Below are 115343 nucleotides of genomic sequence, written 5' to 3'. Positions count from 1 at the left end.
TTAAATCCGTTCCCGGCTCTGGCGCGGCAGGCGTAAAAAAGGCAATGGCGCCGGACAGTCCGGAACTTCAAAAAGGGGCTTTGATATTCAGCGCTCATTGCAGTGCTTGTCATGGCGTTCAAGGTGAAGGAACGAAAAATATCGCACCTGCTTTTTTAAAACCAAGCAGTATAGATATGCGGAATTTAACAAATCCCGTTATGGCGGTTTTGAATGGCAATCGTGCTACCGCGACAGAAAAGCACCCGACGGCGCCTACCATGCCGAGTTTTCGCAACACTTTGTCGGATGAAGATATCGCGGCGGTGCTCAATTATATCAGAAATAGTTGGGGCAACAGTGCCGCGCCGATCGGAAAAGATGTGGTTTTCGAAGCCCGCAAGAAAATCCGTGGTGACGGGTGAATAAATGATCAATTTCGTCATCGCATTCTCGTAAAGGAAAAGAGCATGAAAAACAGTGCCGCCCGATTTTCTCGCCGACATTTTTTGATGGCTGGTGCAGCATTTTTGACGTTCACACCAACCATTCCGAGCTTTGCTTCAGTGGTAAACGCGGTGCCAGACTGGATTGCCGGTGATGTCAGCATGCCAGAGGTTTTTCCGGCCGGAAAATGGTATTTCCTGACTGAAGATGAAGTTGAACTTCTCGGAGCAATTGTCGAGCAGTTGATACCGGCTGATTCCTTAAGTATTAGCGGAAAAGAAGCGGGCTGTGTCGAATTTATCGATAGGCAACTTGCCGGACAATATGGCGATTTTGCAAAATATTATATGGCAGCTCCCTTCATGGAAGGCACTCCCCAGCAAGGAGACCAATCTTCGTTGACACCGCGTGAGCGTTATCGCTTGGGATTGAAAGCGTTGAGTGAATATTGCGCAAGCAAGTTCGGTCAGCCATTTATCGCCTTGCCCCCCGAACAACGTGATCGGGTTTTGCACGACATGGAAGAAGGCAATATCGCCTTTCAGGGAATAGATGCGAAATTGTTTTTTGAAATCGTGTTGCAAAACACTATGGAAGGTTTTTTCGCCGATCCGATTTATGGGGGCAATAAAAACATGGTCAGTTGGAAAATGTTGGGGTTTCCGGGTGCGCGTTACGATTACCGCGCCTTTATTCATCAACATAACCAAAAGCTTGAAATTGAACCGGTGAGTATTGCCAAATTGCCGGATTAAACGGGGAAGGGGTTAAGACATGGCGCAAAAATTGCCTGAAGTCGATGCAGTTATAGTCGGCCTTGGCTGGGCGGGTGCTATTATCGCCAACGAATTGGCTGATGAGGGCTTGAGCGTTGTCGGTTTCGAGCGGGGGCCATGGCGTGAAACCGCACGCGATTTCAACATAACAACAGTTCCCGATGAATTGCGTTATAACGACCGTCAGGAATTGATGGTGGAACCGCGTCAAAATGCTGTGACTGTTAGAAATAACGTTTCTGAAACGGCTTTGCCCATGCGCCATTGGGGGTCGTTCCATCCTGGAAATGGCATTGGCGGCGCAGGTCTTCACTGGGCGGGAATTACATTCCGCTTTCAACCTGAAGAATTTCGTTTGAGAAGTCATCTTGAAGAACGATATGGCAAAGAGGCCATTCCGGATTTTCTTTCTTTGCAGGACTGGGGAACCGATTGGCAAGAGATGGAACCCTTCTATGACAGGTTTGAAAAACTTTGTGGAACCTCGGGAAAAGCTGGAAATATCGGGGGTAAAAAAATTCGTGGTGGCAATATGTTCGAGGGGCCACGTTCAAGCGACTACCCAACTCCTCCGATGGATCAGCCTTATGGGCCGGCATTGTTTGCAAAAACAGCCGAAAAAATGGGATATAACTCTTTTCCTGTTCCCTCTTCGCTTCTCTCGCAAGCCTATACAAACGAGCTCGGAGTAAGTTTGGCTCCTTGTACATTTTGTGGCTTTTGCACAAATTATGGTTGCGCAAATTATTCGAAAGCAAGTGCGCTCACCTGTGTCATTCCCGCATTGATGCTGAAGAAAAACTTCACGGCGAGGGTAAATAGCGAGGTCTTGCAGGTCATGCTTGATAGTGACGGAAAGCGCGCAACAGGAATCCTCTTTATTGATGAAGAAGGAATAGAATATGAGCAGCCGGCCGATATTGTAGTGGTCTCGGCTTTCACACTTGAAAATGTGCGCCTTATGCTGCTTTCAGGCGTTGGTAAGGCTTATAACCCGATAGACCGGAGCGGTACAACCGGCCGCAATTATGCGTACCAGACGGCCAATAATGTTCAATTGTTTTTCAATGACAAAACGATTTTCAATCCCTTCATTGGCGCAGGTGCTGTCGGTATGGGCATTGACGATTTCAATAATGACAATTTTGACCATTCGGGGCTTGGCTTTTTTGGCGGTGGCAGTATTCGTGTAACGCCGATTGGCGGAGCTCCCATCGCGTTCCGTCCGGTTCCTCCCGATACGCCAAGATGGGGAAAAACATGGAAAGCTGCCACGGTGAAACATTATCTGTCCACAATGTCGATCGGTTGTGAAGCATCCAATTATTCATCACCGGCAAATTATCTGTCGCTTGACCCGACATATAGGGATCCGCACGGACGGCCACTTTTGCGTATAACTTATGATTACACCGACAATGAACGCAAAATGGCGCTTTATTGCACCGAAAAAGTTGCAGAAATTGCAAAGGCAATGGGGCCTGATCAGATTGTTCAACAGCCATCAAAAGGGCATTGGAATTCGGTACCATACCAATCTTCCCACGTTGTCGGCGGTTTTATCATGGGAGCCGATCCGGAAAATAGCAGCGTCAACAAATATCTTCAAAATTGGGATGTGCATAACCTGTTTGTTGTCGGCGCTTCGGCTTTTCCGCAAAATCCCGGTTATAATCCGACCGGAACTGTTGGAGCTCTTGCCTATAAGGCGGCCGATGCGATCAGGCGCTTATATCTGAAAAATCCCCGTCCTTTGATATGAGGAAGATGGCCTTTTCATATGCAATATTTTGAAAAGGATAAAAGCTCGCGCATCCGTTCAATGATCAATTTCAGCTTTGATGTTAGGGTGAGTTCCAGTGATTTATCCAAGGCTCCATCAGCTTTGTAGCAACAGTTTTCCGGCGGGGCAGAGCCGGATGAAACGCGGATGGAATGAAGCGAATGAAAAACAGACGGGATGTGCGTCTCAAATCATTCGGGTCAGCCTAAAAGGCTCTTTAAAGGAGTAGGATTTCCCATAGTTTTACGGAAAAGCTCAACTTTTATAAATATCACGGATGAAGATAGCTAACTGCTTTATCTGAGAAGTCGCTGAACAATAACAACTTTGTCATTGTCATCGTTATTGGCGGTGGTGCTGAAGGTTGAACCCTTCAGCACCAATCTCGTCAGCAACAAGTTTAAAGAGTGCTTTTATAAAACACTTTTTTCTGTGAAAGACGTCTTCTTTAAAAAACGTCTTCTTTTTGTGATTGGCGTCACTTTATCGGATGGAACGCCGATCAGTTTGCTTGCTCTTTAGCATGTTGATTGCGCTCGCCAATCATTTCGATAGCAAGAAGGATGACAGCGATGACACCGCCACCGATCATGAGAAGGAAACCACCGTTCCAGCCGAAATAATCGACAGTGTAGCCAACGATTGCGCTAGCAGCAACCGAACCGCCAAGGTAACCGAAAAGACCGGTGAAACCTGCAGCAGTACCGGCAGCTTTCTTCGGCGCCAATTCAAGTGCGTGAAGACCGATCAGCATAACAGGACCGTAGATCAAAAAGCCGATAACGATCATGCAGATCATGTCGATATTGGGGTGGCCTTCAGGGTTGAGCCAGTAAATAACAGTGGCAATGGTCACCAATGTCATGAAGAAAACACCGGTTGCTCCACGGTTGCCGTGGAAGACCTTATCGGACATCCAGCCGCAAAGAAGTGTGCCGGGAATGCCTGCATATTCATAGAAGAAATAAGCCCAGGACGATTGGTCGACTGCAAAGTGTTTGACTTCTTTCAAATAAGTCGGCGACCAGTCGAGAACGCCATAACGCAACAGATAAACAAAAACATTGGCAAAAGCGATATACCAGAGCAGCTTGTTCGGCAAAACATATTGGGTAAAAATCTGCTTGGTTGTGAGTTCAACCTCGTTCTTTTCCGAATAGTTTTCCGGATAGTCGTTTTTATATTCTTCAATTGGCGGCAGGCCGCAAGATTGCGGTGTATCGCGCATCATTGCAAAGGCGAAAATGGCAACCAGAATGGCAGCAAAAGCAGGCATATAAAAGGCTGCATGCCAATCGTTGAACCAGGCCATACCAAGCATAAAGAGGATTGGAGGAAGACCACCACCGACATTATGGGCGCAGTTCCACAAAGAAACGATACCGCCACGTTCTTTTTGCGACCACCAGTGCACCATTGTGCGCCCGCAGGGAGGCCAACCCATGCCCTGAAACCAGCCACAAATGAAAAGCAACACGAACATGACGGCAATGCTCGAAGTAGCCCACGGAACAAAGCCCATGATCAGCATGACAACTGACGCGAGAATCAAACCGACGGGCAGGAAAACGCGCGGATTGGAGCGGTCCGAGACTGCCCCCATAATAAATTTTGAAATGCCATAAGCTACAGAAACAGCCGACAAGGCAAAACCCAGATCACCACGGGTAAAGCCTTGTTCGACCAGAGAAGGCATAGCCAGAGCAAAGTTTTTACGTACGAGATAGTAGGCTGCGTAACCGAAGAATATCCCGAAGAAAATCTGCCAACGCAGACGACGATAAAGCGGGTCGATTTCCGCTTCGGGGACACGCGGTTTGTTTGGCGCGTGTTTAAAAATGTTTAGCATGAACTGCCTCCCATAGATATCGACAGAACGCAACCTGAAAAACCAAAGCGTCTCATGTTCAAGCAGCCAAAGCCCCCACCAGATGGACAGGAAAACGTTGCACAGATGTTACATTCCAATGACAATGTGATCCGATTAGTGACCAGTAACACGTTATGTTTTTATGGTGAGTTCAATGAAGATGATTATTGAACAATCCACAACAGTTCTCGAATAAATGGTTAATACGGAAAAGACAATACTGTTTAGTCGACTAATGTCGATAATCAGGCTTTGTGACTAAAACAAAAAAATCGTAGATGTTATCTAACATATTGTTTTTAAAGGTTTTTTTATCTTAAAAATTAAATTAAAAAGATAGAATTTTTAAAAATTTGTTTTTCAACCTGTTTTTTAGAAAAAATTATTCTCAAAAAAATTTCCAATATTCGTTTTATGAAAATACGTAAAAATGAAAAATAACGTTTATTATCAAATCGTTATGTTTCACATCCAGCCTCTGCACAAAACGAGAAAATTGTTGAACAATTTAAAAATTTTTATGTGATTAAAGGCCTTTTGCAGTCCGGAAAATGTGTTTTCCGGCAATAAAGAGCAAGTTGCCGTACTAATTGACCTCTTTTGATCCGGTGAATGGAGAATCACTTGAGTTAATATCCGGCATTTAATTAAATCGATTTAAAAAACAACAAGATTATCGCAAAATTTTAATAATAAAAGCGGTTTGATGGTCTTGATTTGGACAATTGATAGACTTGGCTTTTTGCTTTGACGCTCCTCGACTATGAACAGGTCAGCCAGAAAAATGAACCGGTTAGGGAAATTGGCCGGAAGCCAAGGACAGTTTTTGGTATGGATAAAAATATCTTCCGGTAGGAATAACGACCCTTTTTGATAGAGATAACGACGCCTTTCCATTGCAATAAAGGCATCTTTCAATAGGGACAACGACGCTTTTCCATTGGAGGTACCTTCCTTTATGAATGAAGACACCTTTTTATAGAGATAATGGCATCTTTCGGGGGGATAACGACACGTTTCGACAGGAATATCGTCTGATTGAAGGTGCTGTGCCGATTGCTTTTAAAATGCAGCGAATGGTCAAAAGAATTTTTCAACGACACTTTCGTCGAAAACAAGGTTTTGGATTTCACCCCGTTTGTAGTTTCTTATGTTTTTAACCGGTTTTGGTCTTTTATGTTATGTCGGGAAATTGACTTTGATCGGGAAAATTCGCAATTTTTTTGGCGTAAAAGCGCAAAAGAGGAGTCGCACTCGACAGGAGAGTCCGGTATAAGAAACTCGTTTATTGCGGAAAGAAGGTTGGAAAACCTTCAAATTGGACGGAGAATATTATGGCCAATGTAGTGGTTGTCGGTGCACAATGGGGTGATGAGGGAAAAGGCAAGATTGTTGACTGGTTATCCGAACGTGCAGATGTAGTGGTGCGTTATCAGGGCGGGCATAATGCCGGTCATACATTGGTTATTGATGGAACAAGCTATAAATTGTCGCTGTTTCCGTCGGGGGTTGTGCGTGGCAAATTGTCAATTATCGGCAATGGTGTTGTTGTTGACCCGCATCACTTTGTGGAAGAGCTGAAAAAACTCCGCGGGCAGGGGATTAAAATTACACCGGAAAATCTGCGTATTGCAGAAAATGCACCGCTTATTCTTTCTCTCCACCGTGATCTTGACGCCGCACGAGAAGATGCCACATCAAGTCTTAAAATCGGTACAACCAAGCGCGGCATAGGGCCTGCCTATGAAGACAAAGTCGGCCGCCGTTCAATTCGTGTGATGGATCTCGCCGAACCCGATACTTTGATGAAAAAGATCGAACGGTTGCTTGCCCACCACAATCCGCTTCGTCGCGGCATGGGAAAACCGGAGATTGATCCAAAAACGCTTTATGACGAGCTGATGGAAGTGGCAGGCGATATTCTTCCCTTTATGGACCGCACATGGAAATTGCTTGATGAGCAACGCCGTGCCGGTTCACGAATTCTTTTTGAAGGTGCGCAAGGTGCGCTTCTCGATAATGATTTCGGTACATATCCTTATGTGACTTCATCGAATACGATTGCAGGTCAGGCCGCAACCGGTTCGGGCATGGGGCCGGGAGCAATCAACTATGTTCTCGGTATTGCCAAGGCCTATACCACGCGCGTTGGCGAAGGCCCGTTTCCGACCGAACAGAATAATGAAGCGGGTGAATATCTTGGAACACACGGACATGAATATGGTGTCGTCACCGGACGTAAGCGCCGTTGTGGCTGGCTTGATGCGGTATTGTTGCGTCAGATGATTGCTGTTTGTGGCATTAACGGTATCGCACTTACCAAGCTTGATGTTCTTGACGGACTGGATGAAATCAAGATTTGTGTCGCCTATGAGCTCGACGGCAAAAAGATTGATTATATGCCCTCTTCAATGGGAGCGCAGGCGCGTTTGAAACCAATTTATGAAACCATGGAAGGCTGGAAAGAAACCACTGCCGGCGCAAGAAGCTGGGCGGAGTTGCCTGCCAAAGCGGTCAAATATGTCCGCCATATTGAAGAATTGATCGGCGCACCGGTTGCGCTTTTGTCAACAAGTCCGGAACGTCAGGATACAATTCTTGTTACTGATCCGTTTGAAGACAGGTAAAAGTTTGTGCAATGCTTCCGAGGTCCGAAGATTAGTCCGGATTTGACGATTGTTTTCCAAGACTATATTTATTCCAGGCTTGGAAAATGAATTTACCGGATAGTGTTGTTACAAACAATATCGGTCAACAATCCGAAGCAACTTAGAAAACAACTTGCCTACTGGTTGTTAAGGATGTGAGAAAGCAAAAGCCGATGGCGAATTTCGCAGGTTTGTTAAAAAAAACAATTGATGCTCAGGAAAATCCGACACCGGATTTGCGGGCGCGGGTTTATGCCCGTGCTCGTGAAACTGTTGTGCGGAAACTTGCCGAAACCGGTGTTTCTCCAACTGTAGCCGAAGCTCAGCTTCAGGCACTTGATGACGCTATCAAAAGTGTTGAAGCCGATTATGTCGCTGTCGAACAGGAACTTCTTTCAAATATTCTGGTCAAAAAGCCGGAAGCGCAATCTTCAATTGAGCCTGCTCCGGTTTCACCATCTGACAAACTTTCAAAACATGGTCCGGAACCTGAAAAACAGGAATCCGGAACGGGAAAATCGGAATTTGGGGAATCCGGTTTAAACGCTTCTGAAAAGGTTGCCCCATCAACCGCGCCAATATTTCCTGCCGGAAACACGGTTGATAATCCTGACAGGCTTGATGGTGAAGCTTCGAATAAGACTGCCGAACAAACTGCTTTAGAGCCGGAAACGGGCTCATCTGCCGCCGTTGAAATCGGACGGACACAGAATTTGAAAGGAATAATCATCAAACTTCCGGTCATCCGGTCGGAAACGAAGATAAAAATGGTGATCTCCGTGAAGGAGCACCTGCTTTTTCTCGCCAGTCGGTTTTTGATCACGACAAGACACCGCCTTCAACGATTGATGAAGGGGAACAAAAGTTAGAAAAAGGGGACGAAGAGGCGGCTTATTCCAGTCTCCATCAACAAGTACCGGATGCCGAGCCGGTCAATATGGAAGATATTATAGCTGCCGAAAAAGAGGCTGAAAAGGAAAAGGCTGAACAAGAACTCCAGTCAGCAAAGGCCTTGGGCAATAATCAGAAAAACGGTGATTATGATATTGTTTCCGATATATTTGTACAAGCCGCGCGCCGCACAGAAAGGCGTGCAGCACGAAAGAAGGCAATTGTCATCGGCTTATCAAGTGCTGTGGTGATTATTGTTGTTGTTGGTGTTCTTTTGACAGCCTGGTCATTTCTTTCAGGCAGGAACAAGTCGCATGATGCGGAACAACATGTCGCCGGAAATACGAACACAAGCGAGCTGCCGAAAGAAAAATTCACCCAGCGTTTGCTGGCTGATGGTAGCGAGGTTGATGAAGGGCCGGCGCAAAGCCCGATGAAGCCCGGCGAGGGAACGTCAACATCGGCCGGAACAATAGACGCAACAACGCCGCAGGAACAACCCGGCGAAGCGACCTTTTATCAAGCCCGTACCGATCAACAGGATGAAAAAGTCGAAACCGGTACCGTTCAATGGTCGATTGTCAAAGACAAAGCCAATTCGCAAGGTCGGGAAGAAATTGCAGTGCGCGGCAATGTGACAATTCCCGACGAGAAGCTTTCTTTGAGGTTGACTCTCCGGCGCAACACCGATCCATCTTTACCAGCTGCCTATCTCATCGAGGCGATATTTATCGTTCCGGATGATTTTGAAGGCAAGGCGATTGATAATGTGCATGAATTAACATTCAAGGACAGTGAACAGGCGCCCGGTCAACAGCTAACAGGTACTGTCGAAGCAAAAATCGATGATGATTTCTTCCTCTTTGCATTAAGTGGAGCAAATCCGTTCCGTGATCGCAATTTACAACTTATGAAACAATTGGGATGGATCCGGCTTGTCATTACCGATAAAAACAAACGGGTTTCGGAACTGACTTTTTCAAAAGGGCCAAATGGAGAAGCTGTTTTCAATCAGGTTATTGATAGCTGGCTGAACCAGAACAATAAACCTACTCTTTATGACCAGAAGCAGACTTCAGACAAAGAAAATGCATCTGTTCCTTCTGGTGATAATGCGGAAAATAATAATGCCTTGCCGCAAGATAATCCGGAAAACGGCGGACAAAGTGGCGATAATGCGGAGGTCAATTCTGTAAGCCCCACAAATGCAACGGAAGCACCGGATAGCGGCGGACAAAACTCTACCAATGACGATCAATCTGGCGATGCTGGTGAAGAAGACACCGAATAGCCGTTTGATTACTTGAAGCCGTATTGTCGAATGCGAAGTAAAGCAGCTGGATTTGTTTCCATTGGTTACCGTTGGAAAAGAACGGTGGTGTAAAGTGGTATCTGGCAAGAATTACCGAAGGTCATCGGCGATTGCCTTTTCCATACTCTTTGCGGGGTGTAGAGGCGGGAAGTAGGGGCAGGAAAAACGGTAGCAGTTAAAAAGCTACCTGACCAAAATTTTTGCTCGCAGTCTAACAAAAAATAACCGAATGCCGGAATGGGCGTCGATCAAGCTCCTGATACCTCATTAAAAAGAAGGTAGGCAGAAAAGCCTTGCCAATAGGCAAGGGATAGCAAAACGCGTTGAATAGAGAACGGTATTTTCAAGTTTTCCGGAAACTTCGTAAAAGAACCGTGCATTCCTATCAAGCTTCTCTCTTGAGTGAAATTTTTAGAAGCCAAGAAACGGAATGGAAAAATGAGAAAAAGGCTCTTTCGAGCCTTTTGATTTTATTTTTGTGGGGGCGCAAGAATTCATTTTGTTTCGTCGGAAATTTTTACTGCTTAACCAACAAAATTTTGCGTTTTCCAATCAACTGTCGACAATAACCGGAATGCTTTCCGGTTATGTTTATTTGTTTGCCGCAGGTGCGAGTTTTTTTGGCGTGGTTGGCAGCAGCGCATGTTTCTGCGCAATAGCTTCAGCTCTCACGGCATTCTGCACTTTTTCAAAAGCGCGTACTTCAATTTGACGAACGCGTTCACGGCTAATGCCAAATTCTGTCGAAAGTTCTTCAAGCGTGACCGGATCGTCCGACAAACGACGGGCTTTAAAAATCCGTTTCTCGCGATCATTGAGACCTTCCATTGCTTTTTCGAGCATGGCACGGCGGTTTTCGAGTTCGTCTTCTTCAATCAGCAATTGTTCCTGACTGCTTGAATCATCGACGAGCCAATCCTGCCATTCTCCACTTTCACCTTCACTCGCACGGATTGGCGCATTGAGTGATGTGTCGCCTGACAAGCGCCGGTTCATCGAAATGACATCATCTTCACTGACATTAAGACGGGTCGCAATTTCCTTGACCTGTTCGGGGTTAAGGTCGCCGTCATCCAAAGCTTGAATCTTGCTTTTGACTTTTCTCAAATTAAAAAACAGGCGCTTCTGATTGGCCGTGGTGCCCATTTTTACAAGGCTCCACGAACGCAAAACATATTCCTGAATAGAGGCTTTAATCCACCACATGGCATAAGTTGCAAGCCTGAAGCCGCGTTCCGGTTCAAACCGTTTGACAGCCTGCATCAGGCCGACATTGCCCTCGGAGATAACTTCGCCGATTGGCAGACCATAGCCACGATAACCCATTGCAATTTTTGCAACGAGTCTTAAATGACTGGTAACGAGTTTATGAGCTGCCTTCGGGTCGCCATGCTCGCGATAACGTTTTGCAAGCATATATTCTTCCTGTGGCTCCAGCATAGGAAACCGGCGTATCTCTTCCAGATAGCGGGTAAGTCCCCCATCACCGTTAGCAACTGATGGTAAATTTGTCTGGGCCATAAAGCACCCTCCTTTAGCGCGTTCTCCCATTATAGGCGAAAACGAAAAATATCCTTTTCCGATCAGGATGTAACAAGCACATTACACCGTCTATATGGCCTTTTTAAGAAATATGCGGATGTCCGGTTGACGTTCAATCAAACAAACCCGCCAAAGCCAGAATAGTTTCACCTAAATTTCCGAAATGCCCCGATAAGTTCGAGCATATCAGCTGGCAGGCTACTCGTAAAGCTCATGATTTTTCCGGTAGATGGATGTTCGAAGACAAGTGTCGCAGCATGGAGCGCTTGACGCGGGAAAAGAGCGACGATTGTTTTCAAGTCATCGGGCAACATATTGGCTTTTGTCTTGAAAGCACTGCCATAAACCTGATCGCCGACAAGCGGGTGGCCAATATGAGCCATATGCACACGGATCTGGTGTGTACGTCCTGTTTCCAATCGGCATTCAATCAGACTTGCAATCGCTTCCTTTTCATTTGTTTTCCCGAAAGACTCCAATAGCTGATAATGTGTTATCGCGTGGCGGGCATCCATCTGGGTGGGCGAAACAACGGCTCTTTTTATACGATCCCGTGACGAACGTCCGAGATAGGTGTCAATCACACCGGCCTTTTGTGACAAAGCGCCCCACACAACAGCCTGATAGCTGCGTTCGAGAGGGCCTTGCCGGCCATGATCAGCAAACTGGCGGCTTAAAACATTATGGGCATGGTCATTTTTGGCAACAACCATAACACCGCTTGTATCCTTGTCGAGGCGGTGCACGATTCCTGGACGTTTGACGCCCCCGATGCCCGAAAGCGATGAACCGCAGTGGTAGATCAGGGCGTTGACCAGTGTTCCCGTCTCGTTGCCATTGCCGGGATGGACAACAAGACCTGCCGGTTTGTTGATAACTATAAGATCATCATCTTCATAGAGAATATCAAGGTCTATTGCTTCCCCTTCAGGTTGTGCAGCAACGGGTTCCGGCAAAGAAACCTCAATCGAATCGCCGGTTTTTAACCGCGTTTTCGGTTCGCGTATAACAAGTTGATTTATTTTCAACTGCCCTTCGCGGATGAGAGCTTGAAGACGTGAACGCGACATTTCAGGACAATTCTTTGCCAGCCATTGATCGACGCGTTGACCTTCGGCCGTGTCATCACTTACCAGTCTGATCAAATGAAGCCCTATCGACGTTTAAAGTTTACGAAATTGAGCCGCTCCGGCAAGAGGAAATGTTTCCTCCGCCCGAGACGGATAATCATTATCTTACCATTCGGAGATGGCTTTGGTATCAAGAAATTGCTTGATTCCCCAGATACTACCTTCACGGGCATGGCCGGAATATTTGACACCACCGAAGAAGCTTTCCTTCGGCAAGCTCTTACCGTTCACTTCAACCATGCCGGAACGCAAGGCCGTTGCAACACGGTGGCATTTTTCCTTGTCTCCGGATTGGACATAGTTGGTCAGGCCATAATCCGTGTCATTGGCCATTGCTATGGCTTCTTCTTCACTGTCAAAAGGAATCATCGACAGAACCGGCCCGAAAATTTCTTCACGGAAAATTTTCATGTCCGGTTTGACATCGGCAAAAACAGTCGGGCGGACAAAATAGCCGCGCTTGAAGCCGTTAGCCAAGCCCGTTCCACCGGCAATAAGTGTGGCACCTTCGTCAATACCTGATTGGATAAGGCCTTGGATCTTGTCAAACTGGGCTTTTGATACGACCGGCCCCAAATGGTCTCCGCGCTCGCTCGCCACAGCAAGTTTGACATTATTTGCTACTTCCTTAGCAATTTTCTTGGCTTTTTCATAAATGGAACGCTCGACAAACATACGGGTTGGTGCATTGCAGCTCTGGCCGCTATTGTTGAAGCAGGCTAGAACGCTCCATTTGATCGCATCTTCACGGGCATCGGCAAAAACCAGATTGGCTCCTTTACCACCAAGCTCCAGATCAACATGTTTTAATGTGTCGGAAGCATTTTTGGAAATTGCTTTGCCAACGCGGGTAGAACCGGTAAAGCTTATCATAGCAATGTCGGGATGACCGGAAAGACATGTTCCAACACCCGCACCATCACCATTGACAAGGTTGAACACACCCTTGGGAAGGCCCGCCTCATCAATAATATCAGCATATAATAGGCCGGAAAGCGGAGCAATTTCAGAAGGCTTCAAGACCATCGTACAACCGGCAAGCAATGCCGGAATAACCTTCAGGTTGATCAGGTTCATTGGCCAGTTCCATGGCGTAATGAGACCGACGACGCCGACCGGTTCATATTGAAGTGCACTATCTTTATGACCTTTTACAAGATCGGTCTTAAAAGAAAAATGCTTGAAACTATCAATAAAGCCTTCGATAAAGAAAGCGCCGCCTCCGACTTGTTGTTCCAAGGCCATATCAATGGGGGCACCCATTTCCGTTGAAATAGCTTTTGCCATTTCACCTCTGCGCCGGTTATAGATCGACAATATTTTTTCAACAAAGGTTAAACGTTTTTGCGGGTCGGTATGCTTCCATCCCTCAAAGGCTGCTTTCGCAGCTGCAACGGCGCGATCGACGTCTTTTGACGTGCCATTGCTGATGACAGCACAAGCTTCTTCCGTGGACGGGTCAATCACTTTGAGGTCATGAGCCTCTACTGGTTCAACCCAGGCACCATTTATATAAAATTTGCGTTTATCTAACATATTTATCCTTTTAAGCCCACACAGGGCAATTTTTAATCGGCTCTTCTTTTTCCCGAAGCCCCAAGATGTCCATATTGGAAAAACGTCTGTCGTTCGAAAAATGGAAGAGCCGGTATTTCCGTGCAAACGGCTTTTTAAAAATACGATTGCCCCTATTATTTAAAATGCGATCGTAGCTATTAAAGTGTTGTCGTTTATTTTTTAAAAGTCGCAATAAGGCAAGACACACGAAAGCCGTGTTGAAACAATAAAAATCCGGCAAGCTTTAAATGCTCTTATAAGCCGAACGATCTTTTAAAGAGAGCCAATATTGGAAAGCGAAAAACCGGACGAGTAGACCACGGCATTGACCATTGTTCCGGTCTCGTTCCCGTTGTCGGGATGGATAACAAGGCCTGCCGGTTTGTTGATAACTAAAAGATCATCATCTTCATAGAAAATATCACGGTTTATTGCTTCTCGTTGCAAGTGTGCAGTAACGGGTTATGGCAAAGAAACCTCAATTGAATCTCCGATTTTCAATCGGGTTTTCGGTTCTGGATTTCAATCGGGTTTTTGGTCCTAAAATCAAATTTTGATTGATTTTCAACGGCCCTTCACGGGTGAGCGTTTAAAGACGCGCGCGACATTTCCAACAATTTTAGCTTCTGACAATTCTTTGCCAGCCATTGGCCGATATGTTGACCTTCGGACGTGTCATCACTTACCGGTCTGATCAAATTTTATTCTGCTCACATGCAAAAGTCATAAATTTGCATTTCCGGCAAAAAGGAAACGGCTTTTTGCCGGAAAGAGTAATCTTGTTTTACCACTCGGAAATGGCTTTGGTGTCAAGAAATTCCTTGATTCCCCAGATGCCACCTTCACGGGCATGGCCGGAATATTTGACGCCGCCGAAATAGCTTCCCTTCGGCAAGCTCAAACCATTAACTTCAACCATGCCGGACCGCAATGCCGTTGCAATACGGTGGCATTTTTCCTTGTCCTCGGATTGGACATAGTTCGTTAAGCCATAATCTGTATCACTCGCCATAGCCAAGGCTTCTTCTTCTGTATCGAAAGGTATCATTGACAGAACCGGCCCGAAAATTTCTTCACGGAAAATTCTCATATTCGGTTTGACATCGGCAAAAACAGTCGGGCGGACAAAATAGCCATGATTGATACCTTCGGGCAGGCCCGTTCCACCGGCAATAAGCGTTGCACCTTCGTCGATACCCGATTGGATAAGGCCTTCAATCTTGTCAAACTGGGCTTTGGATACGACAGGTCCGAGATGGTTGCCGTGTTGGCTCGCCACAGCAAGTTTGACATTATTTGCTACTTCTTTTGCTGTTTTTTTGGCTTTTTCATAAATGGAACGCTCGACAAACATACGTGTCGGTGCATTACAGCTCTGGCCGCTATTATTGAAACACCTTAAAACGCTCCATTTGACAGCATCTTCACGGGCATCGGCAAAAACCAAATTGGCTCCCTTGCCACCAAGCTCAAGCCCCACACGTTTCAGTGTTTCGGCTGCATTTTTGGAAATTGCCTTACCTGCACGAGTGGAACCGGTAAAGCTTATCATGGCAATGTCCCGATGGCCGGAAAGACATGTTCCAACACCGGCGCCATCTCCATTGACAAGATTGAACACACCTTTCGGAACCCCTGCCTGATCGATAATATCGGCAAATAATAAAGCGGAAAGCGGGGCAATTTCCGATGGCTTCAAAACCATGGTACAACCGGCAAGCATTGCCGGAATAACCTTCAAGGTAATCTGGTTCATTGGCCAGTTCCATGGTGTAATAAGACCGACGACCCCGACCGGTTCATATTGTAGCGCACTATCCTTATGACCTTTGACAAGATCGGTCTGGAAAGAAAAATGCAAAAAACTGTCAATAAATGTTTCGATATGGCGAGCACCGGCTCCGACCTGTTGTTCAATAGCCATATCAATAGGCGCACCCATTTCGGTTGAAATGGCTTTCGCCATTTCGCCTTGGCGCTGGTTATAGATAGCCAATATTTTTTCAACAAAGGTTAAACGTTTTTGCGGGTCGGTGTGCTTCCATCCCTCAAAGGCTGCTTTTGCCGCTGCAACTGCACGATCGACATCTTTTGACGTGCCATTGCTGATGACAGCACAGACTTCTTCAGTTGAAGGATCAATCACCTCGAGGTCGTGCGCTTCGACAGGTTCGACCCAGGCGCCATTTATATAAAATTTGCGTTTTTCTAACATATTTATCCCTTTAAGTCCTCGTTATGTGATTTTATACCTCTTTTCATTCTATCCAAAGCAATAAGACGTTCGGATTGCCAAAACTTTTTGTCATTGGAAAAACAATGGGGAAAACCTATGGGGAAAACCGATGGGAAAAACTGACAGGAAAATAGACGGGTGCGAATAGACGAGGGACAATGACCAAGGAAAAAGTGAATGCACCAGGTTTTTAAAAACACAATTGCGCTGGTTGTTTAAAATGCGATCACACGCGTTAAAACCATTATTGTTCGGTTTCCTGTAACTGGCAGAAGACAAGCCCAATGAAAGCAATGTTGCCGCAATAAAAATCCGATAAGCTTTAAACAGCCTTACCCGAACAGTTTTATAAGCCAAACGGTCTCATAAAGAGACGCGTTTAAAGAGGCGCATTTTGAAAAGCTCGTTTTTCGAGCTTTTCCGGTGAGAGTTTTCCAAAAGCTCTTTATTTATCCTGTTCGGAATTTTCGGATTTATCGGTTTCGGAATTTTCAGCTTTATCCGGTTTTGAGCTTGTAGCCGCTTTATCCGTGCAGCTTGACACCGGAATTTCCATCTTGGCGCTTTTATCCCCATCAATAAACTTGACGTAATAGGATTTGATCGTCAAATCAAAATATCGCTGGTTGGTCTTCCGATAGGGTAGCGCTTGTTCGGCGTTGAGTATTTCACAATAATCGACGAGCTTTTTATTCAGATAAGAATTGGCATAGGCCTCGAGGTCGTCTTTCGTGGATCCTTCGGGCAACGGGTTATTGTTTTTTAAAGTAAGTGTAAGCGAATGGGCGCGCACTTTGACATCGGTGAATGTCACATTTTCGAATTTCAATGGTTTGTTTTCGAATTGTTGATCGAGCTGCTTTTGCCTTTGGGCGAGGTTTATCAGAGGTTGTATAGGCCCCGGACCATCAGTCTGGAAAGTCATATAGATACTCATAGCAAGAGCGCCGGTCGCAATGACCATAAGTTTCTGGGGAACTTTCAAAATGCGCATGACAATAGAGAACAAGACCAGTGCTACTATAAGAATTGTAACGACAATCTCGATACCGTGCAGATCAAATGGTAATATGTAGATCAGTTCTTCCATGGCTCAATCAGTGTAACAGTCAATCGGACTTAATTAAAAAACATATGTGTTAATCAAAAGATGACGCTTAAAACGGCATCCACTTTCATCTGTTGAACTCAAAAGTTATATCCACATTAAAAGTTCCACAGCGCAATTCGGGTTGTTATTTTTTATTTTTCTCACTATACTGTACCTCTCATATGTGATTTTGGTTGACGGTTATTGATCTGGCCCTAATTTCAAAATGGTCATTATTCGTTGTTGTGGGCAAATGTTCAACCGTCTTTAGCCCTTTATCAGTTTCCCGTTTATTTTTAACGGCAGAACTGATGGAAGCAAGTCGTTAATTGACTTTTTTTAAACGGGGGGAAGGGCAAACCGCGACATCGTGAGATTTGGTAATGAAACAGTCTTCATTTGCGTAGTATTTTGCGCTTATCGAAGAGATATGTCTTTTGTCTAAAAGAGGCGGAGGCTTTTGGCAAAGACGTATCAGGAATAAGGAAGAACATATGTCAGAAACGACACCGCAACCACTTACTGTCAAAGATATTCCAATTGTCGGAAATAAAGAGCTACGAAAAGTTATATGCGCCGCCGGTCTTGGAAATGCCATCGAGTGGTTCGATTTCAGTGTCTACGGTTTTCTGGCAGTCATTATCGGACACACGTTCTTTGCTTCCGCTCCCCAATCGGTGCAGTTGATCGCTTCTCTTGCCACTTTTTCCATTCCGTTTCTGTTCAGGCCGATGGGCGGCGCCATTTTCGGTTATCTGGGCGACAAATATGGTCGTAAAAACATTCTATCCTTTACGATTATTTTGATGTCGGCAAGTACATTTGCCATCGGCCTCATTCCCTCTTACGCGACAATCGGGGTATTTGCGCCGCTTTTGCTGCTCCTTGCTAAAATCATACAGGGGCTTTCCGTTGGTGGCGAATATGCCGGTGCGGTGGTTTTCGTGAGTGAATATTCACCGGACAGAAAACGCGGCTTTATGGCAAGTTGGCTCGATTTCGGCTCCATTGCCGGTTTTCTTGTGGGTGCCCTGGTGGTGTCGACAATTTCTCTTGCGATCGGGCAGGATGCAATGGGGGATTGGGGCTGGCGTATTCCATTCTTTATTTCATTGCCACTGGGATTGATCGGCCTTTATTTAAGAAAATCGCTGGATGAATCGCCCACTTACGAAGCCCAAAACAACAATTCGGCCGAGGCTGAGGAACAAGAAAAGGTCGAGACGACATCTGTCGGTACCGTCATCAAGGAAAACCTCAACGGCATTGTAATCAGTTGTCTGCTGGTGGTTGCGGTGAATTCGACCTATTATATGTTGCTCACCTATATGCCGAACTTTTTATCCGTCAATCTCGGCTACAGCTATGACCATGGCGTTCTCATTATCATTGTTGTCATGGCTTTTATGCTTCTGGTGCAACCGCTTGTCGGTTTTTTAAGCGATAAAATTGGTCGCAAACCGTTTCTGTTTCTTGGCTCTGTCGGACAGTTATTTCTGGCAATTCCTGCTTTTTATATGGTTATGCATCACAATGTCTTTATGATCGCGGGGGGAATTGCCATTCTTGCCGTTCTTCTTTGCTGTTTCATCGGCGTTATGGCCTCTATCCTTCCTGCACTTTTCCCGACCGATGTACGCTTCAGAACGCTTGCGATCTGTTTTAATATTGCGGTGCTGATTGCCGGTCTTACGCCACCTATCGCAGCCTGGCTTGTTGAAACTTTACAATCGCTTTATATGCCGGCTTATTATCTTATGGTGGTTGCAGTGTTCGGATTTATTGCAGCAGTCAAAATGCCTGAAACAGCCAATCGGCCGCTCAAGGACGCTACACCTGTCGCCTCTTCGAAAACCGAGGCAAAAGAAGTCTTGCAGGAACATTTCGATTATATCGAAGATCAGGTCAACGAGATTGAAAACAAAATTTCCGACCTTGAGGAACAGAGACAAAATCTCGTCGACCAGCATCCAAAACTCAATTGATTGAGAAATATGGCTGTTGCGCTTTGTTGACGAGTGGGCGGCTTCTTGCCTTTAAAGTCTATGCATGGGCCTGACGAATAAAGGGCAGGTGCCGGAGGTTTCCGGCATATCGGTTAGCGTCTGAAACCGGAATCGACAACATTTTGCATAACCACAAAGGTCGATGTACTTTCAACATAGGGCAAGGCGGAGATTTTTTCGCCAAGAACAATGCGGTAGCGCTTGATGTCACTGGTTCGCACTTTCAACAAATAGTCGAAGGAGCTTGCGATCATGTGACATTCTTCCACTTCCCGTATTTTTTTAACGGCAGCATTGAAAGCCCGCAAAGCTTCTTCTCTTGTGTCGGAAAGTTTCACTTCTGCAAAAGCGATGTGTTCAAGTCCCATTTTTGCAGGATTGAGCACCGCGCGAAAGCCGGTAATATAGCCTTCATTCATGAGCCTTTTCAAACGCAATTGGCATGGCGTTTTGGAAAGGCCGACTTTCTCGGAAAGTTCGGTAATAGAAATACGGCCATTTTCAACAAGCGCATCAATAATACGATTATCGATGCGGTCAATTTCACTATTTTTTTCTTCCATTAATGTAAAAAGACCTAATTTTAAGGTAGAAAACAAGAAAAATCGCTAAAAAATACCGTTTTTTTTGCGAGAAGTAAACTATAGCCGGTGATATTATCACCCGATAATAAGCTATAGACGCATCTTTTCCAATTTTTATCGAATTCAAGAAATTTTATCCAGAGTGGAATGAAATCATGACCAGAACACCAAAGCCTTTTGCCGAATTTGCACCTCCGATTTCCAAGCAGAGCGAACTCCGCAAAAAAATTACCGCAGCCTATCGCCGTGCGGAAACCGAATGTCTGAAACCGCTTCTCGATGCAGCAACAATTGACGAGAAAACCAAAAAAGACATTGCTGCCACAGCCCGTCATCTTATCGAAACGATGCGGGCAAAATATAAGGGCAATGGTGTTGAAGGTCTGGTTCATGAATATTCCTTGTCGTCGCAGGAAGGTGTGGCGCTTATGTGTTTGGCAGAAGCACTGTTGCGCATTCCCGACAAAGCAACCCGTGATGCCCTCATTCGCGACAAGGTAGCAGGTGGTGACTGGAAAGCGCATTTGGGCGGTGGAAAATCGCTTTTCGTCAATGCTGCAACTTGGGGACTTGTGGTTACCGGCAAATTATCAGCAAGTTACAGGGAAGGCGAGCTTTCTTCCTCTTTGACAGGGCTTATCGCACGCTGTGGCGAACCGGTTATCCGCAAGGGAATGGATATGGCCATGCGCATGATGGGCGAACAATTTGTTCGCGGCCAAACCATTGATGAAGCGCTTGAGCGCTCGAAACCACTGGAAGAACGCGGGTTTCGTTATTCCTATGACATGTTGGGGGAGGCCGCTACAACGGCTGACGATGCCGATCGCTATTATCGTGATTACGAGATGGCAATCCACGCTATCGGCAAAGCCTCGAACGGGCGTGGCGTCTATGAGGGACCCGGTATTTCCATTAAACTGTCGGCACTTCATCCCCGTTATTTCCGCTCGCAAGCCGACCGTGTTATGGGCGAACTCATGCCGCGCGTCAAACAATTGGCTTTGCTGTGCAAAAATTACAATATTGGCCTTAATATAGATGCCGAGGAAGCCGACCGGCTCGAACTTTCACTCGATATTATGGACAGTCTTTGTTTTGACCCTGATCTTGACGGCTGGAACGGTATCGGCTTTGTTGTGCAAGCTTACGGCCGTCGCTGCCCCTTTGTGCTTGATTATCTCATTGATCTTGCCCGCCGCAGTCACCATCGTTTGATGGTGCGCCTTGTCAAAGGTGCCTATTGGGACGCTGAAATCAAACGCGCGCAGGTTGACGGACTTCAAAGTTTTCCCGTTTATACGCGTAAAGTTTATACAGATGTTTCCTATGTTGCCAATGCCCGAAAACTTCTTTCGGCTCCCGATGCCGTTTTCCCGCAATTTGCAACGCATAATGCGCAAACCATGGCAACGATCTATCATCTGGCGGGGCCTGATAAATATACTGTCGAACAATTCGAGTTCCAGTGCCTCCACGGCATGGGGGAACCGCTTTATGACGAGGTCGTAGGCAAAGATAAAATGCAGCGTCCGGCGCGCCTTTATGCACCGGTTGGTACACATGAAACTTTGCTTGCTTATCTGGTGCGGCGGTTGTTGGAAAATGGTGCCAATTCTTCTTTCGTCAATCGCATTACCGACAAGTCTATCTCGGTTGATGAACTTGTTGTTGATCCGGTTGATGTGGTGCGTAATATGCCCGTTCTCGGTGCCCAGCATGACAAGATTGCTTCGCCTGACGATCTTTTCGGGAAAGACCGTCGCAATTCCGATGGTTATGATTTATCGAACGAAACAGTACTTGCAGAACTCTCGAAAGAATTTGAGAAAAGTTCTGCATTAAGCTGGAAAGCAGCACCGGCAAATGTAGAAAAGGGTGCACAATCCCGCAAAATCGCCAATCCCGGAGACCATCGCGACAAAGTGGGCGAGGTTATCGAGATTGATGAAAGTGAAGCCAGAAAGATGGTCTCTCATGCTGAAAAAGCGTTTTCATCATGGGCAAAGACTTCCCATCAATCGCGTGCGGAGATTCTTGAAAAAGCGGCTGATCTTATGCAGGCGCGTATGCCTTCACTTCTAGCACTTGCGGCAAGAGAAGCGGGAAAATCTATTCCGAATTCTATTGCCGAAGTGAGAGAGGCAATCGATTTCTTGCGCTTTTATGCCGGACAATTGCGCACGACTTTTAAAGGCAATGAAGAACCTTTGGGTCCAATTGTTTGTATCAGCCCGTGGAATTTCCCGTTGTCGATTTTTATCGGTCAAATATCGGCTGCATTGGCGGCGGGCAATACCGTTTTGGCAAAGCCTGCCGAAGAAACACCGCTTATTGCTGCTGAAGGGGTGCGCATATTGCATGAAGCGGGAATCCCAAAGGACGTATTACAATTCTGTCCGGGAGACGGAAAAATCGGTGCGGCACTCATTGGCGAGAAAGCAACTTCAGGTGTTATGTTTACCGGTTCGACAGAAGTTGCCCGTCTCATCCAGAAAGAGCTTTCAACCCGCTTGAGCAAAAATCAGAAACCCATTCCGTTCATTGCCGAAACCGGCGGGCAGAATGCCATGATTGTCGATTCGTCAGCACTTGCCGAACAGGTTGTAGGCGATGTTATTGCCTCGGCTTTTGATAGTGCAGGCCAGCGTTGTTCGGCTTTGCGGGTTTTGTGTTTACAGGAAGAGGTGGCCGACCGCATTCTGGACATGCTTAAAGGCGCAATGCAGGAATTGCGTATCGGACGCACCGATTTTATCGGTACCGATATTGGCGCGGTTATTACCGCAGAAGCCAAGGATAATATCGAAACGCATATCGAAACAATGCGCGCTATGGGTCATAAAGTGACCCAAGTACCCCTTCCCGATATTGCAAAAGAGGGAACATATGTAAGCCCCACTCTTATCGAGATCGATTCGATTGGCGAATTGAAGCGTGAAGTCTTCGGGCCGGTTTTGCATGTTGTGCGTTACAAGCGCAAAGATATTAAAAAGCTTATCAACGAAATCAATTCGACAGGATATGGTCTGACATTCGGGCTTCATACAAGACTGGATGATTTTGTCGATTATGTTTCAAGCCATATTCGGGTAGGCAATATCTATATCAACCGCAATATTATTGGCGCGGTTGTCGGCTCCCAACCATTTGGCGGAAGGGGATTGTCCGGAACCGGTCCGAAAGCCGGTGGGCCCTTATATATCGGACGCCTCGTCAAACAGGCTCCCGACACGCAATTTTCTGTCGGGGCAAGACAAAATGACCTCATTGACAGTTTTGTTGATTGGCTTCAAAAAAACGGAGACTCATCCGATGCAGCCTTTGCAAAATCGTTAAACGGCAAGTCACCGCTTGGCGTCTCCGTCAATTTGCCGGGGCCGGTTGGGGAAAGCAATGTCTATTCTCTTCACAGTCGCGGAAAAATTCTCTTGTTTCCGCAAACAAAAAGCGGGCTTTACCGGCAGCTTGCTACGACATTTGCAACCGGCAATGTTGCCGTAATTGATGCAGCTTGCAAATTGCAGAATTCGCTTTCGGATTTGCCGGAACAACTTATCCGGAATGTCGAATGGTCAGAAAATTTGAATGCTGACGGTCCTTATGCGGGTGCGCTCATCGAAGGCGATGAAAATAACATTCTAGAAAAACAGAAAATTATAGCAGCCCTTTCAGGTCCTATAATTCTCACCCAAGCGGCTACAAGCGAGGAGCTTGCGTCAGCAGAACTCCCCTATAATCTCGGTTATCTTAGCGAAGAAGTCTCGACTTCGGTCAACACAGCCGCAGCCGGTGGCAATGCAAGCTTGATGACAATCGGCTGAAGACCGGCAATTATTGCCGTTATATTCATGACCACCGGAATTTTTTCCGGTGGTTTTTTGTTGATAAAGCGACATTTGGCAAAAGGTTATTAACTTTCGCACTTTAACGTTGAAAAAATGAGTTTTGTTAAGAGGCAATCTTGAAAAATTGCCGCAATCTAGTTTGAGTGCCATGCGTAATCTGAAAACAAATCCGGTCTCTTTAAATCCTGATGCCAAGCCCGTTTCTGGTGCAACTGCAAAGCCAGATGAAACGGTTGCTGGCGCATCATCACAAACGCAATATCCGACCATATGGAAGAAAGCCTTCGCTCTCGGACAGAACGTACGTTTCACACGCACACCGGAAGTCGAAATCGTCCGCAAACGGGTTGAAAGTGATCCGGATTTTGCCGAAAAGCTGAAAGCCTTCGAAGAGGAGCAAAGGCAAAAGCGTGAAAACGTGGCCTTGAAAGAGGATCTTTCAGAAAATAAAGAACCGGTGATACTTGCCGGAACCACGTCCTTGGAGCAGGGAAAGACACAAGTTCGCTCCTTGCAAGACGAGGTGATTGCTTCTGTCAAACGCAAAAATATCGAACAGAATTACAGCGTCAAATCTGTTTATATGCGTCCTCAAAATAGTGGTGCCGCTCAAATCCGGAATGAAACTTCTATGCAAGAAGTGGTGAGCGAGGTCGAAAAACAGGTTCCCGAAATTAATAAGCCTGCCGATCTCAAGCCGTTTTATCTTTCCGATTCGGCATTTTTTGAATGCGGGCCGGATATTCTGGAAAATCTTGCAACACTCATGCCGCAAAATGAAAGCAAGCCGCAGCAGGTTGAAACGCCGCTTGCAAGTGAAAACACGATCGCTCCGGAAACAAGCGCGAACATGACTGCGCCCGAAACAGATGCAAACGCTGTTGCCGTTGAAAAGAAGCCCGTTGTAACTGTACAAAAAATGTCGCTTGATGGCGCGCCAATGTCGGGTGCGTCGCAATTGCCGCCTGTGGCTTCGAGTTTGATGGCGGATAATGCAAGCGAAGAAAAAAGCACTGCTAAAGTCGAGGAAAAATCCATTGCCGACCTTTATCGGGTGCTGGAATGCCGTTTCCCGAAAAAAGCTACAAATGTTTCTGAAAAATCGACAGAAAAAGCGGAAGATAAAATAGAACAACAGGCGGTAACGCCCGTTGTCACTCAGCCGACAAGTACTGAACCAGCGGCTGCGACTCCGGTTGCGCGTGACGCGGCAGTTGAAGAACCTGAAATAGCGGATACCGATCGTGCCAACACAGTTATCTTTGACACGGCACCGCAATCAATCGTCAACCAGACAGCAGTAACGGAAAGTGTATCCTTATCAAGTGTCAGTCCTGCAATTACTCCCCGACTGACTGAAACGCCAGTTCTGCAAGTCGTAACACCATTGCCTGACAATTCTGTTGTCACCAGTTTCAATAATCAGGGGCAAGTGGTTATCGAAAATGCGGGTGTCGAGAAAAATACGGGGAATACGGCTGGTGACGCACAAACGGGTGAACCTGTTGGCGTCACTCTATCCCAAGCAGCACCGCAAAATCCGGTTTCTATTTCCCCGTCGGGGCAGCAAAAGACGGTTAATGTATCTGCCGGAATTATCGAGGATATCGAACCGGTAAAAACCGCCAATCTCGCCTCCGGTCAATCGCTTTCACAGGCTGTAACGCCTCAGCAGAGCGGAGAAGAAAAGGCTCCCGAACAAAAGGAAAAATCGCAAGCTGTTGCGCAAAATGCGATAACTACGAAAAATGCAACAACTGCGCCAATTGCAACAACTGCGCCAATTGCAACAAAAGCGACAATTTCTGCGCCATTTCGCACGCTCAATCCGGCTTTTATTCCAAGCCCGAAATCCCAAAGTGACGATTCTTATTTTTTCCCTTCAATCGACCTTTTGCAGGAGCCGGAACATAAAGATGGTGCGGTGATTTCTCAGGAAACACTCGAACGCAGCGCCGGACTTCTTGAAAGTGTGCTGGAAGATTTCGGTATAAAAGGCGAAATCATCCATGTCCGTCCGGGGCCGGTTGTCACCATGTATGAATTCGAGCCGGCAGCCGGTGTCAAATCATCGCGCGTTATCAGTCTTTCTGATGATATTGCCCGTTCGATGTCAGCCATTTCCGCACGTGTTGCGGTTATTCCGGGGCGCAATGTTATCGGCATAGAATTGCCGAATAAAGTACGCGAGACCGTTTATTTACGCGAGATTATCCAGTCCAAGACATTTCAGGATAGCAATTACAAGCTTCCGCTTGCTCTGGGTAAAAATATCGGGGGTGAGCCGGTTATTGCAGAACTTGCAAAAATGCCGCATCTGCTTGTTGCCGGTACCACGGGTTCAGGGAAATCGGTGGCAATCAACGCCATGATTTTGTCTCTGCTTTATCGTTTGAAACCGGAGCAATGCCGCCTCATCATGGTTGATCCGAAAATGCTTGAACTGTCGATCTATGACGGTATACCGCATCTTCTCACTCCGGTTGTTACTGACCCTAAAAAGGCGGTAACGGCGTTGAAATGGGCGGTGCGCGAAATGGAAGACCGCTATCGCAAAATGGCAAAACTCGGTGTGCGCAATATTGACGGCTTCAACCAGCGTGTCAGTGCGGCAGCCGAAAAAGGCGAAACCATTACCTGCCGTGTCCAGTCGGGCTTCGACAAGGAAACCGGCGAAATGCTTTATCACGAAGAAGCAATGGATCTTTCGCGCCTTCCCTATATCGTCATTATTGTTGATGAAATGGCCGACCTGATGATGGTTGCAGGTAAAGAAATCGAGAGTGCAATCCAGCGTTTGGCACAAATGGCACGTGCTGCGGGGATTCACCTTATCATGGCAACACAACGCCCTTCGGTTGATGTTATTACCGGCACAATCAAGGCGAATTTTCCGACCCGCATTTCATTTCAGGTTACCTCCAAGATTGATAGCCGTACGATCCTTGGCGAACAAGGTGCCGAGACATTGCTGGGTCAGGGCGATATGCTTCACATGGTGGGCGGTGGCCGGATTGTTCGTGTTCACGGCCCCTTTGTTTCGGATGAAGAAGTCGAACATGTCGTTGCACATTTAAAGACACAAGGCACACCCGATTATCTTGCAACGGTGACGGATGGCGAAGACGAAGAGGAAACCATTGAGGATGCCGATTCCATTGCCGATATTGTGGCTGCCGGCAGCGCCGGAGAAAATATGGAAGAACTTTACTTGCAAGCGGTCAAAGTGGTCATGCGCGACAAAAAATGTTCAACATCCTATATCCAGCGCCGTCTGAGCATCGGTTACAACAAAGCCGCGACGCTGGTTGAACGCATGGAGGCTGAAGGCATTGTCGGTCCGGCCAACCATGTGGGAAAACGTGAAATTCTTTTAAATCATGGTCATGAATTTTGATAACCGGTTGAACCAACCAATTCGCGGGAAGGTGTAGATAGTAATGTCTGCACCTTTTTGCTTTTTAGAGATCAAATCCCGTCATTTTTAAAAAATGGACAGCACCGTTTCAGATGGTAGAATTGATTGATAAGCTTTAGAAAGAAGAGGCGGAATTCGGCACATATTTGATTGATCGCCTGAGTAAGAGGCCGAAAATTTATAAACGCCGATAACGATATTTACCGATTCCTTTTGAAACTTTTTGCTCTTTCCTGTAAAAGATCGAATTAACATTTCTTTAACCGGTGGAGCAATCCTTGGCATTTCTGGATTTTCTATCTGAAAGTACAATCAGAAACGCTTTTTTGAGCGGCAAGTGTTCTTTCGTGCTTGACCGCAACGCATCGGTTTTATTGTGGCTTGATGGTGCTGCTCTTTCATTTTTCGGCTTTTCATCTCTTACCGATGCGCTTGATCGGGAAGAAATTTTCGATAGTGCAGTCAAGCGCCAGATCGAAAATGGCATTAAAAGCGGTCGTCCGGTTCATTTGCGCGGAAAAAGCGGGGCACGCTCTTTCAGCCTGTCACTCATATCCGGCGGGGCTCATGCATTAAATAAAACGCATGGGGAAAATGCGCGAGACGAACAAAACCGGTTTATCTTTGCCTCGGAAGTTCATTCGACCGGAAAAACAAATAGGTCGGGCAAAGCGGCAAATGATATAAATCGAAATCTTTTGGTCACTCATCCGGAAGCACTTCTTGAAGGACTGGAAGACCATAATATTTCGGCTGCTATTTTTGGTGACAAGAACAAAATTCTTGCACAGACCGGAAATTTTCAGCCACTTGGCGATGCACTGCAAATTTTTCTTTCTTCCATTGACGGTTTTTCACCCGTTAAAACCTTGATGAAAAATGGCGGGGAACAAGTGCAGGTCAATGCTATTCACTTAAGTGAAATGCCGCAAAGCTTTCTCGTTCTTTGCTTCAATATCGCGACTATAGATGAAAACACGGCCGGTCAAAACAATCAGAAGACAAATGAAAAGCCGGCCCGTTTTACATGGCAGATGGACGAAAACGGTGCGTTCAGCAATTTTTCCCGCGAGTTTTACGATCTTGGTGGCGATGCCGAAAAATTGCTTGGTAGGCCGCTCGACGATCTTGCTAATGAATATCAGAATGCCGGTTTTTTAAAACTTGAAGAAAAAATTTCGCAATGCACCGCCTTTCAAGACGTGGTTGTTCTTTTTCCAACTAAAAGGGAATACGTGAATTTGGAAGTCTCTTTGTCGGGTCTTCCCGTTTTGTCGCTTGATGGAAAACTTGACGGGTTTCGCGGCTTTGGCATGGTGAAGGCTTCGGTCGACAGGCAGCCAAATCCGGAGAGTGGAAATCGGGATGTTGCTCCTGTTGCAACTGTCGAAAAGAAGTTAGCTCCACTACCGGAAAAGCCGGTCGAAAACGAAACAATTCACTCGCAATTATTGGCGGGGAATGCGCCGGATGACGCAGACAAAACGGCTCTTGGGAACCAAGAAAATCAATCTGATCAAACATTGCAAGAGCAAGATACCGGTTCGGCTTTGAATAGTTCGGAACGCTCGGCTTTTCGTGAAATTGCCGAACGTTTGCGGAGCGAATTACAATTGCCGGCCGTGGAGCGGCCGCTTTCAAAAGCTACAAAAGGCGATAAAACAGCTCATGATGAACAGTTATCCGGAGAAAACAGGTTTACGCCTGAACGGTCTTCCCTTCTCAATTTGCTGGATACAGCAACAGACGGCTTTGTTTTTCTCAATAATGACGGGTCTATAGAAGGTTTTAGTGCAGCCGCATCGGCACTTACCGGCTATGATGAAGAGGATGTGACCGGTCGTCCTTTTAAAAGCTTGTTCCGGACGACTTCCGAAGAAGCAATCAGCGACTATCTTGCTGCACTCAAAAGCGGTGGGGCAAAACGGTTATTTAATCGTGGTCAATCGGCCGATATTCAAACAAAGTCTGGTGATGACATTCGGGTTTTTGTCACGCTGGTACCGCTTTCCAATCAAAAAGGATATGCGGGTCTCTTGCGTGATATGACGAATGTGTCGGCGCAAAGCCAGCCAATTTATGATAACGAGGTTTTTGCACAAACCATCCACGAGATCAGAACACCGCTTAATGCCATGATCGGTTTTGCAGATATTATGCAGGAAGGACGGTTCGGCCGTATCGAAAACGAACGTTATCGTGGCTATTTGCGCGATATTGTTTCTTCCGGAAAACATATATTGACCCTTGTAAACTCCTTTCTTGAAAAGGCAAAATCGCGTTACGAAGAAAAAACACGCTCTGGAGAAACAAATAGCGAAAAGGCAATAGACAACCGTCAATCTTCGGTGCCAAGTTTTGACGTTATCCAGCAATTGAGGAAATCGGTTGCATTGTTTGAAAATCAGGCCAACGAAAACGGCATTATCATTCGTATTACCATGCCGCCAAAAATACCGGCAATCGGAATTGATGCGCAGGAATTCAGACAAATTATTTTCAATCTTCTGTCAAATGCTATCCGTTTCACCCAAAGTGGCGGGCAAATTGTGGTTCATCTTTCAACCACAGACAAGAATTATGTAAAATTATCGGTGAGCGATAATGGTATCGGTATGAACGAGGAAGAAATGGCGCGCGCCCTTCAGCCTTATGGACAGGTTGCAAGAAAAGACGGACGTATGGGCGATGCAGTCTTTACCGGTACCGGTCTTGGCCTGCCGACGACAAAAGGGCTTGCCGAAAAAATTGGCGGAAGACTTATCCTGCTATCAAAACCGGGGCAGGGAACAACAGTAGAAGTGTTTTTTCCCGTTCGCCGTTCGTAAAATCAAGCCGGAATTTTAAGTGTTTTCAAGCGGGCTGGCGCACTCCGGTTTCTCGAATGGCCAGCGCTTTATGTAATTTTTCAAAGCAATTCCAATACCTGAACGATCGCACTTATGAGCTTTCAAATTTTATTGTAAAGCACGCTTTATCAAAATGCGCATTTACAAATATTATTTTTTGGCAGCCAGCAGATCGCGTATTTCGGTCAGCAATACCTCGTCACGGGGAACCGGCTTTGGTGCAGGGGCTTGCTGCTCTTTACGGTGCATTGCATTGATTGCTTTAACGACAATGAATAGCACCCAAGCAATAATAAGAAAATTGATGAGCAAGGTAATGAAATGGCCATAGGCAATTGTTGCTCCCGCTTCGCGCGCGGCTGCAAGAGTTGTCTGTTTTTGACCGGCAAGCTGGATGAACATGTTGGAAAAGTCTATGCCACCTGTGATAAGCCCGATAACCGGCATCAGCAGATCGTTGACAATAGAATTGACAAGGCCGCCAAAGGCACCGCCGATAATAACACCGATGGCCAGATCAATCATATTGCCCTTTAGTGCAAATTCCCGAAATTCTTTGAGCATTAGCCTTTTCCTCGCCTGTTCATGATCGTTTTCAATTCTCACAATAATCAATGCAGATTATGCTACGATCCTAAAATATGGCACAATAACGGGAAGAAAAGACTTTTATTATCATTTCCTGCAAGAAGCTAAAAAACATCGCGCAGAATTTTCAGGAATTAAAGTTTATCGGCACCTTTGTCGGGCGAGGTCTGGTTATCTTTAAAGTCGTTTTTAAACTTGTCGAAGAAATATTTCATTGTGTCATAGGCCTGATCCATATCCTGTTTGCTCGGCAGGCCCGTTGTGGCTTTATTTTGTTGAAGCTCGGCTATTTTATCTTTCAACGTTTTGATTTCCTGTTCGTAACGCGCGCGTTCGTCACCGGAAATAGCGCAGGTTATTTTCCCGTCCTTATCAAGACATTTGTCGATACTGCCGGTATCGGTATCAAGACGCAAATAACCGTCATCGACTTTTTGAAATTCAAAACGATGATCGGATGCAGAACCGATTGTCGTCAAACCGATAGTACAGCAGGATGCGAGAACAAGTGTTTTAAGAAAAGTCGACATTTTTATTCCTTGGTTGAAACTCTCCTATTCATTATATAGGGATGAATGAAAATATTTCCCATTCAATGGATTCCGATTTCCAGCGAAATAGCATATTGGCTCGAAAGTTATGGCCTTGATTTATAAGATTGTGTCGAAAGACGAATGGAAAAAAGCCGAAGATTCAGGTGTTTTTTCAGGTGCTGCGGTTGATATTGCCGACGGTTTTATCCATTTTTCAACCGCTGAGCAGGTGACAGAAACAGCAAACAAACATTTTAAAGGCCAAACCGGTCTCTTGCTTGTAGCCGTTGATGAAGATGAGCTTGATGAAGAGGCACTGCGTTATGAAGTGTCTCGCGGAGGGGCGTTTTTCCCTCATCTTTATGGTGACTTATCGCTTGAAGCTGTTGTCGGTGTCAGCCCTTTCGAAGCTGACGAAAACGGCCTGTTCGAGTTCAGCGAGGTATTGCCATGAACTTTTATCGTTCTCTGTTACGCCCGTTGATTTTCTGCCTTTCCCCCGAAAAAGCCCACAAGCTTTCCATCCTTGCATTGAAAGCGGGCTTCGGTTCGAGGCCGGCAATCCATGACCAACCTTTGGGTGTGAATGTTGCGGGGCTTGAATTTCCGAATTTTTTGGGCTTGGCCGCCGGTTTTGATAAAAATGCCGAAGTTCCCGATCAAATATTGCGTTTGGGCTTCGGTTTTAGCGAAGTTGGTACGATCACGCCGCGCCCGCAGGCAGGCAACCCTCAACCCCGTCTCTTTCGTCTTCGTGAAGATGAGGCTGTCATCAATCGCATGGGGTTTAACAATGAGGGGCATGAAGCTGCCCATAAACGGCTCGCCAAGCGTAAAAAGCAGGGCATTGTCGGGGTCAATATTGGTGCGAACAAAGATTCGGACGATCGTATTCTCGACTATTCGCGCGGCATTCATTGTTTTTATGATGTTGCAAGCTTTTTCACCATCAATATTTCATCACCCAACACACCGGGTTTACGGAATTTGCAAGCCCGTGACAGTTTGAAGGAGTTGCTCTTGTCGGTGAGCGGGGCGAGAGAGGAAGAAAAACAAAAGACAGGTGTTCATGTTCCGGTCTTTTTAAAAATAGCACCTGATTTGACCGAAGAAGGGCTTGATGATGTTGCCGCCGAGCTTCTCCCCTCGGATGTGGACGGGCTGATTGTTTCCAATACGACACTTTCCAGAACAGGTCTTGAAAATAAAAGCTTCAGCAGCGAATCGGGCGGGCTTTCCGGCAAGCCGTTATTTGAACGCTCGACGATTATTCTTGCGAAAATGCGCAAGAGATTGCAGCAACAAAAACCGATCATCGGGGTTGGCGGTGTTTATGACGCGAAAACAGCGCTCGAAAAAATAAAAGCCGGTGCCGATCTTGTCGAACTTTATAGTGCGATGGTTTATGAGGGTGCGGGGCTTGCCAGACACATTCTGAAAAATGTGCTCGAAACCATGAAAAATGATGGTGCGAAAAAGATAGGGGAATATCGCGACCTGTCTTTGGATGAATGGGCAAACCGCAAAATCCCTGATTAGGGGCACACCAAGCGGTTCCCCAAAAGTGTGAAACGGTTTTGGGATAAACCCAAGTTTATTAAAAACTTGGTTCCCCAAAAGTACCCAAGCAGTGCCTGAAAAGTGCGGAGCGGTTTTTATAGAAAGCACCGCAATAATGGGAAAATCCGGTTTTGAAAAACCTTTGATTGCAAATTCCCTATAAAAGAAAAGAGAGGCTTTTTTGGGCGTGTTTTATCCCGCATTGATTGCCAATTTAATAAGTGCCATTATGCGGGCGGAATAAAAGTTTCAGTGATTTTGCAGTCCGCCGAAGACAAAAATCCAATGAAAATACCAATAAATAGAGTTTAAATGCGCTAAGGCACTTGCAAAATTGTTCGATCTTCCGTATGTCACCCGTCAGAATGTTTCATTCTGGCGATGCGGTTGTAGCTCAGTTGGTTAGAGCGCTGGTTTGTGGCACCAGAGGTCGTAGGTTCAACTCCCACCAACCGTACCATTTTTCCTGAGCTTTTCGGTTATTTTAAAAAAAGAGTGCACTTTTGCGTAAGCGCTTTCATCTACGTAAAAGCAGAAGAGAGATGAACGGCTTAGCACGGTTTAAAAAAATTCGAATAGAGCCGCGCTGACAGCTTAAAAAGAGCCTGAAGAACCATGTTCAGACAATGGAACGTCTTCGAACTTCCAGTGATTTTTGTTGAAAACCTGACTCTTGCATAATTTGCGCTATGCACTGATGATTTTTATGTCTGACGGGTTTTCATTCAGTAACCGGCGAGCCAAAGGCAAGATCGGATAATGGCTTGAAATAACATTTTGCAGCCAAATTGTTAAAACCCGTCCAATTTGCAAATCGGAATATCGGCTAAAGGTTGATGTAATAAAAGCTTTGCAAGGTCTTTGTTCCATGAGGTAATATGAGCTCGTAGGGCCAAGGCTTAAGACGGGCAGGGGGAAAATAAGAAGATCAAGATCAGCTTGGGGCAAGACGGGACGAATAGATTATATCCGGTTTTGATAAATTGATAATCTGACGGGAGCGATAAACGTCCGGTTGACAAAAGACGGTGGGCGTTAGAATTTTTGAAACTGGATAGCCGATATCTATAGACCATAGAAATTTCAATTTGGTGTTTTATGACCTTAAAAAAACAAAAAAGACAAAAGATAAGAGCACAAAGCTGCAACACGCTTATCTCAAGAATATTTATGGCGTTAAAAATTGGCACGAAGCCTCGGAGTGGCTTGCTTTTCGCGGTATTGAAGACATTGAATGTATTACCCCCGATCAGGCCGGTGTTGCTCGCGGCAAAATGATGCCGTCGAGCAAATTTACGTCCGATACGTCGCTTGCTCTGCCTTCGGCTGTGTTTATGGCAACGATTTCCGGCGATTATCCCGAAGATGGCAACGGTTTCCATTATCCGGCCGATGATGGTGATTTGCGATTGGAACCCGATCTTGCAACTTTAAGTGTTGTCCCGTGGGAAGATGATCCGACCGCACAAGTTATTTGCGATATTGTTTACCAGAGCGGTAAACGGGTTGAATTCACGCCGCGCAATGTTTTGCGCAATGTTGTGGAAGAATACACAAAATTGGGTTTGAAACCGGTAGTGGCTCCGGAAATAGAGTTTTATCTTGTCCAGAAAAATCCTGACCCCGATTATCCTTTGACACCTCCTGTTGGCCGCTCCGGTCGCGCTATCGGTGGCGGGCAGGGCTATTCCATTGCCGGTGTTAACGAATTCGACGAACTGATCGACGATATGTACCATTTTTCCGAGGCGCAAGGTCTGGAAATCGACACATTGATTCACGAAGAAGGGGCAGGCCAACTCGAAATCAATTTGCGTCACGGTGACCCGATCGAACTTGCCGATCAGGTTTTTCTATTCAAACGCACCATACGTGAAGCGGCATTCAAGCATGATATGTATGCAACCTTTATGGCAAAACCCATAGAGGGCCAGCCCGGTTCGGCCATGCATATCCATCAATCTATTGTCGACGTGAAGACCGGCAACAATATTTTTACCCGTTCCGACGGGAGTGAAAGCGAAGCCTTCCGGTATTTTCTGGGTGGCTTACAGAAGCATATGGCAAGTGCAATGGTGATGCTTGCGCCATATGTCAATTCCTATCGCCGGTTGGTGCCGGATCTTTCGGCACCGGTCAACCTCCATTGGGGTTATGACAACCGGACCACGGCCTTTCGTGTTCCCCGTTCGGCACCTCAAGCGCGACGTGTTGAAAATCGCCTTCCATCATCCGATGCCAATCCCTATCTTGCACTTGCAGCATCACTCGCCTGCGGTCTTATCGGCCTTGTCGACAAACTCAAGCCTGACGAACCGTCGTCAAAGACTGTTAATGCCGATCATGTAGATTTGCCCCGTGGTCTTGTCGAGGCGGTGGCATTGTTTGACGAGAATAAACGGTTACGTTCGGTGCTGGGGGACACATTCGTTAACACTTATGCCGCTATAAAACGGCAAGAATTCGAAACGTTTATGGAAGTTATCAGTCCTTGGGAGCGGGAATATTTGCTGCTCAATGTGTAGGATATCAATTTATGTTTCACGAAAACAATATATCACCGGGGCTATCCTGGTATGAATTCAGTGTAGCCGAACGCCCGACCTATCCTTCTCTCCATGAAAAAAAGACTGTGATGTCGCTATAATCGGTGGCGGCTTCACCGGACTTTCTGCAAGCTATCATCTGGCAAAAGCGGGCTTAAGTGTTGTACTTGTCGACGCGGCGCGGTTTGGTGACGGAGCGTCCGGCCGCAATGGTGGACAACTTGGAACAGGCCAGCGGCAATGGGTTGAAAAGCTTGAAAAAACACTGGGGTTCGAGCGGACAAAAGCGCTGTTTGATCTCGCTGAAGAAGCCAAGAAAGATATATTGGACTTTCAACAGAAAGGCATCATCGATCTCGATTATGTTCCAGGACAACTGTCTCTTGCTTATAAAAAACGTGAGATTGCCGCCTATCAGCAACATGTCGCCAATATGCTCCGTTACGGCTATGACAAATTGTCTTTTATGGACAGCAAGGAGACACATGAGCGTTTGGGGGCGGATTTTTATTATGGAGGAATTCGCGATACCGGTACCGGCCACATCAATCCGCTAAAACTGGTTGTCGGGCTTGCCAATCTTGCTTCGAAAGCAGGTGCGCAGCTTTATGAAAAAACCCGTGCTACGGCAGTTCGGACAGAAGGCGATAAATGTATTGTTACGACCAGCGAGGGATATATCGTAGCCAAACAGGTTTTGCTTGCTACCAATGGTTATGATCTGGGTTTGCAACGTTTCGTCGAAAAATATATTGTGCCGATACGTTCCTATATCGGAGCAACAGCCCCCTTACCAATCGATAGCGAAATTTTGCGTGGTGGCGAAGCTGTTGATGATTCGCGTTTTGTTGTGCGCTATTTCAGAAAAAGTGCCGACAACCGTTTATTATTTGGAGGGGTTGAAAGCTATGACCGTTCGGTTGTTGACCACCTTGCCGAACGTATTCGCGCCCAGATTATAGAGATTTTCCCGAAATTGGGGCAAATCGAACTCACCCATTGTTGGGGAGGGACAGTTGCTATTACCGTCGAACGCATGCCTTACGTTCGAAAAATTATGCCGAATGTGATTTATTGTGGCGGTTATTCCGGTCATGGTGTGATGCTGGCACCTTTTATGGGCAAGCTTTATGCAGAATCTATTCTTGGAAAGGGCGACCGGCTTTCTCTCTTCAAAGAATTGAAAATTTCTTCTTTTCCGGGTGGAACAGCATTGAAGGCGCCGCTCCTTTGGGTGGCAATGCGGTTTTTTGCCTTGATGGACCGATTCTAGAAACGTTTATTGATCATTCTCTGCTTTGAAGAATGAGGCAGCCATCGCAAAATTGATGAACGTCAATATTTGCACTTGATCGTAACGGATGCACGTTGTCTTCTATTGGAAACGCCTCTTGGAAGCGCCGGATTTGACAGAAAAATTGTGTTTCTCCTAAGGGGAAACGCCGGATTGCTTGTTTTTGATTGCCCGTACAATAAATTTAATGGTGAAGTAACCGGCAAATTAACAGCTTATTCAGCACCTCAAGGCATATATATCGTGATATAAGTAAGATTTACGACTAGAGGTAAAGCGTCTGAGGACTTTGGTATTTCTATGGTAAGTAAAATAATTCCTATTCCCCCGTTTGATTGCATTGTTTTTGGCGGTGCGGGCGATCTTGCCGAAAGAAAGCTCTTACCCGCACTCTATCACCGCCAATGCACGGGACAATTCAGTGAACCGACGCGCATTATCGGTACATCACGCTCGAAATTGACTGATGAAGAATATCGCAATTTTGCGCGTGAAGCGATCGAGAAACATGTTTCAGCCGCCGATATAGACAAAGGTGAAGTTGACCGTTTTCTCAAAAGGCTGAGTTACGTTCCCGTTGACGCTACAAGCGATGACGGTTGGGACAAATTGAAAAAAGCAATCGAGATTTCTTCGAAAAATACGATCAGGGCTTTTTATCTGGCGGTCAGTCCGGCACTTTTCGGTAGTATTGCCGAACATTTGGGAAAAAATGGTCTGGTAACCGATGAAACCCGTATCATCGTCGAAAAACCGATTGGACGGGATCGTGAAACCGCAACCAAGCTGAACGATACATTGGCACGGGTTTTTCACGAGAAGCAGATTTTCAGAATCGACCATTATTTGGGCAAAGAGACTGTCCAGAATTTGATGGCATTGCGCTTTGCCAATGCGCTTTATGAACCATTATGGAATTCTGCCCATATCGACCATGTCCAGATAACAGTGGCCGAATCAGTCGGGCTTGAGGGACGTGCCGGTTATTATGACAATGCGGGTGCTCTTCGCGACATGGTACAAAACCATATGTTGCAACTTTTGTGTCTGGTTGCGATGGAACCACCTTCAGCCAATACGGCCGATGTTGTTCGTGACGAGAAGCTTAAAGTTCTGCATTCGCTTTCCCGTATTGATAGCCATAATGTAACAACCCGCACCGTACGCGGCCAATATGAAGCCGGTGCTTCAACAAGCGGGCCTGTCGGTTCCTATCTTGATGATCTTAAAAAAGATAAAAGCAATACCGAAACATTTGTTGCTTTGAAAGTTGATATCAATAACTGGCGTTGGGCGGGAGCGCCCTTTTATTTGCGCACCGGCAAACGCCTTGCGACCCGCATGTCGGAAATTGTGGTGACGTTCAAACCCATTCCTTACAATATTTTCGGCAGCGAGGCTGGTGAAGTCGTACCGAACCGGCTGGTTATCCGTTTGCAGCCTGACGAGGGTGTCAAACAATGGCTGATGATCAAGGATCCGGGGCCGGGTGGAATGCGGCTTCATCATGTGCCACTTGATATGACATTTGCCGATTCATTTCAGGTTCGCAATCCCGACGCTTATGAACGTTTATTGATGGATGCTGTACGCGGCAACCAGACATTGTTCATGCGGCGTGATGAAGTCGAAGCTGCGTGGAGCTTTGTTGACCCGATCGAAGAAGGTTGGGAAGCGACAAATATGCCGGTTCAAGGTTATACGGCAGGAACATGGGGGCCATCAAAATCGATTGCCCTGATCGAGCGGGATGGTCGCACATGGAACGACACAGTTTAGGGTATTTGTTATGAGCTTGATGGATACAAACCGGCTGAATTTCGACACGCCTTCGGCATTGGCTTCAGCTTTGGCTGATCGGGTTGCAGCGGAATTGAGTGTTGCTATTGTTGAACGCAAACAGGCAGTGCTCGCCGTATCAGGTGGTAAAACGCCAGAACTTTTTTTCCATTATCTCGCGAAGGCAGATATTGATTGGAAAAATATTCTTGTCACTCTGGTGGATGAACGTTTTGTGCCCGTGACAGATGATCGTTCCAACGAACGTCTGGTGCGTTCAAGCCTCTTACAGAATTTTGCTTCAAAAGCCCGCTTTTATGGCCTTTATAACCCGTCGATCACCGCAGAACTTGCGGCTTTTTCCGCAGCAAGTCGCATTAACGGCCTGCCGCGGCCTTTTGATGTGATCGTTCTTGGTATGGGAACCGACGGGCATACAGCCTCGTTCTTCCCAGGTGGTGACCGCTTGAAACAGGCTATTGATCCGGAATCGCGTGCGCTGGTTTTACCAATTCATGCACGTGGCTTGAAGGAAGCCCGCTTAACGCTTACATTGCCCGTTATTGTCGAAGCACGTTTTATTGCTCTTCATATTGAAGGTCAGACGAAACTCGATGTTTTCGAACGGGCTTTAGAAGACGGACCGGTTGAAGAATTGCCTATTCGTGCAGTGTTGAAAAATACACGCCATCCTGTTCAAGTCTATTGGTCGCCGAATGAAGAGGAAAAGCAGATAACGGATGGAACCCATTCGTTATTTGACACAGTTTCAGTTTAGGAGAAATAGAGAACATGTCTCTTTCAGGCACTATTGCTGCCGTGACAGACCGGATTCGCGAACGGTCAAAGAAAAGTCGCGAAATCTATCTTGACCGGATAAACCATGCCGCACGCAATCGCCCGCGTCGCAGCTTTTTTGCCTGTGCCAATCAGGCGCACAGCTTTGCTGCCTGTGCACCGCTTGATAAAGAGCGGTTGAAAGAAGACGTTGTCGGCAATATCGGCATTATCACAGCCTATAATGATATGTTGTCTGCGCATCAGCCTTTTGAAGCTTTTCCTGAAATTATCAGGGCTGCAGCGCGCGAGGCCGGTGGTGTAGCCGAAGTTGCAAGCGGTGTTCCGGCAATGTGCGACGGCATTACCCAAGGTTATACCGGTATGGAACTGTCGCTTTTTTCACGCGATGTGATTGCTATGGCGGCAGCCGTCGGCTTATCGCATGATGTATTTGATGCTGCACTTTATCTTGGTATTTGCGATAAAATTGTGCCGGGTCTTGTCATTGCCGCTTTGACCTTCGGGCATATTCCGGCAATTTTTGTGCCTTCAGGCCCGATGACAACCGGTCAGGGCAACGACAAAAAAGCCGAAATCCGCCAGCTTTATGCCGAAGGCAAGGTTGACCGCAAGGCATTGCTACAATCGGAAGCGACATCCTATCATGGGCCGGGAACCTGCACTTTCTATGGAACTGCCAATTCCAACCAGATGATGATGGAAATGATGGGGCTTCATATGCCGGGAGCTGCTTTCATCAACCCCAATACTCCGTTACGCGATGCGTTGACGCGGGAAGCAACAAAGCGCGCTCTCAAGATTACCGCTCTTGGCAATGAATATACGCCGGTCGGTGCGATGATCGACGAAAGGTCATTTGTCAATGCGATTGTCGGGTTGAATGCGACTGGTGGTTCGACCAACCATACAATTCATCTGATCGCTATGGCACATGCGGCAGGTATTGATCTCAACTGGGGCGATATTGCCGAAATTTCATCGGTTGTTCCGCTTATCGCGCGCGTTTATCCCAATGGTCTTGCCGATGTGAACTATTTTCATGCCGCAGGCGGCATGGGATTTGTCATCAAACAATTGATTGAAGCGGGTCTTGTTCATGATGATGTCCGCACAGTTTTCGGCGAGGGCTTGGATGCTTATGCTACCGAGCCGAAACTGGGAAGTGACGGGCAAGTTGTGCGTGAACCGGCACCGGAAAAAAGTGGCGATGAAAAAGTACTCACCGGTTGGCGTAAACCCTTCCAACCGGACGGCGGCATTCGTGTGCTTTCCGGCAATATGGGCGCTGCCATTATCAAAGTATCGGCAGTCAAACCCGAACGCTGGTTGATCGAAGCACCGGCTCTGGTTTTCAATGACCAACTGGAACTTCAAGATGCTTTCAAAGCCGGTAAACTTGATGGCAAGGATTTTGTTGCCGTTGTGCGCTATCAGGGGCCAAAAGCCAATGGTATGCCGGAATTGCATAAACTGACAACGGTTCTTGGCGTGTTGCAGGATCGCGGGCAGAAGATTGCCCTTGTAACCGATGGTCGTATGTCCGGCGCATCCGGAAAAATTCCGGCTGCCATCCATGTCACACCGGAAGCGCTTGATAATGGTCCGATTGCACGGTTGAAAGACGGCGATATGATCCGGCTTGATGCCAATGAGGGAACATTGACAATTCTTGTCAATGAACAGGAGTTCAACAACAGACCGATTGAACACCCTGATCTTTCAGCACATGAATTCGGTACCGGACGCGAGCTTTTCCGTGTCTTCCGCGAATTTGTCGGGCGGGCCGATCAAGGAGCGAGCGTTGTTGTTGGTCCTTTGCGCAAATAGCTGGTTTAAAGCTTGATAGTCATAAAAAACGCTCCGGATTTGATTGTTCCGGAGCGTTTTTATTGATCTTCTGAAATGACATTCAGTCAGTAAATGTTTTGAAGGAAATATCGCAACCCAATCAGAATTTTGGCAATGGCAAATTATTTGCCTTGCAAGCCGCTTTCAAAGTATTTGCCATTAACATGGCAATTGTCATAGGCCCGACACCACCCGGAACAGGGGTAATGAAGCCTGCCACTTTTTCTGCGGTTTGATATTCGACATCACCGACAAGACGGGTTTTACCCTGACCTCTTTCAGGTGCAGGAATGCGGTTGATGCCGACATCAATGACCGTGGCACCGGGTTTTATCCAGTCACCTTTGATCATTTCGGGTTTACCGACCGCTGCCACGAGAATATCGGCACTGCGGCAGACATCATCAATTTCGCGAGTGCGGCTATGGGCAATCGTTACTGTTGCATTGGCCGCAAGAAGGAGCGCTGCAACAGGTTTTCCTACGATATTCGAACGGCCGACGACCACTGCATCAAGGCCGGAAAGATCTTTACCCAAACCATGGTTGATCATGAACATAATACCGGCGGGTGTGCAGGGAATAAATGCATCTTCGATTGCACCGGTCATGAGTTTTCCGGCATTGATATAGTGGAAGCCGTCAACATCTTTATCCGGCGAAATTGTCTGGATGACATGATCGGCATTGATATGCGCCGGTAATGGTAATTGCACCAGAATGCCGTGGATATTTTTGTCTTCATTCAGTTCCTTGACAAGGGCAAGCAAATCCGACTCGCTGGTTTTTTCATCCAGTTCATATTTGTTGGATAGAAAACCGCATTCTTCGGCGCGTTTTTCCTTGGATGCAACATAAACCTTGCTGGCAGAATCCTCTCCGACAATAATCACCGCAATACCCGGTTGAATATTGTGTTGTTCACGTAAAACAGCAGTTTCTTGTTTTACTTTGGCAAGGATGTCTTCAGAAAGTTTTTTCCCGTCGATCACATTGGCCATAGAGGAATCCTTTCACTCGGCTTTTTGTTCTGCTTTAAAGCATTTTCCTGAAATAAAACAGGTCATTGTGTCAAGATTGTACGCATTTGACACAGAGGAGTTGGAAAATAGCGAGTTCGGCTGCAAGAGCAAGAGAAAATAGGCCTCCCTCCGTTAAAGCGGCCAAATAATGAGGCGATGCTGTCCTACGGTAAAAATTCGAATGAAGATTCTCGCGTATTTTGAGCGGACGGGAAGCTTTTTTATCAAAAAAATGTGCAAAATAAACGTGGGGGCAAAAATTCGCGCGTTACCGGAACAGCCAAAACCCCTTATCAATGTGTTTTGCTATAAAGAAAAATTGTATGACCGGCTAAGAACACGGGGCAAAAAAATTATATGCGGTTTTTATAAAGAACCGCATATTTTTTGTTCTATTTCAGAAGCCACCCCAGAATTGGCGCAAGCAGAACATTGACAATGCCAACCATCACCATAACGAGGCCGGCAATCGACCCTTCTTGGCGCCCCATCTGGTGGGCACGGGCGACGCCTGCTCCGTGTGCCCCCATACCGAAAAGAGCACCACGTGCAAGAGACGAGCGTAGGGGCAAATATTTGACAATCACTTCACCGAGTGCAGCGCCCATAACACCCGTCAGAACAACAAAAATAGCTGTCAAATCCGGAATGCCGCCAATATCGCCCGAAACCTCCATGGCAAAAGGTGTGCTGATCGAACGCGGCATAAGACTGAGCCGCAAAGTCGGATCAAGTTGCATAAGTGTTGCAAGCCCCCAGGCCGACAACATTGAGGCAAAAGAACCGACGATGATACCGATTGTAAGAATAAACCAGTTTTTAACGATGATGCGGCGTTGCTGCCAGATTGGTACGGCAAAGGCAACGGTGACCGGCCCCAGAATAGCAACCAGCCAATGGGTAGCTTTGATGTAATGGGCGTAGTCGCCTTTAAGCAAGACGACAACAATCATCAAAAGAAGCGGCGTCACCGCCAATGGTGTGAGCCACCAATAAGAAAAACGACGGTAAAATGCTTTAGCCGCCATATAGAGAAGGATGGTAACGAGCGACCAGAAAACCGTTTTGAAAACCGGACTGGTATAAAGCTCGATATCGGCCATATATTGTTCAAGATTTGCTTCAATGTTTGACATGGCGCATTAACATCCAGCGGTAACAAAGATCTATTGTCAAAGCGGTGATACTCATAACAACAAAGGTACCCCCCAGAATAACAACCAGAATTTTAATCCCTAACAAGCCGATGAATTCTTTGTGATTGAGTAGGGCAAGAACGGCTGGAACAAAAAACAAGAGCATCTCGGCAATGAGCCAATCCGCACCGCGTTTCATGCTTAATATGCTGAGCTTGTGGCTAGCTAGCGCAAGAAGTGCGAGTACCATACCGATAATGGCGCCCGGAATCGGTAGGTTCAGTGCCCAGGTAATGACCTCGCCACCAATCCAGAATGCGCACAAAAGTCCCATCTGTGCAAATATGTTGCGATGGAAAAGAAGGCGTGTTTGAATAGAGAGACGATGTATCATTTAATTTATACTCCTGACAAAGCGTTAGATAAGTGATGCTGTGTCATTCGTAAAATGAATTGAATTCATGATGACTATTCTGATATAGAATAGTCATGCAAATAAGAACACTTGAAGCCTTTGTCGAAATTATACGCCAGAACGGCTTTTCCTCGGCCGCGAAAGTTCTGAACTCGACGCAATCGACGATCAGTAAATCCCTGGCCCAGCTCGAAAGCCAGTATGGAACCAAATTAATCAATCGAAACAAAGGAAAAATGCAGCTTACAGCGGCAGGCGAATATGTCTTTCGCCATGCCCAACGAATTCTTGCCGAAGAATCGGCAATGGAACGCGAAATTGCCGAATTGAAGGGGCTAAAACGGGGTATTTTGAAAATAGGACTTCCCCCTATTGGCAGTTCGGAGCTTTTTGCTCCCGTTCTTGCCCGCTATACGTCCTCACACCCGCAGATTGATATCAATATAGTCGAACACGGGAGCAAAAAACTGGAAGAGCTGGTGCGGCAGGGCGAAATCGAACTTGCCGGTTCTCTGGTGCCAATTGCGAGCGGCTTCGATTATCAAGATGTTCGTAATGATCCTGTTGTTGCGTTAATGCCGGCCAGTCTTGCCGGAGAGCGAACCACAATCACAGCCAAAGAGCTTGCCGAATATCCGTTTGTGCTTTTTGCCAGCCAATTTGCTTTGACACCGCTTGTTATTGAAACATTTCATAAAAAAGGACTGTCGCCAGTCGTTTCGGCGCGCTCAAGCCAGATCGATTTTTTATTTGGTCTGGTGGCAGCGGGAATGGGAGTTGGTTTTTTACCCCGTATGATTGCTGAAAAACGTAATGTCAAAAATGTTAAAATGGTTGAAATAACCGACACAATCATTGAATGGCATATGGCATTGATTTGGCGTAGCAATAGTCACCTTTCCTATGCGGCACGCGAATGGTTGCGGCTGTCGGGTGAATATCATGACGAAACATTAAAGGTAAATAACAGCGTAAAATCATGAGCCGTTTTTTCCGTAACCCAAGAAAAAAGTGCAGAAGCAACATAGTGTAAAATTCTCCTAAAATATCGGCGAATAGTTCTTGCGTCCGACAATTAAATTTCTATTATTCTGCCATTTAAAACAGTAAATTACCGCTTGTATGCGGTCATTTAAAAGCGGGGACGTGAAGCGTCAAACTTGGGAATGGCTTTATGGGTACTCAAAAAAGACGACTCATCGTTGTTGGAAATGCCGATTTACCGAGGGATTTGTCGGAAGAGATAGATAGCGCAGACTATGTTTTACGCTTCAATCGTCCTAGACTTCTTGATGGCTGGAGTGGTTCAAAGACCAGTTGTCTGATGATGTGCAACTCCGGCAAGCCAATGCAGGAGAAACTTGAAGATCATTCTTTTCTGGAATACAAATTTTTTAAGCAGGCCGAGCTCATTACGCTGGTCTATCATCCCTATATTATGAAGACTTATTTTGCACGTCCCCGCCTGGGCTCGCAATTGTTAAAACATCGAAGGCTCGACTGGACCGATAAGGCTATCAAAGTTTTTGGCGGGGCGAGCAAGGATGTGGTGATAAAATCCGCGCAGTTCTATCTTGAAGCTTGTGCTGAAATCGGCATTGAAGGCAATAAACTCAAGGAATGGTTTCCATCGACCGGCTATCTCGGCATTTGGGATTGTTTGAAACAGTTCGATTTGTCGGAATGGGAAATTTTTATCTGCGGTTTTACCTGGCAGGGATGGAAGCATCATGCCTGGTCATCAGAAGAAAAATGGGTGCGTGAGCGTATAGACGAGGGAACATGCCATTTCTTGTAACATGCGTGATTGATCGCCGTTGTTTTCTTTTCATGCAATCCGTATTATGACAAAAAACTTGTCGGTTCCGCTGTCGGATTTTCAGGATAACTATGAACGGTTCATTAAAAACCATTAAAGCACTTGTTATTCATCTTGAACGGGCAAATGAACGGGAAAGTCAGGTAGCGCTTTTGAAGAAATATCTCCCATGTCCGACAATTGTTTTAAATGCGATAGATAGTCTTTCTCTGGATGATCAAACAATTCATCGCTTTTATCAAAAAAAGCTCTATCGTCCTTATTATCCTTTCACATTATCAAAAATGAAATTGCGTGTTTTTTATCCCACAGGCTCGCCTGGCAAAAAATAATTGATGAGAGGTTAGATGCCGGTTTTGTGGTTGAAGACGATGTTGCCCTCGACGAGCGATTTGATGAAGTTTTCCGTTTCGCAGTTGAGAACAGTAATTGCGACAGTTTCATCCGTTTTCCTTTCCGGTTGCGCGAGACCGGTAAAATAATTGCCGAAAAAGATGACATTAAACTGATCAGGCCAACAGAAACCGGTTTGGGGCAGGTTGCCCAGCTTGTCGGGCGCAATGCCGCCAAGAAACTTCTTGATGCAACCGGAATATTCGATCGGCCGGTCGACACAAGCGAGCAACTTTATTGGAAAACCGGTGTTCATCCCGAGGTTATTTTACCGCCGGTGGTTCGTGAAATTTCTGCGAAACTGGGTGGTTCGACAATAAAAAGTAAACATTCGCTTTTTGCCCGCCTTTACCGTGAAATAGCACGTCCGCTTTATCGGCATCGTATCAGGGCTTTATCAAAACGTCAGGAAGGTTGAGATGGCTGTCCCCATTCTTCTTTATCATCACATTGGAATGCCACCCAAAGCGGGAATTCCGGGGCGTTCGAATTACGTAACTGTTAAAAAATTTGCCAAACAAATGCGCGTTCTGAAGCGGCTTGGCTTTAAAGGTTTGTCTCTCCGAGAGGCAATGCCCTATATTCGGGGTGAAAAAAAAGACAGAGTTGCAGCCATTACTTTCGACGACGGTTTTTTATCTGTCTATCAGGACGCTATGCCTATTCTCGACGAATTGGGGTTCAGTGCCACGAATTTTTTTGTCTCCTCCCATATGGGGCTTGATAATTCATGGGATAACGAGCGTTCGGAACGCAATAAAATCATGACATTTGATGAAATGAGAGACTGGGCCGCCCATGGACATGAAGTGGGAGGCCACACGAATGACCACCTGCATTTGAAAGATATTCCACTTCAAGAAGCAAAACGTCAGATCGTCGAAAACAAGCAAAAGCTCGAGGAGGAGCTCGGGGCGCCGCTTGTTTCTTTTGCCTATCCATTTGGCGATGAAAATGAAGCAATACGCAAAATAGTGAAAGCAGCCGGTTATCATTTTGCTGTAACAACCATCAAATCACGGGCACGTGGAAATGAAGGGGATTACGAACTGCCAAGACACAGTATTCGCCGCAATGACACAATTTTGCATTTTTTAGCCAAATGTCTATTGCGCTAACCAAATGTTTATTGAGCTAAGCGGGGCATAAAGGCGGGTTTTTAACCATTGTTATTGTCGTGCGGTCAAAATTCATCTAAAAAATGCCGGGCAAAAAGACCCGGCAAAAATTTAAACAAGGGCATTTCAGAAACAAGCTTTTCACTGGAAGCCGAAATGTAATTCGGTTTTATTCTTTTATGGTTAATAGAGAGTAAAGGGACGAGGTGCACAAAAAAATCGTAAAATATGTCGGCGCTCTGATTTTTTTGCTGGTTATTGTCGGCGTGGCAATTTTCCTGTTATTGCCGCTTGTCGTCTCGACCGATGCTATCCGGATTCGTCTGGCGCAGGATCTCAGTGCCTGGACCGGCTATAATGTGCAATTGCGTGAAGCTCCGCACCTTGATCTTTTTCCCTATCCCAAAGCGTCACTTTCCGGCGTTACGCTCACGCCGATGAATGATGAAGCCGCTCCACTTATGGAGGCGGAGCGTATTGAGGTCGATTTATCACTCTTTGATGCTTTGCTCGGGCATATTTCGTTTTCGCAGACCCGCATCATCAATCCGCATTTTGTTATGGAAGAACCGGTCAAAACAGTTGCGGATTTTTTCGACACTCTTTCCCGTTCGCAGGGAAGTCTAGGATCAGCAGTTCGTGAAGCGCGCGAAATTGTGGAAAAAAATCCCGATCATCCGGATACGACACGCCTTCTCAACCAGCCTTTCGGCAGGATTGTTATTGAAAATGGCGAACTCCTTTATCGCAAAAGTCTTGGCGGGATGGCTGAAAAAATCACTGCTCTTAATGCCGTTGTCGAATGGCCCGAATCAACAAGGGCGGCAAGTTTTCGCGCCAACGCGTTATGGCACGGGCAGGCGACCGATTTACGTATCGATGCTATGCAGGCGCTGATATTGTTGTCCGGCGGTACGAGTGATCTCAGAGCCAGTCTCAATTCTTTAAGTGGCGGTATTACGTTTGAAGGAAAGGGGCGGCTTTCGGACAATTATATTTTCGACGGCAGGCTTTCCGCCCGCTCGCCAGGCTGGAACAAAACTCTGGATTGGTTGGGCTATCACCAGTTGTTGGGACAGGGCTTGAAGGCCCCGCTGGTTTGGGAATCGGATTTTTCTGCCCAACCCGGACATATGCAATTCAACAATATCATTTTCAGTTTTGACAAAGATAATGCGCGTGGCGCTTTGGCCACCGGCTATCAGGATGACTTGCCGCTTGTAAGCGGGTCGCTTGCTTTCGATAGGCTCAATCTTGATACATTAATTGCGACGTTTTTCCCCGATGAAGAGAAAAACGAATTTCTTGATCTTTCTGTTCTTGACCGCATCGGCCTTGATATACGGATGTCGGCACCGGAAGCAAAACTCGGCAACGTCACTCTCAATAATCTTGCTGCCGCTATCCAGATCAGAAATGGAAAAGGCATATTCGATCTTGGCAATGCCAACGCTTTTGGCGGGGCCATACAATCAAATATCCAGATCAGTCGCGATAATGACAAAGCCGGTATTGAAGGGCGCATATCGGGAAACTCGCTTGATCTCCAGTCAATAGCACAAGCTTTTCAACGCCCCTTTCCGGTTATTGCCAAAACCGGTTTCATATTGACAATGCATGCACCGTTCACCCATTGGCCGGACGTACTTTCCAAAATGCAGGGGCATTTGACGTTGAATATGTCATCGGGCACTCTTAAAGGTTATGACATTCATTCGATCCGGAGAGCCATAAGCTCTGACGATAAAACCCACATAGAAAAATCCGATAATGTTTCTACCGGTTTCGACCGCTGGGATATCGAATCAACCATTACCGATGAAAATCTGCTTATCGACAAATCTTCTATGTTTATCGGCAATTGGCGACTTCTGGCAAAAGGAAAAGCCGATCTGCAAAATGATGGGGTTAAGAAAAAGGGCTATCAGATCAAGCTTCATTCGGTACTTGAAAAAGTTCCTCGTTCCGATGCCTCGTGTCAGGATGTCACCTGCGTTGCAAATAGCTTGGTTAAACCTTTGAATTTCTTGTTATCGGGAAATGGTTTTCCTGATGACGGGATTGATCTTGAAAAAGATAACGAAATCGCCGAAGATCGATAAACCGCACTATCGGGCTTGTTAAAAGGCCTTTTTACGGAATTGGCGGGACAAAAAATGGTAAAACTTTTGGCACTCTCTGTCGGACCGATCAAGTCTATCGGGCCTGACAACTTACAAAGCGGAATCGACAAAAAACCGGTCGATAGGCCGCTTTTACTCACCAAAACCGGCTTTATCGGTGATGAGCAGGCAGACAAGAAACATCATGGCGGTCCGGAAAAGGCAGTCCATCATTATGATTTCGACCATTATGCATATTGGCAGAAGGAATTGGGGCATAAAGTGGTGTTTGAAACGCCGACTGCCTTTGGAGAAAACCTTTCAACGTCAGGCGTGAGTGAAAAAAATATCGCGGTTGGCGATATATTCCGGTTAGGCAAGGCAATCATTGAAGTTTCTCAAGGAAGACAACCATGTTTTCGGCTCAATGTAAGGTTCGGTATAGCCGATATGTCACTGCGCACACAAAAGAGCGGGCGAACAGGCTGGTATTATCGTGTTTTAGAGGAGGGTGAAGTCACTCTGCAAGACGAGCTTGAACTCCTCGAACGACGTCACGAAGATTGGACTATTTATCGGATATGGAAGGCTTTTTACGTGACACGCAATGATTATGATGAATTATCACAAATTGCGTCCCTTGAAGAATTATCGCCGAGCTGGCGATCTCTTGCACAAAAAAGACTGGACAGTCACCAGATTGAAGACTGGACAAAAAGATTGACCGGAATCGCTTGAATAACAGTCAAGCGATGAGCCAATTAAAAATATCCGAGAGGCCTATTTTCCCTTTCACATTTTCGGGTGGAGCTTTCCCGTATCTGTCAGCTCCGGTTAAAGAAGGGAGAAAGAATAGCAAAATTGTCCGATTTTACGCTCTGTAAAATAGAAAAATTGACGAATTTTGCATATGGCTTCATCCCGATAGTTGCCGTTATTGAATTTCATCATGGAGAGACCCTGATCGAGTGAGCTTATGCGATAAAGATTTCCTATTTCGATATTAAAAAATCTGAACAAATCGTTTTTCGAAAGTTTTTGTGAAACCGGTTCGACTTTTTTGAGTTACAGTAAAAGAAATAGGAGGGGCACAGGCTCGCAAATCTGCTTCATATCATGGACCGGTGCGTGAGCCTGAAAATTTCATTTTATGAAATTTTAAAATAATATTTTATTGAAACAATTTTCTTTAAATATAGAGTGCCAATGATGATGGAAAAGGTGTAAAAATAATTTTATAAATAGATTGTTTTTATTTTATTTTTTAATCATTTTTGACGAATAATTAAGAAAATTCTTGTTTTTTAAAATTAAAATATGGCTATCAATTTTATTTGTTATGAAAAAGCTTTTTTCCCTTGCTGTCAATTCAAGGGATTATGCATTATGATGACCATTGAAGAATAATCCATATGCGTTGCTAACGCATGTGGAGCGAAGTTCATTTTAACAGGAGATTCAAGGACAATAGATGCCAGAATTATCACAAAAAATATCGGTTCCCTTGCTTAAGATGAATGATGGCTTGTCCATTCCACAATTGGGCTTCGGGGTTTTTAAAATTCCCGAACAAGATACCAGAGATGCTGTTAAACAGGCAATAAAGACAGGCTACCGGCACATTGATACAGCCAAAGCTTATGACAATGAAAAAGGTGTCGGGCTTGGTGTCGCTGATTCAGGTATCGAACGCAAAAATATTTTTATTACCACCAAAGTGTGGAATAGCGACCAAGGCTATGACAATACGATGCGCGCTTTTGAAGAAAGTGCCAAACGGCTCAATATGAATGCAATTGATCTCTATCTTATTCATTGGCCGTTGCCAGCACGTGATCTTTTTGTAGAAACGTGGAAAGCTTTGATCAGGCTCAAACAGGAAAACCGCGTTCGTTCAATCGGCGTTTGCAATTTCCGTATTGTCGATCTTGAGCGCCTCATCAAGGAAACCGGTGTTGCTCCCGCGGTCAATCAGGTGGAATTGCACCCGCATTTTCAACAAAAGCAATTACGCATATTTCACGACAAGAATAATATATTGACAGAAGCATGGGCACCACTCGGTCGGGGGCAATTTTTTGATGATCCGGTGTTGAAAAAGATTGCCGATGAACATCATAAGACTGTCGCACAAATTATTTTGCGTTGGCATATCGAAATGGGCACAATCGCTATTCCGAAATCGCAATCACCGGAACGTATGGCCGAGAATTTCAATATATTCGACTTTGCGCTTACCGCTGCCAATCATGACGCGATTGCAGCCCTTGATAAAGTCGATGGCCGATTGGGACCAAATCCGGCCGAATTTCAAGGTTGAAATTTCCACTGTATTGACATGATAAAAGTGGCGCCTTTTGTGGCGCCGCTTTATTAAACGGGGTTTAACGGGCTTAAATATCGTTGTTTCTGCTGTTTTGCCGTTATCCGTATTCGTAGTGTTTTTTACCAAAAATTGTCTGAATAGATTCTTCCTGCTTACGAATGCTCTTTCGTATTTCGTTTTTTCCGCTTAGGGGAAGGAAGGAACAGAAAAGTCGGAATTTTTAAGCACTATGTTGCTATTCGTGCTGAATATCCATAAGCGTTCTCTCTTTTGTGGGGGGCTGTACTGTTACCGATTGGCTCCGGTGATACGGAGATTAACCTGAAGCAAGCACGGACGAGCCTGAAACGGCTTTGGAAAAAGGGCATAAATTCAAAAGGCTATTTCAAAACCGTCATAGGGTTCTAACGAGACAGCATAGTGTTGTGATGAAAAAATGTAACCGGAAATGTGGGAAGCGGGAGCCTTCTATCTGCAGTTTTGAAAAAATCGTCTCATAAATATAGACAGCGCTATCTGAACGTTCAGCCACACAATCCGAATTTGTTATTCCCGTTCATTCAAGCTTGCTTGCCTGTAGGTTCAAGCTTGAGCGGTCGTGGCTTAGATCTTCTTATCGAGGGGAATTTATTATTCCGGATGGGGAGTGACGACCGTTTTCATCAGGATTTTCTCAATACGAAAAGACAAATACGAAGATCAAGCGCGATATATGAAAAAGAAGGGGCCAGAAGGCCCCTTTTTCAAACTCTCTTCATCCGGATAGAGTTCATTCCGGAAATTCATTTCGTCATTGGTGCATGGTGTTGTGAACACCATAGCCGTCTTTGGTCATAAATTCGTTATTTCCGGCACCTACCGAACCAATACCTGCAGCGACAACAATAAATGTGAAAAGAGCTGCAACAGTCACCAGAGTGGCTCTCTTGGCTGACATTTTATCTCTCCGATCAAATGTGATTAGTAAATATCAAATTGTGTGTTGTCATATAGCGAAGTTTATTTTTCGACAATGAAAGAACAGCACTTTGACAAACCTTTTCCATGATTAAAGTAAAAAAAAGTTAAATCTGTTGCAGTTAAGTGACGAAAAATCTTGACGAAAATCAACCGGTTATTGCTTCTTTTCTTCAATAGCGACACTGATCGTACGCCCCGATACCAGATGGACACTGTCAGGGACCGGATCAAGCTTGATACGGACCGGTATACGTTGGGCAAGGCGAACCCAGTTGAAAGTTGGTGCAACATTGGCAAGAAGGCTTGTCGTCTGTGTGCGTTCACGGTCTTCAATGCCGGCAGCAAACCCTTCAACAACACCGGTCAAAACAGTGTTTGAGCCCATAATGTGGATCGTTGCACGACTGCCGATGCGAATACGGTCGAGTTTGTTTTCCTCAAAATATCCGGAAGCATAAAACGAATCGGTGTCAACGAGAGCCGTAACCGGTTTACCTTGCGTGACATATTCTCCAGGTTGAAGCGAGAAATTGGTCAGTTTGCCATTGACAGCAGCACGAACTGTCGAGCGTTCAAGGTCAAGCTTTGCAGTATCGAGCTGGACGATTGCCTTACGCAAAGTGGCGGCAGTTTGCAATTCCTGCATAGCAGCAGTTTCCAATTGTTGGCGGGTGATGGTTTTGTCATCGAGTTTCTGGTCGCGTTCGAGGTCGCGTTTTGCCTGATCGTGAGCGGCTTTGGCATTGTCAACCATCGCTTGAGCATCTTCCAGAGCCAAAGAAAAACGTGCCTGATCGATTGTGAAAAGAACATCGCCCTGTTTGACAAGCTGGTTATCAACCACATGGACTTCGGTTACAAAGCCGGAAACATCAGGTGCGACACGAACAACATCGGCACTGATTTTGCCATCTCTCGTCCATGGGTCGTTCATGTAGTAGTTCCATAACTGCCAGAGGAGAAGTCCGGCTACCAGAGCCATGACAAGGGTGAAAAATATACGACCGGAATTGGCTATAAGCTTGTTCATATCCGTTAGATCCGCGTTACAATGAAAGATAGAATACTCAAAATGATGAAATAACTTGCTGCGGCAAACAGCGCATGGTGCCAGATGAAGCGTTCCAGCCCTTTTCGTAAGATGAAACGTTGGAGGGCAACATTCAAAAAGTAGCTGACAAGTGCCAGAATTCCGATTGTCGGAATATAGACACCATAAATATCGACCTCGGGGTTCATGCGTCATGTCCTTTGAAAATTGGAGGCAAGACTGCTTTGTAAGGTTCGGCATCACCAAACAAATTTTGCCGCAAACCGGTTAATGCAAACGAGATTTTCTGGTGATCTTCAGAATCAGGCAGAGCAAGCGTCCAATCAAGTGTTGTGTCTATTGCTTCCAGCAATTCTTTGCCATCTGGTACATCGGTACTGTTGATTTTTACACGGTAATAGAATGCCAGTTCCTCCAGAACATTGGCAAGATTTTGGCGATTGGTCGGTCCTTGCGATTCTTTTAAGTGTTGCAGTTCGATTGTATCAAGCCCGACACGCACATCTTTGAGAATGTCGGTCTGGCGAACCGGTGAATGAATCGGTATCAGGGCATAACGGGGTGCAATCAGTCCATAGCGGTAAAGCATGCGGTGCAAAAGTTCGTTATAGGCTTTGGTGTCTGTAGGTCTTTCCGCCACTTCGATAATGTCGTTCCAGCTTGCACGAATGAGACGAAATGCACTCCATTCGGCTCCGACAGAACGCACAATGGAAGCTGTTGCGGCTGCGACAATAATTCCCAGAATCATTGCCGTGTTGATATTGATGAAATTATAAAAATCGCCGCTCAAGCGGGATTGCAGCAATAACAGATTGGGCAGGTTCACCGCCATTGTCATGCCCATGGCAAATTTTGATGGAATAGCCATCATGACACCGGCAGGTATCAGCACAAGTGCCAGACTAAGCATGAGCGGCAAATAGCCGTCGACAAGCGGTAAAAGACCGAATTGAAGAACAAAGGCAATGACAAGAACAAGAAGAATTTGCTTGAGCATTCCGCGAATTGCAGGAACAGGATCATCTTTGGTTGCAAAAAGGCTGCTGAAAATACCGGTCATCATGGCAGCGGTTGCGCCTTGTGTCCATTCTGTCATACGCCACAAAGTAACAGTAATAAAAATGGCAAGGATTGCAGAAAAAGCTGAAAGAAACGCAATGCCGAAATCGTAGTGAATCGATCTTACTTCTCCTAAAAAATCGAAACGGTGCCAACGCAATTTATGTTGGGTGCCGTTGACGATGTCGTTGCGCAAATGAAGACAGTCGGAATAGATTTCCATAATATCGACAAGGCGCAATGTCAGATTGCGTGAAACGAGATCAAGCCACACTTTCGAGCGGCCAATATCATCCAATACGGATTGCTTCAAAGCTTTGATACGGGCAATGCCTTCCGGCTTCATCGGTTCATGGGTTTGTAACCATGCAGATGTTTCCCCGATAAGTTCGTCAAGTTTGGTGTTGTTGCTCTTGCCGCCACATTGGTCTGCAATCAATTTGTTGCGCTGGTTGATGAGATCGTTACAGCTTGCCACCATTGGCAATAGTGAAACCATGCGGCTTTGTAACACACGCATTGCGTTCACTGTCGATGGCAATGTGGAGGAGTCATAAGTGACATGGGTGGTAAAAGCGCGCAAATCGACAGCATCAATCGCCAGATGTTGGCGCCTTTGCAACGCGTCTTCGCTTTTGCCTTTTCCTTTAATATACATAATGGCAAGGTCGGCGCTGTTTTTCAGCCATTTATCAATACGCTCGGCAAGAACCGGCCCTGCATGGCGGGGAAAAATAAGGCGGCCAACTAGCGCGGCAGAAATGATGCCGACGCCGATTTCTTCAACACGACTTGCCGAATAATCAAAAACGGTTTCCGGCGCGTCAACAACCATAAATCCGATAATGCCGACGCTATAGCCGGCAAGCATGGAAACATAAGCGCGCGGGCTGCGATCCAATACACTGACAAACAAACAACCGCCAAGCCAGAGAGCGAGCCCCAAAGTTGTGAGTTCCGGCGAGGGGATAAGATGCGGTATAATAATGACTGTCGCCATACCGCCGATTGCGGTACCGAGAAGTCGATAAAAGGCTTTTGATGTCAAAGCGCCCGACAAAGGATGGGCAACAATATAGACGGCTGTAATTGTCCAATAGGGGTTGGGAAGATCACACAAAAAGGCGATATAGAGAGCCAAACCCGCCGCTGCGATAGTTTTTAACGAGAATACGACATCCCATACAGTCGGTTGTTTAACGCTAACAGTCATATATTTTCAAACAAACACAATAAGCGGGCAAAAAGACAATTCTCCTTTGTCCGGAATAACACTATAAAGCTGCTTTCCTACGAGATCACCAATTTGACAGCGTTGAGAGAAGGTAGTTTCTTCTCATATTTAGTTTTATTTTTAGAAATTTTCTAGTCACCTTTCTGTAAAAAGTGACTACGAATTTTGATACGCACGCGATATTGTTGATCTTGATTTTTCAAAATAGCCGGAAAACCGGCTTGAATGTTCAAATCGGGCGGATATTTCATAAAGCTTATAAAGCGTGGATAAACAGGACATTGTCAGGCCATTCCCGAATTTAAACCGAATTTAAAAAAACTGTCAGGAAAGTTAGAAGTGATGCGCGCCAATTACAAATTACAAAGGCTTTTTGTTAAAGAACCTTTGTCACTCCACGAAAAATTGGATTTGAATGAAACCCAGTCGCATTATCTCAAAAACGTCTTGCGGATGAGGGAGGGAAGCGAAGTTCTGCTATTCAACGGAAAAGATGGTGAATGGCGCGCCAAAATTCATGAAATCAAAAAGAAAATTGTAGTGCTCGAACTTGTCGCCAAAGAACGCGAGCAGACCGAGCCTGCCGATCTCGTCTATTGTTTTGCTCCGCTCAAACATGCCCGCCTCGACTATATGATACAAAAGGCGGTAGAAATGGGGGCTTCTGTCCTACAGCCGGTGATGACCCATTTCACACAAGTGACCCGCCTCAATGAAGAGCGCATACATGCCAATATTATTGAAGCGTGCGAGCAATGCGGCATTTTGTCAATAAGTTCCTGCCGCTCACCAATTACGTTACCGGCACTTTTGGATAACTGGCAAAAGGAGCGCTATCTCATCTTTTGTGATGAGGCAGCGGAAACACAAAATCCACTTGAAATTTTGAGAAGCTTACCACCGGCTCCCGCTGCTGTTCTTATTGGACCGGAGGGCGGTTTTAACGACGAGGAGCGCTCGCAACTCGAACGCTGTTCTTTTGTTCACGCTATTCCATTGGGGCCCAGAATTTTGCGTGCAGATACTGCGGCGGTTGCTGCCCTTGCGGTTATTGATGCGACATTGGGAGATTGGCGTGACGACTGGCAAAACCGAATGTGAGGCAGGCGGTACTTGAAAGAGCAATGAAAACAGTTCAATGATGAATCAAATCAAGACAAATTGGAAATTGTGAGATATGGCGCGCGATATTGAAGATGAAACAACAATCAACGGTTTTGAAGATCTGGTAAATTATCTTGCTGCAGGCTCGAAAGAACCTGAAAAATGGCGAATCGGCACCGAACACGAAAAATTTCCATTTTTTGTCGAGGGTAACCGCCCTGTCCCTTATGAAGGGAAAAGAAGTATCCGTGCCCTGCTTGAGGGAATGCAAGCGATGCTCGGGTGGGAACCGATAATGGATGAAGGAAAAATTATCGGTTTGTTAGAGCCGACAGGTGCCGGTGCCATTTCACTCGAACCCGGCGGACAATTCGAACTTTCAGGTGCACCACTCAAAACAATTCATCAGACTTGCCGTGAGGTGAATGCCCATCTTGCTCAGGTCAAGGAAATTGCCGCGCCCCTCGGTATCGGTTTTTTAGGCCTTGGTGGCAGCCCCAAATGGCGTCTTGATGAAACGCCGCAAATGCCGAAATCACGTTACCATATTATGACCAACTATATGCCCAAAGTGGGCAAGCACGGTCTTGATATGATGTACCGGACCTGCACAATTCAGGTCAATCTTGATTTTTCATCCGAGACCGATATGCGCCGCAAAATGCAGGTTTCGATGAAATTGCAGTCCATCGCCACCGCGCTTTTTGCAACTTCCCCCTTCACGGAAGAAAAACCCAACGGCTTTATGTCGTGGCGTTCCGAAATATGGCGCGACACCGATAACCGGCGTTCGGGTGTTCTTCCCTTTGTATTCAATGAAAATTTCGGTTTTGCCGATTACGCAAGATGGGCACTCGATGTTCCGATGTATTTCATTGTACGCGACGGGCATTACCATGATTGCACCGACATAACATTCCGCCAATTCATGGAAGGTGCTTTAAAGGGAAAAGTTGACGATTACCGCGCCAATATGGGCGATTGGATCAATCACCTTTCAACATTATTTCCCGAAGTGCGGCTCAAACGTTTTTTGGAAATGCGTGGTGCCGATGGCGGTCCATGGCGGCGTATTTGTGCATTGCCGGCTTTCTGGGTCGGGCTCCTCTATGATAAGGAAGCGCTCGATAGTGCCTATGAGATGACAAAAGATTGGGGCTATGAAGAAGTTCTTGCTATGCGCAATCTTGTTCCCATCAAAGGATTGAAGACGCCTTTCCGGAATACGACCATTCTTGAAATTGCCCGTCAGGCTCTGGAAATTTCGCGCAAAGGCCTTGCCAACCGCAAAAAACTCAACGTCGATGGCGATGATGAAACGCGTTTTCTGGATCCGCTTTTCGAAGTTGCAATGACAGGCAAATGCGATTCGGAACGTTTATTATCGAAATTCCATTCGGTTTGGGGTGGTTCTGTCGATCCGGTTTTCTTGGAATACGCCTATTAACCTTTTCCTCAACATTAACCTTTTCCTCAACACTTGGCCTTTGCGCAACACTATGAGAGGCAAGGTAAAACGGCTTGTTTCCAACAGGCCGGATTGGCCGCCTCTTGATAAAAACGCGCGCAGGGCAGGCAAGACCTGCTTAAAAAATAGCGCGGTTTAAAAAGTTCCGTTTTCATTTTGAAAATCCGGAACCGTTTTTGCCGTTTAAAAATAGAGCTTTTCAAAATACGAGGCTGCTTTAAAAAAGCTTCATAAAACGAATTCTATTGTCCAATTCCATGTCAAATAGACTTTGGCTCCGGAAAAGTTGTGTAATTTTCAATAAAAGTAAAATTAAAATCCTGATTGTCTTGTTTTTGGACATGTCGAGTTCCCATATCAGTAATGAGTAAACAAAAGAGGAAAGGGATTTCTCAATGCAGCATGTCGATATTCCATCAATGTCGGATTTTAACAAATTACGAGAGGTGCGCGCCGACGCATGTGTATCAATATACTTGCCGACGACACCGATTACATCCGAAATTGGTGCCAGTAAAATTGAGTATGCCAATCAAGTGAAGGAGGCATTGGCACAATCCCAATCCCTTACAGATAAACGGCGTCTGGCAAATCTGGAAACGCTTCTGACAGGGCTTTCCGATTATGAAGAGTTCTGGTTGAAACAGGCGCGTAGTCTCGCCGTTCTTGCCACACCGGATCGTATCTGGACATTCCGTCTTGCCAACCGTTTGAAATCATTTGTTGAAATTGCAGACCGGTTCATGTTGAGCCCGCTTCTTCGTTCGATTACCTTTGCCCATACGGCTCATGTGGTGGCTATTTCAGAATCGAAAGTAAGACTTATCGAAATTGCAAGTGATATCGAGCCATTCGAAGTCAAAGTGCCGGATATGCCCAAGGACATCAATAGCGCTGTCGGCACCAGTAACGAGAGAATCAGTTCCAATAGTGCAGTGCGGTTGACCCAATATTGCCGTTTGATTGATTCAGCTTTGCGTCGTTATCTGACGAGACCGGATATTCCTTTGATTATTGGCGGAAATGAAGCAATGATCAATGCGTTCCGTTCGGTTTATGGCGGCAACAACCTTATCGGAGAAATTGTCAATGCCGGACTTGATCGGGCAAACCCGACAGAAATCGGGGATCTCGCTCGTCCAGTTCTTGACCGTTATTATGAACGGCAAGTGGCCGATATCCGTTCGCGTTTCGAACATCTGACAGCGGAAGGACGGACCACAACAGATATTGCGCTTGCAGCCCGTGCAGCTACGATCGGTCAGATCGATACATTGCTTGCCGATATGGATGAAATGGTTCACGGGACTGTCGATGAAACAACTGGAGCCGTTAGTTTCGGCAAAGAGGGACCGGATACCTATAATGTGGTCGACGAGATTGCAAGCCGCGTTCTTGCCAATGGTGGACATGTGCTAGCCGTTCGCAAGAGTGATATTCCCAATCACCAATCGCTTGCAGCAATTTTCCGTTTCAGAATGTAGGAAAGTTTTGTTTTGTTGATGCCACTCACAAAAACGGATGGCATCGTTCAAAAAAGCGAAAATTTTGGCAATAAATAAAAACGAAAGCCCGCAACAAATTCTGTTCGGGCTTTCAGTTTTTTAAAACTTGCGAATTTTATGTAACTACAGTCCTATTCGATATAAGACGCGGGCGATGATTAGCCGCGGGTACGGCTTTGGCCTTCTCTTGCCGGTTTGAAACCCGGGTCAAGACTGACGGCTTTTGTATAGGAAGCATAAGCTTTTTTCTTGTCGCCACGATGTTCATAAACCATTGCCTGATTTGACCAGCTTTCAGCATTACTGCCATCCAATCGTATGGCAGCGTTAAAATCATCAAAAGCATTATCCCAGTCGCCAAGTGCTGCGTAGGAGAGGCCACGTCCATTATAAGGGGCAGGCGCATTGGGTTGACGCGACATGGCTGCACCGAAATCGGCAATGGCCTGTTGCTGGTCACCGCGTGCCTGTTCGATAAGTGCGCGGTTATGCCAGGCACGTCCGTCGGTTGTGCCAGCCTGAATGGCACTGTTGAAATCATTATAGGCAAGATCAAGCTTGCCACTCAAACGATAGACATTGCCGCGTCCGATCAACGCAACATCATAATTCGGGTTGATTGCCAAAGCACGGTTATAATCGGCAATAGCAGCCGACATATTTCCTGTATTGCGATAAATCAAAGCACGATTGGCATAGGCTTTATAGAAATTGGAGTCGAGCGCTATAGCGGACGTAAAATCGGCAATGGCTTCTTTGTTTCGACCTGCGCGCCCATAAGCCGAGCCGCGCACATTGTAACCGTCAGGGTCGCGTGGATTGGCTTTAATAACGGCTGTCAGAGAAGAGATATTCTCATGCGAGCCCTGGGCAACATCTTCAGGATCAAGAACACCGCTGGAAGACGTACAACCGGCCAAGGCGATAGCCGCAAAAAGAAAGACTGCTGATAGTTTCAATTTTTTCATCGGGCACGATCCTGATACAGACAATTCCACGGGGTCAAATGCGTCATGTCTGACGACTTGGATATAACAAAAAAGTGGAAATGCACGGCGCATCTCCACTTGAAGTCAGGCGAAATTCAGTTTCGCATAAATTGGTCTTTCCCGAAATAAATTAAACCATACGAGAGTAAACTCTACAAATCTGGCAAAAAATTTCAGCAAAATTCCGAATATCAATGAGCAGAACCGCGCCCGCTCACCAAACCTTCACGTTGTGCACGCTTACGTGCCAACTTACGAGCACGCCGAACAGCCTCGGCCTTTTCACGGGCACGCTTTTCCGACGGCTTTTCATAATGGCCGCGCATCTTCATTTCACGGAAGATGCCTTCACGTTGCATTTTCTTTTGCAGCGCACGGAGCGCCTGGTCAACATTATTATCGCGAACGAGTACTTGCACGTTTAATCCTGCTTTGTTTTTACTATCTCTGTTAAATGGGAATATCCCAAAACGACCAAGCCTTTTCAGACAAGGTTTTAAATGATTGTGGTGCCAATACCATAAAAACAGTTCGCTTGTCTATATTGGTTTTCCAAAAGCTGTGTTTTTTAAAAAATAGCTGTCTTTTTATTTTTCTATTCACGTTTTTCGATAAAAACCGGCAAAACAACGCGAAAATGACGTTAAAATTGGCGTCATTGCTCTAATAATTCTCCCCATAACAGATATTTAAATAAAAATTGTAACGGGGCTGACCAGATATGGAATGAAAAGAATGAAAACCGACTCGCTTCTACAGTTTTGGTTCGAGGAATGAATCGTTGAAAAATAATCGCCTTTGTTAAAAATTTATCCGGCAGCAATAGATCCGCCCACACTATATCCGGTCCAATAGAGTTGAAGCGGAAAAGGGATAAATCAGCAAGAAAAGCCGCTAAAATGGAAGAAAATATTGGCAAATGCCCGCTGTCACCGGATTGATCAACCCCTTTTTTTGTCAATGATATTGCAATACGGAAAGCCATTTTAACATGTCGAGACAGAAGTGCTTGAACTTTGCAAGGCAGTAAAAGCCCTGTTGTTCAAACGAATGCGGCTATTTTTCTCCGCGCGAAAAAGAATGCCCCATTCAAATAAAAACAGGTCTGCCAGATATGCGCTGCTTAAAGTTACAAATCTGAGCTGGTCAAAATTACAAATATGTGCAGCTCAATGTGACGAATATGCACTGCGCAAGAATTACGAAGCCTTTGGCGGAACCATGGCAATTGTAATCCAGTCGGCAGTCAAAGCCGGTTTTTTCACATTTTCGATTTCAAGAGTGACAGCGTAATGAAAAACAATTCTGCCCGAGGGGCGAATTTCGGCATCGCTTAAAACAAAATGGGCGCGAACCTTTGCACCGGTTTTGACGGGGCTCATCAAACGCACTTTGTCAAAACCGTAATTGATACCCATTGTTGTCCCCTCAAGCTCGGGGAGCGCCTCATAAGCCAAAGTCGATAGCAGCGAAAGGGTTAGAAAACCATGGGCAATTGTGCCGCCAAAGGGCGTTTCTTTGGCACGTTTTTCGTCAACATGAATCCATTGATGGTCATCGGTTGCATCGGCAAACTGGTTAATCATTTCCTGTGTGACAGTACGCCAATTCGAAACGCCTACTTCTTTGCCGATTGAAGCGGGAATATCGTCAACAGTCACTTTGCCGGGCATGAGTGTTTTTCCTTATCAATATTTTGCGGTTGCCTCTTATTGGTGAAAGACCGCTTATGTCATGAATTCAAGCTGCTTATACAGGTCAAATAATATTCACGCAAATTTTTGTTTGGAAAATGTGGAGCTTTGTTATTCTGCTCTTGGCTTTCTGCTCCCAACCCTCCGTTCTTTGTCGTCAATCAATGACGAGCCTTGCAATTCTTTAGCGTTGTTATTAGACCTTTGAAGAAAGGATTATGCGCTGAACGACTGGCAAAACCCGATGATAGAAATATTTTGTCGGGTTGATGAATGATCGTTTTTTACCGGAGAATTTTTTGAAATGACAAGCAATGTAGCCCTTATCGGTTTGGCCCGCGACCTCAAAAAACGCGAAGACAGTGGCAAGCCTATCCGCATAGGGCTTGTCGGTTGCGGGGAAATGGGAACCGACCTTTTAACAGGCGTCGCCCATATGGATGGTATAGAGGTTGCAGCGGTTTCAACACGCACACCCGAACGGGTGCTTGATGCGGCAAAAATTGCCTATGATGAAACGGGGCATGCAAAGGAAGTTTCCAACGCGTCGGAAATGACAGCAGCAATCGAAGAGGGAAAAATTGCCGCCACCGACGATCTTGATATGTTGCTAAAAAACGAGCTTGTCGATGTTATCGTCGACGCGACAGGCTATCCCGAGGCAGGCGCGGAAATCGGTTATAAAACGCTACAAAACAACAAACACGTTGTTATGATGAATGTCGAGGCTGATGTCACAATTGGCCCTTATCTTAAACATGAAGCCGAAAAACGCGGCCTTATCTACACACTTGGAGCCGGTGACGAGCCGTCTTCCTGCATGGAGCTTATCGAATTTGTTTCGGCACTCGGGCATAATGTTGTTGCAGCCGGAAAGGGCAAAAACAACCCGCTCGATTTTGATGCAATTCCCGATCATTATGAAGAAGAGGCACAAAAACGCAATATGAATGTGCGTATGCTTGTCGAATTCATTGACGGTTCAAAAACCATGGTCGAAATGACGGCCATTGCCAATGCAACCGGCCTTGTTCCCGATTGCCCCGGAATGCACGGCCCGAAAGCCGACATAGATCGCCTGAACAAGGTGCTCATTCCTGAAAAAGATGGTGGGGTTTTGTCAAAAGCCGGCGTTGTCGATTATTCGATCGGGCGGGGCGTTTCACCGGGGGTTTTCGTGGTTGCAGAAATGCGCCATCCGCGCGTTTGGGAACGTATGGAAGATTTGAAAATTGGTGAAGGGCCTTATTTCACGTTCCATCGTCCTTATCATCTCACAGCTATGGAAGTGCCGCTTACTTGCGCACGGGTCATGCTTTACGGAAAGGCCGATATGGTGCCGCTTGACCGGCCGGTTGCGGAAGTGTGTGCCGTTGCCAAGAAGGACCTGAAACCCGGTGACAAGCTCGATTTTATCGGACTTTATACCTATCGCGCATGGAATATGACAGTCGAGGATGCAAGGAAGCACGAGGCAATTCCCTGTGGTCTGCTTGAAGGGGCAACAGTTACCGCACCGATTAAGAAGAATGAATTGATTACTGCAAAAAATGCTGCAATCAATGAAGACCAGTGGATTGCACGCTTGCGCAAAAAACAGGACAAACTCATTTACGGCTGATCGGGATTTTTAAAAACCGGTCACTCATAATCGTTCCAATTGCGATCTTTATTGATCGAAAGTTGGAAATCGCAGGTTTTGTAATGGGGAAAGCCTCCTTTCGTTGCATTTTTATTCTTCAGAACGGCAACGAGAGGCTTTTGCATCGTCCGGTAGGTCATATATTTTATGGATGTGATCCGGATAATGGCAGACGAATTTCAAAAACAGATCTGCAAAACGTGCGGCAAGTTGCGCATTGATATGCGATAGAGGAGCTGGTTCAAATATCCAAGCGCGATTTATAAGCGCAAATGTATAAGTGCAAATGCGCTAAATTATCTCTCCGGAAAGGCTAATGCTTCTGTCGCACGCCGCAAAAAAGACGATTGCGGCGGGTATTTCCGATCATCAATGTCAATTCGGAACGCGTGGTTTGCGCGGTTTGGTAAGCACATTCCAATAGAGCACAACGAAACCTAAAAAAGCCAGAATCCATAAAGTTCCGGCAAGGTGAAGTGTCGGCAGATTGTTATTGGCAATGCCGGCAAAAAGCCGCAGCCAGACCGATAGAAAAAGTGCAAGGTAAACCAGCACAACAGGCCAGGAAACTGTAAGCGGGCGGCCTGCGTGACCAAGGCTTGCGCGTGTCATAACGGCCATTGTCATCATGCCGATACCACCGGCCATCCATAAATGTTGCACGGGTGCGCGCCCTCCCGGAATAATTCCGAATGTGCCGAGCGCCAAAGCGATAAACCCTAACGGAATAAACAGAAAGCCGACATGAAGCACAAAAACCAGCGGTTCTTTCAAAGTTGCCAAACCCCGCCAACGTTGCAGCCGGTAAAGATTGGCAATGCCGCAAAGGCCGCACAACAGAGCAGTTATTCCCGTATCGGGAAAAACTATCCACAGAACGAGGCAGATAGCCGTAAAAATCATAATGGTTTGGTCAACGCGCCCGTGTGGAGCCGGTAGTTTTGTTTCCCCGCGTTTGGCAAGCCAATTTCGTGTGAAGCTTGGCACAATCCGGCCGCCAATAATGGCAATAAGGAAAACTGCAATGGCAAGGGCAAGACGTGCGCCATAACCGTCGGCGGCATAAACGCCATTGAAAGCTTCGCAATCAAAAATCAGATTGGCGCAGAAAAGGAGAACAAGCAAAATAAGCACTTTGAGATTACGCCAATTTTTTCCATATATAATTTCGCGCCCGATTGCGATGGTGAAAAGAAGCGGGAACAGCAAATCAAGGCCGACTGTTACTGTTGCAGGCAGATCGGATGAAAGCACCATGGCAATACGCCCGATAAGCCAGATGGATACGAGGCCCAAAAGCGGCCAGCCGACAATGGGCAATCGTCCGGTCCAATTGGGAACGGCCGTCATTAAAAAACCGGCAATGACAGCCCATAAATAACCGAAGAGAAAGCTGTGGGCATGCCAGGAAAACGGGTCAATCCCGATTGCCAGAACATCTTTGCCGGAAAAAAGGAAAATCCAGATAAACAGGCTGAATACAGCCCAGATACTTGCAAACAGAAAAAACGGACGATAACCATAACTCAAAAGTGCCGGACCTTGCCACGCTCTCATCTGTTCGGCTGAACTTGCCATGATCATTTCCTTAAAAAAATGCCGCCTTGATGGCGGCATCTTAAGGTTTATTCCATGGCTTTGACAATGCTTTCGACCATTTTTTTGGCATCGCCAAAAAGCATCATGGTGTTGTCACGGAAAAACAGCTCGTTCTCAACGCCCGAATAGCCTGTTCCCATACCACGTTTCAGGAACAGAACTGTTCCCGCTTTCGATACATCGAGAATCGGCATGCCATAAATCGGCGAAGATGGATCCGATTTTGCGGCAGGGTTGGTTACGTCGTTGGCGCCAATGACAAAAGCAACATCTGCTTCGGCAAATTCGGAATTGATATCGTCAAGCTCGAAGACTTCGTCATAGGGCACATTGGCTTCGGCAAGCAGCACATTCATGTGACCGGGCATACGACCGGCAACCGGATGAATGGCATATTTGACTTCGACACCGTTTTCTTTGAGCTTGTCGGCCATTTCACGCAATGCGTGCTGGGCCTGCGCAACGGCCATACCATATCCCGGTACGATAATGACCTTGTTGGCGTTTTTCATAATGAATGCGGCGTCGTCTGCCGAACCCTGTTTGACAGGGCGGCGTTCAACTTCATTATTTCCGGCAGGGCCGGCACTTTCACCACCGAATCCGCCGAGGATCACCGAAATGAACGAGCGGTTCATGCCTTTACACATAATGTAGGAAAGGATGGCACCGGACGATCCGACCAGTGCACCGGTGATGATCAAAGCCATATTTCCGAGCGTAAAGCCGATACCCGCGGCTGCCCATCCCGAATAGGAATTGAGCATGGAAACAACAACCGGCATATCCGCGCCACCGATCGGCACAATCAGTGTAACACCGATAACGAGCGATAAAAGCACAATAAGCCAGAAAACCAGATGGCTTTCGGTTCCGACAAGTGCGGCGATGAGGATAACAATTGCCACTGCAAGAACAATATTGATCAAGTGACGATTCGGCAAAATAATCGGTTTACCGGACATGCGCCCGTCAAGTTTTAAAAACGCAATGATGGAACCGGTAAAGGTTATCGCACCGATTGCGACACCGATTGCCATTTCAACAAGTGCCCGCCCATGAATGGAGCCGATTTCACCGATACCGAATGAATGCGGCGAATAAAGCGCACCGGCAGCCACCATAACAGCAGCAAGGCCGACGAGTGAATGGAAAGAGGCAACAAGTTGCGGCATTGCTGTCATGGCAATGCGGCGGGCAATGACTGCACCGATAGCACCACCAATGGCAAGACCTATAATAATAAGGACAAGGCCACCGAAGCTTGGACGGGCAAGCAGCAATGTTGTGATGATGGCAACAGCCATGCCGACCATGCCATAGGCATTACCCTTGCGGCTGGTTGTCGGATGGGAAAGTCCGCGCAGTGCCATGATGAACAGAACACCGGAGACGAGATAAAGGAAGGCTGCAAAATTAACACTCATAGGTTCAAGCCTCACTTATCTTTTTTCTTGTACATGGCAAGCATGCGCTGGGTAACGAGAAAGCCGCCGAAAATATTGACGCTTGCAAGTACCAGCGCGATGAAACCGAAAGTGCTTGCAAGACCTGAAGCCGAAAGGCCGACAGCAAGCAGCGCACCAACGACGATAACCGAAGAAATTGCATTGGTAACAGCCATGAGCGGTGTGTGGAGAGCCGGTGTGACGGCCCAGACAACATAATAGCCGACAAAAATTGCCAGTACGAAGATCGCAAACTGGAAAATGAACGGGTCAATAACACCGCCTGTCGCATTGTGGACGGCTTCAACGGCATTATTGGAAATTTGGCCGCCAGCTTCGCGCACAGCGGCAATGGCCTGATCGAGACCTTGAAGGGCTTTGTCGAGAGCCTCGTTAGACATTATTTGGCTCCTTTTTCATTTGGTTTCTTATCCGCTTTTGCGGCTGGTTCTTTAGATTTCGAGGATGTGTGCTTTGCCGGTTTTTCGCCCTTTTCATCGGCTTTTTTTGCCGGAGCGGGTTTTTTATCGGCGTCTTTTTTTACCCCTTCTTCTGCAAAGCGGGGATGAACAACATGACCGTCGAAAGTAAGCAATGTGGCTTTCACGAGTTCGTCATTCCGGTCGATTGTAAATGCCTTCGTCTCCTTGTTTGTCATGATATCGACAAAGGCATAAAGATTGCGCGCATAAAGCTTTGAAGCGGTAGCGGCAATGCGGCCCGGAACATTGGTAAAGCCGATAATCTTCACCCCTTCGACTTCAACAACCTTATTGGCAACGGCGCCTTCGACATTGCCGCCTCTTTCAACGGCAAGATCAACCAACACCGAACCTTGGCGCATGGTTTTGAGCATTGCTTTTGTGATAAGGCGCGGTGCCGGACGACCGGGAATCAAAGCGGTTGTAATGACGATATCCTGTTTGGCAATATGCTCGGCAGTCAAAGCCGCCTGTTTTTGCTGGTATTCCTTCGACATTTCCTTGGCATAGCCACCAGCAGTTTCAGCAGCTTTGAATTCATCATCCTCGACGGCGATAAATTTTGCACCGAGTGAAGCGACCTGCTCTTTTGCCGCAGGACGTACGTCATTTGCCGTAACCGATGCACCAAGACGCCGCGCAGTGGCAATTGCCTGAAGACCGGCAACACCTGCCCCCATAACGAAAACCTTGGCAGCCGGAACGGTACCGGCGGCGGTCATCATCATGGGGAGGGCGCGGTCATAATATTCGGCAGCATCAATCACTGCCTGATAACCGGCAAGATTTGCCTGTGATGACAGAACATCCATGACTTGCGCACGCGTAATGCGCGGCATGAATTCCATCGAAAAGGCATTCAATCCGGCTTTGGCCATGGCCTTGACATCATCCTCGTGGCCGAATGGATCGAGAATGCCGATGAGATTGGCACCCTTTTTATAGAGGGATATTTCTTTGGCACTTGGACGGCGCAATTTCAAAATGATGTCGGCTTTATTTGCCTCGTTCGCACCAACGATTTTTGCACCGGCTTCCTTATAGTCCTCGTCACTTATCAAGGACTGGAGACCGGCACCTTTCTCGACCGACACATCATAGCCGAGATTGATAAGCTTTTTGACAGTTTCCGGAGACGCGGCAACGCGCGTTTCCCCTTCGGCTGTTTCTTTGGCAACAAAAACTGTTTGACCCAAATGTTATCTCCTTGAGTTTCAGGGAAGACAGGCTGCCTATCGACAGTCTCTTCTCCCCACTTATTCACAATGCCGGATTATTTCAGAAAAATCGAAACGATTTAGTAGTAACGGTAAAAGCACATTATTTCCAGTGCTTTTGCTAAAATTTCGTTTTTCACACGTCTTATCGTGGATAGTTCAGGAAAAAACTTTTTCAAATGTGCCTGTCTTAACGAAAACCGGTCATTTGACAAAAGCCTGTTTTCCTTAAATATTGATCCGATAATATAAAAGGGAACACAAATGGCTGAACATTTAAAACCGCTTATTGCGGTACCTGCCGATTGCCCCGCTTTTGACGGTTATGTCTGGCATGGCGCGCCTCAGCAATATCTTGAGGCCGCGTCAAAAGTGGCCGATGTTGCCCCCCTTATCGTGCCATCGCTTGGGGCCGGAGCCGATGTCCAGTCTATCCTTGCGGTGGTTGACGGTGTTCTCATCACCGGCGCAAAATCCAATGTAAATCCGGCACGTTATGGTGAAAAAGCAACCGCCGACCACGAACCGTTCGATTTTGCCCGAGACGAAACATCTTTTTTTCTCATTGATGCAGCAATCAGGCAAGGTTTGCCGCTTCTTGCCATTTGTCGCGGAATACAGGAACTCAATGTCGCTCTTGGAGGAACACTTTCACCGGCGCTGCAAAAAATACCCGGAAAGCTCGATCATAGAGCGAATGATAAAAGTGACAGTGACAAAAAATTTGCCATCAGGCAACCGGTTCGAGTGAACGAAAATACGGTGCTTGCAAAAATTGTAGGCACTGGCGAAATCATGGTGAATTCTGTTCACCAACAGGGAATCAACAAGCTGGCGCCACGTCTTGTTGCCGAAGCGACAGCTCCCGATGGCACAATAGAAGCAGTCAGTGTGAAGGATGCAAAAGGCTTTGCACTTGGCGTCCAATGGCATCCCGAATATTGGGCAACAAGCGATATACCATCAAACAAGATATTTAAAGCATTCGGCGAGGCAGTGCATCAACATAAAGATCATCGCCTTGAAAAAAAGGAGCTGTGAAAAAACAGCTCCCTCAAAAAAACAGGTGTCTTGAAAAAAGCATTTCGGAAAAAGAGAAAACAGTTAAAAAACGAAAACCTGCTTATGATGTCAGAATGACAGGATATCGAAATTTAAAGTTTTCAGATTTTTCTCGGTACCATGCGACCGGTTGATTGGCGAATGCGCAATTCCGGTTTAATGAGATCATGACCATTTTTGACTTCGATGCCGTTTAAAAGGTCAAGGAGAGCACGCGCTGCACGCCTTCCCACTTCCCTCTGACCGTTCCAGACTGTGGTGAGCGAGGGTGTGGCAATTTCGGCTTCCTCAAGATCATCATAGCCGGTCACAGAAATATCCCGCCCTGCAACAAGGCCGGCACGGGCAATTCCGTTCATCAAGCCGATTGCGGCAAGGTCATTGAAACAGACGGCAGCAGTCGGTTTATCTTTGAGAGCCAGAAATTGCGGTGCTATCTCGAAACCTGCCTGTTTTGTCCGAGGTCCTTCAAGGCGCCATTCCGGTTTGACCTCGAGTCCGGCAAGTTGCATGGCATGGCGATAGCCTTCATAACGGTCATGTCCGGTCGAGGTGTAATCTGTACCGCCAACCATAGCGATGCATTTATGCCCGAGAGAAATGAGATGGTTGGTGGCAAGAGAAATGCCGTAAGTATCGTCGCCGCGAAACACCGGTACGTCCACTCCTTCAACATGGCGCGCAACAAAGACAACAGGCAAACCGTTATTTTGTGCCATTTCAATGTCTTTTGCAGGGGTTCCGATTGCCGGTGACATGATAACGCCATCAGCTCCGAGCTGAAGAAGCGTTTCCAGAAAATTGCGTTGCTTGTCCAACTGGTCATAATGGTTGGAAAGGATGAAAGTTTGCCGTGAACGGTCGAGTTCCGTCTCGATCGAGCGCAATATTTCGGCAAAAAACGGATTCATAATGTCGTGGACAACAACCCCCACAATGCCGGAGCGCGATGTGCGCAAACTTGCTGCACGGCGGTTATAGATATAGCCGATATTACGGGCGTAATCCTTGATTTTTTCACGTGTATCATCTGCTACCAGCGGGCTGTCACGCAGTGCCAACGAAACTGTGGCTGTCGAAACATTTAACGCATCAGCAATCGTGGAAAGTTTAATTTTTTGCGCCAATGCTCATTATTCCTCGAAAATGAATTAAATTTTAGCGTTTAAACCGTCAAATCGGAAGAACGGGAATTTCCCCGATTGGTTCGAGAAAAGTCGCCAAGCTTCAGGAGTGATTGATAAACGTCTATTTTAAAGGAAACTATAGTCATTTTAAACTGTTTTGTTCAATGAACAATTCATTGGAATAAGGGAAAACAGTGTATTTTTTAAAATTCGCTTCGCCATTTTATTGATTATTTAAAAGTCGATCATTTGAAAGAGGTGGAAAATTTTGTTTTTCCACCTCCCGATAATCAAGTGAAATTCGACTATTAGTTTTTGTGCCAGCCGGTTTTAAAATAATGTCGGCATGTTCATCGGCCGGCATGTTCATCGGCCGACATGTTCATCGGTATGTATCGGTTAAAAGTGATTGCTGCTGCTCAAGATTTTTATGGATTCTGTCCATGAGGGTCAGCAAAGTAAATTGCTCTTGTTCATCAAGACCACCGGTCACTTCCCGCTCGGTCTCTTCAAGTGCCCTTTCGATGAGGTTGACAATGTTATGGCCGTCTTTCGTAAGAAAAATATGAAATTTGCGCTGGTCTTTGTGTGATCCACGTTTGGTAACAAAACCTTGTTCCTGAAGACGCGCTATCGTTTTTGTGACTGTAGGAAGTTTTACGCCCAAGCGTTTGGCCAGGCTTCCGGGCGATTGCCCGTCTTTCATCGCCAACAACAAAATTATTCTATCTTGACCGGCATATAAACCAAATTCATAAAGACGACGAGCCAATAAGGTCTTCATCATTCTTGCTGTTGATTGGACGATCTCTAACGCTGGTATCCGAGTTTTGTCTGGCATTATATCTTTGTCTCCCCGAAGACGTTTTTGGAAGAAATAACGATTCACTTGTCTAGTATATCAACCTGATTCGTTAATTTTCACAAAATGGTGAATTTATCTATAACATGTAAGGGCAACAAAATCTGTGTATAGCCAAATAAAAATAATTCGATAAGGATTAAAATAGTGAAAAAAGAAGATCAAATAATAGCAATTTTGCCTTTGGGTGCCCATGAATATCATGGTCCTCATTTGTCACCAACGACGGATGCTGTCATTGCCGGGGCTTTTGCTGAACGTCTTGCATCTTTGTTTCCAACCGCCCCGAAACGTTTGACTCCACTGGAGGTTGAATCTGTCGGCTATTCAATCGAACATAAAGGTCGGCCGTTTACAAAAACATTGGAATATTCACAAGCTATTGACCGTTGGATTTCGATTGGTGCCGATTGTTATAAAAAGGGAATAAAAAAAATTCTCGTTCTCAACGCTCATGGTGGCAATTCGCCATTGATGAATATTGTCATCACCGAATTGCGTTGTCGCTTCAAAATGCTTGCTGTAGCGACCAGTTGGGGACGCTTCGGCCTGCCGGAAGGTTTGATTACTCCCGAAAACAAACAGTTGGATATTCATGCCGGCTTTATCGAAACGTCACTCATGCTTTATCTTGCGCCTGAAAAGGTGGAAATGGAAAAAGCGCAAAATTTCTCCAACTGGCAAAAAAAATTACAAGAAAAATTCAAATATCTCCGGGCTTATGGGCCATTTCCTTTCGGCTGGAAAATGGCGGATATCAATAGATTGGGGGCCGCAGGAAATGCACTTGCCGCGAATAAAGAGGCAGGAAAAGCGATATTCGATCATGCAATTGAAGGTTTTAGCGGCCTTGTTGAGGATATGTTCGCTTTTGATATTGACGAACTCTCCTAGAAAGCCTCTTTTCCAAAGCTAGAAATTGTTAGCGACATTGCTTATATCGACAACAGTAAAAATTCCCGTCATTTGAAAGGTCATGCTATGAGCGAGACTGAAAACACTCCCCGCAAAATTCCGGTAACTGTTCTGACCGGTTATCTGGGGGCAGGAAAGACAACGCTTCTCAACCGGATTCTGACAGAAAATCACGGCAAACATTACGCTGTTATTGTCAATGAATTCGGCGAGATCGGCATCGACAATGATCTGATTGTCGAATCCGACGAAGAAATTTACGAGATGAATAATGGTTGTATCTGCTGCACAGTGCGCGGCGACCTTGTCCGTGTTGTCGACGGTTTGATGCGCCGTCCCGGCCGGTTTGACGGTATCATTATCGAAACCACCGGTCTTGCCGATCCGGTTCCTGTTGCACAGACATTTTTCATGGATGATGATGTCAGGGCAAAATCGCAACTCGATGCTGTTGTGGCGCTGGTCGACGCAAAACATTTGCCGTTAGAGTTGAAAGACAGTCGTGAAGCGGAAGACCAGATTGCTTTTGCCGATGTTGTCCTTTTGAACAAGACCGATCTTGTCAGCCCGCAGGAACTTGCCGATGTCGAAGCAACAATACGAGCAATCAATCCTTCTGCTGTTATCTTTCGCACCCAACGTTCCAATGTCGATTTGAACGAAGTGCTTGATCGCGGTGCATTCGATTTAAGCCGTGCGCTTGAAAATGACCCGCATTTTCTCGATCATGACGAGGAAGAGGAAGAGCATGTATGCGGGCCTGAATGCGACCATGATCACGATCATGACCATCACCACCATCATCATCATGACCACGAGCATCACCACCATGACGGGGACGAGCATGTCCATGGAGCAGCCCTTCATGATGTAACGGTGAAATCGGTTTCGTTACGTGCAGGCGAACTTGATCCGGGCAAGTTTTTCCCGTGGATCCAGCAGATTACCCAAACACAGGGGCCGGATATTTTGAGACTTAAAGGCATTATCGCATTCAAAGGCGATAAAGACCGTTATGTTGTGCAAGGTGTCCATATGATTTTGGAAGGCGACAGCCAGAGACCTTGGAAAGAAGGCGAAAAGCATGAAAGCCGTCTGGTCTTTATCGGCCGCAAACTTGATGCCGAAAAGCTCAAAGCCGGTTTCGAAAATTGTGCCTGATTTTTGAGAGGAATCTATGCCGACAATTGCACATTGTGACCTCGACAGCTATTGCCTGTTTGCGGGGTTTTTAGATGACCAGCCGGTCTTTGTGACAGCAAATGGTGAAATCACCCTGCTTGGCGAAAAACAAAAAGTGGTCGAGGCACATGAAGGGATTGCCTCCGTTGCTTTAGCCAAAGACAAGAAATCGGTGATTACCGGCGGTGAAGATGGCCGGATTTGCCGGACAACCAGTGCTCTTCAGTGTAGCGAGCTTGCCCGTCATGAAAAAAAGTGGATCACCTCGGTTGCAGCCGGTCCCGACAATTCTTATGCCTTTGCTTTTTCACGCACGGCCTGGGCCGATGGCGGCAAGGGAGCCGATGGAGGCAAGGGGCTTCAGGAGTTTGATCACGAGCGTAGTGTTGAAGATCTAGCTTTTGCACCAAAAGGCCTAAGATTTGCGGTGGCACGATATAATGGCGTGACATTGCATTGGCTCGGCGCTGACACAAAGCCCACCGACCTTACATGGAAGGGCGCACATTTTGCTGTTACATTTTCGCCCGATGGCCGCTATGTCATTTCGTCGATGCAGGAAAATGCCTTGCATGGCTGGCGATTGAGTGATGACCAGCATTTGCGCATGAGCGGCTATCCTGCAAAGGTCAAGAGCTGGTCATGGAGCGCGAAAGGTAAGTGGCTTGCCACGTCCGGCGCTCCTGCTGCCATTGTCTGGCCATTTCAGGCCAAAGATGGCCCGATGGGAAAAGCCCCCCTTGAACTCGGCACCCGTGCCGATGCCATGGTCACATGCGTGTGCTGCCATCCGGAAGAAGACATTGTTGCTGCCGGTTTTAATGACGGCATGATTTTATTCATCCGCTTTGCCGATGCGAAAGAAGTGCTTTTGCGCCGTCCCGGAAAAGGTGCCATTTCAACCATGGCTTGGGATGATAAAGGGTATCGACTGGCATTCGGCTCAGAAAGCGGGGAAGCTGGCATTATCGATATTTCTGCCTAAGAGCAGGAGAATAAGTTTTTAATAAAAATAAAACCACCTGCTGCGCGCAGGTGGTTTTTTAATGAACAGCTCGAACCGGTCAACCCAAAGTCGGGTAATCGGTATAGCCTTTTTCATTGCCGCCATAGAGTGTTGTCTGGTCGACCTCGTTCCATGGAGCATGCTCTTTGATACGGCGGACAAGATCGGGATTGGCAATAAACGGACGGCCGAAAGACACAATATCGGCATAGCCCGACCCGACAGCTTTTTCAGCCATTTCGGCGGTATAGCCATTATTGACCATCCACGCGCCATTGCCACCGGCATCGCGATAGACGTGTTTCAAACGCTTATAGTCGAAGGCATAATCGGCTTCGGTATAATTGCGGTCGCCTCCTGTGGCACCTTCGATCAGGTGGATGAAGGAAAGCTCATAGGCAGCCAAAGCATCAACATAAAAATCGAAAAGCGGCTGCGGGTCCGGATCATGGGCATCATTGGCAGGTGTTACCGGAGAAATGCGGATACCTGTTCTGCCACCGCCGATTTCTTTTGCAACGGCTTCGGCAACAAGGAGCGGAAAACGGCAACGATTTTCAATCGAACCGCCGAATTCGTCGGTGCGGTGGTTCGATTCGGAACGCAAGAACTGGTCAAGCAAATAGCCATTGGCCGAGTGAATTTCCACGCCGTCAAAACCGGCAATATCGACAGCATTGCGTGCGGCTTTACGATAATCGTCGATAATGCCGGGAATCTCGGATGCGTTCAATGCACGTGGTGTCGATGTTTGTACAAATTCACCCTGACCATTCTTGTCTTTGATATAGGTTCGGGCTTTTGCCTGAAGGGCGGAAGGGGCAACAGGCGGTTTGCCTGCAGGTTGCAATGAACTGTGGGAAATACGTCCCGTGTGCCAAAGCTGGGCAACAATTTTGCCGCCTTCTTCATGAACGGCATCGGTTACTTTTTTCCAGCCGACAAGCTGGGCTTTTTCGTAAAGGCCCGGAACGTCGATATTGCCTTGTCCCTGTTGTGAAATGGCCGTACCTTCAGATACAATAAGGCCGGCGGTCGAACGTTGGCGATAATAGACAACGTTCAAATCATTGGGTGTTGCATTGGGCGAACGAGCGCGTGTTAACGGCGCCATGGCAATGCGGTTTTTTAGAACAAGGTCTCCTGCCTTGATCGGGTCAAAAAGTGATGTCATGAAAAGCCCCTTTCATAATGGCTGCAAATTTAAACATAAGGTGAACCGGCCCGATTAAAAAGGGCTTGATTAATTTTTATGAGGAGAAGAATTACGGTTGCGTTCCGGTTTGCAATCCGTAATCTCTCCTTGAAATTGAAAGAATCTGGTAAATAGAATGACGACAATTGCGCAATCAATCTGCCAAACAATTGCTGGCGACATCAAGGCGAGTCAAACACAGGTTGCTGCCGCAATCGCCCTCATCGACGAGGGGGCAACCATTCCCTTCATTGCCCGCTATCGCAAGGAAGTAACCGGTGGCCTTGATGATGGACAATTGCGCCTGTTATCGGAACGGCTCATTTATCTTCGTGAAATGGAAGCACGTCGCGAAGCGATTATTCAAGCAATTCGCGAACAGAACAAGCTTAGTCCGGAACTGGAAGAATCTTTAAGAAAAGCAAGCTCGAAGGCCGAATTGGAAGACCTTTATCTGCCGTTCAAGCCGAAGCGGCGTACCCGTGCCGAAATTGCCAAAGAAAACGGCTTATTGCCGCTTGCGGAGGAAATTCTGAAAAATCGGAACGAAGAACCGGAGCTTCTTGCCAAAGATTATATCAATGACAACATTTCCGATGTCAAAGCTGCTCTTGACGGTGCTCGCGATATTATTTCGGAAACCATGGCGGAAAATGCCGAACTCATCGGAAATTTACGTCACTATATGCAATCACATGCCTTTATCCATGCCAAGGTTGTTGCCGGTAAAGAGCAGGAAGGCGCGAAATTTTCCGATTATTTTGACCATAGCGAAAAATGGTCGACTGTGCCAAGCCATCGCGCACTGGCAATGTTTCGCGGGCGTAACGAAGAAATCCTGAATGTCGATATTGAAGTCGACGAGGATATTCCAAATGGCGAAAAACCGGTCATAAAGCTGATTAAACAGGCCTACAAAATCGGCGATCAGCTCCCCGGAGATATTTTTCTTGTGAGTGTCGCTTTATGGGCATGGCGAGTAAAGCTATCTTTACATCTTTCGCTTGATTTGATGCGCGATTTGCATGAGCGCGCCGATGAAGAAGCAATTTCTGTTTTTGCCCTTAATCTCAAAGCACTTTTATTGGCTGCACCGGCGGGTGAAAGGGCAACAATGGGGCTTGATCCGGGTATCCGCACCGGTGTCAAGGTTGCAGTGGTCGATAAAACCGGAAAACTCAAGGAAACCGCAACCATCTATCCATTCCCGCCGAAAAATGATGTTCGCGGTGCAGAGGCGGTGCTTGCCGCTCTCATTAAAAAACATCAGGTTGATCTCATCGCTATCGGCAACGGGACAGCAAGCCGCGAGACAGAAAAACTTGTTGGCGATTTGTTGAAACATATGCCAGCGCCCCGTCCGACAAAAGTCATTGTTTCGGAAGCCGGTGCTTCTGTCTATTCGGCTTCCGAACTTGCGGCCAACGAATTTCCCGAACTTGATGTGTCATTGCGCGGCGCAGTTTCAATCGCCCGGCGTTTGCAGGATCCGCTTGCCGAATTGGTTAAAATCGAACCGAAATCTATCGGTGTCGGGCAGTATCAGCATGATGTCGACCAGTTCGAGTTGATGAGAGCGTTGGACGGTGTTGTCGAAGATGCGGTGAATGCCGTGGGGGTTGACCTTAACACCGCTTCGGCCTCTCTGCTTGCCCGTGTTTCGGGGGTGGGGGCATCATTGGCCGATGCAATTGTTGCTTATCGTGATGAAAATGGCCCATTCAAAAATCGTAACGGGTTGAAGTCGGTACCGCGCCTCGGTGCAAAAACATTCGAGCAATGTGCTGGTTTCTTGCGTATCCGCAATGGCGACGAACCGCTTGATGCTTCGGCAGTGCATCCGGAAGCTTATAGCGTTGCACGCAAGATTGTTGCTGCATGTGGCCGTGACTTGCGGTCATTGATGGGCGATAGTGCTGCTTTGAAAAAACTCGACCCGAAAACATTTATTGACGAGCGGTTCGGTTTGCCGACCATTAAAGATATTTTGAGCGAATTGGAAAAACCCGGGCGCGACCCGCGACCGGAATTCAAAACAGCAACTTTTGCCGAAGGTGTTGACGAGATTTCAGACCTCAAACCGGGCATGAAGCTTGAAGGGACAGTCACCAATGTCGCTAATTTTGGTGCATTTGTTGATATAGGTGTGCATCAGGACGGGCTTGTCCATATTTCACAACTTGCCGACACTTATGTGAGTGATCCGCATAAAGTTGTGAAAGCCGGAGATATTGTTTCTGTGACTGTGCTTGATGTTGATCCAGCACGCAAACGCATCTCGCTAAGTATGAAAAAACATCCCGATAATCCGGATAGTCGTGCAAAAACTGCTTCTTCGGAAAATTCGGGACGCAACCATTTGCATAATATGAAAAATAAAAAACCAGCCTCTCAAGAGGGCAGTTTCGGTTCGGCTCTTGCAGAAGCATTGCGCAAACGCCATTAAATTTAAGCAAATGCTATCAAATGTTGATGAGCAGATGCGAAAATTTGCGAAGATGCACTCTTTGCCGAACTTTGAATAAACGTGGTTTGACAGAAATTACCCGTTTTGAATACAGCAATAAAACGATATCGGCCAAGGCTTTTTATGATCGGACAAGGCCTGAATCATCATGGGCAAGGGCTGTGCCTTCCGGCTTTTGTGCCCAAAGGCATTTGTCTTCTTTATCAGAGCTTGCGAGGGGATAGGTTAATGAAAGCGTTTTCATGTCAAAAGACTTGAAAGCAACAATCGGGATAAACATTAAAGAATCCGGAGAAAGTGGATAGGCGCGAGCTTACGCGTGTCTCCGGCGCTTGTGCGCGCCCGCGAAATTTTTCAAACCACGATGAAAACGGATATCGTTTCGGGAAAACCGAATTTCTATTTATAAAGCCGGTGGTTGTTCTTTTGCCCGTTTTGTTGCATTCCGATAGCAAACCATCATGGGCAATCGTGAACAAATATGAGCGCACTAAAAACAAAAAGCCGGTTTAACCGGCCTTTTATTTTTAACCAATTTGTTTTCCGTTTATTTCTTTTGGGATTTGGCCGCTTTTTGGCTGTCCAGTTGCTTATAGGCTTCCGTCAATTCCGATTGCATGGGAGCACAGTTTTTGGTGTGGGCAATGTCCTGTAACACGCCGTTACGATTGCGCAATGCATCGATTTCCACTCTTTCCGGCGATTTCGGATCCATGAAAAACCATGCAGGAAAGAAGAAAATACCGGCTGCCCCTAATGCAACATTCTTTCCTTGTGCATTTGTGCGCTCATGGATGACAGCTTTAATCTGGCGTTCATTGGCGTAGAATTCTCGTGAAATACCTGCACAATCCATGACACTGTCGTTCGGATTGGTTAAAGCAACCGGATGGGCGTCGCGTCCGCCACAGCCGGAAAGCAGCATGGAAGTGGCAATTAAAGTGGCAATTGGAGCCACAGACACAAAATTTGTTATCCGGCTTTTATTATTTTTCATCATTGTTTCCCCTGTTTCAAGTGAAATGGCTAACGTTTCGAGTGGTCAAGCTTGCGGGCCAACCGGTCACCACAGGATTGCACGACCAGATTCATGACAATCAGAACACCGATAACGATGTTCATAATCTCCGGATTATAGCGCTGGTAACCATAGCGGATCGCCATGTCACCAAGACCGCCACCCCCCAGAAAACCGGCAAGCGACGTTGCACTGATAATTGAAATAACCATCACAGTAAAGCCGGTAACAAGGCTTGAAAATGATTCCGGTACAATGACATTGGTAACAATTTGCATGCGTGAAGCGCCCATCGAGCGGATAGCTTCGACAAGTCCCTTGTCAACCCCGCGAAAAGACAGTTCCGCCAAACGTGCATAAAGTGGTGTCGCCGATAATATCAGCACAAAGATAACAGATCTTATGCCAACACCTGTGCCGACAACAACGCGTGTTACGGGAAGAAGATAGAAAGCAAAAATGATAAACGGAATGGCGCGCACACAATTGACGAGGAAGCTCAGTAACCGGTTGAGATTTTCTTTGGGAAACAGGCTCCCTTTGGCGGTCATATAAAGGATAAGGCCGATCGGCAGCCCCAGAATGAGCGCCATCAGCGAAGAACTCACCGTCATGATGATGGTGTCTATAATTGCTTTCGGCAATTCTTTTGAAAGTACATCATACATAACCGAGAACCTCGCAATAGCGTCCATGCTTGATAAGCCAGGAAACCGCCTTGTCAAGTTTGTCTTTGTCTTTTGCCGGAAGGCCAAGAAAGAAACGTCCGACCGGTTCACCCTGAATGGTATCAATGCCGCCGTGAAGAATACGCGGAATCAGCCCGCTTTCATATTCGATGAGGTGCAGGAACGGCTCTCTTGCTACGTCACCGGCAATGTTGAGCTCGATAACAGCTTCATCACCTTCCGGCTTCAACCTTTTGGCAAATTCGGCCGGTAATTGCGGTGTCACAATGCGCAGCATCGCAATAGTGGTATCATCTTGGGGAGAAGCAAAAATATCTCTTACCCGACCTTCTTCGACAATTTTACCCTTGTTCAGCACAACAACGCGGTTGGCAATGGAGCTTACAACTTCCATTTCATGCGTAATCAGAACAACTGTAAGATTGAGCCTTTTATTGATATCGGCAATCAATTCAAGAATGGATTGGGTTGTTTCCGGGTCAAGTGCCGAGGTTGCCTCGTCGGATAGGAGCACTTTCGGATTTGCAGCCAAGGCTCTGGCAATGCCGACGCGCTGTTTTTGCCCACCGGAAAGCTCGGCCGGAAAATGTTGTTCTTTCCCTTTGAGGCTCACAAGTTCGATAAGTTCCATCGCCCGTTCGCGGCGTTTTTCTTTCGGCACACCGGCAAGCTTTAGCGGCAATGCGATATTGTCGATCACACGTTTCGATGACAACAGGTTGAAATGCTGGAAAATCATGCTGATGCGTTGACGATAGGGTGCCCATTCGCTTTCGCTCAAATGCGAAACGTCATGACCTTCAAAGAAGATTTGTCCTTCATCGATGCGTTCAAGACCATTGAGACAGCGAATAAGCGTGGATTTACCGGCGCCGCTGCGCCCGATAATTCCAAGAATTTCGCCTTTTTCAATATCGAGTGACAAATGGTCAACGGCCGCCGTTTGGGAAAAACGGCGGCTGATATTTTTAAGTGATATGATTGGTTCGGATGCTGAACCCATTTTTGAATTTACCATAATGGCTGGGCAGTTACGCCAAACACTTCCTTGATTTTTGCGCGAACCGGTTCCGAATTATAGGCAGCAACGAGTTTTTTCACCCATGGCTCGTCTTTATCGGCGGTGCGTACGACAATAATATTGTTATAGGGATTGTTTTCGGACTTTTCCCAAGCAATCGCATCTTTATCGGGTTTGAGGCCAGTGGTCAAAGCCCAGTTGGTATTGACAATGGCAATGTCGAAATCGTCAATGGCACGACCGAGCATACCGGCATCAAGCTCGCGAATTTCGAGTTTTTTGGGGTTTTCGACAATATCGAGTTTGGAGGCAAGAACATTGTTCGGGTCTTTGAGCTTGATAAAACCCATATCGTTCAAAAGCCGCAAGGCGCGACCGCCATTTGACGGGTCGTTGGGAACGCCGACGACAGCACCGTCACGAAGATCTTTCAAGTCTTTGATTTTATGGGAATAGACGCCCATCGGGAAAAGCACTGTGTAGCCCACGACCGAAAGCTTGTAACCGCGCTGTTCGATTTGTGCGTCGAGATAGGGTTTATGCTGGAATGAATTTGCGTCAATATCACCGGCATTGACCGCTTCATTCGGCAAGGCATAATCGGAGAAAAAAACGAGATCAATGTTGAGGCCCTGTTTTTTGGCTTCCTGAGCGGCAACCTTCCAAACTTCCGATTCTTCACCTTCCATTGTTCCAAGCTTGATACTTGTTTTATCTTCGGCATGAGCGAGAACCGGTGCAAAAGTTGAAACACTTGCAAAAGTGGCAAAAGAAAAAGCAAGTCCGAGAACTGTACGTCTTTTGATTTTATCAAGAAACATTATTGAAACCCTTCATGTTCTTTTCAGAATGTTTCATCTCAAAACATAGGCTGAAAAATTTCCGTTCATTCATTGGTTTTAAAAATTCTGAATGCCGGTTCTAACAGGGCCCAAGATTTTTTAACCAATATGCCGATCAGTTTTACCGGAAGTGGTATAAAAACCAAGCAACATTTTCAATAGTTATCGGTTATGTGGCAGGATGATTTTTTTATAAAAACCAAATAAATGAAAATAATTTTTTCGTATATCAGTGAGAGCGCTTGCCATGATGGAAAAGTTGGGGCAGCAGCCAGCACAGGATCGAGAAGAAAATCAACATCACTAATGCGACGCCCATGCGGATGAAGTCAAAATTCGTTGCGTCTTCAGGAATAAAAAGTGCAGTGATATAACCGGCACAATCTAGTATAGCCTGTGCAACAGCACGTAACATTTTTGCCTCCACATATTACCGGAAGATAGACCGGTATTTCTGTATGGTTTTCTTTACTTAGTTTTATATACAATCATGAATGTTGCAAAGATAAAAAACTATCTTTTGGTAAAAAAGGCCGATTCGCCGCAATTTTGTTATTTAAAATGGTTTTAAAATTATTTTTGCGGTGTAAACGGTGCTTGAAAATTGCGTTTTCCTGTAATTTTTTCTCCATCTTCATGAGTCGCTGGAATTTTGCGATATGCGCTTTTGCCGAAATCAGTCATTCAATCATGAGAGCGTATGTGTGCTTGAAAAACGCTTTCATAAATGTCGGAAAAAAATTGCTGCCAAGTGCTTTATTGTTTTTTAGGCGTTAAGCCCACGCATGGCTTCATGAAGCAGCTTATTTCTGGTTTTATGTTTAAAACCGAAGTAAAGTAGCTCTCATTGTCGAATGATATTTTTGAGTTAAAAAAAACCCCTGCGAGAAAGTCTCGACAGGGGCATTTTCTTTTTAAAACGGCTTTGAAGCTCGTAAAGTCAAAATATTTTTTTAGATGACAAGCGTTTATGCTTTGGCTTTTTTGGGTGTAATCAGATTGCGGGCGATCAGAAGTTCGGCAATCTGCACCGCATTAAGCGCTGCACCTTTGCGCAAATTATCGGCAACAACCCAGAAAGACAGGCCGTTTTCAACCGTGATATCCTCGCGGATACGGCTGACAAAGGTGTCATCTTCGCCGGCTGATTCATAAGGTGTCATATAGCCGCCATCCTCATGCTTGTCGACAACCTGACAACCTGGAGCATTACGCAGGATTTCGCGTGCTTCATCGGCACTGATGGGTTTTTCAAACTCGACATTGACGGCCTCGCCATGGCCGATGAAAACCGGAACACGAACGGCGGTAGCCGTAAGCTTGATTTTCGGGTCGAGCATTTTCTTGGTTTCGGCAACCATTTTCCATTCTTCTTTGGTGTAGCCGTCTTCCATGAATACGTCGATATGGGGAATAACGTTAAAAGCAATACGCTTGGTGAATTTGCGCACCGTAATAGGGTCTGCCACAAAAACTGCGCGCGATTGCTCGAAAAGTTCGTCCATTCCTGCCTTGCCTGCACCCGAAACCGATTGATAGGTTGAAACAACAACGCGCTTGATGGTTGCGGCATCGTGCAGAGGTTTTAGAGCAACCAGAAGCTGGGCTGTCGAACAGTTCGGATTGGCAATGATATTATGTGTTTTGAAGCCGTCGATTGCATCAGGATTAACTTCCGGAACAATGAGCGGAACATCAATATCATAACGCCAGGCCGAAGAATTATCGATAACGACAGCGCCGGCCGCGCCAATTTTTGGCGCCCATTCTTTGGAAACATTGCCACCGGCAGACATCAGACAAATATCGGTGTCGGAAAAATCGTAATTATCAAGAACTTTGACCTTCAGTGTTTTGTCACCAAAGGAAACTTCTGTTCCCAATGACCGATGCGAGGCGAGTGGTACAACTTCATCAGCCGGAAAACCACGCTCTTCGAGAATGTTGAGCATTTCTCGTCCAACGTTTCCCGTAGCACCTACAACAGCAACCTTAAAACCCATTTAATCAGAACTCCTGTCTCTCTCCGTGTTTTGTGAAGAAGCCCGGCGGCCGTCAGGCTTACCCCCCGGGCCGCACCCGGGAGAGAGCAGGTTGGCCAAGGGACGTCAGATAATTTTCTTTGTCGTTTTTTTGTGGCCAATAATTGTCAAGGATGCACAGCAGTGATCGAGGCCGCGATTGTAGCCCGAAAACCGATTGATATGGAACCGCAAAAAGTCCATTTTTAAACTCCTTGATCGCATTGGTTTTAGCTTATTTTCAACCTCTGTCAAGAAACACAATAATAATCGGTTATTTTTCATGTTGAATTCTTTTTGGTTTAGCAGGTTACATAAGACAAATCGGTCATTTTATCAGAGTTTGAGACGATGATTTGCTCATCAAGAAAGCTTGAATTTCAAGCAATAAAAAGAAGAGCAGTGAGCGGCAAAAATTTTTGAAAGTTCAAGGCTGATGAAACCGGTTCTGAATATCTAAAACTAATGAAGCTATTGAAAAACGGTTTAAACGTGGTGGTTTCCCAGCACTTTACAGGTTTTATCTTTATTCAAAGAACAAAATTGATGAATGTTTTCGAGCAGTATTTCAACTTGACCGGCGTTAATCCGGCCAAGTTTTCTTAAAAGATAGTCCATTCATCAATCCGGTCAGGAAAGCCGGTTTTATGCAACCATCGTTTTGAATTTTTGCAAAATGGCATCCCCCATTTCACTGGTTGAAACTTTTTTCATGCCTTCCGAATAAATGTCGGCTGTGCGCACACCATCATCAAGAACGGCAGAAATAGCCTTTTCCAGCCGGTCGGCTTCAGCCCCCATGAGGAAAGAATAGCGCAGGCACATAGCAAGTGACGCGATCATTGCGATAGGATTGGCAATGCCTTTTCCGGCGATGTCGGGAGCAGAGCCATGAACCGGTTCATAAAGCGCATGGCGCTTGCCGGTCTTCTTGTCTTCTTCGCCGAGAGAGGCAGAAGGCAACATACCGAGCGAACCCGTAAGCATGGCTGCAATGTCGGAGAAAATATCGCCAAAAAGATTGTCCGTCACAATAACATCGAACTGCTTGGGGGCGCGTACCAATTGCATGCCGCCGGAATCGGCCAACATATGTTCAAGCGTTACATCCTTATAGTCCTTGTCATGGACCTCTGTAACGACTTCGTTCCAGAGAATGCCCGTTTTCATGACATTGTGTTTTTCAAGAGAAGTCACTTTGTTTTTGCGGGTGCGTGCAAGGTCAAAAGCAACTCTTGCAATGCGGTCGATCTCGTAAGTGTCGTAAATCTGGGTATCGATTGCGCGTTTTTCCCCATGGCCGAGGTCGATAATTTCTTTCGGCTCTCCAAAATAAACGCCGCCCGTGAGCTCGCGTACAATCAAAATATCAAGCCCGTCAACAAGCTCTCGTTTAAGCGATGAGGCAGACGCAAGCGAGGGGTAGCAAATGGCCGGTCGCAAATTGGCAAACAGACCGAGATCTTTGCGAAGCCGCAACAACCCCGCTTCGGGTCTTACCTCATAAGGAACCTTTGCCCATTTCGGGCCACCAACAGCACCAAAAAGCACGGCATCGGCAGCCAAAGCCCGTTTCATATCGTCTTCCGAAATTGCCGTGCCATAAGCATCATAAGCCGATCCGCCAACAAGCCCTTCTTCACACTCGAAATCAAGCCCGAGTTCTTTATCCATATAAGCAATGATTTTTTTAACTTCGGCCATCGACTCAACGCCGATTCCGTCTCCGGGAAGAAGAAAGAGTTTTCTGGAAGCCATAACGATTGCGCCCTCTCAAATAATCAAAACGATTGGACAACAAAATTCCGGACGGTCTCTATAACAATAGAAAGGATCACCCGCCTTGAATGGAATAATGTGACCATAATTTACGTTATAGCATGGTCTTCCGAAAGCGAAACAAGGTTTTAGAAAAATTATATTTCGTTTTCTTCCAACGGGCGCGCTTCGGAGGCAAGCATAATCGGTATGCCGTCACGAATAGGAAAAGCAAGCCTCGCTTTTTTGGAAACGAGTTCCTGCCGTTCTTTGTCAAAGTGAAGCTCTCCGCCTGTTACCGGACAGACCAGAAGTTCGAGCATTTTCGGGTCGGTAGTATATTTGACCATCAGATCATATCCAATCCTTCGAACCGAGAGCCGCGTTCAATTGAGCGGTTTATCATCACCACTATGTTCCATGAGCGAGCGTTCTGTCAAAGCAACGAGGGTCGCAGCTCGGGCAACAATATCTGGTGCTTCAAGAAGCGCCTGTTTTTCGGCAGTTCCGAAAGGCGCCATGATAGCAAGCGCATTGACAAGCGATTCTGTCGGTGCCTGCATGATCGAATCCCAATCGGCTTCCATTTCATGGGCATCAAGAAATTTTTCAAAAGTATCAAGAAGCTCTTCGCGATTGATTTTATCGCCTGCATCCGGTTGCTCGACAAGGTCGCTTTCATCAATCGTAATTTTTGCAATCCGGTAAGGTTTGTCACTTGCAATTTCTTTTTGAAGTTTGAAACGACAAACACCTTGCAAGCCGATCATCAGCCGGCCATCTCCGGTTTCGGCAAAACTTGTGATGCGCCCGATACAGCCGGTTTTATAAAGCTCCGGCTTTTCGGCATTGTTTGATTCCGGCTCCGGCTGGATAATGCCGATCAACCGGTTGCCTTTTATTGCATCTTCAACAAGTTCCAAGTAACGCGGCTCGAAAACATTAAGCGGCAAATAGCCATTTGGCAAAAGCAGAACCCCTTCGAGCGGAAACAGGCCGATTTCGTCGGGCAGGTCTTTCACCTGAATATAGTGGGCATTTCCAGCTTTCATTGTTTTTTATCGTCCAGAGCCATAAAGGTTTTTAAAAATTTGAACGAGATATTTTTTAACATCCCGATAATGATAAAGTCTTCAAGGTTTTAGGCAGACAAGCCATCAAGAAAACAATAATGATGACAGTTTTCTACGCGCGGTCAATGTTGCCGGATCCATTGCGCCCCAGGCTTCAAAAAACTGTAATAATTGTTTTCTTGCCCCGTCATCATTCCACGTTCTATCTGCTTTCATGATACCGAGCAGCAAATCGGCCGCTTCATCCCGCTTGTTTTCGGCATTATAAACAAGAGCAAGGTCATAGGCAGCCTGATAATCTTTCGGATTTTCGGCAATGCGTTTTTTCAGTGCTGTCGGGTCGCCCAATTTGGCGGTTTCTTCTTTAAGGGCAATCTTTGCTTCGACAGCACGAATAGCAGGGTCGGACTTTTTGGCATCCGGCACAGCTTTGAGAATGCCTTTTGCCTGATCGAGTTCACCATGTTCGACAAGCATATCGGCAAAAGCGGCAATAACGGTGACGTTATCGGGAGCCTGTTTGAGAATTTGCGCATAAAAAGTTGCAGCACCTGTCACATCGCCACTTTTGCGCAATTCATTGGCTGTCTCCAAAGCCTCGTCAATTGCTGCTTCTTTTTCGTTACCGGTTAGTTTTGCAACAAATTTCTTGACTTCGCTTTCCGGTACCGCCCCCATAAAACCGTCAACAGGGTGGCCATCGACAAAAGCAATGACGGCAGGTACGGAGCGTATTCCCATCTGGCCGGGAATGGCCGGATGTTTATCAATATCGAGTTTGACGAGTTTGACAGCGCCTTTCGCTGCCTTGACTACTTTTTCGAGAACAGGCCCCAATTGCTTGCACGGGTTACACCATGTTGCCCAAAAATCGACGATAACAGGTTGTTTTTTTGATTCGACAAGAACATCCTTTGAAAAATCGGCCGTAGTTGTATCCTTGATGACTGAATTATCTGCCCCGCCTGTTTGATTGGCCAAATTTACATTTGCATTCATTTGCCCGCCTTGTGGCGCAAAAGGATTGTCACTCATTATCAAGTCCTGTTTCTTACGAAATGTCTATTCGTTTCTATTCTCAAAATCGTGCCTTTGGATACGAATTTCAACCCTCTTCCTCTGAAACCTGAATAATAAGCGGCTCGTGATTTGTGGCGCGGACAAATTTTACAAGATCTTCACGCGCAATCGACGTGGTTGCCTCGTTGGTCATCGGGTGGCAATTGATAACAGGGTGATCATAAAGTGCCTTATCAAGAATGAATGTCACATGATTGTCTTTATCATTAATCAGACCGAAAACGCTGACAGCGCCCGGATAAAGGCCGAGATATTCGGAAAGTTTTTCAGGGCTACCAAAGGAAAGGCGCCCCGATGCACCGATTTTATCATGAAGATGTTTAAGATCGACAACCGAATAAGCTCCCAGTGTCACCAGAAAATAATGACCCTTCTTGTCCTTCAGAAACAGATTCTTGGTATGGGCGCCGGGAATATTTTGTTTAATATCCTCGCCTTCTTTGACGGTAAAGACAGCCGGATGGGTTGTTGTTTTGACATGAATGCCAAGTGTTTTTAGAAAATCCAATAATTCCTGTTTTCCTGCCGGCATTTTTAGCCCTTTATTTTGTTTTTTTGGCATTCTGTTTTAAATCGTCATTTTAATTTATGGCATTTAATTTTTATGTCGGTTTTTTTGATGCTTGAGTTGAAATAGTTTCCCTTCCTTTAAGGAGATTGTCTGATGACTGCAACATTATGGGTGGCTTTTGGCGGCGCACTGGGCACAGTTTTACGTTACTGGTTATCGCTCCTCATGGTTCCGGTCAGTAAAAATCTGCCATGGGGAACAATTCTTATCAATATTGTCGGGTCTTTTGTAATCGCTTTTTTTGGCGTTATCACCATGGCAGAGGCAAAATGGCCAGTGAGCGAGAATATCCGGCTTTTTGTCATGGTGGGGATTTGCGGCGGCTTTACAACCTTTTCTTCCTTCAGCTTGCAAAGCTTCGAACTTTTGAAAAAAGGTGCAGTCGGTGAAGCTTTTTCAATATTATTATTTCTGTCGTCTTTTGTCTTTTCGCGGCCGCTTTGGGATTTTACCTTGGCAGCAAGATCAATCATTAAGAGTTTATAGAAAACAAAATTGTTTTAGCTTTATTATCACAATAAATTGTCATGACCATATGGGGAATTGTTATGAACATATGGGCTAAATATCCCGACTTAGTCGGGGGAAATGATTTTTTGAGGATGACTTCACTTTGAAGATCGGCTAGAACCGGTGCCATGTCAGGGAGGGGTCAATAGAGCCCTTTCCCATCTTTTTGCGGGAGAGTGTAAAAATACAGTCAACCGTGTTTTGGCCGCCGAAGGGGAAAACAGCCCGTAATCTCTCAGGCACAAGGAACCGTAAAAAGATCAAGACAGCTCTGGAAAGTCGGGTTTGTCCCGCGCCGAAGGTGTAAGTGGAGGGGAGAGCTTTCCACAAGTCTCTCAGGCTCAAGACAGAGGGGTGTGAAATAGATACATTGTGTATCTATTGGCGCAACCTCGGAGCAATTTATGGGCAACTCTCAAGAAGACCTTAAAACTTTGCCGCTTTTTCACATGCATGAAAAAGCCGGAGCCAAATTCGGCAATTTTGCCGGATGGAACATGCCGCTCACTTACCCGCTTGGCGTTATGAAAGAGCATTTGCATACACGTGCCCATGCGGGTTTGTTCGATATTTCTCATATGAAACTGATACTGGTTGAAGGTAATGGTGCCGCCGACTTTTTGTCAAAAGCCCTGCCACTTGATGCCGAAGCACTGCAAATTAGCCAGTCGCGTTATAACTACCTTTTGAATGAAGAGGCCGGTATCCTTGACGATCTCATTGTTACCCGCCTTGGCGAGAAACGTTTTATGGTCGTTGCCAATGCCGGTAATGCGACCGCCGATATTGCCGAACTTCAAAAACGCGCGCTTAGGCTTGACTGCACAATCGAACCGCTTGAACGCGTGTTTTTGGCACTTCAAGGGCCTGAGGCTTTCGATGTTATCAAAAAAGCTGGTCTACCGGGAAATGAACTTCATTTCATGCATGGTTTCGAGCCCAAGAAAAACTGGTTTATGACACGTTCGGGCTATACCGGCGAGGATGGATTTGAAATCGGCCTTCCCGTCAATGAAGCTGAAGTACTTGCCGAAAAACTGTTGAGCGACCCGCGCGTGACATGGATCGGCCTTGCCGCACGCGATAGTCTGCGACTGGAAGCGGGCTTGTGCCTTCATGGCAACGACATCACCGCAAAAACCAATCCGGTTGAAGCGGCAATTACCTGGGCGGTTACCAAGCCGGTGCGTGAGAAGGGTGAATTTTTCGGTGCCAAGGCTTTTCTTGAAGCGTTGAAAAATGGTGCAACACGCCGCCGTGTCGGTTTGATGCCGGAAACACGCCAGCCGGTGCGCGCCGGTGCAGAAATTTTTGACAAGTCGGGCAAACTTGTCGGTCACGTTACATCAGGCGGTTTCGGCCCGTCATTCAATGGTCCGGTTGCAATGGGTTATGTTGCAATCGACCTTGCAAAAGCCGGAACTGAGCTTGAAACTGAAGTTCGCGGTAAGAAAATACCGCTTGTTGTCCACACACTTCCCTTTGTCGAACATCGTTATTTTAAAGGATAAAACACATGGTTAAACTGTATTTCACCGAAGATCATGAATGGATCAGTCTTGATGGTGATCTTGCAACGGTCGGTATCACAAACCATGCTCAGGAGCAGCTTGGCGACCTTGTTTTCGTCGAATTGCCGGAAGTCGGCAGCACGGTCAAAAAGGGCGACTCTGTTGCTGTTGTCGAATCGGTCAAGGCTGCATCCGACGTTTTTTCACCGGTTGATGGCACAATTAGCGAAGTCAATGAAGCTTTGAGCGACGACCCGGCACTCGTTAACCAGAAGGCAGAAAAAGAAGGCTGGTTGTGGAAGATGAAAATTTCCGATGCGAGCCAGCTCGACGGCTTGATGGATGCGGCCGGTTATATCGCAATGATTGGATAATAAAATGCAGGAACTTCCGTTTTCATCACGCCATATCGGGCCGCGGCCCGAAGAGGCAAAGGCAATGCTGCATAAGTTGGGGCTTGGTTCTCTTGAAGAACTGGTCGAGCAGGCAGTGCCGAACGCAATCAGGCTTCAACACCCGCTTCAATTGCCAAAAGCTGTAAGTGAAGGGGCAGCTCTTCACGAGCTTCACGCCATGATGGAACAGAACCGTCTCCATAAAAGCTTTATCGGACAGGGTTATTATGGCACTTTTGTTCCCTCGGTTATTTTACGCAATCTTTTTGAAAATCCGGCCTGGTACACTGCCTATACTCCCTATCAGGCAGAAATCAGTCAGGGGCGGCTTGAAATGTTGTTCAATTTCCAGACTCTTGTCTGTGAATTGACGGGCTTGCCGATTGCGGCAGCCTCGCTTCTTGATGAGGCAACATCGCTTGCCGAAGCGAACGCCGTTGCAGTGCGCTTTTCGCGCAATAAAAAAACCGCGATTTCTGTGTTTGGCGAACTTCACCCGCAAACTTTGGCGGTAGCCCAGACAAGGGCTGAAACACAAGGTTACGAGATCGGGTTAGAGAGCGAGATTACCGACAAGACAGCGGCAATCGTTTTGCCATGGCCCGATACAAAGGGCCGTTTTATCGATCATAGCGATGTCATCAAAAAGGCCAAAGCAAAAGGTGCATTGGTTATTGTCGTGGCTGATCCTCTGGCTTTGACAATCATGGAAGCGCCTGCCCTTTGGGGAGCCGATATGGTTGTGGGCTCAATGCAACGTTTTGGCGTGCCAATGGGATTTGGTGGTCCGCATGCCGGTTATCTGGCGGTATCCGAAGCCCTGACACGTATGATTCCCGGACGCATTGTCGGACAGTCGATTGATACCAAAGGGCGGGTTGCCTACCGTCTTGCTTTGCAAACGCGTGAACAACATATCCGCCGCGACAAAGCAACATCGAATATTTGTACTGCTCAGGCACTTCTTGCCAATATGGCAACAGCTTTTGCAGTCTGGCATGGTCCGGAAGGTTTGCAAGCGATTGCCAACCGCGTTCATGATCTAGCAAGCCGGTTCGGTGACAGTGTCAAAGATGCGGGCTTTACTCTTGCAGGTGACCATTATTTCGATTGTGTAACCGTCAATGTTGCCGGCAAAGCGGATGAACTGCAACAAAAAGCGGAAAGTGATGGCCGCCTCATACGCGTTATCGACAAGGATACCGTTTCCATCAATTTTGATGAACTTTCGGATGAAGAAGACGCAAAAGCGCTTGCCAAGCTTTTCGGTGCAACACTTAGTGATAAAGCTCCGTCGAAACTCTTGGGCAAAAAACGCGATGGTTCCTTTTTAAGCCAGCCGTTTTTCCATGCTGTGCAATCGGAAACCGAAATGATGCGCTTTTTGCGCCGCCTTTCCGATAAAGATCTGGCACTTGACCGCGCCATGATTCCGCTCGGCTCCTGCACCATGAAATTGAATGCTGCCGCCGAGATGATGCCTTTAAGCTGGCCGAAGGTTGCAAATCTTCATCCCTTCGCCCCGAAGGCCGATACACGCGGCTATCAGCAGCTTATTTCCGAACTTGAAAAATGGCTGTGTGAAATTACCGGCTTCAGCGCCATTTCATTCCAGCCCAATTCCGGCGCACAAGGTGAATATACGGGTCTTCTAGCTATTCGCCGCTATCACGACAAAAATGGCGAACATAATCGCAATATCTGTCTCATTCCGGCTTCTGCCCATGGCACAAATCCGGCTTCGGCACATATGGCCGGTATGGAAGTGGTTGTGGTCGATTGTCTTGGTGACGGAGATGTCGATGTCGAGGATTTGCGCAAAAAAGCTGTCGAACACAAAGACAATCTTGCTGCTTTGATGATTACCTATCCGTCAACCCACGGGGTTTATGAAGAAAGTATCAAAGAGATTTGCAAGATTATTCATGAGAATGGCGGGCAAGTCTATTTTGATGGTGCAAATCTCAATGCGCTGGTCGCTCTCGCCCGTCCGGCTGATGTCGGCGCGGATGTCTGCCACATGAATTTGCATAAAACTTTCGCCATTCCCCATGGCGGCGGTGGTCCGGGTGTCGGGCCGATCGGTGTTTCAAAGCATCTTGAACCTTTCGTTCCCGGTCACGCGCTGTTTTCGACAAGCCATGCCGTTTCGGCAGCACCTTTCGGCAGCGCTTCAATTCTCACAATCACATGGATGTATATCCGTATGATGGGCGCCGAAGGGCTGAAACTTGCGACCGAAAATGCAATTTTGAATGCAAACTACATTGCAGAGCAACTTTCTGCGGCCTATCCGATTCTTTATAAGGGAAAAAGAGGACGTGTTGCGCATGAATGTATTGTCGATACGCGTGTCCTCAAGGATAATTACGGCATCACCGTTGACGATGTGGCCAAACGTCTGATCGATTATGGTTTTCATGCTCCGACGATGTCGTTTCCGGTTCCCGGAACATTGATGATCGAACCGACAGAATCCGAGCCGAAATCGGAAATTGACAGGCTGTGCAACGCCCTTCTTGCCATTTCCGAAGAAGCCAAAAAAGTAGGTGAGGGTGTCTGGCCGAAGGATGATAATCCGCTCGTCAACGCGCCGCATGTTCTAGCCGATACCATTGATGACAATTGGTCACATGCTTATTCGCGCAAAATTGCGACACTTCCTGACCCCGCTCAGGATCCGGCAGATAAATATTGGCCGCCGGTTTCGCGCATAGATAATGTGGCCGGTGACAGACATCTTATTTGTTCCTGTCCGCCACTTTCCAATTATCGTTAAAAAAAACCGGCTTCGGCCGGTTTTTTATTTAGTTTATTCGGATTTTTATTCTTCAGACTTTTTTCGGTTTTTGTTCGGATTTTTATTCTTTTTGGTTTTGGGGGCGCCTTCTTTGGCGCTGCCGCAATGATGTAGAACTATTGGTGACATGGCCAAAACGGAAAGATGAAAACGGTCAGCTTTTCGCCTTTGCTGTGTCTGTTTATTTTTCACAAAATTTCCGGACATTCCGGAAGCGACGAAGAGTAAACTTTTAAAAGATTACGGGCAGGTCGAGCACTAAAATAACGGGCAGGTCGAGCACTAAAATAACGGGCAGGCCAAGCGCTGAAAAAGAGTAAGCAAGTGGAGCAAAGAATCAACCGGACGGGGTCCGAAACAGAAAAGCGCATGACCGGCCGGAACAGAAAACCGAACGAACAATGAGCCCTCTAAAGACGTAACGAATAATCCGCAAAATGCAATTCATGGACTAGAAGAGGCAAACCGGATAGAGCGCACATAAAAGGCCGCAACAGTTTCTTGTTTTAAAAGAAGACTGTTGCAGCGGATAAGCTTTTCAATTGTCTTTTAATTGCGCGAAAAATTATTGATACCGGCTGATGTCCAATCCTGTCGGGTCAATTTCCGGCTTTTTGCCGCTGATAATATCGGCAATCAGATGACCGCTTCCGGTCGACATTGTCCAACCCAAAGTACCATGTCCGGAATTAATAAACAGGTTTTCATATTTTGTTTTGCCGATAATGGGCACACTATCGGGCGTCACCGGCCGTAACCCTGACCAGAGCTGAGGCTTGAAATCTCTATCATAGGAGCCGGGAAACATCATTTCCAAAGCTTCTTGCAAAGTTTTCAAACGCGGTTCGCTGAGCTTTATTTCATAGCCTGAAACTTCTGCCATGCCGCCGACGCGGATACGGTTTCCCAGTCTTGTAACAGCAACTTTGTAAATATCGTCAATAACCGTGGAAACCGGCGCTTTCGCCTCATTGGTAATCGGCACGGTGATGGAATAGCCTTTTACCGGATAGATTGGCGCATGAAGTCCGAGATCGCGAATAAGAAAAGGCGTAAAAGACCCCATCGAAACAAGATAGGCATCAGCTTGCATCAAGCCGCGTGACGTTTCAACGCCGGTAATTTTACCGCCTTCGACATCAAGTTTGTTGATTACTGTATTATAGGAAAACTCAACCCCTTTATCAGCCGCGAGCTTTGCAAGTTTGGTTGTAAACATCTGGCAATCGCCGGTTTCATCTTCAGGGGTTTGCAATCCACCAACGATTTTATCTTTTAACGGTGCCAATCCGGGTTCGGCGGCAATGCAGCCGGCACTATCAAGCATCTTAAAGGCAATGCCATCGGCTTTGAGAACCTCGACATCCTTATTGGCCGCTTCAAGCTGGTGAGGATCGCGAAAAAGCTGGATTGTGCCTTGCATGCGTTCGTCGTAATGGATGGATGTTTCTTCGCGCAAGGCCTGAAGGCATTTGGCGGCATAGTCGGAGACGCGCACCATCAGGGCTTTGTTTTTCTTGTACCGGTTTTCATTGCAATTGATAAACATTGCAAAGAGCCACTTCATCTGGTCGAGGCTGAAAGTCGGGTGAATAATAAGTGGCGGATTGGCCTGCCGCATCATTTTCAATGCTTTGAGGGTGAGCCCCGGTTGTGCCCATGGGGTTGTATATCCGAACGAAACCTGACCTGCATTGGCAAAGCTTGTTTCCAATGCTGGCCCTTCTTCGCGATCAATGACCGTAACTTCATGGCCTGCTTTATTGAGATACCAGGCTGAAGTTACGCCAACGACACCACTTCCCAGAACAAGCACTTTCATTTTTTGTTTCCCTCGCGATTTTTTAAATAGATGCGCTCATAACGATGACTGAGAGATGTTAGAATTTCATAAGGTATCGTGCCGGCATCGCGTGCAACGTCGTCAAGCGATTGATGTTTGCCAATGAGTTCGACAAGATCGCCGGCTTTTGGTGCATTTTCACCAAGATGCGTTGTATCAAGTGTGATTGAATCCATTGAAACGCGGCCAACAATCGGCACACGCTCTCCTTTGAAAAAAACCGAACCTTTATTGCCGAGTGACCTTAGCCAACCATCGGCATAGCCCACCGATATTGTTGAAATTGTGCTTGGTCGTTCGGTTATAAATGTTCCGCCATAGCCGATAGCCGAACCAGCGGGAACATGGCGTGTCTGGATAACATGGGCATCAAGGCTCACAACCGGTTTGATTGCAGTCGGGCTTTTGCCGAGCGGGTCTACACCGTAAAGGGCAATTCCGGGGCGCACTATGTCGAAATGATACTCGGCCTTCAAGAAAATTCCGCCCGAAGCAGCAAGCGCAACTTTTGAAGCGGGAAGTTTCTCAAGTGCTTTCTTCATGGCTTCAAGCTGGGCAGGATTGGCAGGGCTATTTTCCTCGTCACTTTTGGCCAAATGGCTGATGACCAGTTTTATATCCGCGTCATTAAAAATCGACGGGTCGGCGATAAGGCGGTAAAGCTCGCTATGATCAAGCCCCAAGCGGCACATGCCGGTATCAATCTGGATGATTGCGGGAAAACGCTTTGCTGCACTCGTGCATAATTTTTGCCAGTCAAGAATAGCGTCCCAGGAATTCAGAACCGGAATGATTCCGGCTTCCGCCGTTATTTTTTCTGTTCCCGGTAAAATACCATTCAAAACTGCAATGGAAGCATCTGTCGGCAATTGATCTTTAAGCCGGAGTGCCTCGATAAGTTCTGCTACAAAGAAAAACCGGCATCCTGCTTCATAAAGTAGAGGCGCTATTTTTTTTGCACCAAGGCCATAGGAGTCAGCTTTGACAATGGCAGAACTTTGTGCCGGAGCAACCATTTTTTTAATGGTGTTATAATTTTCGACAATGGCATCAAGATTGATTGTGAGAATTGCCCCGTAGGCTGATGCCGGAATTTTATTGTTGTTTTGAATTTCACCCATTTCATTATTTCCCAGATAAATCCGGTTGCAAATCCGGATGCCTGTATTGTTTCCCCGTCATTGTTCCCGTGGCTTTTTGCCATTTTATTGTGCTTATCATATGTGAAGAGCATTCGAATGTTGTATCTATTTTTGAAATATTATAGATATTTATCGTTGAATATTGAGAGTAAATCCGTAAAATTGAAATATTATGCAAAACCTTGATGCAATAGATCGTAATATCATCCGCCTGTTGCGTCGTGACGGGCGCATGACCAATGCAAATCTTGCTGCCGAAGTCGGGCTTTCGCCCTCGGCATGTTTGAGGCGTGTAAAATTATTGGAAGAAAGCGGCGTTATTCGCGGGTTTACCGCCATATTGGGAAGTGTTGAAGGAGAAGACCGGCTTATTGCCATTATCCAGATTACACTTGAAAAACAAACGGAAGAATATTTGAACCGTTTCGAGGCGGCTGTGCGCCGCCATCCGGAAATCAAGGAATGTTATTTGATGACGGGGGACGCAGATTATTGGCTGCGCGCGGAAGCAGAAAATGCCGCCGCTTATGAAACCATTCACAAGGAAATATTATCACGTCTTCCCGGTGTTGCGCGCATCCACTCAAGCTTTTCCATCCGCTCTGTTTTGATGCAGCGGTGAGGGTGTCTCTGACATTTATTTATGTTCAACGGCCTTTGACAAATACCGGCCTTGGTTCGTTGAAGATCAGTATTGGTTGTCGCACCTTTTTTAAATACGTCAAAAACCGGCCTGTTTGTCCCGAATTGACCTTGTGGAACTTAGGCCAAACATCCGGCTATCAAGGTTTGCTTATGAAGGCATAAAAGCCTCGAATTGCTTCTTTAATTTATCATCCTGTTCAAAAAACCGGCGCAAAATATCATAAAAGAAGCTCTGCAATAGGGGCGCGATGTTTTATATCTTTTGAAATCGGCTTGTCTTCAACGCCGGTAGATCATCCGGTTTCAACAAAGCAGAAGCATTGAAAAAGCCGGGCAAAATGTCCGGCTTATCGAATAGTCCATTATATTGCTTTTCTTAAAGTTTCGGTTTCGACGGCCTGAAATCATAAAGGACATCATGGGTGAGGTCGGCAATTTTCTTCTTGCCGCAAAGTGCCATCGAAATATCAAGCTCGTTACGGATAATTTCCAAGGCTTTGGTGACACCGGGTTTGCCCAAAGCACCAAGCCCGTAGAGGAACGGACGGCCGATAAATGTGCCTTTGGCGCCAAGCGCCAAAGCCTTCAACACATCCTGACCGGAACGGATACCACCATCAACATGGATTTCTATCATATCTCCGACAGCATCAACAATTTCCGGCAAAACAGAAATGGTTGAAGGAGCACCGTCAAGCTGGCGGCCACCATGGTTTGAAACCAGAATGGCATCGGCACCGGTTTTGACAGCCATTTTGGCATCTTCTACATCAAGAATGCCTTTCAGGATAAGCTTGCCACCCCAAATTTTCTTGATCCATTCGACATCGTTCCAGTTGAGCTTCGGGTCGAATTGCGAGGCTGTCCACAAACTCAACGAAGACAAATCCGTTACGTTTTTGGCATGTCCCGCAATATTGCGGAATGTTCTTCTATTGGTCTGCAACATCTCCATGCACCATTTCGGGCATGTCATCATTTGCCAGAGATTTTTCAAAGTGAATTTTGGAGGGGCAGACAGGTTGTTGCGCAAATCTTTATGGCGCTGTCCTAAAATCTGCAAATCCAGCGTCAGAACCAATGCCCCGCATTTGGCTGCTTTTGCACGATTGATAAGGTCGGCGATAAAGTCGCGATCTTTCATCACATAAAGCTGGAACCAGAACGGTTTTTTGGTCACCGATGCGACATCTTCAATCGAGCAAATGCTCATTGTCGACAATGTGAAAGGCACGCCGAATTCTTCGGCAGCCTGCGCTGCCAACATTTCTCCATTGGCATGTTGCATGCCTGTCAAACCGGTGGGTGACAAAGCAACCGGCATAGATACTTTCTGGCCAATCATTTCGCTTTCAAGCGAACGATTGGTCATATCGACCAGAACACGCTGGCGCAGCTTTATTTTTTTGAAGTCTTCTTCATTGGCGCGATAAGTGCTTTCTGTCCATGCTCCGGAATCGGCATAGTCAAAAAACATCTTGGGTACGCGACGTTTGGCGAGTTTTTTAAGATCGTTGATCTCAAGTATTTTACGCATTTCAAATTCCGTTTATTCTTATTATCTCATGTGTAGTATTCTTCTGTCACAATAAAAAGTGTTTTCTTTAAAATCGCTAAATTGTGACAAACAAGCATGGTATTTTTTTAAGCTTCGCAAGATTTGCCGCGCTCAAAATAGCATGAAGAGATTTGCCAGAAGTGAACTTTTTAAAAAATATAACGGCAAGTTTCATCAGTGGCAATGACTGCACCCTGCAAGATCTTCCAGAATCGGGCAGTCCGGCCTGTCATCACCATGGCAGTGATGGACAAGGTGGTCGAGTGTATTAATCATCACCTGTAAAGAATCCATTTTTTCCTGCAAAGCCTTGATATGGGAAAGTGCGAGTTTTTTAACCTCGCTTGAAGCACGGCTATGATCTTTCCATAATCCGAGGAGAACGCGGATATCTTCGGAAGAAAAACCGAGCAGTCGCGAGCGGCGGATGAAGCGTAAAGTTTGAATATCTTCATCGGTATAAACGCGATAGCCGTTTTCACTCCGATGGGCTGGTGAAATAAGTCCGGTTTCCTCATAATGGCGGATCATTTTTGCACTAAGACCCGATTGTTTTGCTGCTTCACCAATATTCATTTTTCTCGTCCAATCCGGATTTTATAGAAACGGGTATCCGGTTTTTTGTTCAATGCCGTTATTGCATATAATTGTTGTTTTAAGGCCAACAAGATGTTTTCTTGCAAGAAGCGCCCGCTTAAATCTTGAGAGAGAATCGTCTCATCGCGGGATTGTTCTAAGAATTATATATTGAAATGGCCTTGCTTGCTGGTGGATAAATGCCGCTCACAGTCGAATAGACTTGACCTTTCTTTATCAATCCTCAACTAGAACGTTAACCTGAAAATTTCCCTTCAATTTTCACGCATCATGTTGTGCTGATGGAGAAAGCCGATGGAGAATTATAAAACGCATAAAAAATCGGGTGATCTCGTTTTCGAGATGAATGACCATCCGCATGCACCTGTCGCGTTTTTGGCCGCTCTCCAACATTTATTGGCAATTATTGTGCCGATCATTACGCCGGGATTTATCATTTGTAGTGCTGCCGGTGTATCACCGGAAGATACAGCCATGGTTTTATCCATGTCGCTTATCATTTCGGGCGTTGCGACCTTTGTACAGTGCAAAAAAATTGGCCCCTTCGGTGCCGGTTTATTGATTGTGCAAGGAACCAGTTTCAATTTTGTCGGGCCGCTTTCGGCCGGTTCTGCGGCCATGGTTGCAAGCGGTATTCCGGCAAACGAGGTCATGTCGGCGGTCTTCGGTGTGGTGATTGCCGGTTCTTTTATCGAAATGTCGGTTTCGCGCATTCTCCCCTTTATCAGCCGTATGATTACGCCGCTTGTCACCGGTATTGTGGTTTTATTGATTGGCCTTACGCTTATTAAAGAGGGGCTTATCAGTATGGGAGGCGGTTATGCATCACTGGGCGAGAAGGGAAGTTTTGCCAGTTTACAAAATCTCGCTTTGTCATGCACCGTCTTTGCGCTTATCATTCTTTTAAACCGTGTGACGATTACGTGGGTGCGCTCCAGTGCCATTATTCTTGCCCTTGCTGTCGGCTATGCCATGGCGGGCTTTATGGGCAGGCTCGATTTTTCCGGTTTTGAACATTCCGCACTTTTTGCTTTGCCAAGGCCGCTCCATTTCGGACTGTCTTTTTCGTGGTCGCTCTTTATTCCGCTCATCATGATCTATCTTGTCACCTCTCTTGAAGCGGTTGGCGACATTACAGCAACAAGCAAAATTTCAAGCGAACCTGTTTCGGGGCCATTATGGATGAAGAGGATAAAGGGCGGTGTACTTGTCAATGGCGCCAATTCGCTTCTTGCCGGTTTCTTTAATACATTTCCAAGTTCGGTCTTTGCGCAAAATAACGGTATTATCCAGTTGACCGGCGTTGCAAGCCGCTATGTCGGCTTGTGGATTGCTGCTATTCTTGTTGTTCTTGGTCTTTTTCCGAAAATTGCCGCCCTCATACAAGCAATGCCGGAACCGGTTCTTGGCGGTGCTGCCATGATCATGTTCGGCTCGGTTGCAGCCTCCGGAATCAATATCCTTTCGTCAATCAAGCTCGACCGGCGTGCGCTTCTCATCATTGCAATTGCCTTGAGCGTTGGTGTCGGTGTGCCGCAAGTACCGGCTTTTGTGAGCCATCTTCCGGCGTTTATGGCCGATATTATGAAATCCGGCCTTGCTGCCGGTGGTATTACGGCAATTATCCTCAATCTGCTTTTGCCCGAACAGCAACAGGTCGACGATGAATAGACTTTTCTTTCAATAAACCGGCACATGAAAAGATGATTTGAAAACGAGAATAATTTTGAAGCGACAATAATTTCCGCCGCTCAATATCTGCGTAAACTCATGAAATAATCATTCCTGATGCGCGTCGCATGTGCGGCATAAATCAAAGCTCGGGAACAAAGAAAAAGCAGCATAAGCACGAGATTTGCAAATGCTGCTTTTGTCTTTGAAAAAGTTAGTTTGATCGTCACAGCTTCTGGGTCATGACGGTAACGAGCGCTTCCTTATAGCTCATCGTAGTCAATTCATCGATAATGCGGACAAAATGTTCGGTTTTGCTATGCGCATCAAGGGCGTTTTTGTCTTTCCATGTTTCAATGAAAACCATGTGACCGGTATCGCCTTGAACTTCAAACAGTTCGTAGGAAATACAGCCCTTTTCCTTACGGGATTTTTCGACGAGTTCTTTGAACAGACTTTCCGTCTTTTCAACAAATTCGGGCTTGATATAGAAATGTGCAATAACCTTTATCATGATGCTTTCTCCAAGGTTCGAGCAATGTTTTCAAGCCCCCATTCGAGAAGCTTGTCGGCCTGTTTTTGCGAGGCCGCTTCGCTGTAACACCGCAATTCCGGCGCGTTGCCGGAAAGGCGGAAATGCACAATATCACCATTGTCCATAATGACACGTAAACCGTCTATCATATCCCAATGTTCGATGTTACCGAGCGGATGGAAAAAATGTATGCGTGTTGCCGCATCTTCAAGATCATGCAGAATTTCTTTGGCTTTTTCCGTGTCGATATTGGAAAGACGGTTGCTGGCAGTAAAACGCATGGGAAGTCCGCTCAAAAGTGCCTGCACAGAAGAGCCGCGCAATTGTGCAAATCCCAACAAAGCGAGAATAGGCAGCATTGCATCGCGTGTTGCCAATTTCTTCAATTCGCAAGTTTCGCTTGAAATATCGCTTCCCAGTAGAACGCCGCCATTGGCTTCGAAACCGACGATCGTATGATAGCCGTCGCTTAACGCCTGTTTCATGCCTGCAATGACATAGGGCGAGCCGACAGACGTGCGGTAGACATGTTCGAAAAAATGGCTTGTCTCGACTGCCGAGGTGGAGGTGACAGGGGTGACCACAGCATCGGCAAAAAGATATTTCGCGGTGAGCATTCCGACCACATCACCTTTAAGAAATATTCCGTCAGAACCGGCAATTAACGGCCGGTCTGCGTCACCATCGGTCGACACCAGTGCGTCAAGCCCGTATTGGCGCACCGCATCAAGAGCAAGCTTGCGGTCGAAATCACGTAATGCTTCGGTATCGACAGGAACAAAATGGTCAGCCCGACCGATTGCGACAGTTTTCGCGCCGAGAGCTGATAAAACTTCAACGAGAAAATCGCGCACAATGGAACTGTGCTGATAGACGCCGATTTTCATATCCTGAAGTGCCGATTTCGGCAAAATGGAAAGGCAGCGTTTCCGGTAAAGTTCGAGAACATCCGGAACGACAGGAGGGGATTGATAGTTTTCGGCAAGGTGATAGGGCGTGTCATTTCTTGAAAGTCCGCCTTTACCGCCCTTACCGGATTTATCAAGTTCGCCGACAATAGCACGCTCGTCTTGCTTGGTTATTTCTCCATCGGGACGGTAAAATTTTAGCCCGTTGCGGTCATCGGGAATGTGGCTTCCTGTAACCATAATTGCCGGATAGCGAAAGTTGAGTGAATAAAGCGCAAGGGCAGGGGTTGGCACTTCACCGGCATTGATAACAGAATAGCCCTGATCTTCGATTGTTTTTATGACAACGTTTTTGATATGCGGGCTTGACGAGCGCAGATCATAGCCGACAACAACACTTGTATCTTTGTTGATCTTGCCGATTTTTTCCAAATGTCGCAAAAACGCGCGTGTGTAGCGCATGATAATATCATCGGTTAAATCGCTCACCAGACCGCGCAAGCCGCTTGTTCCGAATTTGAGTTGTTCTGTCATGATGTGGTTTTGTTCCCGAACGGCCTTCCGATTTTCTATATGTGGTCACAATAGCCGTTTTGTCTATCGGCTTTGAAGCAATTATTTTGCATAAACAATAGACTATCTACAACTGTCATTTGACGAAAACAAATTTGTTATTATAAAGAAACTTCGCTTTATGATGTTGGCAGATCAACCGTTTGGCATTATATCATGCCTGAATTTGTCAAGTTTATCTGCTAAAGTTTATTAAGGAAGAATTCCGATGACTACGCCTGTCGACAATGCAGCCTCGAACGCGACTGCCACGCCGTCTTCATTTCCGATACCGGCAAATGTTTTTGCTTTAACTGTGCAGGATGTCAAACATTATACCGATAGGCTTTTCCGTTTCCGCCTGAACCGGCCGGACAGTTTCCGTTTCCGGTCGGGCGAGTTTGTGATGATCGGCTTACCCAATGCCGAAAAGCCGGTTTTCCGTGCCTATTCCATTGCAAGTCCGTTCTGGAGCGAACAATTGGAGTTTTTCTCCATCAAGGTTCCGAATGGCCCTTTGACCGAGCATTTGCAAAAAATCAAAGTGGGCGACACTGTGCTGATGCGCAAAAAAGCCACCGGCACTCTGGTGCTTGATGCGCTTTTACCGGGTAAACGGCTTTATCTCTTCTCTACAGGAACAGGTGTTGCACCTTTTGCAAGCCTTATTCGTGATCCGGAAACTTATGAAAAATTCGAAGAAGTTATTCTTATCCAGACAACACGGCTTGTTGCAGAGCTCGACTATGCGCGCGAACTTGTTGCGGACTTAAGAAATGATCCTCTCATTGGCGAATTTTCCAGCCAGTTGAAATTCTACCCCATGACCACACGCGAGCAATCCGAGCATATGGGGCGAATTACCGACACAATGCGCAGTGGCGAGTTTTTCAAGCGTACCGGTTTGAAAAAGCTTGATCCGGAAACCGATCGCGCGATGATTTGCGGCTCAATGGCAATGCTGAAAGATTGTGCTGCTATGTGTCGTGAATTCGGCCTTGTTGAAGGTGCAAATAACGCCCCCGCTACCTATGTGGTTGAACGGGCTTTTGTCGATTGATAAAAGAGTAAAACTGTTTTTGGACAGGCTCGAAGGCTCGAAGGCTCGAAGGCTCGAAGGCTCGAAGGCTTTTCGTTATTGGCAATTCCGGTTGGTTTTGGCAGGATTGTTTAATTTTTTGCCAAGCTCTTATATTTCAAGGAGCTTGGCCGGTTGTTTTCCTACCGGTTTTTCAGGCAGCCAGCTTTGATGCGTTCTTTGCAAGTTCGGTAATGGCTTTAAAATCACCGGCATCAATCAGTTTTTTCGGTGCCACCCACGAGCCGCCAATACAAACGACATTGGGCAATTTAAGCCAATCGGCGGCGTTATTTTGAGAAATACCGCCTGTCGGGCAAAATTTGACCTCGGCAAAAGGGGAAGCAAGTGATTTGACAAAATCAATGCCGCCGGCTGCCGTTGCAGGGAAAAATTTCAAACATTGGTAGCCTTCTTCGAGTGCGCCCATCAATTCGCTTGGTGTCACTGCTCCGGGAAGAAGCGGAATATCGCTATCCTCGGCGGCGTCGATAAGTTCACCGGTCAAGCCGGGGCTCACAATAAATTTTGCCCCCGCACTTTCGGCCGATGCATATTGATCGCCGTTCAAAATTGTACCGGCTCCGACAATGGCATCAGGCACATCTTCCGAAACTGCATGAATGGCATCTAGCGCTGCGGGGGTACGCAATGTGATTTCGATCGCTTTCAGCCCCCCTTCGACAAGGGCGCGTGCAACCGGCACTGCATCTCCCAGTCGTTCAATAACAAGAACCGGAATAACACTTTGTCCAAGCAGAATAGGTAAAAGACGTTCGGTCTTCTGAGACATTGTCGTTCTCCAAAAAGCTTTTTTTATTCTTATAAGCGTAAGCCAAGCTTTAGAAAAGAGTGTTCGGACAAGTTTCCTGTCGGCTTTGTCAAAAATACTTAAAGTTGAAGTGATACCGGAGTTTCAAGCGATAAGGCTTGAACAACGTAAATTACGATAAACGCATAAGAAGAACGGATTGAACGACTCTTTTCCTGAAAAGTAGGACAAGTGCCAATATATCAGCTTTCTGCAAAAGGCCATTTATTCTGAAGCCTCAATATAAAATATCACAGTTCTCTTAAAACGGGGGCTCAGAAATTGTCGGCACCGGTTTTCTCTTGCGTGATGCTTGTAATGGAGGGACAGGGCGCTATCTATTTTTTTCAAAGAAGCGGGAATTTCACAAAACGGAGACGACGATGATTGACCCTAAACAGATTTTTAAAGATTTGCTGAACCCCGACAATTCCGCTTCCCCCAATAATACCACTTCCAAAAATAGTACAAACAAACCGGCTTCCTCGACACCATCTTCGACCTTTTCGGTCGTTGATCTCATAGGCGGATTTTTTGGTGGCAACGAAAAAGGCAATATTCTTGAAGGTTTGATAAAAGGTGGCGGCTTGGCAGCAATTGCCAGTGTTGCCTTCGATGCATTGAAAAACTTCGAAAAACACGACGAAAATGCCAATTCCAAAGTGGATATGACAGAAATCGGTCAAACCGGTGCCGACCATAATGGCGATTTTGCCCTGACATTGGTTCGGGCAATGATAACGGCAGCCAAAGCCGACGGTCATGTCGATGATAAAGAGCGCGCGCTGATACAAAACAAGATTGCAAGTTCGGGAATTGACCAGAAAACGGCTTCCTTTTTGATGGATGAATTGAACAAGCCGGTTGATCTCGACAATCTCGTCAGCAATGTGAATACAGACGAACAAAAGACCGAACTTTATGTGGCCTCCCGCATGACACTTGATCCGGAAAAGCCTGATAATCGCCAATATCTTGATAATCTTATGGCTAAACTCGGACTTCCAAAAGATCTTGAACAACATATCGAACAGGCGATTGTAAGCTTTTTACGCTAGTTTTTTTGTCCTTTTCATTGTCGGTTGCAGCGAGCAGAAAACTTTCAAGGAAGGGCGTGTTTTACAAGTTGGAAGCGCCGGTTTTTGTTTTTCCTTTTTGTTCATAGGTTTTGAACCATTCGACCAGATAGTCGATGAACATGCGCACTTTTGCCGGTAAGTAGCGCTTTTGCGGATAGACAATGTAAAGGCCTGCGCCGTCTGTCATAAAATCATCAAGAACAGTTTTGATAAGGCCGTTCCGCAACTCTTCTTCGGCTATAAAACGCGGAATTTTGGCAAAGCCTATACCGGCAATGGCGGCCCGCTTTGTAATGACCGGACCGTTTGCCGCCATGCGTCCGGCAATAGCAACAGAAAAAGGGCTTCCGTCACGATCTTTGAATAACCAACGGTCTGAATTGAGGTTGTTTCTGTCGACAAGGCAGGGAAGCGATTTCAAATTGCGTGGTGTTTCCGGAACAAAAGTGTTTTCCAGAAGTTTGGGAGAGGCGACGACAACCGAACGGATATCCATGAGTTTTCGTTGAATGAGGGAGGAGTCCTGCATGTCGGTAATGCGGATTGCGAGATCAAAACCTTCATTGACCAAATCGACGAACCGGTCATCAAGGCTGATATCAAGGTGGATCTCCGGATAAGCTGACAGAAAATCGATGAGTGATTGACCGATCGGGGCATCGGCAAAGGTGCGCGATGTACCAATTTTTATGCGCCCGCGTCGGGTCTTGCTGGAATCGGTAATTGTGTCATTGAGATCGTCAAGTTCCTTGATAATCTCCAAAGCACGAAGATAATAAGCATGGCCCGCTTCTGTTAAAGATAATTGGCGGGTTGTCCGGTTCAAAAGGACCGCGCCCAATTCGTCTTCAAGTTCATGAACATGTTTTGAAAGGAGCGCTTTCGATTTGTGTGTCTTGCGCGCAGCGGCTGAAAAACCGCCGGCTTCGACCACTTCTATAAAACCCCGTATTCTCGTTAATAGTCCCAAGAGTTTTACCCCTTCCCGAAACGATGTGCCCGAAAGCTGTTTTCTTTTTAAAAAAACTTGCAGGCTCACTTTCAATAGCAGAAACATTTGTCTTTTGAAAATGGCTGGTTTTCCGGAAGAAAAACTTCTGTTTTTCGTCATTGGCGCTACCGGTTTTTTTATTGCAAACAACACCATGTTCAATATTGCAACGGGCTTAAATAAAATTGCGCGAAAGGCCAAAAAAAATATTGAAAGGTGAGTCCATTGCGCTTATATGCATCTTTGCCCAAAGTCGCACGTGCCTGTGGGTGTCCGCCGGTCCTCGAATGGTGAGAAAAACCGGTACGGTACCTGGACCTAACCGCTCCAGTCATTCTTACGGCCAACCGGAAGAATGGGGACATCTTGAAGCAACGACGGTGCGGGCCTTTCTGGTGTCTTTCGGCTGTCCAAAAGTCGAAATTACTGAAGAGGCACACCTCATTGCCTTCCGTGCGGATGCGGTTTTCGTTATTCCAATCAAAAGGCAGACAAAGCGGAGCAATGCGTTAGCGCGCTGTTCCATCGCCGCAAGTTTTATGGAGTTTTTTCCGGTACCTCCAATAACCGGTTGAAACGAATATAGGCCTTGCACTTTGTCCATGGGCTGATCGTGACTTATGTCACGAGAAGCAAGATTTGGGGAACCCGAAAGGTTTCCTAAGGAGAACCGAAATGGCAACTCAACGTATTCGTGATTTCCTCGCAACACGACGCCCTGAAGGCCCGTGCATGATTCTGGATCTTGATGTGGTGCGTGAAAACTATGAAGGCTTTGTCAAAGCACTTCCCCAATCACGCATTTTTTATGCAGTAAAAGCCAATCCGGCACCGGAAATACTACGTTTGTTGGTGTCGCTTGGTTCGTCTTTCGATACAGCCACTGTCGCCGAAATCGAAATGGTGCTAGATGCCGGTGCAACACCGGATCGTATTTCTTTCGGCAACACCATCAAGAAAGAGCGCGATATTGCCCGCGCTTATGAATTGGGTGTTTCACTTTATGCAGTCGACTGTGTCGAAGAAGTTGAAAAAGTTGCCCGTGCTGCTCCCGGTGCGCGTGTTTTCTGTCGCGTTTTGACAGATGGTGAAGGTGCCGAATGGCCGCTTTCACGCAAATTCGGTTGTGTTCCGGAAATGGCTGTTTCGGTTTTGCGCCGTGCCCACGAATTGGGATTGCAAGCTTATGGCGTTTCTTTCCATGTCGGTTCACAGCAGACAAATCTGAAAGCTTGGGATCGTGCTTTGTCAGATGCTTCCAAAGTTTTCAGAACACTGGCCAAGGAAGGCATTGTATTGAAACTTGTCAATATGGGCGGTGGTTTCCCGACACGCTATTTGAAAGACGTACCTTCGGCACAGGCTTATGGCTTGGCAATTTTTGATAGCCTTTCAAAACATTTCGGCAATCGTATTCCTGAAACAATCATCGAACCGGGTCGCGGTATGGTCGGCAATGCCGGTGTTATCCGCTCGGAAGTTGTGCTGGTTTCCAAAAAATCGGAAAACGACAAATTGCGTTGGGTTTATCTTGATGTCGGTAAATTCAACGGCCTTGCAGAGACAATGGATGAGGCTATCCGCTATCCGATTGAAACAGCCAAGGATAGTGACGAAAAGGTACCTTGTGTGCTTGCCGGTCCAACCTGTGATTCCGCCGATGTCATGTATGAAAAAACACCTTATCCTTTGCCGATTTCACTCACTGTCGGTGATGAAATCCTGATTGAAGGAACTGGTGCTTATACGACAACCTATGCTTCTGTAGCTTTTAACGGTTTCGAGCCGATCCGGTCTTATGTCATCTGATAGGTCAAAACCCGATATAAGCAGCAATTTGCGCCCGTAGTTTTCTGCGGGCGTTTTTTTGTCATTCGGCTTTAATCCTGTTCATGTATAATATTTGAAATTAGGATGTCATTTATGGAGAAAAGATCTTGATGATTATCATCAAGCGACGGACGACAAACTTTTTCAACCTTTTTTAAAAATCGAAAAATGCCCTGCTATTTTCTTGTTCATCCGGTTTTTAACGTTGAATAAGGTTCCGGAGCAGGACTTCAGACTGACTGGCCGAAAAGCGATAATAGTCGTGCTAGAGGATGATAGTTTTTGAGGGGCAGGCAATCATTGTGAAGTTGCACCATGTTGCGCTATTTTTTTAATGACGGATTTTCTTGTGTGCACATATGGGCCAAGTAAAAAGTCACAAATCCAATAAGAATTTTCTTATTCAAGTTCCGATTGCGGGGAAAAGCGGATTATCTATTTTTTGCGATTCATTTTTCCGGCAATTGCCGCATTCAAAATGGCAAGCGCGGTTTTTTTGGTGAGTCGAACAGCAGTTTCGTCGGAACCTTGGTCTTCGACGGCGACGCTTTCAATCAAGGCTTTGTCTTTTGCCTTGATTTTCTGGTCTTTTGTCAGGCCTGCCAATTTTGTCGGGACATTGGCTGATTTTTGTAAATTCAACAAATGGCGGATAAAGCCGTTAAAACCACCTTTTATATTAAGGCGTTCGGCAAGTGTCGCAATTCTATTTCCAATGGCTGACTGGTTATAGGCCATGACATAGGGCAAAAGCACACCTGCAGTCATGCCGAAATGGGTCTGATAACGGTTCCCTATCGACCGCGCGAGAGCACTGGTAATTTTTAAGCCTTTTTTTGCTGCAAGCGCACCTGTGAGCGAGGCCGACAAAAGGGCAATTTGCGCTTCATTATTTGAAGGGTCGCTTACGGCTTTCGGCAAATGATTAAAGATCAGACGGACTGTTTCGAGCGCCAGAGCATCCGAAACAGGATTGAATGTCGGGATGCACCAGTTATCAATCGCATTGGTAAGCGCATTCATGCCGGCGCCGGAAATGAAGCTTGCAGGCGCAGTTCCTGTCAAAACCGGATCGGCAACAACAAATGTCGGTGTTAAGCGTTTGTCATAAAACGTAAAACCGGTATTCTTTGCATTATCAATCAAATAGGCATTATCACTGATTTCGGCTCCGCTTCCGGCAAGTGTTGGCAGTGCGATCAGCGGTGGAAGTGCTGTGTAAATGGAGGGAACTTCAAGTGTTTTGACATTGGCACCTTGAGCACAAAACAGGCGGGTCATTTTGGCAAGATCCATTGTTGCGCCGCCGCCAAAGGCGAGGATTGCATTAAAACCGCCACTCAAATAAAGACGCACGGTCAATTCCAATGTTTCACGGGATGCTGTCCCATCAAGCGAAGAAAAAACACCGAATGGCAATTTCAGTTTATCGATCCGTTTGAGCAGTTTTTTTAAAGCTGGTGATTGGCTAAGGCCACGATCTGTCAAAACCATTATGGCTTCGACACCGGTTTTCTCGAAAACAGTGCCAAGTGCCGCAAGGCTTTTGGGCGCTAGCAGAATATCGGTTGGAAATGTCCATTCAGCGGTAATTGTCATAAATTATATTTACGCGAGAAGAATAAAAAAAGCAAAACTCTAGATCGGGTTTTGCTTTTTTTCCAATGTTTCCTGCGTTAATGGCCGCCGACTGCGCCACTTGACGTCTTCGGCTTTTTCACAGCAAAGACCAGAAGTGTCAAAATTGCGAAGAGGAGGGTCAGAATAAAGAAGGCGTCAATAAAAGCCATAACGGTCGCTTGCTGGCGAACAATATTATAAAGCTGCATCAAAGCCGAATCTTTAGGGTTCAAGCCTGCCATATCAAGTCGGCTCGCCAAAGAGTTCAACAGGTTGACTGCCTGCCGGTTTCCCCATTGCACACTTTCGGATAGTCGCTCATAGTGAAAATCGGTGCGCCGCATGATAATGGTGTTGATGATTGCAAGTCCCACCGCACCACCGAGATTACGGGTGAGGTTGAAAAGGCCGGATGCGTTTTTAAGTTTTTCGGCTGAAAGTGTGCCAAGCGCGATATTATTGATCGGCACCATACATAAAATGAGCGAGCCGCCGCGCAAAATTTGCGGCCAGAACAGTTCCCAGAAATCCCAGTCGGCCGTCATTCCGGTCACAAGCCATGTGCCCCAGCCAAAACCGGCAAATCCAAGCCCCATCATTAAACGCGGGTCAAGCTTGGTCGAAAGAAAACCGGCAAGGGGAGCGGAAAAAAACATCATCAAACCGGAAACGAACATCGTTTCCCCGATCATCAAGGCGTCATAGCCGCGAATTTCGCCAAGATAGAGCGGATAAAGATAGGTAAGCCCGTAAAGCCCGATACCCATAACGAAAGAAAAGATCGAGCCAAGTGCAAAATTCAGATTTACAAAGGCTTTGAGATCGACAATCGGGTTTTTCGCTGTCAGGACACGCCAGAAAAACAGAACGGCAGAAACACCCATAACAATTGTAAAACGGAAGATCATTTCGTCTTCCATCCAGTCATTGCGCGGACCTTCTTCAAGCACATATTCAAGGGAGCCGAGAAAGGTCGCCATGGTAATCAGACCGAACCAGTCGAAGGATTGGAAAAGCGAGCTATCACCTTTATCAAAATCGATGAGCTTCCATGAGGCAATGGTTACGAGAATACCGAAGGGCACATTGACAAGAAACAGCCAATGCCAGGAAAAAGCATGGCTCAGATAACCGCCAACTGTCGGGCCAATTGTGGGGGCAAGCGTTGCCACCAACCCGATAATGGGAGAAACAATCGGCTGTTTTGAAGGCGGGAAAATGGTAAAGGCTGCCGCGAACACGCTCGGAATCATGCCGCCACCGATAAAGCCCTGAAGAGCACGGTAGGCAATCATCTGTTCGATAGAGCTTGCTGTTGCACAAAGGGCAGAAGCAATGGTGAAACCGGCGGCCGAAATTGTAAAAAGCACACGCGTTGATAACAACCGACCCAAAAATCCCGATAGCGGGATCATGATAACCTCGGCAATGAGATAGGATGTCTGCACCCAGGCTATTTCATCCGAGCTTGCCGAAAGTCCTGCCTGAATTTCCGACAAGGAGGCAGAAACAATCTGGATGTCGAGAATTGCCATGAACATACCGAAAACCATGGCCACGAAGGCCACGATTTTTTTCGGTTCAATATGCTCTTCCATGTGGGGGAGACTGGCAGCGGTCATCAAAACCTCACTTTGTCGCCAATGATTTTGCACCTTCCGGTTTTGTGCGCATGTCGACACTGACAACCACACTCATGCCGGCACGAATGCGCCCAGTTGCCAGAATATTTTCAGGTATCGAAATTCTGACCGGAACACGCTGGACAATTTTGGTAAAATTTCCAGTGGCATTTTGTGGTGGCAAAAGTGAAAAAACAGCGCCCGATGCAGGCGACAGTGAAACAACCGTGCCTTCAAAGCTTTCACCATCAAGCCCGTCGACAGAGATGCGCACTTTTTCACCGCCATAGATCGAAGGAAGCTGGGTTTCTTTATAATTGGCGTCAATATAAAGCGCATTGACAGGAACCAGTGCAGCCAAACGCTGTCCATTGACAACATAGTCACCTTTTTTACCGGCGAGATTTCCCAAAACACCGTCAAAAGGCGCGCGCAAAACGGTAAAATCAAGGTCGCGACGGGCTTTGTCGCGTGCGAGTTCAAGGCTTCTTGTTTCGCTTACCGCCTCGTCATGTTGCGCTTCGAGAACCGTGATATTGGCAGCCGCCGCAGCAATTTGCGCATTGGCGCGCGTAACATTGGCAATGGCCTGATCATATGCCGACTGGGCATTATCGACAGCCGATTTTGCAACGAAACTTCCGACATTCAGTTCTTTTGCACGTTTTAACGTAATATCAGCATTGACGGCCACCGCATTGGCCGCGTCTTTTTGTGCATTGGCTTCGTCAAGCGAGGTTTTGGAAGCGGCAATCTGCGCTTCGATACGCGCGAGTGTGCGGCTTTGTGTTTGAAGTTTTGCTTCTGCTTCGTCATAAGCGATTTTATAATCGCCATCATCAAGACGAAACAGCACGTCACCTTTTTTGACATAATGGTTGGTTTCAACCGGAATGTCATTGATATAGCCGTTAACTTTGGGGGCAATCGAAGCAATATCACCCTGAACATAGGCGTCATCTGTTGTGACAAGGAAACGCCATTCGGTAAGCCACTTAAACCCCAGCCACAAAACGACGATAGCAACGATAATGGCGATAACGATGGCAATTTTCTTGTGCGGACGTTGTTTGGTCGGCAATGTCTTAGGCGTGCTGTTCGAGAATTCTGGCATGGTACAAATTTCCAGATCTGATGAAGGAATGCGGTGTTTATCCAAAACGGTTAAGACCGTCAATCAAATGGATGAAGCGGAAACGCATTACCCCCGTTTGAGGTTGCACTCGGTGCATAATCCCTGAATTTCTATGGTTGTTGTACGGGGAGAAAAGCCTTCTTTTTGTGTCATTTTTAGAATGTCACCCGCAAGAATCGGATTTTCGATCTCGGTTACCCGATTACACTGTTCACAGATGATAAAAACCGTAAGTCCGTGTTTTTGATGGTCAGGGTGCGAGCAGGCCATAAAGGCATTGACACTTTCAAGTTTGTGAACCCGTTTTTCCGAAACGAGTTTTTGAAGTGCCCGATAGACTTGTAAAGGTGCGCGAAAGCCTTCGCCACGTAGCCGGTCGAGTATCGTATAGGCACTTAATGGAACCCGCTCTTTTTCCAGAACCGAAAGCACCAGCGTCTGGTTGCGGGTGAGCTTACCGGTCATGGGAAAATTCCCTGATTAAAGCGGTAATGAGGCGACTTCCAATGAACAGGATAAACAGTGCAACAACAACACTCGGCCCTGAACGGCTGTCAAACCTGATTGAGGCGTAAAGCCCGAGAACCGTTCCGACAATACCGATCAAAGAGGCAAGAATGGCCATTTGTTCAGGGGTTGATGAGAAACGACGGGCGGTCGCTGCAGGAATAATGAGGAGTGCGGTTATCAAAAGTATGCCGATAATGTTGATGGCAACGGCAATGACAATGGCCATAAGCAGCATGAAGATGAAGCGGGCGCGTTCCGGCTTCATATTTTCAGCCTTTGCCATGTCGATATTGATCGTCAGTGCCAGAAGCGGCCGCCATAAAAGACAAAGTACAATGAGAATGACCGCGCATCCGACCCATACCGTCAACACATCTGTGCGGGATACGGCCAGAATATCCCCGAACAAATAGCTATTGATGTCAATATTGGTCCAGGTCATAAATCCGATCAGGATAAGACCGATAGCAAGCGTTGCATGGGCAAGAATCCCCAAAAGCGAATCGCCTGAAAGTTTTTCCTTAGCCTGAAGAACAAAGAGTGCAATCGAAACAATGACAGCAACAAGAAAAACACCAAGCACCGTATCAATATTGAAAAGCAAGGCAAAAGCCACACCGAGCAAAGCCGAATGGGCCATGGTGTCGCCAAAATAGGCGAGCTTCTGCCAGACAATAAAACAGCCGAGTGGGCCTGCCATCAATGCCACGCCGATTCCTGCCAAAAATGCTCTTACAAGATAGTCGTCAACCATTGTCGTTGGCTCCGATATTTCTTGTCGGCTTGTTGTCCGAAGTGCTGATAACAGCACCATGAATATTGTGCCGGTGGTTATGATGATGCTCATAAAGTGCTAGACCGTTTTCCGGTATAGCGCCGATCAGACGCCCGTAAGCTTCGCTTTGGGCAACCTCGGTCGGTGCACCGCTGCAACAGATATGACCGTTCAAACAAATCACCCGATCGGTCGCAGCCATGACAATATGGAGATCATGGGAAATAAGGAGAATGCCGCAATCAAGTTTGGTACGCAGGCTCGCAATTAACCCGTAAAGTTCGGTTTCTCCATTGTAGTCGACACCTTGCAAAGGTTCGTCGAGAACGAGAAGATCAGGCTTTCTGGCAATCGATCGTGCAAGAAGCACACGTTGCAATTCCCCACCCGACAGATCGGCAACATTGGCATTGATCAAATCGTCAACGCCGGTTTCGGACAAGACCGATTTTAACCCGTTGGCATCAAGCCTGGCTGTCAATGTCATGAAACGGCGCACAGTCAGTGGTAGAGAGGGGTCGATCACCAATCTTTGCGGCACATAGCCAATGCGCAAGCCGGCTTTTCTGCTCACAGTGCCCGCGGATGGTTTTAAAATCCCCAGTGCCATTTTCGCAGTGGTTGATTTTCCCGAAC

Annotated in this window: 94 protein-coding genes, 1 tRNA gene, 4 pseudogenes and 1 riboswitch (2 of these 100 cut by a window edge); of the genes and pseudogenes, 44 read left to right on the top strand and 55 right to left on the bottom strand. The window is 46.5% G+C overall.

Features of this window, described 5'->3' with window-relative positions; all coding sequences use genetic code 11:
* The 3 genes in view from BBC0178_RS10110 to BBC0178_RS10100 are tightly spaced (at most 45 nt apart) and all read left to right on the top strand, a layout consistent with a single transcriptional unit that may run on beyond the window.
* Window positions 1-404, top strand: partial view of a cytochrome c gene (locus tag BBC0178_RS10110; RefSeq protein WP_078040078.1) — the 3' portion only. The gene continues 874 nt to the left of window position 1, outside the view; only the last 404 of its 1278 coding nucleotides appear in the window; its start codon lies beyond the left edge, outside the window; the stop codon is at window positions 402-404.
* Window positions 405-449: 45 nt separating this feature from the next.
* Window positions 450-1181: a gluconate 2-dehydrogenase subunit 3 family protein gene (locus tag BBC0178_RS10105; protein WP_078040077.1), complete on the top strand. Its 732-nt coding sequence runs from the start codon at window positions 450-452 to the stop codon at window positions 1179-1181.
* 19 nt (window positions 1182-1200) lie between these two features.
* The gene (locus BBC0178_RS10100; protein WP_078040076.1) at window positions 1201-2964 is read left to right on the top strand and encodes a GMC family oxidoreductase; all 1764 of its coding nucleotides are present in this window, start codon (window positions 1201-1203) and stop codon (window positions 2962-2964) included.
* 523 nt (window positions 2965-3487) lie between these two features.
* On the opposite strand, the gene glpT is transcribed toward BBC0178_RS10100, so the two are convergent.
* Together glpT and BBC0178_RS10085 are read right to left on the bottom strand one after the other, a co-directional pair.
* Entirely contained in the window at window positions 3488-4834 is a 1347-nt protein-coding gene (gene glpT / locus BBC0178_RS10090; RefSeq protein ID WP_077972845.1) for a glycerol-3-phosphate transporter, read from the bottom strand.
* A gap of 678 nt (window positions 4835-5512) precedes the next feature.
* Window positions 5513-5782, bottom strand: a complete 270-nt coding sequence (locus BBC0178_RS10085) for a hypothetical protein (RefSeq protein WP_149867482.1) — start codon at window positions 5780-5782, stop codon at window positions 5513-5515.
* A gap of 407 nt (window positions 5783-6189) precedes the next feature.
* Between BBC0178_RS10085 and BBC0178_RS10075 the strand changes: the two genes are divergently transcribed.
* The 3 genes from BBC0178_RS10075 to BBC0178_RS10065 all read left to right on the top strand — a co-directional run bounded on the left by BBC0178_RS10075 (window position 6190) and on the right by BBC0178_RS10065 (window position 9685).
* The gene (locus tag BBC0178_RS10075; RefSeq protein WP_077972843.1) at window positions 6190-7482 is read left to right on the top strand and encodes an adenylosuccinate synthase; all 1293 of its coding nucleotides are present in this window, start codon (window positions 6190-6192) and stop codon (window positions 7480-7482) included.
* Window positions 7483-7676: 194 nt separating this feature from the next.
* On the top strand, window positions 7677-8372 hold the full coding sequence (locus BBC0178_RS10070; RefSeq protein ID WP_078040072.1) for a hypothetical protein: 696 nt from the start codon (window positions 7677-7679) through the stop codon (window positions 8370-8372).
* 68 nt (window positions 8373-8440) lie between these two features.
* Window positions 8441-9685 (top strand): hypothetical protein, encoded by a 1245-nt coding sequence (locus tag BBC0178_RS10065; RefSeq protein WP_078040071.1) that lies wholly within the window; start codon window positions 8441-8443, stop codon window positions 9683-9685.
* Window positions 9686-10297: 612 nt separating this feature from the next.
* On the opposite strand, the gene rpoH is transcribed toward BBC0178_RS10065, so the two are convergent.
* From rpoH to BBC0178_RS10040, 6 genes are all read right to left on the bottom strand, one after another.
* On the bottom strand, window positions 10298-11227 hold the full coding sequence (rpoH, locus tag BBC0178_RS10060; protein WP_078040456.1) for an RNA polymerase sigma factor RpoH: 930 nt from the start codon (window positions 11225-11227) through the stop codon (window positions 10298-10300).
* A 167-nt stretch (window positions 11228-11394) separates the two neighbouring features.
* Window positions 11395-12393: an RluA family pseudouridine synthase gene (locus tag BBC0178_RS10055; protein WP_078040070.1), complete on the bottom strand. Its 999-nt coding sequence runs from the start codon at window positions 12391-12393 to the stop codon at window positions 11395-11397.
* Window positions 12394-12483: 90 nt separating this feature from the next.
* Window positions 12484-13914, bottom strand: coding sequence for an aldehyde dehydrogenase family protein (locus tag BBC0178_RS10050; protein WP_078040069.1), 1431 nt, complete (start codon window positions 13912-13914; stop codon window positions 12484-12486).
* Window positions 13915-14208: 294 nt separating this feature from the next.
* Window positions 14209-14382 (bottom strand): hypothetical protein, encoded by a 174-nt coding sequence (locus BBC0178_RS11910; RefSeq protein ID WP_188317730.1) that lies wholly within the window; start codon window positions 14380-14382, stop codon window positions 14209-14211.
* Between the two features lie 337 nt (window positions 14383-14719).
* Window positions 14720-16150: an aldehyde dehydrogenase family protein gene (locus tag BBC0178_RS10045; RefSeq protein WP_078040068.1), complete on the bottom strand. Its 1431-nt coding sequence runs from the start codon at window positions 16148-16150 to the stop codon at window positions 14720-14722.
* Between the two features lie 466 nt (window positions 16151-16616).
* Window positions 16617-17261 carry a hypothetical protein gene (locus BBC0178_RS10040; RefSeq protein WP_078040067.1) on the bottom strand — a complete coding sequence of 215 codons (645 nt, stop codon included), beginning with the start codon at window positions 17259-17261 and terminating at the stop codon, window positions 16617-16619.
* A gap of 494 nt (window positions 17262-17755) precedes the next feature.
* On the opposite strand from BBC0178_RS10040, the gene proP reads away from it, so the two are divergent.
* Window positions 17756-19246, top strand: coding sequence for a glycine betaine/L-proline transporter ProP (gene proP / locus BBC0178_RS10035; protein ID WP_078040066.1), 1491 nt, complete (start codon window positions 17756-17758; stop codon window positions 19244-19246).
* A gap of 113 nt (window positions 19247-19359) precedes the next feature.
* Here the strand turns inward: proP and BBC0178_RS10030 are convergent, their stop codons facing one another.
* Complete coding sequence (locus BBC0178_RS10030) at window positions 19360-19830, bottom strand: Lrp/AsnC family transcriptional regulator (protein WP_077972834.1); 471 nt, start codon at window positions 19828-19830, stop codon at window positions 19360-19362.
* 176 nt (window positions 19831-20006) lie between these two features.
* Here BBC0178_RS10030 and putA point away from each other — a divergent pair, with 176 nt between their 5' ends.
* From putA to BBC0178_RS10015, 3 genes and pseudogenes are all read left to right on the top strand, one after another.
* The gene (putA, locus tag BBC0178_RS10025; protein WP_078040065.1) at window positions 20007-23675 is read left to right on the top strand and encodes a trifunctional transcriptional regulator/proline dehydrogenase/L-glutamate gamma-semialdehyde dehydrogenase; all 3669 of its coding nucleotides are present in this window, start codon (window positions 20007-20009) and stop codon (window positions 23673-23675) included.
* Window positions 23676-25569: 1894 nt separating this feature from the next.
* A pseudogene (locus BBC0178_RS12385) lies at window positions 25570-27096 on the top strand (DNA translocase FtsK); the annotation flags it as partial.
* Window positions 27097-27395: 299 nt separating this feature from the next.
* Window positions 27396-29945, top strand: a complete 2550-nt coding sequence (locus tag BBC0178_RS10015; RefSeq protein WP_078040064.1) for a sensor histidine kinase — start codon at window positions 27396-27398, stop codon at window positions 29943-29945.
* Window positions 29946-30116: 171 nt separating this feature from the next.
* Here the strand turns inward: BBC0178_RS10015 and mscL are convergent, their stop codons facing one another.
* Both mscL and BBC0178_RS10005 read right to left on the bottom strand, forming a co-directional pair.
* The gene (gene mscL / locus BBC0178_RS10010) at window positions 30117-30530 is read right to left on the bottom strand and encodes a large conductance mechanosensitive channel protein MscL (RefSeq protein ID WP_077972829.1); all 414 of its coding nucleotides are present in this window, start codon (window positions 30528-30530) and stop codon (window positions 30117-30119) included.
* A gap of 158 nt (window positions 30531-30688) precedes the next feature.
* The gene (locus BBC0178_RS10005) at window positions 30689-31084 is read right to left on the bottom strand and encodes a hypothetical protein (protein WP_077972827.1); all 396 of its coding nucleotides are present in this window, start codon (window positions 31082-31084) and stop codon (window positions 30689-30691) included.
* A 109-nt stretch (window positions 31085-31193) separates the two neighbouring features.
* Here BBC0178_RS10005 and BBC0178_RS10000 point away from each other — a divergent pair, with 109 nt between their 5' ends.
* From BBC0178_RS10000 to edd, 8 genes and pseudogenes are all read left to right on the top strand, one after another.
* The gene (locus tag BBC0178_RS10000) at window positions 31194-31541 is read left to right on the top strand and encodes a DUF952 domain-containing protein (RefSeq protein WP_077972825.1); all 348 of its coding nucleotides are present in this window, start codon (window positions 31194-31196) and stop codon (window positions 31539-31541) included.
* Entirely contained in the window at window positions 31538-32626 is a 1089-nt protein-coding gene (locus BBC0178_RS09995) for a quinone-dependent dihydroorotate dehydrogenase (protein ID WP_078040063.1), read from the top strand. The genes BBC0178_RS10000 and BBC0178_RS09995 overlap by 4 nt, the downstream gene beginning before the upstream one ends.
* Before the next feature lie 404 nt (window positions 32627-33030).
* Window positions 33031-33107: transfer RNA gene (locus BBC0178_RS09990), tRNA-His, on the top strand.
* 682 nt (window positions 33108-33789) lie between these two features.
* Window positions 33790-35172, top strand: a complete 1383-nt coding sequence (locus tag BBC0178_RS09980) for a glutamine synthetase family protein (protein ID WP_225868015.1) — start codon at window positions 33790-33792, stop codon at window positions 35170-35172.
* Between the two features lie 11 nt (window positions 35173-35183).
* Window positions 35184-36466: pseudogene (locus BBC0178_RS09975) on the top strand (NAD(P)/FAD-dependent oxidoreductase).
* Window positions 36467-36787: 321 nt separating this feature from the next.
* Entirely contained in the window at window positions 36788-38266 is a 1479-nt protein-coding gene (zwf, locus tag BBC0178_RS09970; protein WP_078040061.1) for a glucose-6-phosphate dehydrogenase, read from the top strand.
* Between the two features lie 10 nt (window positions 38267-38276).
* Entirely contained in the window at window positions 38277-39044 is a 768-nt protein-coding gene (gene pgl, locus BBC0178_RS09965; protein ID WP_077972815.1) for a 6-phosphogluconolactonase, read from the top strand.
* Window positions 39045-39058: 14 nt separating this feature from the next.
* Entirely contained in the window at window positions 39059-40894 is a 1836-nt protein-coding gene (gene edd, locus BBC0178_RS09960) for a phosphogluconate dehydratase (protein WP_077972814.1), read from the top strand.
* A 121-nt stretch (window positions 40895-41015) separates the two neighbouring features.
* On the opposite strand, the gene folD is transcribed toward edd, so the two are convergent.
* From folD to BBC0178_RS09945, 3 genes are all read right to left on the bottom strand, one after another.
* On the bottom strand, window positions 41016-41915 hold the full coding sequence (gene folD / locus BBC0178_RS09955) for a bifunctional methylenetetrahydrofolate dehydrogenase/methenyltetrahydrofolate cyclohydrolase FolD (RefSeq protein ID WP_078040060.1): 900 nt from the start codon (window positions 41913-41915) through the stop codon (window positions 41016-41018).
* Window positions 41916-42328: 413 nt separating this feature from the next.
* A complete protein-coding gene (locus tag BBC0178_RS09950; RefSeq protein WP_077973636.1) occupies window positions 42329-43039 on the bottom strand; it encodes an LrgB family protein in 711 nt (236 codons plus the stop codon).
* A gap of 19 nt (window positions 43040-43058) precedes the next feature.
* Window positions 43059-43466, bottom strand: a complete 408-nt coding sequence (locus BBC0178_RS09945; RefSeq protein ID WP_077972810.1) for a CidA/LrgA family protein — start codon at window positions 43464-43466, stop codon at window positions 43059-43061.
* A gap of 95 nt (window positions 43467-43561) precedes the next feature.
* Between BBC0178_RS09945 and BBC0178_RS09940 the strand changes: the two genes are divergently transcribed.
* From BBC0178_RS09940 to BBC0178_RS09910, 7 genes and pseudogenes are all read left to right on the top strand, one after another.
* The gene (locus tag BBC0178_RS09940; RefSeq protein ID WP_078040059.1) at window positions 43562-44470 is read left to right on the top strand and encodes a LysR family transcriptional regulator; all 909 of its coding nucleotides are present in this window, start codon (window positions 43562-43564) and stop codon (window positions 44468-44470) included.
* A 191-nt stretch (window positions 44471-44661) separates the two neighbouring features.
* Complete coding sequence (locus BBC0178_RS09935; protein ID WP_078040058.1) at window positions 44662-45285, top strand: glycosyltransferase family 29 protein; 624 nt, start codon at window positions 44662-44664, stop codon at window positions 45283-45285.
* A gap of 92 nt (window positions 45286-45377) precedes the next feature.
* Window positions 45378-46117 (top strand): annotated as a pseudogene (locus BBC0178_RS12285) (glycosyltransferase family 25 protein).
* A gap of 1 nt (window position 46118) precedes the next feature.
* A complete protein-coding gene (locus tag BBC0178_RS09925; RefSeq protein ID WP_078040057.1) occupies window positions 46119-46817 on the top strand; it encodes a polysaccharide deacetylase family protein in 699 nt (232 codons plus the stop codon).
* A 206-nt stretch (window positions 46818-47023) separates the two neighbouring features.
* Window positions 47024-48919: an AsmA family protein gene (locus BBC0178_RS09920; protein WP_078040056.1), complete on the top strand. Its 1896-nt coding sequence runs from the start codon at window positions 47024-47026 to the stop codon at window positions 48917-48919.
* A gap of 54 nt (window positions 48920-48973) precedes the next feature.
* Window positions 48974-49657, top strand: coding sequence for an MOSC domain-containing protein (locus BBC0178_RS09915; protein WP_078040055.1), 684 nt, complete (start codon window positions 48974-48976; stop codon window positions 49655-49657).
* Window positions 49658-50411: 754 nt separating this feature from the next.
* Complete coding sequence (locus BBC0178_RS09910) at window positions 50412-51239, top strand: aldo/keto reductase (RefSeq protein ID WP_078040453.1); 828 nt, start codon at window positions 50412-50414, stop codon at window positions 51237-51239.
* Window positions 51240-52035: 796 nt separating this feature from the next.
* Here BBC0178_RS09910 and BBC0178_RS11905 read toward each other — a convergent pair.
* From BBC0178_RS11905 to BBC0178_RS09895, 4 genes are all read right to left on the bottom strand, one after another.
* Window positions 52036-52182, bottom strand: a complete 147-nt coding sequence (locus BBC0178_RS11905) for a hypothetical protein (RefSeq protein ID WP_188317729.1) — start codon at window positions 52180-52182, stop codon at window positions 52036-52038.
* A gap of 177 nt (window positions 52183-52359) precedes the next feature.
* On the bottom strand, window positions 52360-53235 hold the full coding sequence (locus BBC0178_RS09905) for an efflux RND transporter periplasmic adaptor subunit (protein WP_078040054.1): 876 nt from the start codon (window positions 53233-53235) through the stop codon (window positions 52360-52362).
* A gap of 5 nt (window positions 53236-53240) precedes the next feature.
* A complete protein-coding gene (locus BBC0178_RS09900) occupies window positions 53241-53444 on the bottom strand; it encodes a DUF1656 domain-containing protein (protein WP_077972790.1) in 204 nt (67 codons plus the stop codon).
* On the bottom strand, window positions 53441-55531 hold the full coding sequence (locus BBC0178_RS09895; RefSeq protein WP_078040053.1) for an FUSC family protein: 2091 nt from the start codon (window positions 55529-55531) through the stop codon (window positions 53441-53443). Before BBC0178_RS09895 ends, BBC0178_RS09900 begins: the two co-directional genes overlap by 4 nt.
* A gap of 363 nt (window positions 55532-55894) precedes the next feature.
* Between BBC0178_RS09895 and BBC0178_RS09890 the strand changes: the two genes are divergently transcribed.
* The 3 genes from BBC0178_RS09890 to BBC0178_RS09880 all read left to right on the top strand — a co-directional run bounded on the left by BBC0178_RS09890 (window position 55895) and on the right by BBC0178_RS09880 (window position 59608).
* Window positions 55895-56653 (top strand): 16S rRNA (uracil(1498)-N(3))-methyltransferase, encoded by a 759-nt coding sequence (locus BBC0178_RS09890; protein WP_078040052.1) that lies wholly within the window; start codon window positions 55895-55897, stop codon window positions 56651-56653.
* 76 nt (window positions 56654-56729) lie between these two features.
* Window positions 56730-58103, top strand: a complete 1374-nt coding sequence (locus BBC0178_RS09885) for a glutamate--cysteine ligase (protein WP_078040051.1) — start codon at window positions 56730-56732, stop codon at window positions 58101-58103.
* Between the two features lie 416 nt (window positions 58104-58519).
* A complete protein-coding gene (locus tag BBC0178_RS09880) occupies window positions 58520-59608 on the top strand; it encodes a baeRF11 domain-containing protein (protein WP_077972786.1) in 1089 nt (362 codons plus the stop codon).
* A gap of 179 nt (window positions 59609-59787) precedes the next feature.
* Here BBC0178_RS09880 and BBC0178_RS09875 read toward each other — a convergent pair whose 3' ends face one another.
* The 4 genes from BBC0178_RS09875 to BBC0178_RS09855 all read right to left on the bottom strand — a co-directional run bounded on the left by BBC0178_RS09875 (window position 59788) and on the right by BBC0178_RS09855 (window position 62291).
* On the bottom strand, window positions 59788-60597 hold the full coding sequence (locus BBC0178_RS09875; RefSeq protein WP_078040050.1) for a tetratricopeptide repeat protein: 810 nt from the start codon (window positions 60595-60597) through the stop codon (window positions 59788-59790).
* 212 nt (window positions 60598-60809) lie between these two features.
* Window positions 60810-61037 carry a 30S ribosomal protein S21 gene (rpsU, locus tag BBC0178_RS09870; protein WP_078040049.1) on the bottom strand — a complete coding sequence of 76 codons (228 nt, stop codon included), beginning with the start codon at window positions 61035-61037 and terminating at the stop codon, window positions 60810-60812.
* 236 nt (window positions 61038-61273) lie between these two features.
* The gene (locus BBC0178_RS09860; RefSeq protein WP_078040047.1) at window positions 61274-61603 is read right to left on the bottom strand and encodes a hypothetical protein; all 330 of its coding nucleotides are present in this window, start codon (window positions 61601-61603) and stop codon (window positions 61274-61276) included.
* A gap of 214 nt (window positions 61604-61817) precedes the next feature.
* On the bottom strand, window positions 61818-62291 hold the full coding sequence (locus BBC0178_RS09855; RefSeq protein WP_077972782.1) for a MaoC family dehydratase: 474 nt from the start codon (window positions 62289-62291) through the stop codon (window positions 61818-61820).
* A gap of 325 nt (window positions 62292-62616) precedes the next feature.
* Between BBC0178_RS09855 and BBC0178_RS09850 the strand changes: the two genes are divergently transcribed.
* Entirely contained in the window at window positions 62617-63933 is a 1317-nt protein-coding gene (locus BBC0178_RS09850; RefSeq protein WP_078040046.1) for an NAD(P)H-dependent oxidoreductase, read from the top strand.
* 396 nt (window positions 63934-64329) lie between these two features.
* On the opposite strand, the gene BBC0178_RS09845 is transcribed toward BBC0178_RS09850, so the two are convergent.
* From BBC0178_RS09845 to BBC0178_RS09830, 4 genes are read right to left on the bottom strand one after another with little or no spacing between them, the layout of a single operon-like run.
* On the bottom strand, window positions 64330-65532 hold the full coding sequence (locus tag BBC0178_RS09845; protein ID WP_078040045.1) for an NnrS family protein: 1203 nt from the start codon (window positions 65530-65532) through the stop codon (window positions 64330-64332).
* A 47-nt stretch (window positions 65533-65579) separates the two neighbouring features.
* Window positions 65580-66980 (bottom strand): NAD(P)(+) transhydrogenase (Re/Si-specific) subunit beta, encoded by a 1401-nt coding sequence (locus tag BBC0178_RS09840; protein ID WP_078040044.1) that lies wholly within the window; start codon window positions 66978-66980, stop codon window positions 65580-65582.
* A gap of 11 nt (window positions 66981-66991) precedes the next feature.
* Window positions 66992-67402, bottom strand: a complete 411-nt coding sequence (locus tag BBC0178_RS09835; protein ID WP_077972772.1) for a proton-translocating transhydrogenase family protein — start codon at window positions 67400-67402, stop codon at window positions 66992-66994.
* Entirely contained in the window at window positions 67402-68679 is a 1278-nt protein-coding gene (locus BBC0178_RS09830; protein ID WP_078040043.1) for a Re/Si-specific NAD(P)(+) transhydrogenase subunit alpha, read from the bottom strand. Before BBC0178_RS09830 ends, BBC0178_RS09835 begins: the two co-directional genes overlap by 1 nt.
* Window positions 68680-68964: 285 nt before the next feature.
* Here BBC0178_RS09830 and BBC0178_RS09825 point away from each other — a divergent pair, with 285 nt between their 5' ends.
* Window positions 68965-69741, top strand: a complete 777-nt coding sequence (locus BBC0178_RS09825) for a gamma-glutamyl-gamma-aminobutyrate hydrolase family protein (RefSeq protein ID WP_078040042.1) — start codon at window positions 68965-68967, stop codon at window positions 69739-69741.
* A 122-nt stretch (window positions 69742-69863) separates the two neighbouring features.
* Here the strand turns inward: BBC0178_RS09825 and BBC0178_RS09820 are convergent, their stop codons facing one another.
* Together BBC0178_RS09820 and BBC0178_RS09815 are read right to left on the bottom strand one after the other, a co-directional pair.
* Window positions 69864-70889, bottom strand: a complete 1026-nt coding sequence (locus BBC0178_RS09820) for a LacI family DNA-binding transcriptional regulator (RefSeq protein ID WP_077972766.1) — start codon at window positions 70887-70889, stop codon at window positions 69864-69866.
* 382 nt (window positions 70890-71271) lie between these two features.
* Complete coding sequence (locus BBC0178_RS09815; protein WP_078040041.1) at window positions 71272-71730, bottom strand: MarR family winged helix-turn-helix transcriptional regulator; 459 nt, start codon at window positions 71728-71730, stop codon at window positions 71272-71274.
* A gap of 168 nt (window positions 71731-71898) precedes the next feature.
* Here BBC0178_RS09815 and BBC0178_RS09810 point away from each other — a divergent pair, with 168 nt between their 5' ends.
* From BBC0178_RS09810 to BBC0178_RS09800, 3 genes are all read left to right on the top strand, one after another.
* The gene (locus tag BBC0178_RS09810; protein ID WP_078040040.1) at window positions 71899-72645 is read left to right on the top strand and encodes a creatininase family protein; all 747 of its coding nucleotides are present in this window, start codon (window positions 71899-71901) and stop codon (window positions 72643-72645) included.
* Window positions 72646-72732: 87 nt separating this feature from the next.
* Entirely contained in the window at window positions 72733-73827 is a 1095-nt protein-coding gene (locus tag BBC0178_RS09805; protein ID WP_078040039.1) for a CobW family GTP-binding protein, read from the top strand.
* Between the two features lie 16 nt (window positions 73828-73843).
* Window positions 73844-74833: a WD40 repeat domain-containing protein gene (locus tag BBC0178_RS09800; RefSeq protein WP_078040038.1), complete on the top strand. Its 990-nt coding sequence runs from the start codon at window positions 73844-73846 to the stop codon at window positions 74831-74833.
* A 79-nt stretch (window positions 74834-74912) separates the two neighbouring features.
* On the opposite strand, the gene BBC0178_RS09795 is transcribed toward BBC0178_RS09800, so the two are convergent.
* Entirely contained in the window at window positions 74913-76028 is a 1116-nt protein-coding gene (locus tag BBC0178_RS09795) for an alkene reductase (protein ID WP_078040037.1), read from the bottom strand.
* A gap of 157 nt (window positions 76029-76185) precedes the next feature.
* On the opposite strand from BBC0178_RS09795, the gene BBC0178_RS09790 reads away from it, so the two are divergent.
* On the top strand, window positions 76186-78495 hold the full coding sequence (locus BBC0178_RS09790; protein WP_078040036.1) for a Tex family protein: 2310 nt from the start codon (window positions 76186-76188) through the stop codon (window positions 78493-78495).
* A gap of 142 nt (window positions 78496-78637) precedes the next feature.
* Here the strand turns inward: BBC0178_RS09790 and BBC0178_RS11900 are convergent, their stop codons facing one another.
* The 12 genes from BBC0178_RS11900 to BBC0178_RS09730 form a co-directional block, all read right to left on the bottom strand.
* Window positions 78638-78796 (bottom strand): hypothetical protein, encoded by a 159-nt coding sequence (locus tag BBC0178_RS11900; RefSeq protein WP_188317728.1) that lies wholly within the window; start codon window positions 78794-78796, stop codon window positions 78638-78640.
* Window positions 78797-79063: 267 nt separating this feature from the next.
* Window positions 79064-79516, bottom strand: a complete 453-nt coding sequence (locus tag BBC0178_RS09780; RefSeq protein WP_078040034.1) for a hypothetical protein — start codon at window positions 79514-79516, stop codon at window positions 79064-79066.
* Between the two features lie 26 nt (window positions 79517-79542).
* Complete coding sequence (locus BBC0178_RS09775) at window positions 79543-80202, bottom strand: methionine ABC transporter permease (protein WP_078040033.1); 660 nt, start codon at window positions 80200-80202, stop codon at window positions 79543-79545.
* Window positions 80195-81241, bottom strand: coding sequence for a methionine ABC transporter ATP-binding protein (locus tag BBC0178_RS09770; protein WP_370540911.1), 1047 nt, complete (start codon window positions 81239-81241; stop codon window positions 80195-80197). Before BBC0178_RS09770 ends, BBC0178_RS09775 begins: the two co-directional genes overlap by 8 nt.
* Window positions 81235-82065 carry a MetQ/NlpA family ABC transporter substrate-binding protein gene (locus tag BBC0178_RS09765; RefSeq protein ID WP_077972744.1) on the bottom strand — a complete coding sequence of 277 codons (831 nt, stop codon included), beginning with the start codon at window positions 82063-82065 and terminating at the stop codon, window positions 81235-81237. Before BBC0178_RS09765 ends, BBC0178_RS09770 begins: the two co-directional genes overlap by 7 nt.
* Before the next feature lie 250 nt (window positions 82066-82315).
* Complete coding sequence (locus BBC0178_RS09760) at window positions 82316-82501, bottom strand: hypothetical protein (RefSeq protein ID WP_077972743.1); 186 nt, start codon at window positions 82499-82501, stop codon at window positions 82316-82318.
* Window positions 82502-83054: 553 nt separating this feature from the next.
* Window positions 83055-84089: an aspartate-semialdehyde dehydrogenase gene (locus BBC0178_RS09755; RefSeq protein ID WP_078040032.1), complete on the bottom strand. Its 1035-nt coding sequence runs from the start codon at window positions 84087-84089 to the stop codon at window positions 83055-83057.
* A gap of 663 nt (window positions 84090-84752) precedes the next feature.
* Window positions 84753-85865, bottom strand: a complete 1113-nt coding sequence (gene leuB, locus BBC0178_RS09750) for a 3-isopropylmalate dehydrogenase (protein ID WP_078040031.1) — start codon at window positions 85863-85865, stop codon at window positions 84753-84755.
* Between the two features lie 158 nt (window positions 85866-86023).
* Window positions 86024-86215, bottom strand: a complete 192-nt coding sequence (locus tag BBC0178_RS09745) for a Trm112 family protein (RefSeq protein WP_078040030.1) — start codon at window positions 86213-86215, stop codon at window positions 86024-86026.
* Between the two features lie 36 nt (window positions 86216-86251).
* Window positions 86252-86917, bottom strand: coding sequence for an LON peptidase substrate-binding domain-containing protein (locus tag BBC0178_RS09740; RefSeq protein ID WP_078040029.1), 666 nt, complete (start codon window positions 86915-86917; stop codon window positions 86252-86254).
* Window positions 86918-87022: 105 nt separating this feature from the next.
* Window positions 87023-87973: a thioredoxin gene (gene trxA, locus BBC0178_RS09735; protein WP_078040028.1), complete on the bottom strand. Its 951-nt coding sequence runs from the start codon at window positions 87971-87973 to the stop codon at window positions 87023-87025.
* Between the two features lie 70 nt (window positions 87974-88043).
* Window positions 88044-88550 (bottom strand): prolyl-tRNA synthetase associated domain-containing protein, encoded by a 507-nt coding sequence (locus BBC0178_RS09730; protein ID WP_078040451.1) that lies wholly within the window; start codon window positions 88548-88550, stop codon window positions 88044-88046.
* A gap of 132 nt (window positions 88551-88682) precedes the next feature.
* On the opposite strand from BBC0178_RS09730, the pseudogene crcB reads away from it, so the two are divergent.
* The 4 genes and pseudogenes from crcB (at window position 88683) to gcvP (ending at window position 93784) form a co-directional block, all read left to right on the top strand.
* Window positions 88683-89065: pseudogene (gene crcB, locus BBC0178_RS09725) on the top strand (fluoride efflux transporter CrcB).
* Window positions 89066-89258: 193 nt separating this feature from the next.
* Window positions 89259-89361, top strand: a riboswitch (glycine riboswitch).
* A gap of 142 nt (window positions 89362-89503) precedes the next feature.
* On the top strand, window positions 89504-90610 hold the full coding sequence (gene gcvT / locus BBC0178_RS09720) for a glycine cleavage system aminomethyltransferase GcvT (protein WP_078040027.1): 1107 nt from the start codon (window positions 89504-89506) through the stop codon (window positions 90608-90610).
* 5 nt (window positions 90611-90615) lie between these two features.
* The gene (gene gcvH, locus BBC0178_RS09715) at window positions 90616-90984 is read left to right on the top strand and encodes a glycine cleavage system protein GcvH (protein ID WP_078040026.1); all 369 of its coding nucleotides are present in this window, start codon (window positions 90616-90618) and stop codon (window positions 90982-90984) included.
* A gap of 4 nt (window positions 90985-90988) precedes the next feature.
* Window positions 90989-93784, top strand: coding sequence for an aminomethyl-transferring glycine dehydrogenase (gene gcvP, locus BBC0178_RS09710; RefSeq protein ID WP_078040450.1), 2796 nt, complete (start codon window positions 90989-90991; stop codon window positions 93782-93784).
* 586 nt (window positions 93785-94370) lie between these two features.
* Here gcvP and BBC0178_RS09700 read toward each other — a convergent pair.
* Both BBC0178_RS09700 and alr read right to left on the bottom strand, forming a co-directional pair.
* Window positions 94371-95627, bottom strand: coding sequence for a D-amino acid dehydrogenase (locus BBC0178_RS09700; protein ID WP_078040024.1), 1257 nt, complete (start codon window positions 95625-95627; stop codon window positions 94371-94373).
* Window positions 95624-96769 (bottom strand): alanine racemase, encoded by a 1146-nt coding sequence (gene alr, locus BBC0178_RS09695; protein WP_078040023.1) that lies wholly within the window; start codon window positions 96767-96769, stop codon window positions 95624-95626. Before alr ends, BBC0178_RS09700 begins: the two co-directional genes overlap by 4 nt.
* Before the next feature lie 193 nt (window positions 96770-96962).
* Here alr and BBC0178_RS09690 point away from each other — a divergent pair, with 193 nt between their 5' ends.
* Window positions 96963-97412 (top strand): Lrp/AsnC family transcriptional regulator, encoded by a 450-nt coding sequence (locus tag BBC0178_RS09690; RefSeq protein WP_078040022.1) that lies wholly within the window; start codon window positions 96963-96965, stop codon window positions 97410-97412.
* A gap of 399 nt (window positions 97413-97811) precedes the next feature.
* Here the strand turns inward: BBC0178_RS09690 and BBC0178_RS09680 are convergent, their stop codons facing one another.
* Together BBC0178_RS09680 and cueR are read right to left on the bottom strand one after the other, a co-directional pair.
* Window positions 97812-98972: an alpha-hydroxy acid oxidase gene (locus BBC0178_RS09680; protein WP_077972712.1), complete on the bottom strand. Its 1161-nt coding sequence runs from the start codon at window positions 98970-98972 to the stop codon at window positions 97812-97814.
* A gap of 195 nt (window positions 98973-99167) precedes the next feature.
* Window positions 99168-99569, bottom strand: a complete 402-nt coding sequence (gene cueR / locus BBC0178_RS09675) for a Cu(I)-responsive transcriptional regulator (RefSeq protein WP_077972710.1) — start codon at window positions 99567-99569, stop codon at window positions 99168-99170.
* Window positions 99570-99884: 315 nt separating this feature from the next.
* Here cueR and BBC0178_RS09670 point away from each other — a divergent pair, with 315 nt between their 5' ends.
* Window positions 99885-101261: a nucleobase:cation symporter-2 family protein gene (locus tag BBC0178_RS09670; protein WP_078040020.1), complete on the top strand. Its 1377-nt coding sequence runs from the start codon at window positions 99885-99887 to the stop codon at window positions 101259-101261.
* A 226-nt stretch (window positions 101262-101487) separates the two neighbouring features.
* Here BBC0178_RS09670 and BBC0178_RS09665 read toward each other — a convergent pair whose 3' ends face one another.
* Both BBC0178_RS09665 and BBC0178_RS09660 read right to left on the bottom strand, forming a co-directional pair.
* On the bottom strand, window positions 101488-101775 hold the full coding sequence (locus tag BBC0178_RS09665) for a putative quinol monooxygenase (protein ID WP_078040019.1): 288 nt from the start codon (window positions 101773-101775) through the stop codon (window positions 101488-101490).
* Window positions 101772-103238, bottom strand: a complete 1467-nt coding sequence (locus BBC0178_RS09660) for a phosphomannomutase (protein ID WP_078040018.1) — start codon at window positions 103236-103238, stop codon at window positions 101772-101774. Before BBC0178_RS09660 ends, BBC0178_RS09665 begins: the two co-directional genes overlap by 4 nt.
* A 247-nt stretch (window positions 103239-103485) precedes the next feature.
* Here BBC0178_RS09660 and BBC0178_RS09655 point away from each other — a divergent pair, with 247 nt between their 5' ends.
* On the top strand, window positions 103486-104316 hold the full coding sequence (locus BBC0178_RS09655; RefSeq protein ID WP_075914997.1) for a ferredoxin--NADP reductase: 831 nt from the start codon (window positions 103486-103488) through the stop codon (window positions 104314-104316).
* Window positions 104317-104488: 172 nt separating this feature from the next.
* Here the strand turns inward: BBC0178_RS09655 and BBC0178_RS09650 are convergent, their stop codons facing one another.
* Window positions 104489-105127 (bottom strand): 2-dehydro-3-deoxy-phosphogluconate aldolase, encoded by a 639-nt coding sequence (locus tag BBC0178_RS09650; protein WP_078040017.1) that lies wholly within the window; start codon window positions 105125-105127, stop codon window positions 104489-104491.
* Between the two features lie 401 nt (window positions 105128-105528).
* Here BBC0178_RS09650 and BBC0178_RS09645 point away from each other — a divergent pair, with 401 nt between their 5' ends.
* On the top strand, window positions 105529-106203 hold the full coding sequence (locus BBC0178_RS09645) for a tellurite resistance TerB family protein (protein WP_078040016.1): 675 nt from the start codon (window positions 105529-105531) through the stop codon (window positions 106201-106203).
* Window positions 106204-106264: 61 nt separating this feature from the next.
* Here the strand turns inward: BBC0178_RS09645 and BBC0178_RS09640 are convergent, their stop codons facing one another.
* A complete protein-coding gene (locus tag BBC0178_RS09640) occupies window positions 106265-107194 on the bottom strand; it encodes a LysR family transcriptional regulator (RefSeq protein ID WP_078040449.1) in 930 nt (309 codons plus the stop codon).
* A 308-nt stretch (window positions 107195-107502) separates the two neighbouring features.
* On the opposite strand from BBC0178_RS09640, the gene BBC0178_RS09635 reads away from it, so the two are divergent.
* Together BBC0178_RS09635 and BBC0178_RS09630 are read left to right on the top strand one after the other, a co-directional pair.
* Window positions 107503-107790: a hypothetical protein gene (locus tag BBC0178_RS09635; RefSeq protein ID WP_149867481.1), complete on the top strand. Its 288-nt coding sequence runs from the start codon at window positions 107503-107505 to the stop codon at window positions 107788-107790.
* A 100-nt stretch (window positions 107791-107890) separates the two neighbouring features.
* Window positions 107891-109024, top strand: coding sequence for a type III PLP-dependent enzyme (locus BBC0178_RS09630; protein ID WP_078040014.1), 1134 nt, complete (start codon window positions 107891-107893; stop codon window positions 109022-109024).
* Window positions 109025-109480: 456 nt separating this feature from the next.
* On the opposite strand, the gene BBC0178_RS09620 is transcribed toward BBC0178_RS09630, so the two are convergent.
* The 6 genes from BBC0178_RS09620 to BBC0178_RS09595 form a co-directional block, all read right to left on the bottom strand.
* The gene (locus BBC0178_RS09620) at window positions 109481-110644 is read right to left on the bottom strand and encodes an iron-containing alcohol dehydrogenase (protein WP_078040012.1); all 1164 of its coding nucleotides are present in this window, start codon (window positions 110642-110644) and stop codon (window positions 109481-109483) included.
* Window positions 110645-110721: 77 nt separating this feature from the next.
* Complete coding sequence (locus BBC0178_RS09615; RefSeq protein ID WP_078040011.1) at window positions 110722-112287, bottom strand: DHA2 family efflux MFS transporter permease subunit; 1566 nt, start codon at window positions 112285-112287, stop codon at window positions 110722-110724.
* A 7-nt stretch (window positions 112288-112294) separates the two neighbouring features.
* Window positions 112295-113401 (bottom strand): HlyD family secretion protein, encoded by a 1107-nt coding sequence (locus BBC0178_RS09610; protein ID WP_078040010.1) that lies wholly within the window; start codon window positions 113399-113401, stop codon window positions 112295-112297.
* Window positions 113402-113488: 87 nt separating this feature from the next.
* On the bottom strand, window positions 113489-113887 hold the full coding sequence (locus BBC0178_RS09605) for a Fur family transcriptional regulator (protein ID WP_078040009.1): 399 nt from the start codon (window positions 113885-113887) through the stop codon (window positions 113489-113491).
* Window positions 113877-114686, bottom strand: coding sequence for a metal ABC transporter permease (locus tag BBC0178_RS09600; RefSeq protein ID WP_078040008.1), 810 nt, complete (start codon window positions 114684-114686; stop codon window positions 113877-113879). Before BBC0178_RS09600 ends, BBC0178_RS09605 begins: the two co-directional genes overlap by 11 nt.
* Window positions 114679-115343: the 3' portion of an ATP-binding cassette domain-containing protein gene (locus tag BBC0178_RS09595; RefSeq protein WP_078040007.1), read on the bottom strand. Its footprint extends 124 nt past the window's final position; the window shows 665 of its 789 coding nt (coding positions 125-789); its start codon lies beyond the right edge, outside the window; the stop codon is at window positions 114679-114681. Before BBC0178_RS09595 ends, BBC0178_RS09600 begins: the two co-directional genes overlap by 8 nt.

The sequence above is a fragment of the Ditibartonella apihabitans genome, from assembly GCF_002007485.1.
GTDB classification, from domain to species: domain Bacteria; phylum Pseudomonadota; class Alphaproteobacteria; order Rhizobiales; family Rhizobiaceae; genus Bartonella; species Bartonella apihabitans.
This window is presented reverse-complemented; position numbering and strand designations above follow the sequence as displayed.

What these genes read in the sequence shown, in the direction of transcription:
- BBC0178_RS09670 (WP_078040020.1), top strand. Translation starts at nt 99,885, where the DNA reads ATGGAGAATTATAAAACGCATAAAAAATCGGGTGATCTCGTTTTCGAG.
- mscL (WP_077972829.1), bottom strand. Translation starts at nt 30,530, where the DNA reads ATGCTCAAAGAATTTCGGGAATTTGCACTAAAGGGCAATATGATTGAT.
- BBC0178_RS09745 (WP_078040030.1), bottom strand. Translation starts at nt 86,215, where the DNA reads ATGGTCAAATATACTACCGACCCGAAAATGCTCGAACTTCTGGTCTGT.
- BBC0178_RS11900 (WP_188317728.1), bottom strand. Translation starts at nt 78,796, where the DNA reads ATGTTTATCCCGATTGTTGCTTTCAAGTCTTTTGACATGAAAACGCTT.
- BBC0178_RS10105 (WP_078040077.1), top strand. Translation starts at nt 450, where the DNA reads ATGAAAAACAGTGCCGCCCGATTTTCTCGCCGACATTTTTTGATGGCT.
- BBC0178_RS10045 (WP_078040068.1), bottom strand. Translation starts at nt 16,150, where the DNA reads ATGTTAGAAAAACGCAAATTTTATATAAATGGCGCCTGGGTCGAACCT.
- BBC0178_RS09835 (WP_077972772.1), bottom strand. Translation starts at nt 67,402, where the DNA reads ATGTCTAACGAGGCTCTCGACAAAGCCCTTCAAGGTCTCGATCAGGCC.
- BBC0178_RS09800 (WP_078040038.1), top strand. Translation starts at nt 73,844, where the DNA reads ATGCCGACAATTGCACATTGTGACCTCGACAGCTATTGCCTGTTTGCG.
- BBC0178_RS09815 (WP_078040041.1), bottom strand. Translation starts at nt 71,730, where the DNA reads ATGCCAGACAAAACTCGGATACCAGCGTTAGAGATCGTCCAATCAACA.
- BBC0178_RS09935 (WP_078040058.1), top strand. Translation starts at nt 44,662, where the DNA reads ATGGGTACTCAAAAAAGACGACTCATCGTTGTTGGAAATGCCGATTTA.
- BBC0178_RS09915 (WP_078040055.1), top strand. Translation starts at nt 48,974, where the DNA reads ATGGTAAAACTTTTGGCACTCTCTGTCGGACCGATCAAGTCTATCGGG.
- glpT (WP_077972845.1), bottom strand. Translation starts at nt 4,834, where the DNA reads ATGCTAAACATTTTTAAACACGCGCCAAACAAACCGCGTGTCCCCGAA.
- proP (WP_078040066.1), top strand. Translation starts at nt 17,756, where the DNA reads ATGTCAGAAACGACACCGCAACCACTTACTGTCAAAGATATTCCAATT.
- BBC0178_RS09860 (WP_078040047.1), bottom strand. Translation starts at nt 61,603, where the DNA reads ATGGCTTTCCGTATTGCAATATCATTGACAAAAAAAGGGGTTGATCAA.
- BBC0178_RS09655 (WP_075914997.1), top strand. Translation starts at nt 103,486, where the DNA reads ATGACTACGCCTGTCGACAATGCAGCCTCGAACGCGACTGCCACGCCG.
- BBC0178_RS09690 (WP_078040022.1), top strand. Translation starts at nt 96,963, where the DNA reads ATGCAAAACCTTGATGCAATAGATCGTAATATCATCCGCCTGTTGCGT.
- BBC0178_RS09755 (WP_078040032.1), bottom strand. Translation starts at nt 84,089, where the DNA reads ATGGGTTTTAAGGTTGCTGTTGTAGGTGCTACGGGAAACGTTGGACGA.
- BBC0178_RS09940 (WP_078040059.1), top strand. Translation starts at nt 43,562, where the DNA reads ATGCAAATAAGAACACTTGAAGCCTTTGTCGAAATTATACGCCAGAAC.
- leuB (WP_078040031.1), bottom strand. Translation starts at nt 85,865, where the DNA reads ATGGCTTCCAGAAAACTCTTTCTTCTTCCCGGAGACGGAATCGGCGTT.
- BBC0178_RS09845 (WP_078040045.1), bottom strand. Translation starts at nt 65,532, where the DNA reads ATGGCAAGTTCAGCCGAACAGATGAGAGCGTGGCAAGGTCCGGCACTT.
- BBC0178_RS10100 (WP_078040076.1), top strand. Translation starts at nt 1,201, where the DNA reads ATGGCGCAAAAATTGCCTGAAGTCGATGCAGTTATAGTCGGCCTTGGC.
- BBC0178_RS09680 (WP_077972712.1), bottom strand. Translation starts at nt 98,972, where the DNA reads ATGCGTAAAATACTTGAGATCAACGATCTTAAAAAACTCGCCAAACGT.
- BBC0178_RS09770 (WP_370540911.1), bottom strand. Translation starts at nt 81,241, where the DNA reads ATGGTAAATTCAAAAATGGGTTCAGCATCCGAACCAATCATATCACTT.
- BBC0178_RS10040 (WP_078040067.1), bottom strand. Translation starts at nt 17,261, where the DNA reads ATGGAAGAACTGATCTACATATTACCATTTGATCTGCACGGTATCGAG.
- edd (WP_077972814.1), top strand. Translation starts at nt 39,059, where the DNA reads ATGTCTCTTTCAGGCACTATTGCTGCCGTGACAGACCGGATTCGCGAA.
- BBC0178_RS10000 (WP_077972825.1), top strand. Translation starts at nt 31,194, where the DNA reads ATGGCCTTGATTTATAAGATTGTGTCGAAAGACGAATGGAAAAAAGCC.
- BBC0178_RS09645 (WP_078040016.1), top strand. Translation starts at nt 105,529, where the DNA reads ATGATTGACCCTAAACAGATTTTTAAAGATTTGCTGAACCCCGACAAT.
- BBC0178_RS09630 (WP_078040014.1), top strand. Translation starts at nt 107,891, where the DNA reads ATGGCAACTCAACGTATTCGTGATTTCCTCGCAACACGACGCCCTGAA.
- BBC0178_RS09650 (WP_078040017.1), bottom strand. Translation starts at nt 105,127, where the DNA reads ATGTCTCAGAAGACCGAACGTCTTTTACCTATTCTGCTTGGACAAAGT.
- BBC0178_RS09790 (WP_078040036.1), top strand. Translation starts at nt 76,186, where the DNA reads ATGACGACAATTGCGCAATCAATCTGCCAAACAATTGCTGGCGACATC.
- BBC0178_RS09880 (WP_077972786.1), top strand. Translation starts at nt 58,520, where the DNA reads ATGCAGCATGTCGATATTCCATCAATGTCGGATTTTAACAAATTACGA.
- BBC0178_RS10065 (WP_078040071.1), top strand. Translation starts at nt 8,441, where the DNA reads ATGGAAGATATTATAGCTGCCGAAAAAGAGGCTGAAAAGGAAAAGGCT.
- BBC0178_RS09945 (WP_077972810.1), bottom strand. Translation starts at nt 43,466, where the DNA reads ATGATACATCGTCTCTCTATTCAAACACGCCTTCTTTTCCATCGCAAC.
- gcvH (WP_078040026.1), top strand. Translation starts at nt 90,616, where the DNA reads ATGGTTAAACTGTATTTCACCGAAGATCATGAATGGATCAGTCTTGAT.
- BBC0178_RS09765 (WP_077972744.1), bottom strand. Translation starts at nt 82,065, where the DNA reads ATGTTTCTTGATAAAATCAAAAGACGTACAGTTCTCGGACTTGCTTTT.
- rpoH (WP_078040456.1), bottom strand. Translation starts at nt 11,227, where the DNA reads ATGGCCCAGACAAATTTACCATCAGTTGCTAACGGTGATGGGGGACTT.
- BBC0178_RS09850 (WP_078040046.1), top strand. Translation starts at nt 62,617, where the DNA reads ATGACAAGCAATGTAGCCCTTATCGGTTTGGCCCGCGACCTCAAAAAA.
- BBC0178_RS09925 (WP_078040057.1), top strand. Translation starts at nt 46,119, where the DNA reads ATGGCTGTCCCCATTCTTCTTTATCATCACATTGGAATGCCACCCAAA.
- BBC0178_RS10005 (WP_077972827.1), bottom strand. Translation starts at nt 31,084, where the DNA reads ATGTCGACTTTTCTTAAAACACTTGTTCTCGCATCCTGCTGTACTATC.
- BBC0178_RS09635 (WP_149867481.1), top strand. Translation starts at nt 107,503, where the DNA reads ATGGTGAGAAAAACCGGTACGGTACCTGGACCTAACCGCTCCAGTCAT.
- BBC0178_RS09615 (WP_078040011.1), bottom strand. Translation starts at nt 112,287, where the DNA reads ATGACCGCTGCCAGTCTCCCCCACATGGAAGAGCATATTGAACCGAAA.
- BBC0178_RS09905 (WP_078040054.1), bottom strand. Translation starts at nt 53,235, where the DNA reads ATGAACAAGCTTATAGCCAATTCCGGTCGTATATTTTTCACCCTTGTC.
- gcvP (WP_078040450.1), top strand. Translation starts at nt 90,989, where the DNA reads ATGCAGGAACTTCCGTTTTCATCACGCCATATCGGGCCGCGGCCCGAA.
- BBC0178_RS09760 (WP_077972743.1), bottom strand. Translation starts at nt 82,501, where the DNA reads ATGTTACGTGCTGTTGCACAGGCTATACTAGATTGTGCCGGTTATATC.
- BBC0178_RS09895 (WP_078040053.1), bottom strand. Translation starts at nt 55,531, where the DNA reads ATGACTGTTAGCGTTAAACAACCGACTGTATGGGATGTCGTATTCTCG.
- zwf (WP_078040061.1), top strand. Translation starts at nt 36,788, where the DNA reads ATGGTAAGTAAAATAATTCCTATTCCCCCGTTTGATTGCATTGTTTTT.
- BBC0178_RS09780 (WP_078040034.1), bottom strand. Translation starts at nt 79,516, where the DNA reads ATGATGAAAAATAATAAAAGCCGGATAACAAATTTTGTGTCTGTGGCT.
- putA (WP_078040065.1), top strand. Translation starts at nt 20,007, where the DNA reads ATGACCAGAACACCAAAGCCTTTTGCCGAATTTGCACCTCCGATTTCC.
- BBC0178_RS09900 (WP_077972790.1), bottom strand. Translation starts at nt 53,444, where the DNA reads ATGAACCCCGAGGTCGATATTTATGGTGTCTATATTCCGACAATCGGA.
- BBC0178_RS09805 (WP_078040039.1), top strand. Translation starts at nt 72,733, where the DNA reads ATGAGCGAGACTGAAAACACTCCCCGCAAAATTCCGGTAACTGTTCTG.
- BBC0178_RS11905 (WP_188317729.1), bottom strand. Translation starts at nt 52,182, where the DNA reads ATGTCAGCCAAGAGAGCCACTCTGGTGACTGTTGCAGCTCTTTTCACA.
- folD (WP_078040060.1), bottom strand. Translation starts at nt 41,915, where the DNA reads ATGGCCAATGTGATCGACGGGAAAAAACTTTCTGAAGACATCCTTGCC.
- BBC0178_RS09730 (WP_078040451.1), bottom strand. Translation starts at nt 88,550, where the DNA reads ATGCCGGCAGGAAAACAGGAATTATTGGATTTTCTAAAAACACTTGGC.
- BBC0178_RS09795 (WP_078040037.1), bottom strand. Translation starts at nt 76,028, where the DNA reads ATGACATCACTTTTTGACCCGATCAAGGCAGGAGACCTTGTTCTAAAA.
- trxA (WP_078040028.1), bottom strand. Translation starts at nt 87,973, where the DNA reads ATGAGTGACAATCCTTTTGCGCCACAAGGCGGGCAAATGAATGCAAAT.
- BBC0178_RS09995 (WP_078040063.1), top strand. Translation starts at nt 31,538, where the DNA reads ATGAACTTTTATCGTTCTCTGTTACGCCCGTTGATTTTCTGCCTTTCC.
- BBC0178_RS09740 (WP_078040029.1), bottom strand. Translation starts at nt 86,917, where the DNA reads ATGAAAGCTGGAAATGCCCACTATATTCAGGTGAAAGACCTGCCCGAC.
- gcvT (WP_078040027.1), top strand. Translation starts at nt 89,504, where the DNA reads ATGGGCAACTCTCAAGAAGACCTTAAAACTTTGCCGCTTTTTCACATG.
- BBC0178_RS09825 (WP_078040042.1), top strand. Translation starts at nt 68,965, where the DNA reads ATGGCTGAACATTTAAAACCGCTTATTGCGGTACCTGCCGATTGCCCC.
- cueR (WP_077972710.1), bottom strand. Translation starts at nt 99,569, where the DNA reads ATGAATATTGGTGAAGCAGCAAAACAATCGGGTCTTAGTGCAAAAATG.
- BBC0178_RS09840 (WP_078040044.1), bottom strand. Translation starts at nt 66,980, where the DNA reads ATGAGTGTTAATTTTGCAGCCTTCCTTTATCTCGTCTCCGGTGTTCTG.
- BBC0178_RS10050 (WP_078040069.1), bottom strand. Translation starts at nt 13,914, where the DNA reads ATGTTAGATAAACGCAAATTTTATATAAATGGTGCCTGGGTTGAACCA.
- pgl (WP_077972815.1), top strand. Translation starts at nt 38,277, where the DNA reads ATGAGCTTGATGGATACAAACCGGCTGAATTTCGACACGCCTTCGGCA.
- BBC0178_RS09775 (WP_078040033.1), bottom strand. Translation starts at nt 80,202, where the DNA reads ATGTATGATGTACTTTCAAAAGAATTGCCGAAAGCAATTATAGACACC.
- BBC0178_RS10075 (WP_077972843.1), top strand. Translation starts at nt 6,190, where the DNA reads ATGGCCAATGTAGTGGTTGTCGGTGCACAATGGGGTGATGAGGGAAAA.
- BBC0178_RS09855 (WP_077972782.1), bottom strand. Translation starts at nt 62,291, where the DNA reads ATGCCCGGCAAAGTGACTGTTGACGATATTCCCGCTTCAATCGGCAAA.
- BBC0178_RS09610 (WP_078040010.1), bottom strand. Translation starts at nt 113,401, where the DNA reads ATGCCAGAATTCTCGAACAGCACGCCTAAGACATTGCCGACCAAACAA.
- BBC0178_RS09950 (WP_077973636.1), bottom strand. Translation starts at nt 43,039, where the DNA reads ATGGCCGATATCGAGCTTTATACCAGTCCGGTTTTCAAAACGGTTTTC.
- BBC0178_RS09885 (WP_078040051.1), top strand. Translation starts at nt 56,730, where the DNA reads ATGGCGCGCGATATTGAAGATGAAACAACAATCAACGGTTTTGAAGAT.
- BBC0178_RS09660 (WP_078040018.1), bottom strand. Translation starts at nt 103,238, where the DNA reads ATGACAGAACAACTCAAATTCGGAACAAGCGGCTTGCGCGGTCTGGTG.
- BBC0178_RS09890 (WP_078040052.1), top strand. Translation starts at nt 55,895, where the DNA reads ATGCGCGCCAATTACAAATTACAAAGGCTTTTTGTTAAAGAACCTTTG.
- alr (WP_078040023.1), bottom strand. Translation starts at nt 96,769, where the DNA reads ATGGGTGAAATTCAAAACAACAATAAAATTCCGGCATCAGCCTACGGG.
- BBC0178_RS09600 (WP_078040008.1), bottom strand. Translation starts at nt 114,686, where the DNA reads ATGGTTGACGACTATCTTGTAAGAGCATTTTTGGCAGGAATCGGCGTG.
- BBC0178_RS09700 (WP_078040024.1), bottom strand. Translation starts at nt 95,627, where the DNA reads ATGAAAGTGCTTGTTCTGGGAAGTGGTGTCGTTGGCGTAACTTCAGCC.
- BBC0178_RS09875 (WP_078040050.1), bottom strand. Translation starts at nt 60,597, where the DNA reads ATGAAAAAATTGAAACTATCAGCAGTCTTTCTTTTTGCGGCTATCGCC.
- BBC0178_RS09620 (WP_078040012.1), bottom strand. Translation starts at nt 110,644, where the DNA reads ATGACAATTACCGCTGAATGGACATTTCCAACCGATATTCTGCTAGCG.
- BBC0178_RS10070 (WP_078040072.1), top strand. Translation starts at nt 7,677, where the DNA reads ATGGCGAATTTCGCAGGTTTGTTAAAAAAAACAATTGATGCTCAGGAA.
- BBC0178_RS09605 (WP_078040009.1), bottom strand. Translation starts at nt 113,887, where the DNA reads ATGACCGGTAAGCTCACCCGCAACCAGACGCTGGTGCTTTCGGTTCTG.
- BBC0178_RS09665 (WP_078040019.1), bottom strand. Translation starts at nt 101,775, where the DNA reads ATGATAAAGGTTATTGCACATTTCTATATCAAGCCCGAATTTGTTGAA.
- BBC0178_RS10030 (WP_077972834.1), bottom strand. Translation starts at nt 19,830, where the DNA reads ATGGAAGAAAAAAATAGTGAAATTGACCGCATCGATAATCGTATTATT.